Origin of the sequence: Streptomyces sp. NPDC059989, from assembly GCF_042736975.1 — a bacterium.
GTDB lineage: Bacteria > Actinomycetota > Actinomycetes > Streptomycetales > Streptomycetaceae > Streptomyces.
The window spans coordinates 64,281-168,886 of the sequence record NZ_JBHWUO010000017.1 but is presented as its reverse complement, the minus strand read 5'-3'; the positions used below and the strand labels follow the sequence as shown (position 1 = coordinate 168,886).

Genomic DNA, 104,606 nt, shown 5'->3' with positions numbered 1-104,606 from the left:
GTGCCTGGCGGACGGCAGCGGGCCAAATCCAGCCTCGCCGGCGTTTGAGGCGCGGGGTCCGGGGCGGAGCCCCGAGCCTGAAGCCGCGCGCACCCACCCAGCGGCACCACATCCAGCCCCGCCGGCGCTGGAGGCGCAGGGGACGGACGCCGGATTGGGGCCGTGGACTGGGAAGTCCGGGCGCTGCGCAGCAGTAGGGGGCGTGCGCGGCGGGCATGGCATCCCTTGTGACCCTCCTCCGTGACATGCGCTACCCCACACCGCACGAACTCGCCCTGGCGGCCCGCGCCCTGGCCGACGAACACCCCGCCGAAGCCCGGCTCCGCCAGGCCGGGACCTCGCGGGCCGGGCAGCCCCTCTGGCTGCTCTCCGTCGGCCCGGTCAGGGCCGCCGCCACGACGCCCGCACAACGGAACGTCCTCGTCGTCGCCGGCGCGCACGCCAACGAACCCGTCGGCGGTGCGACCGCCCTCTCCCTCGCCCGCCGCGTGCTCCACGACCCGGCGCCCCGGGCCGGATGCGGCTGGCACTTCCTGCTCTGCGCCGATCCGGACGGCGCGGACCTGCACCGCACGCCCCGCCCCTACTCGCTCCTCGACTACCACCGGAACTTCTTCCGCCCGCCCGGCCCCGAACAGCCCGAGTGGGCGCCGTCTTTACTGCCCCCGGACCGGCTGCCGCCGGAGACCCTGGCCCTGACGGCCCTCATCGACGAGCTGCGGCCCGTCCTCCAGGTCTCCCTGCACGCCACCGACCTCGGCGGCTCCTGGGTGCAGCTCACCCGGGACATACCCGGCCTCGCCGAGCCCTTCGGCAAATCGGCCGCCGAGCTGCGCATCCCGGTCGAGAACGGGGCCTCGGACGCCGCCGGCTGGCCCTCCCCCGGGCCCGGGATCTTCGTGATCCCGCAGCCCGGGAGCGAGGCCGCCGGCGTCTTCCACCCGGAGGACACCCGGCTCAGCACCTGGTACCACGCCCATCGGTACGCCGGCACCACCGCCATCGTCGAAGTCCCCATGTGGGCCTCCGACCTGGTGGACGACCCGGCCCCGCATCCCGACCCGCGCGGCGCCCTGCGCATGCTGGCCGGGCGGCTCTCCGCCGACGCCGCGCTCGTCGCCGGCATGCGGGAGTCCTTCCGGCCCCGCCCGCTGCCGTACGAGGATCCGGCGGCGGCGCCCCTGCTGCGCGCGGTGGACTGGACGCTCGCCCTCATCCCCCGGATCGCCGCCGAGTGGGCCGGCAGCGGGGCTCCGGCCGAGGCCACGGCGGCGTACATCGCCAGCATCGACGCCTTCGGGCGGCGCCTGTCGCTGCGCGCCGCCGCGATGCTGCTGCGCGTCCTGCGCGTCCAGGGCCATCCGGCGGCGCCCGGGCTGGACCGGCTGGTCACGGGGTGGTGCGAGGAGTTCGCGGCGCGCTTCCAGGCCCGCTGGGTCCCGGTGGCCACCCAGGTGGAACACCAGGCCCGCACCGTCCTGGCGGCGTACGAACGCCTCCTGGCCCAGCGCCCTCAGTCCACGGACAGCCCGTAGCGCCGCTTGGGCAGGCCGGTGGCTCCGAGCCGGTCGTAGAAGCGGACCGCGCCCTCGTTCCAGTCGGGGGTCTGCCACTGGACCTGGACGAGGCCGAGCTCGCGGGCGAGGCCCGTCACCCCGTCCATCAGGGCGGCCCCGAGTCCGTGGCCGCGGGCGTCCCCGGCCAGGTAGAGGCAGTCCATGTGGAGGTAGTGCCGGGCGTCCCAGAAGGCGAACTCGGCCGAGCAGGCGGCGTATCCGACGACCGTGCCGTCCGGGACCTCGGCGAGCAGCACCCACATCCCGGGGTCCTCGGCGAACAACTGCGGCCCGAGCCGCTCGGCGAGCCCGGGCGGCCGCGGGGCCGACCTCTCGTACGCGATGTGCTCGTGCATGAGCTCGACGAGCCGGGGCAGGTCCCCGACGCGCGCGCGGCGCACGACGGGCATGCGTTCCGTGTGCTCCGCGCCTTCCGTGCGTCCTGCCTGTTCCGCGCGTTCTGCGTGTTCCGTGTCGTCCATGGACGCCATCCTGCGCGGTGGCTCCCCACCGCGGACCGCCGGGGCTCTCCCTAGTGCTGTGACAGCCGGAACATCATCTTCCCGAAGCCCACCTGGTCCCCGTCCCTGACCACCGCCGACCCCGTCACCCGGTGGCCGTTCACGGTGGTCCCGTTGGTGGAGCCGAGGTCCTTGAGCACCCACACCCCGTCGTGCAGGCTCAGCTCCGCATGCGCCCGGGAGACGGTCTCGTGGCTGAGCCGCAGCCCGTTGCCCGGATCGCGGCCGATCCGCAGGGCCGCCGCGCTCGGGTGCGGCAGCAGCAGCTTGGGCAGCCGCTCGACGGCCCACGCCCGCCGGACGCCCACCGAGACGGCGGAGACCCGGCCCACCCAGCCGAACAGCCGACGGGTCCACGGGCTTTCGGCGGCCTCCCGTGCCTGGAGGTCCGCGGTCAGGACGGCGAGGTCCTCGGAGCGGCGCGCGACCAGGGCGAGTTCCATCCGGCGCAGGAACGTGTCGTGGGACAGCTTCCCGAGGGCGGCGCCCTCCCTGAGCTGGCCCAGCGCCCGGTCGCGCTCGGCGTCGGACAGCCGCGGCGCGGGGAAGGCGGGGAACTCGAAACTCGACGTCACAGGGTGATTGTCGGCCCGTCGGGGGCGGAGTGTCCAGAACTCCCCCGCCGCGCCCGGAATGATGGGCAGGATACGCATGCTGGACACCGCCGGAGACGAGGGGACCGTCCGTGCAGTTCGAGGTCTGGGCACCTTTGGCAGGTCGTGTCGCCATGCGACTCGACGACGCGACATACGACATGGCACGCGACGGCGACCGGGACGGCTGGTGGACCGTGACGGCCCCGGCCGCCGACGGGAGCCGCTACGGGTTCCTGCTGGACGGCGGTCCCGCCGTGCGCCCGGACCCGCGCGGGCGGCGGCTGCCGGACGGGCCGGACGGACCCTCGGCGGTGGTCGACTTCGAGGCGCTGCCCGCGCCGGTGGCCGCCGCGCCCCGCACCCCGCTCCAGGACGCGGTCCTGTACGAGCTGCACATCGGCACCTTCACCCCCGAGGGCACCTTCGACGCCGCCGCCGCCCGCCTCGGGCACCTCGCCGCCCTCGGGGTCACGCACGTGGAGCTGATGCCGGTCTGCCCCTTCCCCGGGCGCCACGGCTGGGGGTACGACGGGGTCGCGCCGTGGGCGGTGCACGAGCCGTACGGCGGACCGGCCGGCCTCGCCCGGTTCGTGGAGGCCGCGCACGCCGCCGGGCTGGGCGTGGTGCTGGACGTGGTCCACAACCACCTCGGGCCCTCCGGCAACCACCTCCCGGCCTTCGGCCCGTACTTCACCGACACCCACCACACCCCCTGGGGCGCGGCGGTGAACCTGGACGCGCCCGGCTCCGACGAGGTGCGGGCGTACCTCGTCGGCAGCGCGCTCGCCTGGCTGCGCGACTACCGGATCGACGGGCTGCGGCTCGACGCCGTGCACGCGCTCGCCGACGGACGGGCGCTGACCTTCCTGGAGGAACTGGCCACCGCGGTGGACGAGTTGGCGGCGGAGAGCGGAAGGCCGCTGTTCCTGATCGCCGAGTCGGACCGCTGCGATCCGCGCACCACCACCCCGCGCGAGGCGGGCGGCCTGGGCCTGCACGCCCAGTGGAACGACGACTTCCACCACGCCCTGCACTGCGCGCTGACCGGTGAATCCCAGGCGTACTACGCCGACTTCGCCGAGGCCCCGCTCGCCGCCCTCGCCAAGACCATGACCCGGGCCTTCTTCCACGACGGGACCTGGTCCTCCTTCCGGGGCCGCACCCACGGCCGGCCCGTCGACCGCCGCCGGACCCCGGCCCACCGCTTCCTCGGCTACACCCAGACCCACGACCAGATCGGCAACCGTGCACTGGGCGACCGGCTCTCCGCCTCCCTCTCCCCCGGGCTGCTGGCCTGCGCCGCCGCGCTCGCGCTGACCGGACCCTTCGTGCCGATGCTGTTCATGGGCGAGGAGTGGGGAGCGTCCACGCCGTGGCAGTACTTCACGGACCATCCCGACCCGGAGCTCGCCGAGGCGGTACGGACCGGCCGGCGCCGGGAGTTCGCGGCGCACGGCTGGAAGGCCGAAGAGATCCCCGACCCGCAGGACCCGGCCACCCGGGACCGCTCCTGCCTGGACTGGGCGGAGCCCGGGCAGCCCGGGCCCGCCCGGCTGCTGGCCTGGTACCGCACCCTCGTCGCGCTCCGCCGCACCCACCCGGACCTGCGCGACCCGGACCTGGCCGCGGTCCGGGTCGCCCACGACGAGGAGCGCCGCTGGATCACCTTCCGGCGGGGCGACGTACGGGTGGTGGTGAACCTCTCGCCCGACCCGGCGACGATCGCGCTGGGGCGCAACGGCGTGCGGGTGCTCGCCGCGTGGGAGCCGCTCGAACACCCCGGTCCGGACGGGCGGATCCACGTACCGGGCGAGTCGGCGGTGGTCCTGGGGCCGTGACGTCCGTAGGCGCTACTCGACGATCGCCAGCTCGCGCGGGGCGTTGTTCAGGCGCAGCCCGCCGTCCTCGGTGACGGTCACGATGTCCTCGATGCGGACGCCGAACCGGCCGGGCAGGTAGACGCCCGGCTCCACGGAGAAGCACATGCCGGGGACGAGGGGCTGCTCCTCGCCCTCGACCATGTACGGCGGCTCGTGGGTGGTGACGCCGATGCCGTGGCCCGTGCGGTGGATGAAGCGCTCCCCGTAGCCGAATTCGGTGATCACCGCGCGGGCCGCCCGGTCCACCTCCTGGCAGGAGACCCCGGGCCGGACCGCCGCCACGCCGGCCTGCTGGGCCTCGCGGACGATGTCGTGGACCCGCTGCTCCTCGGCGGTCGGCTCACCGACGTGCACGGTGCGGGAGATGTCGGAGCCGTAGCCGTACCGCAGGCCGCCGAAGTCGAGGACGATCATGTCGCCGTGCTGGATGACCCGTTCCCCGGCCTCGTGGTGCGGGTTGGCCCCGTTGGGTCCGGAGCCGACGACCGTGAAGTCGACCTGGGAGTGGCCGTGTACGCGCAGCAGCGCGGCCAGTTCCTCGGCGACGTCGGTCTCCCGGCGGCCCGCGAAGGGGAGGTGGAGGACCTGGGCGTAGGCCGCGTCGGCGGCGGCGCCCGCGGCCGCGAGGCGCTCGAGCTCCCGCTCGTCCTTCACCGCGCGCAGCATGGGCAGGGAGTCCGTGAGGGGAACGTAGGAGGTGGCGGGCAACTCCCGCTGGAGGCCGAGGAGATGGAGGGCCCAGGTGTTGTCGCTCACTCCGAAGCGGCCGGCGACGTCCAGCAGCGGGGAGGTCACGGCGTACGGGTTCTTCCCGTCGCTCCAGTCGCGCAGGGTCAGCGCGGGGGCGCCCGGGGCCTTGGCGGCGTCGGGTGCCTCCAGGGCGGGCACCACGAGCACCGGGTCCTGGCCGGCGGCGAGCACCAGCAGGGTGAGCCGCTCGGTCTCGGCGGTGGGGCGGTAGCCGGTGAGGTGCGCGAGGTCGGGCCCGGGGGCGATCAGCAGCCCGGCCAGGCCCGCGTCGGCGGCGGTCTGCGCGGCCGCGGCCATCCGGGCGGCGTAGTCGGCGGCCGTGAAGGGGGCCGGTTCGGTATGCGTCTGCGTCTGCGTCTGCATCTGCATCTGCATCTGCGTCGGCTCGGGAGTTGCGGGAGTCACGGGTGTCATACGGGGGATCCTGCCGCGAGCCGGGCGGCGAGCGCAGCGGCCGCGCCGGTCGGAGTTCCGGCCGAGAGCAGTTCCGTACGGTGCACCAGGCGGGGTGCGGACAGCGGTACGGCGACCCCCGCGCCGGTGGCCTCGGCGACACGGCGCGGCAGCAGCACGAGGCCGTGCCCGGCGGCGGCGAGGGCGCAGAGGGCCAGCAGGTCGGTGCCCTCGTAGCGGGCGGCGGTCCGGGCGGCGGTGAGCGGAAGGCCCACGCCCGGGGCGTCCAGCCAGCGCGCGTCGGTGAGGTCGTCCATCCGGAGGGCGGCCCGCCCGGCGAAGGGATGCCCGGCGGGCAGCAGCACGGCCAGCTCCTCCTCCCCCACACTGGTCACGGTGAGCGGGGCCACATCGGGCAGCCGCAGCGGATCGCTGGGGGCGGCCGGTCCGTCGACGAGGCCGAGATCACAGTCCCCGGTGGCGACGGCGGCGGGCACCTCGGCCGGCGGCAGCACGCGCAGGGTGATCCCGGTGGCGGGCAGGGCGGCCAGCAGCCGGGGGCCGACGGCGAGCGGGGACGCGGCAAGGGTGACCCGCCCGGGCGGGGCGGCGGCCAGCCGCAGCACGTCGGCCCGCGCGGCGTCGAGCCGCAGCAGCAGCGGCGCGGCGTGCTCCAGCAGCCGCACCCCGGCCGGCGTCGGCGCCACGGGCCGCCGCGTGAGCAGCTCGACCCGCAGATCACCCTCCAGGGCGGCGATGTGCTGGGACACGGCGGACTGGGTGTAGCCGAGCTCCCGGGCGGCGCCGGAAAAGGAGCCGAGCCGGGTGACGGCCACGAAGGTGCGCAGCAGATGCGGATCCATGGGCCCCAGCATGACGCGCCCCTGCGGCGCCGCTGCCGGGGCTCCGCCCCAGACCCCGCGCCTCAAACGCCGGCGGGGCTGGATTTGGCTGCTGCCGTCCGCCTGGCTGGGCTGGATTGCCCGCAGGGCAATTTCAGCCTCGCCGGCGTTTGAGGCGTGGGGGTCCCCCCGGACGGAGTCTGGGGGAGGGTCCGGGGCGGAGCCCCGATCTTGTACCCGCACATCAGCACCGCTTATCGACCATGCACAAACAATCGTTGGCGCTGAACCGGAATCCAACCGCAGGATGATCCCCATGACCACCGCCATCGCCCGGATCGCCCTCGTCGGCGACCGCTCCCCCCATGTGAAGTCCCACACCCGGATCCCCGTCCTGCTCGACGCCCTCGCCTCCCGCGACGGGCTCGTCCTCGACGCCTACTGGATCCCCACCGCCGACGCGGCGGCCGAGGCCGCCGCCGGGACGCTCGCGCGGTTCGACGCCGTGTGGGTGCTGCCCGGCAGCCCGTACGCCAGCGAGGCCGGGGCGCTGGCCGCCATCCGGGTGGCGCGGGAGGAGGGGATCCCCTTCCTCGGCACCTGCGGCGGCTTCCAGCACACGCTGCTGGAGTACGCCCGCACGGTCTGCGGCCTCGCCGACGCCGCGCACGCCGAGAACGACCCCGGGGCGGACGACCTGCTGATCGCCCCGCTCGCCTGCTCCCTCGTCGGACACCAGGGCCCCGTACGCGCCGAGCCCGGCTCGCTCGCCGAGTCCTCGCTCGGCGCGGAGCGGTCGATGGAGCACTACCACTGCAACTACGGGCCCGCTCCCCGGCACCTTCCCGCGCTCGCCGCGCACGGGCTGCGGCTGTCGGGGCACGACGAGGACGGCCAGGTGCGGATCGTCGAGCTGCCGGGGCACCCCTTCTTCCTGGCCACGCTCTTCCAGCCGGAGCTGCACGGGGACGGGACCCAGCCGCACCCGATCGTCCGGGCCCTCGCCGCGGCGGCCGTCGCGCACGCGGCCGCGGCCGCCCCGGTCTCCGCCGTAGCGGAATAACGCGTCGCAGGACCACCCCGCTGATCGGCTATGCTGTGCATGCACATCGAACGGGTGGTCCGCCGCCCTTCGTGGTGGGTGTAGCTCAGTTGGTAGAGCACCTGGTTGTGGTCCAGGTGGCCGCGGGTTCAAGTCCCGTCACTCACCCTGTTGGTCCCGTAGGGGCACGAGGTCTTCCTCGTGCCCCTACGGGCTTTTCCGCCTAGTCCCGGAGGAAGGCCTCCACCTCGGTGGCGAAGGCCACCGGTGTCTCGTGGGGCGGGTAGTGGCCGGCGCCCGGGAGGGTGCGGATGCGGGAGTTCGGGTACCAGGTCTGCCAGGTCGCGCGCATGACGTCGGCGGTCAGCGCGAGGTCGTACTCGCCGATGAGGACCAGCACGGGGACGGTGTTGCCCTTCACGGCGGAGGACAGGTCGAGCGGCTGCCAGCTCGCGAGGTATCCGGCGAAGGCCTCGGGGCGGGAGACGGCCAGGGAGTGGGCGACCATGCGCTCCAGCCAGTGGCGGCTCGCGCGGTGGCCGGTGACCAGGTCGAGGATGGTCCGGCGCTTCTCGGGGTCCTCGGCGGCCCCGTAGAAGAGGGCGTGGGTCGCGTCGTCCATCTCGTAGGGCGCGGCCGGGACCGGGGTGAGCCCGATCAGCTTCTCGATGCGCTCGGGGGCGCGGACCAGGACCTGCTGGGCCGCCTTGCCGCCCATGGAGTGGCCGAGGAGGGAGAAGGTGTCCCAGCCGAGCTGGTCGGCGAGTTCGAGGACGTCGTCGGCGATCTCCGGGAGGGTGTGGCGGCCGGGGACGTCCCGGCGGTCGCCGTAGCCGCGGTAGTCGAGGAAGGCGTACGAGAACCCGTGCGGGTCCAGGTAGTCCAGGACGGAGCCCCAGTTGGCGGAGGTGCCGAACCAGTCGTGCAGCACGATGACGCGGACGGGGCCTGTGCCGATCCTGCGGTGGGCGATGGCCATGCGTTCTCCCTCGGTGACGGGTGTGGAGAAAACCGACGCCGTACCTTCTGCCCAGCGGGCCTACCATCACACCGTGAAACCGACATCCGGCACCGAGCCGCTGGTCATGGGGGACTTCTCGCGGGGCGACGGGGCGCGCCACCCGCACCACCCGCGGAGCTACGAGGTCAGCGATCCGGCGGAGATCGCCGAGGTGCGGGCCGTGCGGCCGTACGACCGGCACGCCGAGCACCCCACGGACCCCTACGACGGCGGGCCGGTCGGTTGCATGTGCCAGGGGGAATGGAGCCCGGCTCCCATCACCCCCGAGCTCGTACGCCTGCTCGACCCGCTGTCCCCCGAGGGGATCCCGGCCCGGCACCGGGTCCGGTGGGCGATTGCGGCGCCCGAGGGGCTGCGGGAGTACGCCGAGGCCCTGGCGCGGGGCGAGGAGGAGCCGGACCGGCCGCGCGGAGTGCCGCTGGGCGTGGTGTTCCGCTGGCTGGGCACCGTACGCCAGGAGCCGCGGGACGCCGCGTGGCTGCTGGCCGAACGCGCTCCCGAGCGGCTGCTGGCCGGGGCGCCGACGGAGGAACTGGCCTGGGCGGTACGGGAGACGGACCGGGCGGGCCTGGACGGCGCGGTGCGGTTCTTCGCGAGCGAGGAGTTCACCACCCGCCACCCCAAGCGGCGGCGCGTGCCGGACACGGCCCGCGACCGGCTGCTCCGGCACGCCCGCAGCCACCGCCCCCGCGACCTCCCGGTCCTGGAGCGGCGGCTGCTGCGCGTACCGGAGGACCGGATCAGACGGTCTTGATCGCCGGGTCGGAGACGCCCGGGGCGCCCGTTTCGACGTGGCCTGCGAAGCGGCGCAGGAAGGTGGTGTCCGCGTCGGAGACGACCTTGACGTCGTACCAGCGGCCCGTGCCGGCGAGGTCGACCGTGTGGGAGACCGAGCCGCCCGCCGCGACCCTGAGGGTCTGGGCCGCGCCGCCGTAGGCGTTGGTCACCGTGAGGTTGACCGCCGCCGTGCCGGTGTTGGTCAGGGTCAGGGCCAGGTTGCCGGTGGAGTCCGCGTGGCGGGCCGTGACCTCGGGGCCGGCCTTCTTCGCCGGGCCCGTCCAGGTGCGCAGGAAGCCGTTGGGGCCCCACACCGTGAGGTTGATCTGATTGCCGGTGGAGCTGCTGGTGGACCAGGTGTCCGCGAGGGTCTTGCCGGCCTCGACCGTGTAGGGCCAGGGGCCGTCCGTACGGTTGCCCGAGGTGCTGTGGAAGTGGGCGCCCAGTGCGGGGCCGGAGGAGAAGGTCAGGGTGAACTTGCCGGTGGACACCGTGGCCTTGCCGTCCACGTACGGGCTGTAGCCGAGGGCGCGGGTCGGCTTGGCGCCGGCCTCCTGCTTCGGCAGCGTGCCCGTGGCCGGCGGGACCGGGTGGTAGGACGGGTGGGTGTTGTGGTCCGGCGGGATGTAGCCCGCGGTGGACGGCAGGGCCGCGGGGGTCGCGTCGGCCCGGCTGAAGTCGAAGGCCGAGGTCAGGTCGCCGCAGACGGCGCGGCGCCACGGCGAGATGTTGGGCTCCTGCACGCCGAAGCGCTTCTCCATGAAGCGGATCACCGAGGTGTGGTCGAAGGTCTCGGAGCAGACGTAGCCGCCCTTGCTCCACGGGGAGACCACGATCATCGGGACGCGCGGGCCGAGCCCGTACGGTCCGGCCGCGTAGCCGCCGCCCCCGTTGTAGAGGTCGCCGGTGACGCTCGCCGTGGACAGGCCCCACGCCGAGGAGGCCGGCGGGTACGGCGGGACCACGTGGTCGAAGAAGCCGTCGTTCTCGTCGTAGGTGATGAAGAGGGCCGTCTTCGCCCAGACCGCCGGGTTCGAGGTGAGCGCGTCGAGGACCTGCGAGATGTACCAGGCGCCGAAGTTCACCGGCCAGTTCGGGTGCTCGCTGAAGGCCTCCGGGGCGGCGATCCAGGAGACCTGGGGCAGGGTGCCGGCCGCCACGTCGGCGCGCAGGCGGTCGAAGTAGCCGTCGCCGGCCTTGACGTTGGTGCCCGTACGGGCCTTCTCGTAGAGGGCGCTGCCGGGCTGGGCGCCCCGGTAGTTGTTGAAGTACAGCAGCGAGTTGTCGCCGTAGTTGCCGCGGAAGGCGTCGCTGATCCAGCCCCAGGAGCCGGCCGCGTTCAGGCCGTCGCCGATGTCCTGGTAGACCTTCCAGGAGACCCCGGCGGACTCCAGGCGCTCGGGGTAGGTCTTCCAGCCGTACCCGGCCTCCTGGTTTCCGAGGACCGGGCCGCCGCCGGTGCCGTCGTTGCCCGTGTAGCCGGTCCACATGTAGTAGCGGTTCGGGTCGGTGGCGCCGATGAAGGAGCAGTGGTAGGCGTCGCAGACGGTGAAGGCGTCGGCGAGGGCGTAGTGGAACGGGATGTCGTTCCGCTTCATGTACGACATGGTGGTGGCCGTCTTGGCCGGCACCCACTTGTCGTACTTGCCGTTGTTGTACGCCGCGTGGCCGCCGGCCCAGTCGTGGTTCAGGCCCTCGACGAACTGCATGCCGAGGTCGTTGACCTGCGGGTTGAAGGGAAGGATGTCCTTCGTCCCGTTGGACTGGTAGAAGACCGACTTGCCGTTGTCCTGGAGGACCGGGCGCGGGTCGCCGAAGCCGCGGACGCCCTTCATCGTGCCGAAGTACTGGTCGAAGGAACGGTTCTCCTGCATCAGGACGACGACGTGCTCGATGTCCTGGATCGTTCCGGTGGTGCCCTGCGCCGGGATGGCGGCGGCGCGCGCGATGCTCTCGTTGAGCATCGCGGCGGCCGCGGTGCCGCCGGCGATCTGGAGGAACCTGCGGCGGTTGAGTTCTGCCATGGCGTGACGACCTCTGCGGGTGAGGAGGGGGGAGTCGAGGGGCGCCCCAAGGACAGCGGCCCCGGTGGACCGGACGGAGATCCTTGTCTGACACCTGGCCGTACAGCCGGAGAACGGAAGGTCGCTCCCGGCCGGCCCGCGCGTCTGGCGCAGACGGTAGGCGAACCACCCTCCGACCAACAGCCCCCGGAGTCCCCCCACTTCACGCAGGTCCTGGTGACCTGGGGTACTCATCCGGCCTCCGCGCCGATCTGAGCATCCGTACTCAGGACCGGGAGATGCCGGCTTGTCATCGTGTGGGCATGCCCTTTCAGCCGAGTGACCGCCGGCCGCGCGCCGGGATAACCGCCGTCGGCACCCTGTTGCCCGAGGAGGTCCTGTCCTCGGACGACCTCCAGCGGGAGGTGGCCCGCCGCAGCGGCCTCACCCTGCCGCCGAGGCTGCTGCGGCAGGCCACCGGGATCGTCACCCGCCGTGTCGCGGGCGAGGGCGTGTACGCGTCCACCCTCGCGGTGGGCGCCGCCCGGCGGGCGCTGGACGCGGCCGGACTCGGCCCGCTCGACATCGACCTGCTGCTCTTCGCCTCGGCCTCCCGCGACCTGGTCGAGCCCGCCACCGCGCACATCGTGCAGGCCGAGCTGGGCTCGCGGGCCCACGTCCTGGACGTGACCAACGCCTGCAACAGCTTCGTGAACGGCCTCGACCTCGCCCGGTCGATGATCCTGTCGGGGCGGGCGCGGCGGGCCCTGGTGGTCACCGGGGAGACCCCGAGCCGGGCCGTCCGGCGCTCCCCCGCCGGCCTCGCGGAGTTCCGCGACGGCTTCGCCGGCTACACCTTCGGCGACGCGGGGGCGGCCGTGGTCGTGGAGGCCGTGGAGCGGGGCGGGATCCTCGACGTGGACAGCGAGACCCACTCCGAGCACTGGGAGGTCGGGGGCATCCCGGGCGGCGGTTCGCGCCACCCGCGCGGGGATGCGTACACCTATTTCCGCGGGGACGGGCACGAACTGCGGGGCGTCTTCGAGAAGGTGGGCACCGCCGTCATCGACCGGACGCTGCACCGGACGGGGATGGACTGGGACGGCTTCGCCAAGGTGCTCGTGCACCAGGTGACGGTGCCGTACCTGGAGCGGTTCGCGGAGCTGACCGGGGTGCCCGCGGAGAAGCTGGTGGTGACCGTGCCCGAGCTCGGGAACGTCGCGAGCGCGAGCATCGGCGTCCAGCTGGACCGGGTGTACGCGGAACTCGCCGCCGGGGAGCGGGTGCTGTTCGTGGGCCTCGGCGGCGGGATCAGCATCATGACGATGGTCTGGGAGAAGTCATGAGCGCGGGGCCGCGCATGTGGGTGGTCGTGCCCGCGCACGAGGAGGAGGCCCGCCTCGCGCAGACCCTGCGGGCGCTGGCCGCGCAGCGGGACCGGGACTTCACCCTGCTCGTGGTCGACAACGCCTCCGCCGACCACACCGGCGCGATCGCCCGGGAGTTCGCGGCGGGCGCGCCCTTCCCGGTGGAGGTGATCGAGGAGCCGGAGAAGGGGGTCGGCTCGGCCGTGGACACCGGTTTCCGGTACGCGATCGGCCGCGGCGCGGCGCTGCTCGCCCGCACGGACGCCGACTGCCTGCCCCGTCCCGGCTGGACCCGCGCCGCCCGGACCGCCCTCACGGACCGGCCCGGGCTGGTGTGCGGGCGGGTCACCGCGCGGCGCGACGAGCACGGGCCGCTCGGCCGGGCCGGCTTCGCCCTGCTCGTGGCGCTCGCCGCGCTCTTCGGGCGGCTGCGGCCCGAGCACGCGCGCCGCAAGGGCTTCCGGGCCCCCTACCGGATGCACGCCGGCAACAACATGGCCATCACCGCCGAGCTGTACCTGGCCGTGGGCGGCATGCCCCGGCGCCCCTCGCCGACCGACCGGCTCTTCCTGAACGCCGTACGCCGCCACACCGACCGGATCACGCACTGCCGGGACATGGTCGTGGAGAACTCCACGCGGCGCCTGCGGGCCTACGGGATCGCCGGTACCGCCCGCTGGTACCTCGACCAGGGCAGCGGTACGCACGGAACGGATCCCCGCTGATGCTGGACCGCCTCGACCACGCGCTGCGCAGCCGCCCCGAGCGGCCCGCCGTGCTCACCGCCACCCGGTCCGGCGCACCGCGGGTCCGCGCCACCCGCGGCGAACTCGCCGAGCTGTCCGACGCGTTCGCCGCCGCGCTGCACGCGCGCGGACTGCGCGCCGGGGACACCGTCGGCGTCGCCGTACGCCCCGGGCCGCGGGCCCTCGCCGTGCTGCTCGCGCTGTGGCGGCTGGGGCTGCGCGGGGCCGTACTCGACCCCGGCGCGGGGCCCGACGTGCTGCGGGCCCGGCTGGCGCTGGCCCGGCCCTCGCTGGTGCTGGCCGACGCGGCCGCGCAGGCGGTGGCGGGCTGGGCCCGGCCGCTGGCCCGGCGGGCCCGGCTCGCGCTGCCGGACCTGGCCGAGCTGGGGCCGGTGGCCACGGTCGGGCGCCGGCTGCCGGGCTGCGCCCCCGCACTGGACCTGACCGCGCCGCGTACGGGCGTCCCCGTGCCCCGGGACCACGACGGGGACGCGGTGATCGTCTTCACCTCGGGGACCACCTCGCAGCCCCGGGCCGTGGTCCACACCCGGTCGAGCCTGGCCGCCGGCATGGCCACCGTGACCTCGCTGTTCGACGCGCACGGGGACGATCCGGTGCTCGGCGGCACCTTCTTCGTCCTGGTCCCCTCGCTCACGCGCGGCGCGCCCGTCGCCCTGCCGGCCCGCGAACCCCGGGTCCTGGCACGGCAGTTGCACCGGCTGCGGCCGCAGGACACCTATCTGACCCCGCCGCAGCTGCGCGACGCCCTGCGCGTACGGGCCCGCTTCCACGGGCGGGTGTGGACGGGCTCGGCGCCCGCGAGCGCGGAGCTGCTGGAGCGGGTGCGGGGCGCGGGCGCGGCGCAGGCGTGGGGGGTGTACGCGCTCACCGAGCTGTTCCCCGCGGCCGCGGTCGAGGCCCGGGAGAAGGCCGCCTTCGAGGGCCCGGGCGACCTGGTGGGCGCCCCGCTGCCGGGTGTCGTCGCCAAGCCCGACGCGGACGGGCAGCTGCTCCTGGCCGGAGCCGCGGCCCGGGACCGCTACCTCGGCGAGGAGCCCGACGCGTGGGTCCGTACGGGCGACCGGGCGCGGCTGGACGGGACGGGCCGGATCGTCCTCGAAGGCCGGGTCAAGGACATGGTGCTGCGGCGGGCGGAGAACATCTACCCGGGCCTGTACGAACCGGCCCTCCAGGTCCCGGGGGTGGAGCTGGCCGTCCTGGTCGGGGTCCCGGCGGGCGACGGGGACGAACGGCTCGTGGCCGTCGTCCAGCCGCAGCGCGGCGCGGCCGAGGCCGCCCTGCGCACCGCCCTGTCGGGCCCGCTCGACCGGATGGGCACGGCCCGTCCCGACGCCCTCGTCTTCGCCCGGATCCCCCTGTCGGGCCGCTCCCGCAAACCGGACCGCGCGGCCACCGCGGCCCTTGCGGCGCAACGCCTCGGCCACACGGTATGACCCCCGTCCCGGGGCTCGGCCCCGAACCCCTGCGGGGGCTCCGCCCCCGTACCCCCGCGCCTCAATCTCCCCCAGACTCCGTCCGGGGGGACCCCCAGGCGGGGCTGACATCAGGAGGTACGCCCCCGATGAGCACCATGTCCCACGCCCGCGCCCGGCGGCGTGATCGCCGGGTCTATCTGCGCAGCCATCCCCTGCTGTTCGGGCTGCTCGCCGCCACCCGCGGGCGGCCCGTGCGGCGGATCGGGGGGACGCTGCTCGTGCACGACGCGGAGGCCTACCGGGAGGCGTTGACCCGGCTAGCGCTGGACCGTACGGCGGCCGGTACGACCGGGGGCGCCGCGCGGGCCGCGCTGGCGGGCGGCGGGGGCGTGCTGTTCGACCAGGAGGGCAGCGGGCACCGGGCGGACCGGCGGGACCTCGCCGGGCAGCTCGGCGCGGCCGGGGTGGAGCGGCTGCGCTCGGCGTGGCAGCCGCTGCTCGTACGCCACCTCGCGCCGCTCGCGCGCGGCGGGGAGGTGGACCTCGTCGGGCTCGCCCGGGAGCTGGCCGGGGCGGTGGTCTGCGCGCTGCTGGACGCGGACGCCGATCCGCGGGCCGTGGCCGCGGCGGCCGCCGAGGCCGCGGCCGCTTCCGTACGCAGCCACCTGCCCGGGCCGCGCCGCCCGCGCGCGGAGGCCGCCGCGGTCCGGGCCGCGGACCGGCTCCGCGGGCTGCTGGCACCGGGCGCGGAGGACCCGTCAGATACGCGGTCGGCCCACACCGGTCGGGGCGGAGCAAGGCCGACCGACGCGGGGCCGGGCGCGGAAGGGGCAGCCGCCGGACCGGCCGCGGCACAACCGGTCGACGCGGCGCCGGCCGCCATGGTGGCGGTGGCCGCCGTCAACACCACCGTCGCCGCGCTGCCCCGGGCCGTGGCCTGGTGCGCCGACGCCGGCCTGTGGGAGCAGGCCGCCGACCCGGCGCTGCGCCCGGCGCTCGCCGACGAGCTGCTGCGGGTCACAGCGGCCTCGCCGCTGCTGCCCCGCGTCGCCGCCTCGGAAGGGTCCGTCGGCGGCTGCCCGGTGCGCGCCGGCGACCGGCTGCTGCTGGTCGCCCGGCATGCGGCCGGGGCGCACCGGCGGGACCCCGATGCCCGCCGCCCGGCCGGTGCGGGGACCGCCCGGCTGGTGTTCGGCGCCGGGCCGCACGTCTGCCCCGGGGCCCGGCTGGCGCAGGTCCAGCTGGCCGACGTACTGGCGGCGCTGGCCCCGTACCGGCCGGTGGTGACGCGGGCCCGGGTGGACCGGCGGGCGGCTCTGCCCGGCTGGCGCACCCTGACGGTGGAGGCCCGCGCATGAGCATCCGCATCGCGGTGACCGGGGCGAGCGGCTTCTGCGGCGGGCACGTGGCCCGGGCAGCCGCCGCCCACGGGGCGGAGGTGGTCTGCGTGGGCCGCCGGCCCGGCCCCCTGGGGGAACACCGCTTCTGGGACGCCGCGCTCGGCGAGCCGGACCTCTCGGGGACGGACCTGGTGGTGCACTGCGCGGCCGCGGTGGGCGATCCGGCACCCCGTTCCGCCGCCGAGAGGCTGATGCACGCCGTCAACGTCGCCGGCACGCAGCGCCTGCTGCGCGCGGCGGGCGGCCGGCCGGTGGTCTGGGTGAGCAGCGCCAGCGTCTACGACCCGCACCTGGACCGCGGTCTGGTCCGCGAGGACCATCCGCGCGGCCGCCACCTCAACGCCTACGGGCGGACGAAGGCGGCGGGCGAGGCCCTGGCGCTGGCCGCCGGCGCGGTGGTGCTGCGCCCGCGGGCCGTCTACGGCCCCGGGGACACCCAGCTGCTCCCCCGGCTGCTCTCCCGGGTCCGGGCCGGGACCCTGCTGCTGCCGGGGCCGGACGTCCGGCTCAGCCTCACGGCGGTGGAGAACCTCGCCGAGGCCTGCCTGGCGGCCGCCGGCTGGCCCCCGGGCGCCTACAACGTGGCCGACGCCGAGCCCTACGCCCGCGACGAGGCCATCCGCCGGGTCCTGCGCGCGCACGGCGTCCGGGCCCGGATCCGGCACCTGCCGCTCGGGGTGGCCCGTACGGCGGCCCGCCTCGCGGAGGCCGTGGCCACCACCGAACCGGCCCTGAGCCGCTACGCGGTGGACCAGCTGGCCCACCCGGTGGTCCTGGACCTGACCCGGGCCCGCTCCCGGGGCTGGACCCCGCACCGGACCCTGGCGGACCATCTGGCGTCCGTGGCCCGGTGATTGCGGCAGCGGCGGCCGGCCCGGGGGTCAGCCGCCGGCGGCCGCCGGGGCCTGCGCCTTGACGATGAGCCGGTCGAGCAGCGCGAGCAGGGACGCGCGGACGTCGTGGCGGGACCGGGCGTCGAGCATGAGCACGGGCGTGTCCGGATCGCGCAGGTGCAGGGCCGCCCCGATCTCCTGCGCGGTGTACGGCTGTTCGCCGTGGAAGCAGTTCGCGCCGATCACGAACGGCAGTCCGCGGCTCTCGAAGAAGTCGACGGCCGGGAAACTGCGGTCGAGGCGTCGCGTGTCGACCAGCACGATCGCCCCGAGCGCCCCCTTGAGCAGGTCCTCCCACATGAACCAGAAACGTTCCTGGCCGGGCGTACCGAACAGGTAGAGGACGACTCCGGCGTCGGTGAGGGTGATCCGGCCGAAGTCCATCGCCACGGTGGTGACCGTCTTGGACTCGATGCCGTCGAGGTCGTCGACGCCGACGCCCGCGGCCGTCAGCCGCTCCTCCGTACGCAGTGGTTCGATCTCGGAGATCGTCTCCACCAGGGTCGTCTTGCCGACGCCGAACCCACCGGCGATGAGGATCTTGACCGGGGCCGGTTCCCGGGAGGCGGGCACGTCGTAAACGGGCAGGCTATATCCGGACAAGGTTGTCCCTGATTCTCATGAGCAGGTGGACGTCGGTGGTGTCGGCGGCCGCCAGGGGCGGCCGGTGGTGGATCAGCCCGCGGTCGGCGAGTTCACCGAGGAGCAGCGTCATCGGGGTGAGGCGGATGTGCATCCGCGCCGCTATCTCGGCGACCGCCCGCCCGCCCGGCGGCGCGCACATGGCGAGGATCTCCTGCCACTCGGTGGGGAGTCCGCCGAGTGCGTCGTCGGCGACCGCCGCCGTGATCGTGGTGTCCATGGTGAGCACGGTGTGCGGAACGGCTGTACGGCCGTCGGTCAGGGCGTACAGCCGCGTACGGCGGCGGCTTGCGGGCTGCGGCTCGTCCTGCGGCATTACGAGGACGGCACCTGACCGCGGTCGGGGGTGCCCAGCCACTCGCCGAGCGCCTGGGCGGTGCGTACGGCCTCGCCGCCCAGCTCGCCGAGCCGCGCCTTGCGGGAGGTCACCACGATGAGCGTGCTGCCCTCCCCGCACCCGACGATGCAGAGGTACCGGTCGTCCATCTCGACGAGCTGGCGGATGACGCTGCCGCCGTCGATCTCCCGGGATATCGCCTTCATCGTGGAGGCGATGCCGGAGGCGGCGGCCGCCATGCGCTCGGCCTGGGGCTGGTCCAGCAGGTAGGCGCTGAGCCGGATGCCGTCGTTGGACAGGAGCACGGCTCCCTGGATGCCGGCGATCCTGCTCAGGTTGTTGTCGAGGACGCTGTAGATCGCGTCGCTGGATGCCGCGGTGTTCGGTGAGGTGGTCATGGCTGATCCCGTCGGAGCTCTTCTTCCACTGTCTGGGTCCCCTGTTCGTAGTCCGCCCAGGCATCGGCGACCTCTTCGGGGGTCGCGGTGTCCGGCCGGACGGGTGTTTCCGGCGCGCGGGGCGCGCGCAGCTGATCGGCGATGTGGGTCTGCGGGACGCGCTCGGGGAGGGCGGGCCGGGCGGGGCCGGCCTCCGGAGCCGGCCGGACCGCGGGTACGGGTACGGGTACGGGCACGGGCGCCTTCGTACGGCGGCTCGGCAGCCCGGCGCCCGTGAGCGGGACCGGATCGGGCTCGGACTCCTCGGCGGGGCGCGGCCCGGGGGCGGCCGGCGCGGCGGCGGCCGGAGCCGCGACCAGGGCCGGGACCGTGGCCGGGGCCGGGGCCGGGAGCAGGGCCGGCGCCGTGGCCTTGGGCGGCGCGAGCTCGCGCGGGGCGTCCGGCGCGGTCGCCACCAGCAGTTCCCCGGGGAGGACCACCACGGCGGAGGTGCCCCCGTACACCGAGCGGCGCAGGGTGACCGTCGCCTGGAGCTGGTCGGCGAGGTGGCCGACCACGAAGAGCCCGAGCCGGTGCGCGTTCTGGGCCAGGACGGAGTACGGCGGGGCCTGGTGCAGGCGCCCGTTCATCTCCTCGTAGCGCTCGGGGCTCACCCGCGGCCCGCGGTCCTCGATCTCGACGGACAGCCCGTCCGCCACCAGTTCGGCGCGGATGACGACCGTCGACCGCGGCGGGGAGAACCGGGTGGCGTTGTCCAGCAGCTCCGCGAGCAGGTGGCTGATCTGGCTGATCGCGCGCGGTTCCACGCTGGTCTCGTCCAGGGCCTGCCGCTCGATGCGCCGGAAGTCCTCGACCTCCGCGGCGGCTTCGCGGAGCAGGTCGGCGACGCGCATGGGCTCGGTGTGCGGGTCGGGGACCTCGCCGCCCGCCAGGATGAGGAGGTTCTCGATCTGCCGCCGCATGCCCACGGTCAGCTGGTCGGCCCGCATCAACTGGGCGAGCAGCGCTTCGTCGTGGCCGAAGGTGTCCTGGAGGTCCTCGGTGAGGCTCAGCTGGCGGCTGACCAGGTTTCCGGTGCGGGAGGCGATGCCCGAGGCGAACAGGCCGAATCCGTGGCGCTCGGCGGCGAGCTGCCGGTGCCCGTCGACGGATACGGCGACGGCCCGGGCGAAGGCGTCGCTGATGCGTCCGACCTCGTCCCCCTCCCCGCGCACCGTCGGCAGGGCCCCGTCGTCGACGGCCTGCCCGCGCTGGAGCCGGGCCACGACGTCGGGGAGGGTTTGCTCGGCGACGGTCACCGTGCGTTCGTGCAGGCCGTGCAGACGGCGGAGCACCGACCGGGTGGTGAACACGACCACGACGACGACGGCCAGCAGCCCGCCGCCGCTCACCCCGATCAGCCAGGCGACCTCGGTCTGCAGCTCCGCGGCCTCGGCCTCGCCGTGCGCGAGCACCTCGCGCGCCATGCCGACGTTGAGCGTGGCCATCTGCACCGAGAAGGTGCCGTGCGCGGACGGCCAGCCGCGCACCTCGGCGGGCAGCCTGATGCCGGCTGCGGTGTCCTTGTGCCCGGAGACGACCGCGTTCTCGATGCGGTTCTTCGCCTGCCACTCCGAGGAGGAAACGATTCGCTGGTAGAACCCCCGGTCCCGCGCGGGCAGGTTCGGCACGATGCCCGTCTCGTGCAGGTACCGCTGGGCTCCCACGGCGCCGATGAACTGGTCGTAGCCGGCCGAGTTCAGTTCCCCGGACGGCCCGGCCAGAGCCAGGAAGGTGTCCTCGCGCGCCACCATCTCGGTGGCCGAGAGCATGGCCACCACGGGCCGGCTCAGCTCGGTGAGTTCGGCGTCCTCCGCGTGGCTGAACTCCTGCTGGTAGACCTGGATGACCGCGCCGACCACCCCGGTGTAGTAGGCGAGCGCCGCGTCGGCGGCGCCGCTGCGGGTGTCCGAGCGCTGGCGGTACACGGCCAGTTCGTCGAGCCGCCGGCTCACGTCCTCGAACGACTCGGCGGAATCGGCTGCCAGCCGGCGGAATTCGGCCGCCGCCTTGTCCGTCGCCGCCCGCCGGATCCGCAGTTCCTCCTCGGCCCCGGTGGCGTTCGCCCACCGCGCGGCGGTCATCGTCCGCTCGGCCTGCATGTCGACCATGAGCGTGTAGAGCGGCGCGCCGATCCGCTCGGAGGCCGCCACGTCGGCCCTCAGGTGCTGCGCCTGTGCCAGCAACCGTGCGGCGGTCACCGTCACTTGGGTGCCCATCGCCACGGTGGGGAGCACCGCCAGCCAGATGAGCAGGGTGCGCAGGCGCACGGTGCGCCACCGACGGGTCGTCGACTGCCCTCGTACGCCTTCGGGTTCTATGGGAGACATCGGTCCTCGGGAGCGGGGGCGGCCAGCGGGACGTGGGGGTGCCGATCATAACCAGACAAGCGGAGGAAACGGATAGGTGTGTTCGGCGGCCAAGCGTGCTATCGGCTGCGGATCACCGCAGGCCAGAGACCGGATCGGAACCGAACCGCGATGCCCTCGACATCCCGAGGGGCCGTTTTCGGCCGTCACGGGCGGTCGGGGCGGCCCTCACGGGCCCGGCCCGGCGGCGCCCGGAACGCGGACGGGCCCCCACCGACCGGCACGCGGTCGGTGGGGGCCCGTCGGGGTCCCGCGGGCTCAGCCCTCGTCGGAGGACGGGGTCAGGCGCAGGGAGATGCTGTTGATGCAGTACCGCTGGTCGGTGGGGGTCGGGTAGCCCTCGCCCTCGAAGACGTGCCCCAGGTGCGAGCCGCACGTCGCGCAGCGGACCTCGGTGCGGACCATGCCGTGCGAGGTGTCGGCGATCAGCTCCACCGCGTCGGTGTCCTTCGGGTCGAAGAAGGACGGCCAGCCGCAGTGGGACTCGAACTTCTCCGTGGAGCGGAACAGCTCGGCCCCGCAGCCGCGGCAGGAGTAGACGCCCTCCGTCTTGGTGTCCGTGTACTCACCGCGGAAGGCCGGCTCGGTGCCCGCGAGGCGCAGCACCTGGTACTCGGACGGGGTCAGCTCGGCCTGCCACTGCTCGTCCGTCTTCTCGACCTCGTACGCCATGACGTTCCCGCTCCCTCAGTTCGACAGGCGGGCGAGGATCTGCGGTCCCAGATCCGTGACGTCGCCCGCGCCCATGGTGAGAACGAGATCACCGGGCTTGGCCATTCCCGCGATGACCTCGGCGACGGCCTCCTTGGAGTGCTCGGCGGTCACGTCGGCGCCCGCGGCCCGTGCGGCGGCGATGATCAGCTCGCTGGTGACTCCGGGGATCGGGTCCTCGCGGGCGGGGTAGATGTCCAGGACCACCGAGGCGTCGGCGAGGGCGAGGGCCTGGCCCATCTCCTTGCCGAGCTCCTGGGTGCGGGAGAACAGGTGCGGCTGGAAGACGACCAGGATGCGGGAGTCCCCGGCGGCGCCGCGGATGGCCTCCAGGTCGGCGGTCATCTCGGTGGGGTGGTGCGCGTAGGAGTCGATGACCTGGACGCCCGCGGCCTCGCCCTTGAGCTGGAGCCGGCGCTTGACGCCGGTGTACTTGCCGAGGGCGGAGGCCAGGTTGTGCGCCGGGATGCCGAGGGCCACGCCGGCGGCCAGGGCGGCGACGGCGTTGTGCGCGTAGTGCCGGCCGGGGACCGAGACCGTGAACGTGAGCATGCGGCCGCCCAGGACGACCGTGACCTCGCTGGTCAGGCCGCGCGGGGTGATCTTGGTGATCCGGACGTCGGCCTCGGGCTCCTCGCCGTACGTGACGACCTCCAGGCCCTCGCGGCCGGCGACCCGGCGGGCGATCTCGGCCGCGCCCTCCTGGCCGTGGGCGACGACCAGGGTGCCGCCGGGGACGACCTTGCCGACGAAGGTCTCGAAGGACTCGTAGATCTCCTCCATCGACGCGTAGTTCGCGTGGTGGTCGAGCTCCGCGTTGAGGATGATCGCGACCTGCGGGGTGTACTTGTGGAAGCTGCGGTCGCTCTCGTCCGCCTCGGCCACGAAGATGTCGCCCTCGCCGTGATGGGCGTTGGAGCCGGGGGCGTCCAGGTCGCCGCCGATGGCGTACGAGGGGTCCAGGCCCAGGGCGGACAGGGACACCGCGAGCATCGAGGTGGTCGTGGTCTTGCCGTGCGTACCGGCGACGGCGATCGGGCGCAGCCCGTCCATCAGGGCGGCGAGGGCGTCGGAGCGGTGGACGACGGGAACGCCCAGCTCGGCGGCGCGCGCCAGCTCGGGGTTGTCCGCGCGGATGGCGCTGGAGACGACGACACAGGTGGCGTCGGCGGCGAGGTTGCCGGCGGCGTGCCCGCTGTGGACCGTGGCGCCGTTGGCGCGCAGCGCCTCGGCGGTCTCGGAGTCACCACGGGAATCGCTGCCGGCCACCTGCGCGCCGCGCTGGGCGAGGATCTTCGCGATGCCGGACATGCCGGCGCCGCCGATGCCGATGAAGTGGGGCCGTTCCATGGCGGTCGGCAGGCCGGGCTTCATTCAGGTCGCTCCAGGATCGAGTGCGGTGCTTGTGCGCGGTGGGCTCTGACGGCCCCAGCCTATTCGTTGTGGGCGAAGAGCTTGAGCACCGGAACGCCGACCTTGTGCCGGGCCCGGGAGGCCCAGTCCCGGTGGAAGAACTCCTCGACGAAGTGCGGGGCGGTCAGGACGATCACCTCGTCGGCGTTCGTCTCTTCCACCACGGCCTTGAGTTTGTCGAGGGGGTGGTCCTCGACGATCTGGCCGACGGCCTTGGCGCCCTTCCGGCGCAAGGCCTCCAGGGAGTGTTCGAGGGCCTGCGCGGCCGGGCCGCGGGCGGCCTCGCCCTCGGGTTCGTCGCCCTCGCGAATGGCCTCGGGCAGCTCACCGAGCGCTACGTCGTCGATGGCGCGCAGCAGTCGGTCCTGGTCGCCCCTGGGTTGCATGAGGACGACGAAGGAGACCTGGTCGTCTCCGTGCAGGGTGGTGACGAAGTCCACGTCCACCGTGGTCAGCGGCTGCTCGATCATCAATACGCTCGTGAACACGGACGCCCTCTCCTTCATGGGCCGAGGCCGGGTGGCCGGCCCCTGCGGAAACCATCCTGCCCCGCTCTCGCACGGGGCCTGCGGAGGTATATGTGCCCAGTGGAAGCTAAGCGGAACGACAAATTCCGCGGCATGTCAGATCCGACGGTAGCTCGTGAACAGGAACCCGGCCTCTTCCAGTACGCAGGCGGGCGCGAGGCGGTGCGGAACCGTGACGGAGGGGCCGCCGGAGATCCGCTGGGCGTCACCCGCCGTGAGCATCGGCGAGATCGTCAGGCACAGCTCGTCCAGGGCGTCGGCGGCCACGAACTGGCCCAGCAGCCGGGGCCCGCCCTCGGTGAGCTGGCGGCGCAGCCCCCGCTCCGCGAGCTCCCGTACGACCCTGACCGGGTCGGCGCCGGCCCCCTCGCCCGCGACGACGACCTCGGCCCCGGCCTTGACGGCCTCGGCCACCCGGTCGGCGGGCGCCGCGGCCCCGGTGACCACCAGGGTCGGCACTAGGGGGGAGGTGAACAGGGGCAGCGAGAAGTCCAGGTCCAGGCTCGCGGTGACCACCGCGACGGCGGGCGCGGGTCCCTGTCCGGCGGCCGCGCGCCGGGCCGCGAAGGCCTCCCGGGCCCGGGCCGGGCGGTAGCCCTCCTGGCGAACCGTTTCCGCGCCGACGACCACCACATCGGCCAGGGCCCGCAGGGTGCCGAAGATCCGCATGTCCGTCTCGCCGGAGATCGGCTGCGAACGGCCGTCGTGCTGGGCGGCCCCGTCGAGAGTGGAAACCATGTTCGCCCGCAGCCAGTGCGCGTCCGGCCCGAGCACGGGGTACGCGTAGGCCTCCGCGAGCTCGTCCAGCGACCACTCGCGGTCGGCCGGGTCCTGCGGCGAGGCTGATGTCTGATCGGTCACAGGGAACAGGCGTCGCATCGGTGCAGTGTGCCACGCCCCGTAGAGTTAAGAGCTGTGTCAACATCACTCGCCGCCTCCGGCCGGCCCCCGATAGCCGACGACGCGGGCCCCCAGGCCCTCTGCGCCCGTGAGCCGCGGGTGCCCGCCGAACGGCTGGTGGCCGAGATGGTGCCGCCGCCGCGATTCGACTCGGTGCGCTTCGACACGTACAACCCGGACCCGACCCAGCCGAGCCAGGCCGAGGCCGTCACCGTGCTCAGCGGCTTCGCGGCCGGCCTGGGCGGGGCGCACGCGAGCGGCGCCGGCAAGAAGCGCTGGTTCTCCAAGAAGCCGGCGGCCCCCGCCTCCCCGCGCGGGGTCTACCTCGACGGCGGCTACGGCGTCGGCAAGACCCACCTGCTCGCCTCCCTGTGGCACGCCACCCCGGCCGAGCCCGCGCTGAAGGCCTTCGGCACCTTCGTGGAGCTGACCAACCTGGTCGGCGCCCTCGGCTTCCAGCAGACCGTGCAGACCCTCGGCGGACACCGCCTCCTGTGCATCGACGAGTTCGAGCTCGACGACCCGGGCGACACCGTCCTCGTCTCCTCCCTGCTCAGCCGGCTGGTCGAGCAGGGCGTGGCGCTGGCCGCCACCTCCAACACCCTGCCCGGCAAGCTCGGCGAGGGCCGCTTCGCCGCCGCCGACTTCCTGCGGGAGATCCAGGGGCTGTCGGCGCACTTCCGGCCGCTGCGGATCGACGGCCAGGACTACCGCCACCGCGGCCTGCCGGAGGCCCCGGCCCCCTTCTCCGACGAGCAGGTGGCCAAGGCCGCGTACGCGACGCCGGGCGCGAGCCTGGACGACTTCCCCGGCCTGCTGGACCACCTGGCCCGGGTGCACCCCAGCCGCTACGGCGCGCTGACGGACGGCCTCTCGGCGGTCTGCCTGACCGACGTCGGCCCGATCCCGGACCAGTCGACGGCGCTGCGGCTGGTGGTACTGGCCGACCGGCTGTACGACCGGGAGATACCCGTCCTGGCCTCCGGGGTCCCCTTCGACCGCCTGTTCAGCGAAGACATGCTGAACGGCGGTTATCGGAAGAAATACTTCCGCGCCATATCGCGGCTCACCGCCCTGGCGCGCGACGCGAAACCCCTGGTGTCCCAGTAGGTTTGGGAATGCCGGGCCCTTCCGGGGACCCGGCCGTTTCCACTTCTGCGAAGGGATCCACCATGGCCGCCACACGCAACGCACACGCCGTCTGGGAAGGCGACCTGCTCAAGGGCAAGGGCGTCGTCACCCTCGACTCGTCCGGCCTCGGCAGCTACCCGGTCTCCTGGCCCGCGCGCACCGACGAACTGGCGAACGGGCGGACCAGCCCGGAAGAGCTGATCGCCGCGGCGCACTCCAGCTGCTTCAACATGGCCTTCTCGAACGTCCTGGCGAAGGCGGGCAACCCGCCGGCGAAGCTGACCACGTCGGCGGCCGTCACGTTCGTGCCCGGCGAGGGCATCACCGGGATCCACCTCACCACCGAGGGGGAGGTGCCGGGTCTGGACAACGACGCGTTCGTGGCCGCGGCCGAGGACGCGAAGAAGAACTGCCCGGTCAGCCAGGCCCTGACGGGCACGACGATCACCCTCACCGCCAAGCTCGCCTGACGGCCTCCACCCTGCGGGGCTGGGCGGGTACGTCTCAGCCCCCGGGGCTCCGCCCCCGCCCCCGCGCCTCAATCGCCGACGAGGCTGGATGTGCCCGGCGCCGCCGCCAGGTGCGGCTCACAAACCTGGGGCTCCGCCCCAAACCCCGCTCCTCAAACGCCGGAGGGGCTGGATCTTGCCCCCGCGAAGCCCCCGCCAGGGGACGAGCCGGAGCCAAACCCAGCCTCGCCGGCGTTTGAGGCGCGGGGTCCGGGGCGGAGCCCCGGGGCGGCCGGCAGGCCGCTGCCTGGGCGCCGAGCCCTCGCCCGGCGCGTGGCCCCGCCGCAGGCGGCCCCGTGTGGTATCACGGGCCCGTCACATCTCCGCCCCCGCCGCCGGGAGTTGCCGATGCCCGTGTCCCGACGCAGCCTGCTCGCCGCCGGCGGAATCGCCGTCAGCGGGGCGCTCGGCGCCCTGTTCGCCGGCCAGGCCGGGGGTGCCGCCCGCCTCGATCACCCCGCCCACCCCATCCGCTCCGCCCGCGCGACCGGCGCGCCCCGCGCGAACGGCTACGGCCCCCTCCTCCCCGACCCCCACGGCCTGCTCGATCTGCCCGCGGGGTTCTCCTACCGCGTCCTCTCCCGCGCCGGCACCCCCCTGCGCTCCGGCGAAGGCACCGTTCCGGCCAACTGCGACGGCATGGCCGCCTTCGGCGCCGGCAGCGGCCGCGTACGGCTGGTCCGCAATCACGAGAACCGGACCACGGCCGCCCTGCGCGTCCCCGCCGTCGAGGGGCTCACGTACGACCCCCAGGCCCTCGGCGGCTGCACCGCCCTGGAGCTCGACCCGGCCGGCGCGGTCACCGGCGAGCGGGTCGCCCTCGCCGGTACCGCCGTCAACTGCGCGGGCGGCCGCACCCCCTGGAACACCTGGCTGAGCTGCGAGGAGACCGAGGACCGGGCCGGCACCTCCGGCTACACGAAGGACCACGGCTACGTCTTCGAGGTGGACCCCGCCGACCCGCACCGCAGCGGCGCCGTCCCGCTCACCGCGATGGGCCGCTTCGCGCACGAGGCCGTCGCCGTGGACCCGTACCGCGGGATCGTCTACGAGACCGAGGACGCCTTCGTCGAGCCCTTCGGGCTGTTCTACCGGTTCCTCCCCGCACGGCCCCTCGGCGGACTCGGCTCGCTGCGGGCCGGCGGCGCCCTGGAGGCCCTGCGCGTACCGGGGCTGGCGGACCTGGCGGTGGTGGACGAGCCCGGCGCGGAGTTCCCGGCGGAGTGGGTCCCCGTACCGGACCCGTCCGCCGCCGGCACCGCGATCCGCTTCCAGGACTTCGGGCCGGGCGGCATCACCCACGCCCAGAAGCTGGAGGGCTGCTACTGGGGCGGCGACGGCGTCCACTTCGTCTCCAGCTACGCGCGCAGCCGCGACGGCGCCGGCGCCGACCACCACGGGCAGGTGTGGTTCTACGACCCGCTGCGCGCCCGGCTCCGGCTGGACGTCCTCTTCGGCCCGTCGGCGGACGTCCAACTGCCCGGCGACTCCCCCGACAACATCTGCCTGGCCCCCGACGGAGGTCTGATGGTGTGCGAGGACGGCGGCGGCGCGCAGTACGTGTTCGGCGTGACGGCCGGCGGCGAGGTCTACCCGGTGGCCCGCAACGCCGACGACATCGGAGTTCCCGGAACCCCGGAGTGGGGGGAGTTCGCCGGGGTCACCTTCTCCCCCGACGGCCGGACGATGTACGTCAACGCCTATGCCCCGGGGACCACGTTCGCGGTGACGGGACCCTGGCACTGATCTCGCGGTTCCGTTCGATTTGCTGCAGGATCGTACGGAATCGACGGGATCGAGGGAGACGGTGGCCAAGAAGAAGGACAAACCCAAGAACGACCCCGAGGACGAACCCGAGGGCAAGGCCGAGGTCCGGCCCGAAGCCGGCTCCGGCCGCCCACCCGGGCCGCAGGCCCTGAGCCGGCTGCTGCGCGTCCCCGCAGGGGAGCGGATCGACCTGGGCCGCTTCGACCCCGCCGCGATTCCCGCCGGACCGGCGGACAAGGCCACCGGCCGCGCGGCCACCGCCCGGTTGGCAGGGCAGCTGGGCTCGCTCCAGGAGCGGCTCTACGCGGCGAGCACCGCGGGCGACCGGCGCCGTGTCCTGCTGGTCCTCCAGGGCATGGACACCAGCGGCAAGGGCGGCACCGTCAAGCACGTGATCGGCCTGTTCAACCCCTCCGGCTGCCGCATCAGGGCCTTCAAGGCGCCCACGCCCGAGGAGCTGGAGCACCCCTTCCTCTGGCGCGTCACCAAGGCCCTCCCCCAGCCGGGCGAGATCGGCATCTTCGACCGTTCGCACTACGAGGACGTCCTCATCGCCCGCGTCCGCGAGCTGGTGCCGCGCGGTCTGCTGGGCCGCCGCTACTCCGAGATCAACCGCTTCGAGGAGTCGCTCGCGGACGACGGCGTGACCGTCGTGAAGGTCTTCCTCCACATCGGCTACGAGGAGCAGCGGGCGCGGCTCCTGGAGCGGCTGGACAACCCCGACAAGCACTGGAAGTTCAACGCGGGCGACATCGAGGAGCGCGCCCTGTGGCCCGCGTACCAGAGGGCCTACGAGCTGGCGCTGGAGCGCTGCTCCACCGACGCCGCGCCGTGGTTCATCGTCCCCGCGGACCGCAAGTGGTACCGCAACTGGGCGATCAGCACCCTGCTGCTGGAGCACCTGGAGGCCATCGGCCCCCGCTATCCGGAGGGTGACTTCGATGTCGAGGAGTGCCGCAGACGGCTACTCGCCACATAGTCATATATTTTGCCTGCGTGACCATTTCTGTGCGCAAAGCGGCGGCCGCGGCCGCCCTCAGTGCCGCCCTCGCCGGATGCGGGGGCGGCACCGGCACGTCGGACGCCGGCCGCGAAGCCCGTATGGGCACCCACGCGGCCTCCGCCCCCGCCTCGGCCGCGCCGTCCGCGGCCGCCCCCGCCCCGCCCTCCGCCTCCGCCGCCCCGCAGGCCGGTGCGCCGTACCGGGCGCCGACCATGGCACCGGGCCCGAACGGCCTGACCCCGGTCTTCGAACGGGCGAAGCAGCACAGCGACAAGACCGTGGCGCTCACCTTCGACGCCGACATGACCTCCGATCAGGGGCCGCGCGCCGCGGACGGGGAGCACTTCGACAACCCCCAGCTGATCTCGACCCTGCGCACCCTGAAGGTGCCCTCGACGATCTTCATGACGGGCCGCTGGGCCGAGGAGTACCCGGACCAGGCGAAGTCCATCGGCACCGACGCGAACTTCGAGATCGCGAATCACTCGTACAGCCACCACGCCTTCAAGTCCCCCTGCTACGGGCTGCCCTCGCTCGACGGCGCCGCCGCCCGCGCCGACGTGGACCGGGCCTTCGAAGCCTTCCGCAAGGCCGGGGCGGTCAACACCGTCCCGTACTTCCGCTTCCCGGGCGGCTGCTACGACGACCAGGCGCTGCGGGCCCTGTCCACGGCCAAGGTCACGGCCGTCCAGTGGGACGTGGTCAGCGGGGACGCCTTCGCGAAGGACCCGGACGCGGTGGCCGAGCAGGTGCTGGCCGGGGTGAAGCCCGGCTCGGTGGTGGTCATGCACTGCACGCGCAGCGCCGCCCCCGTCACGGAGGAGGCCATCCGGAAGATCGTCCCGGAGCTGCGCAAGCGCGGCTACCGCTTCGTGAAGGTCTCCGAGCTGATCGGGAAGTAGCCGCCCGATTCAGCCGGAGCAGGCCGTGCGCTGCGCGTCCTGCCACTCGCACACCGGGCAGAGCACCACGCCCGGGGTCGCGACCCCGTACTCGGTGGGCTTGCCGCACTCCAGGCAGTCGGCGTACGGCGGCCCCGCCACCCGCCCGGCCGGGGCGGCGGGAGCGGGGCAGTACGACGCGGTCTCGTCCGGCTGGTCCATGCGTACGAGGTTACTCAGCCGCGCCGCGCGGCGGCCAGGCAGGCGGCCGTGCCCGCGGCGGCGGCCAGCAGGAGCGCGCCCGCCAGGGCCGTGAACGGCAGCGGTACGGAGCCCGAGTGCGCCCCCTTGACCAGGGCGGTCACCGCGCTGCGGGCCGGGGAGCCGGCGAGGACCCAGGCCAGCAGCGAGCCGAGGCCGCCGGCCAGGACGGCGTAGCCGCGGCGCCGTACCAGCGGCCGGCTGCACAGGGCTCCGACGGCCGCGCCGGTCAGCGCGCAGGCCGCCACCGCCGAGGCCCCGGCGAGGGTGGCCCGGGCGGGCTCCGCTCCGGCCGGATCGCCGAGCAGCAGTGCCACGGCGCCTCCCGCCGCTCCGGCGAGCAGCGCCCCCGCCAGGGCGGTGAGCAGGGCCGCCGCGTGCACCCGTACGGGACCGGAGGCGGCGGCGGTGCAGTCGCGGGCCGCGTCGGGCTCGTTGGTCACGCAGATGCGGACCAGCCAGGCCGTCTGCGGGACCAGGCCGGCGGCGGCGAAGCCGAGGGAGTCCAGCACCGGATCGCCCGGCCGGATCCCGACGGCGACGAAGGCCGCGTAGACGACCAGGGGTGCGATCCACCGCTGGGAGCGCAGCAGCAGCGCGCCCTGGTAGCGGAGCAGGGCCGTCACGGGAGTTCCTCCACGGCTCGGATGTGCCAGGGCGGCCGGGCGGTGAGCAGTTCCCGCAGTACCGCGTCGGAGCGGGTGGCGTCCACGGTCAGCAGGACGCCGCCGGCGGGGGCGGGCTCGCCGGCCAGGCCCGCGGGCGGCGCGCTGCCGGGCGGGCCGGCCGCGTGGATCCGGACCCTGGGCCCCGCCGTCCCCGACACCGGCACCAGCGCGGCCCCTTCGAGCCGGTAGCGGGCGGCGGTCGCGTCCGCGAGCCGCCGAGGGTCGTGGTCGACGAACACCACCGTGCCCCCGGCCGCGGTGCGTTCGGCGACGGCGAGGTCCAGCTCCGCGCGGGCCGCGGCGTCCAGCCCGGTCCACGCCTCGTCGAGGACGAGGAGTCCCGGTTCGGCGAGCAGCGCCTGGGCGACGGCCACCTTCTGGCTGGTGCCCTTGGACAGTTCGGACAGCGGGGTGCGGGCGTAGTCGGCCGCGCCGAACCGCTCCAGCCGGCCGGCCGCCCGGCGGGCCGCCTCGGCGCGCGCGAGTCCGTGCACCCGGCCCAGGTGGGTCAGGTAGGCCGCGGCCGTCAGCGGCAGCGCCGCCGGGAAGCGCTCGGGTACTCCCCCAGCTACCGCTGGGAGGTGCCCCCAGCCGTGCGGCGCGGGCGGCCGCCGACGCGCCCCTCGGTCGGGGCGTCGATCCCCGCGACCAGCCGCAACAGGGTGGACTTGCCGCCGCCGTTGCCGCCCTCGATCCGGACGAGGGCGCCGCGCGGGAGTTCCAGCGTGATCCCGCGCAGCACCCAGGGCCCGCGCCGTCCGTAGCGGCGTCCCACACCGGTCAGGTTCAGTGCGCGGCCGCCGTCTCGGTGAGCTCGCTCGGGCGGACGATGACGAAGCCCTCGCCGCTCAGCCGCAGCTGGACGGCCTCGCCGGAGCCGCCGCGGATCATCGAGCCGACCGACTGGGAGCGGTGCAGTCCGGTCTCCAGCTGCGCGCTCCAGCCGACGACCGCGTCCGTGTCCACGAAGACGGGGGACTGCGCGGTGACCGGTATGACGATCGGGTTGCCGTCGCAGACCACGGCGAGCTTGCCGGTGCCGGTGAAGAGGCTGTTGAAGAGGCCGCCGCCGGTCATGCCGGCGCCCTTCAGCATCTTGATCTCGTAGGAGAGGGTCGCGTCGAAGCAGAGCACGTTGCGGCCGTTGATGGTCAGCGCGTCGCCCGGCTCGAAGTCGACGATGAAGCAGTTGCCCGCCTGGTGGGCGAACCAGGCCTCGCCCTGGCCCCGTACGGACATGAGCGCCAGGCCCTCGCCCGTGACGGCGCGCTTGAGCATGCCGCCTATGCCCTGCCCCTTGCGCTCGAACTGGAGGTTGCCGCGGAAGGCCACCATCGAGCCCTGGCGGGCCAGCATCTCGCCGTTGACGGCGTACTTCACGGACTTGGCGTTCTGCAGGGTCATGCCGGGGGCGACGGCCGCCTGGGCCAGGTTCTCGGACGCAAAAAGATCACTCTTCATGCCGTCGATCCTCGCCCGCCCCGGCCCCCCTCGACATCATCCTGAAGGCGGAGCCTGGCATCCTTGGCGGGATGAGCAGCCAGCACACGAACCACACCGCGGACGTACCGGCGGTCGGGGCGGACAGCCCCTTCCGGCAGGAGCACGTCCTGCGCGACGAGGCCCCGCAGTTCGTCCTGCCGTTGGTGGTGCGGATCGAGAAGGACGGGCCGCCCGCCCGGACGGACGCGCTGGAGACGGCGGCCCGCGCGGTGCTGGTCCTGCTGACCGACGAGCGGGCGCTGGGCGAGGGCGAGTGGGCCGAGGCGGTCCGGGACTGGCAGGACGCGCGGATCCGCAAGGTGGTCCGGCGGGCGCGCGGGGCGGAGTGGCGCAAGGCGGGAACCCTGCCGGGTGTCACGGTGCACGGTGACACCTCGGAGGTACGGGTCTTCCCGCCGGTGCCGCTGGACGGCTGGCCCAAGGAGCTGGCGAAGCTCCAGGTGTCGGGTACCGATCTGGAAGACCCGGAGCCGGTGGCCGCGGCCGTGGAGCCGGGGGTGCCGGTGCTGTGGTTCAACCCCGACCTCGACATGTCGGCCGGCAAGGCGATGGCCCAGGCCGGTCACGCGGCGCAGCTGGCGTGGTGGGAGCTGACGGACGCGGAGCGGACCGCCTGGCGGGACTCCGGTTTCCGGCTGGCCGTACGGACCGCCGCGCGCGAGCGGTGGGCGGAGCTGAGCGGGAGCGGGCTGCCGGTGGTCCGGGACGCCGGGTTCACGGAGATCGCGCCGGGCAGCGCGACGGTGATCGCCGACCACCCGGCGCTGCGGGCCCGGCTCTGACCGTCGTTCCGGCCCCCGCGGCCGTGCGCGTCCCCGGGGAACCTCAAATGTTGCTCTGAACGTCCCTTCCCCACGGTTGGCCGGGCGCCGCCGGGGCCATGACACCGGCACACGGTCCGATGGGACACGCGGAGAGGGGGCGAGGGGACATGAAGCCCATGGCACACCTGGGGGTGGGCATCGGCTGGCGGCCGGAGATCGCGGACGCCGTGGAGCGGCTGCCCGGCCTGGACTGGGTCGAGGTGGTGGCCGAGAACATCTGCCCGGGCCACCTGCCCGAGGCGCTGCTGAGGCTGCGCGAGCGCGGGACGCGCGTCGTGCCGCACGGGGTCTCGCTGGGGCTCGGCGGCGCCGACCGGCCCGACCCGGAGAAGCTGGCCGCGCTCGGCGAGCGGGCGGTGGCGCTGGGGGCGCCGCTCGTCACCGAGCACATCGCCTTCGTCCGCAGCTCCTCGGCCGTGGGGCCCGTACTGGAGGCGGGGCACCTGCTGCCCGTGCCCCGCACCCGCGACGCGCTGGACGTGCTGTGCGAGAACGTGCGGATCGCGCAGGACGCGCTGCCGGTGCCGCTGGCGCTGGAGAACATCGCCGCGCTGTTCTCGTGGCCCGGCGAGGAGCTGACGGAGGGGCAGTTCCTGACGGAGCTGGTCGAGCGGACCGGCGTCCGGCTGCTCATCGACGTGGCCAACCTGCACACCAACCGGGTCAACCGGGGCGAGGACCCGGCCGCCGTACTGGACGCGATCCCGCTGGAGGCGCTGGCGTACGTGCACGTGGCGGGCGGCGTCGAGCGGGGCGGGGTCTGGCACGACACGCACGCCCACCCGGTGCCGCCGGTGGTGCTCGACCTGCTCGCCGAACTCCGCTCCCGGGTGGATCCGCCGGGCGTGCTGCTGGAACGGGACGACGACTTCCCGCCGGAGGCGGAGCTGGCGGCCGAACTGACCGCGATCCGTACGGTGGCCTCGGGCGCCCGGGCGGCGGTGTCGGCCACCCGGGTCCGCACTCCGGCGCAGGCCGGCCAGGACGCCGCGGCGGAGCCCGCCGAGCCCGCACCGGGTTCCGCGGCCCCTGCCCCCGCGGCTCCGGCCCTTGCCGCGGCCGCTCCCCCGGGGCGCGGTGTTCCCGAGGCGGCCCGGACCCGGGTGGCGCTCGGGCAGGCCGCGCTGTTGTCGGCGCTGGTGGCCGGAACGCCCGTGCCCGAGGGGTTCGACCGGCAGCGGATCGGGGTGCAGGTCCGGGCGCTGGCCGCCAAGCGGGCCGACGTCGTGGCCAAGGTGGCGCCCGAGCTGCCGGAGATCCTGGGCGGCCCCGGACCGTACCGCGCGGCCTTCCTCGCGTACGCCAAGGGCCGCCCCATGACCGGCGGATACCGCCGCGACGCGCTGGACTTCGCCGAGCACCTGCTGATCCAGGACCTGCCGGCCGATCCGGCCGCCCGGCGGCGGCTCACCTCCTGGTGGCGGGACCGGGCCGGGGCGCGGCCGCCCCGCCGGGTCGTGCGCTGGGCCCGGGCCCTCATGGGGCGGGCGGCATGAACCTCCTCGCCCTCGCCATCTGGCTCGGCGTCGCCGTCTCCGGCGGCCTGCTGATCCGCGGCCTGCACCGCTCCCTGCCCCCGGCCCCCGGCCCGGCTCCCGCCCTGCACGACCTCTCCGAGGCCGCGTTCATGGCGGGCGGCCCCGGCGCCGTCGTGGACACCGCGCTCGTCTCGATGCTCGGAGACGGCCGGCTGGTCGTCGGCGGCCCCGGCATCGTCCACGTGCGCCCCGGGGCGCGGGCCTACGACCCGGCCGAGCGCGCCGTGCTCCAGGCCCACCAGGCCGCGCCCTCGGGCTGGCTCTACCAGGTCCGCTACGCCGCCATGCTCGACCCTGCCGTCCAGGAGACCGGGGACGCCCTGGCCGCCCGCGGGCTGCTCTCGCCGCCCGGGTGGGGCCGGACCTGGCGGCGCTGGGGGCTGGCCCAGGTCCTCGTGTGCCTGTTCCTGATCCCCATGGCGGTGCCGCTCACCTTCGTGGCGTACGTACTGCGGCCCGGGGAGGTCCAGGTGCCCTTCATCGTGAAGGTGCTGCCCGTCCTGCTGGCCGGGATCGTGGCGGGCGGGCTCTGCATGGCCCGTGCCAAGAGCCGGATCACCCCAGAGGGGGCACGGGCGCAGCGCGTCCTGCGCTCCTCGTACGTCAACGACCGGACCCCGCACGTGCAGACCGCGCTGTTCGGTCTGCGCGGTCTGCGGGACCCCTTCCTGCGCGGCCAGCTGGTGCCCGCCGCGCGCGCCACCCGGCTGGCGGCGGCCCAGTCGGCCTCCCGTCCGCACCGGTCGCACTCCTCGTGCGGGTCCTCCGCCGACGTCCTGCCGGTCGTCGTCTGGTGCGCCGGGAGCGGCGGCGGGGGAGGTTCCGGCTGTGGTTCCGGTTCGAGCTGCGGCTCCTCCGGCAGCAGCTGCTCCTCCTCGGGATCCGGCAGCAGCTGCGGAGGTGGTAGTTCCAGCTGCTCCGGCAGCAGTTCCAGTTGCAGCAGTTCGTCCGGTTCCAGCTGCTCCAGCAGCTCCAGCAGCTCCTGACTGCCCATCACGACCGCATCACAAGGTGCTCACACCTCGGCCGTACCCCTGACCGGGCACATCAACTGCTTGTAGAAAGCGGGAATGTTCTGGGTCCTGTTCCTGCTGGTGGCCTGGGCTGGGGTGCTGTGGTCGTGCACCCTCCTCCTGACGGCCGCCACCCGCGCCGCGGAGCCCGCCGCCGGCTCCGCCACCGCGCACCACCACGACGAGCTCAACCCGTACGAGGCCGCCTACCTCGCCGGCGGCCCGCGGCGGGTGGCCGATCTGACGCTGCTCTCGATGGCGCGCCGGCGGCGGCTGCTGCTGGCCCACACCGGCTGGGCCACCGTCCTCGACCCCGTCGGCCACGACGCCCACGAGCGGTCCCTGCTCGGCGCGTTCGGTCCCGACGGGCAGTCCCCGGTGCCGGACCTGCGGGCCGCGGTGGCCGGGGACGAGGCGGTACGGGCCCTCGCGGACCGGCTCGGCGAGGCCGGCCTCGCGCTGCCCGCCGGCTCCCGGCGCGGGGTCGCCGACGGGATCCGGGCCGTCCGCGGGGCCACCCTGCTGGTCCTCGCGATGGCCGCCGTCTCCCTCGCCCTCCCGGCCGGCGGGGGCACGACCAGCGCCATGGTCCTGGCCTGGTTCTCACTGCCGCTGCTCCACGGCGCGGGCTGCCTGGTGATAGCCCGCTTCGAGGCCCACCCGTACTCGCGCTGGGCCTCCCCGGCCGGCCAGCGGCTGCTCGTCGCCCTGGACCGGGAACGCGGCGAGGGGGATTCGCTGACCGCGGTCGCCGTGCGCGGGATCCGCGTGGTCGCCGATCCCGGGCTGCGGGCGGCGCTGGGGTACGGCAACCGGGGGTGGATCCCGCGGCAACGGGACCATTGAGGCCGACACCGGCCCGCTGATCCTTTACACGGCATCCCCCGGGTGGTCGTCTCATCGGACGATACGAAGGGACCGCCATGCGCAAGCCGCTCGTCTTGGCCCTTGCCCTGGCCGGGCGAGTGCGGTGGCGGGCGGGTGCGGGTGCCGCTGCGCGGGGCCGTCCCCTACCCGCGCTTCCGCCTCCCCCAGACTCCGTCCGGGAGGGGCCCCCACCCGGGCTCCGCCCGGACCCGCGCCTCAAACTCCCCCAACTACCGCTGGGAGGGGCCCCCAGGCGAGGTTGGATTTCCCGGGCCCACCTGGGAGCAGCCGCAGCGGGACTCGCCCTCACCCTGTGCACCACCGCCCACGCAACTGCCGCCCCGGACGCCGGCACCACCGCCCACGCGACTGCCGCCCCGGCCGCGCGGCCGGTCCCGCTCGCGGTGCCCGGTCCTCCCACGCGCACCGCCCCGCCCGCCCCGTACGCCGGCGCCGCCGGGTTCGCCGTCGCCGAAGCGGGGGCCGAGGTCGCCGCCCGTCGGGCCGCTCGCGAGGGACTCCGGTTCGGACCCTGTCCCGCCGTCGAGGGCCTGCCCGACCCCGTTCGGTGCGCGACCCTGCGCGTACCGCTCGACTACGCCCGCCCGGCCGGCCGGCGGATCTCCCTCACCGTCAGCCGCGTACCGGCGACCGGCGCCCACGGCGCCGCACGCCACGGCGCGCTCGTCCACAACCCCGGCGGCCCCGGCGCCTCCGGCATGTACTTCCCGCTCCTCGCGGACGTGCCCGGGTGGGAGCGGATCGCCGCCGCCTACGACCTCGTCGGCTACGCCCCGCGCGGGGTCGGCCGCTCCGCCCCGCTCTCCTGCCAGGACCCCGCCACCCGCGCCCAGGGCCCCACCCAGGTCCCGGTGGAGCCCGACCCCGCGTACAAGCGGCAGCGCGTGGCCGCCGCCCGGGCCTACGCCCTCGGCTGCGCCCGGCGGGCCGGCTCCGCCCTGTCCCACTACACGACCCGGGACAACGTCCGCGATCTGCACGTGCTGCGCGCCGCCCTCGGCGAGGAGCGGCTGAGCTTCCTGGGCGCCTCGTACGGCACCTACCTGGGCGCGGTCTACGCCACCCTCCACCCGGGCCGCGTCCACCGCATGGTCCTCGACTCGGCGGTCAATCCCGACCCCAGCCGCGTCTGGTACCGCAACAACCTCGACCAGGCACCGGGGTTCGAGCGCCGCTGGTCCGACTTCCGCGCCTGGGCCGCCCGCCACCACGGCACGTACGGCCTCGGCTCCACCCCGGCGGCCGTGCAGGCGAGCTACGAACGGGTCCGGGACGCGGTGGCCCGCACCCCCGCCGGCGGATCCGTCGGTACCGGCGAACTCCAGGCGGCCTACCTGCAGGCCGCGTACTACGACGACGTCTGGCCGGAGCGGGCGGCGGCCCTGGCGGCCTTCCTGCGCGGCGATCCGGGCCCTCTGGGCAAGCAGGCCGCCCCCGACCCGGCCGCGGCGGCCGACGCCGAGAACGCGACGGCGGTCTACACGGCGGTGCTGTGCAACGACGCGCCCTGGCCCGGAGACTGGGAGACCTGGGACCGCGACAACACCGAACTGGCCCGCACGGCGCCCTTCGAGACCTGGGCCAACGCCTTCCTGAACCTGCCGTGCGCCTACTGGCCGGTGCGCGCGCGGCAGCGGCCGGTCGACGTCGGGGAAAGCGGGCCGGGCAGACTCCCCCGCACACTGATCGTCGCGGCGGAGCGGGACGGGGCGACCCCGTACCCGGGCGCGCTGGAGCTCCAGCGGCGGCTCGGCGGCGGGGCAGCGCTGGTCACGGAGCGCGGGGCCGGCACCCACGGAGTGTTCGGCGGACGCAATGACTGCGTGGACCGTCACGTGGAGCGGTATCTGCTGACAGGCGACACCCCGGGACGGCGTGTCACGTGTGCGCCGCATCCGGAGCCCGCACCGGTGTCGCTGGACGACCGGGCAGCGAGTGCCCGCAGGGCGCTGCTGCCGCCGATCGTCTGAACTTCCGGGCGGGATCTCCGGCTGCGTCGTTTCGGGGGCAGGGCCTCCCGATCCACCGGAGAAGGTCAGTCCTCCGGTCCTTCCCCCCAGGGGAGGTATCAGGCGAGCCCGGCCACCAGATCGGCGACGGACTTGCGGCGCCCGGTGTAGAAGGGCACCTCTTCGCGGACGTGCATACGGGCCTCGGAGGCACGCAGGTGACGCATGAGGTCGACGATGCGGTAGAGCTCGTCGGCCTCGAAGGCCAGCATCCACTCGTAGTCGCCCAGCGAGAACGAGGCGACGGTGTTGGCGCGCACGTCGGGGTAGCCGCGGGCCATCTTGCCGTGGTCGGCGAGCATGCGGCGACGGTCCTCGTCGGGCAGCAGGTACCAGTCGTAGCTGCGCACGAAGGGGTACACGCTGACGTAGTCGCGGGCGACCTCGTCGGCCAGGAAGGCCGGGATGTGCGACTTGTTGAACTCGGCCGGGCGGTGCAGGGCCATGTTCGACCACACCGGCTCCAGCGCGCGGCCCAGCTTGGTGCGGCGGAAAAGGTTGTAGGCGGTCTGCAGCTCGTCCGAGGTCTCGGCGTGCCACCAGATCATGATGTCCGCGTCGGCGCGCAGGCCGGAGACGTCATAGGAGCCGCGGACGGTGATGTCCTTGGCGGCCAGCTGGTCGAACAGCTCCTGGACCTCGTCGGCGTAGCCGGCGCGGTCCTCGGGCAGGACGTCCTTCAGCTTGAAGACGGACCACAGGGTGTAGCGGATGACCTCGTTGAGGTCCTTCGCCTTCTTCCCCGCGTTGGGAATCTTCTCTGGTGCAGTCATGTGCCTATTGTCCCAGTGCCGATCAGTGCTCTGTGCCAGGGGTGCCGAACGAGGCGATCACGGCCTCCGCGGCCTTGCCGGCACTGGCGATGCACGCCGGAATCCCCACCCCGTCGTAGAGCGCGCCGCACACGGCGAGGCCGGGCAGGGCCGCGACCGCGGTACGGATCCGGGCGACCCGGGAGAGGTGGCCGACGGGGTACTGGGGCAGCCCGCCGTCCCAGCGGGTGACGGTGGAGGCCACCGGCCGGGCCACGAGGCCCACGGCCGCGCCGAGGTCCGTGAGGGAGACCTCGACCAGTTCCGCGTCCTCCCGCTTCAGCTCGCCCTCGTCCCCGTAGCGGCCCACGGAGGTGCGCAGCAGGAACAGGTCGGGATCGGCCCCGGCCCAGGCCCACTTGTTGCTGGAGAAGGTGGAGGCCTTGATGGTCCGGCCGTCGACGGGCGGTACGAGGAACCCGCTGGCGCCGCCCCCGCCGACGGCGGCCGGCAGCTCGGAGCGCCGGAAGGCCATCGTCACCAGGGCCATCGAGGCGTACTCGACCCCGCGCAGCTCGGCCGCGGCGGCGGGCGCGAGCCCGTCCAGCAGCCGGGCGGCGGGCCCGGCCGGGGTGGCGAGGATCACGCCGTCGGCCTCGATGACCTGGGCGGACTCGGCGTCGGCGCCGGCCACGACCCGCCAGCCGTCGGTCGTACGGGCGACCTCGCGCACGGGGGTGTCGAGGAGGATCCGCGCCCCGGCCGCGCGGCAGGCCTCGGCCACGGCGATCGGGAGCCGTCCGATGCCGCCGTCGATGCCGGCGAAGACGGGGCCGGACGCCTGGGGGTTCCGCTCCGCCCGGCGCTGGAGTTCCCGTACGCCCTCGCCCAGCGAGCGGTGCGTGCGGGCGGCCTCGAAGAGCTGGGGCACGGCGGCGCGCATCGAGATGCGGTAGGCGTCGCCCGCGTAGACCCCGCCGAGCAGCGGTTCCACGAGCCGGTCGACGACCTCGCGGCCCAGCCGGGCGGCGACGTACTCGCCGACCGCGACGTCCTCGCCGATCTCGGTGGGCGGCAGGGCGCCTTCGGCCTCGATCCTGGCCAGGCCCTCGGGCGAGAGCACCCCGGACGCGGCGAGCGGCCCCAGGTCGCCGGGGACCCCCATGACGTGGCCGCGCGGCATCGGCCGCAGCGCGCCCCGGGTCCACAGGTGGGCGGTGGCGGTGGCGGGCGGCTGCAGGGCCTCGCCGAGGCCCACGGCCCGGGCGAGGGCCACGGCTTCGGGGCGGCGGGCGAGCACGGACTCGGCGCCGAGGTCGACGGGCGCGCCGGCGAGCTCGCCGGCCCGCAGCTTGCCGCCGAGGCGTGGCCCGGCCTCCAGCAGCGTGACGCGGACGCCCTCGGCCAGCAGCCGGTGGGCTGCCGCGAGGCCCGCGATGCCGCCGCCGATGACGACGACGTGGCCCGTGCCGCCGGGTCCGTCCGTACGCATGTCCGCTTCGTGCATGGACACATCGTCTCAGACCCCTCGCCGGCCGATCACCGAGGCCGGACCGTGACCGCATCGGGATCGGGCCGGGACCGTGGAAGTGAAACCCGCGACGGGACTCTGTACGTCGAAACGGCAACACCAGCCGAACCTCGGGGGTTTACAGCGATGCACACCCGGAACAGACAGCGCTCCGCGGCCGCCTTGGCGGCCCTCTCCCTGGCCGGGGCGCTCGCGCTCACCGGCTGCGGCGCCGCCGGCACGGACCACGCGTCCGACAAGGCGGCGGTCGCGCCCGCCCAGGGCAACAAGGCCCCGGAGGGCGCCCAGGGGGCCGCGGCGGCTCCGTCCGCGGCGCCCGCCACCGGCGACAAGGGCGCGCAGCAGCCGGCGGTCGTCCGCCCCAACGTGATCCGCACGGCGACGCTCGGCATCGAGACCACCGACGCCCAGAAGACGCTCTCCGCGGCCCGCGCGGCGGCGGACGGCGCGGGCGGCTACGTCGGCAACGAGTCCACCAAACGCGGCCAGGACGGCCGGATGACCTCGACCCTGACCATGCGGGTGCCGGGCGAGCGCTACGACGCGGTGCTCGGCGCCATGGAGGGCAGCGGGAAGCTCCTGCACCGCAAGGTCGACGCCCAGGACGTCACCGAGAAGGTCGCCGACATCGGCAGCCGTGTCGCTTCGCAGCAGGCCAGCGTGGCCCGGGTGCGGGAGATGATGGGCAAGGCCTCGGCCCTGAGCGAGGTGGTCATGCTCGAGAGCGAGCTGAGCCGGCGCCAGTCCGACCTGGAGTCGCTGCTGGCGCAGCAGACGGCGCTGAAGGACCAGACCTCGCTGGGCACGATCACGCTGGAGGTCTCGGAACCGGCCGCGAAGCCGGTGGAGGAGAAGAAGAAGGAGAAGGAGTCCTCCTTCATGGACGCCCTGCGCGGAGGCTGGGCGGTCTTCATGACCATCGTGCGCTTCCTGACGCTGGCGGTGGGCGCGCTGCTGCCGTTCGCGCTGGCCGCCGCCCTGGTGGGCCTGGGGTACCGGCTGTACCGGCGACTGCGCCCGGCCCGGCCCGGGACGGGGCTGATCCCGAAGCGGCGGATCGCGGCCCCGGTCCCGGCGGCCCGGGCGGCGTCCTCGGACACCGGGGCCGAAGTACCCGGCGTACCCGGCGTGCGCGACGAACAGGACTAGAACGCACGCCCGCCCGTAGCGTGTTCACCATCCGATGACGGCGAAGGGGCGGTACGGGTGATGGCGACGGCGGCGAGGGAACGACTGGTGGTGGTCGGCGGTGACGCGGCGGGGATGTCCGCCGCGTCACAGGCCCGGCGGCTCAAGGGCCCGGAGGAGCTGGAGATCGTCGCCTTCGAGCGCGGGCACTTCACCTCCTACTCCGCCTGCGGCATCCCGTACTGGGTCGGCGGCCAGGTCGCCGAGCGCGACGACCTGATCGCCCGCACCCCCGAGGAGCACCGGGCCCGCGGCATCGACCTGCGCACCCGCACCGAGGTCGTGGAGCTGGACCTCGCGGGCGGCCGGGTCCGCGCCCGCGATCTGGACAGCGGTTCCGAATCCTGGACGGGCTACGACAAGCTCGTCCTGGCGACGGGCGCCCGCCCGGTCCGCCCCCGACTCCCCGGCATCGGCGCGCACGGGGTCCACGGCATCCAGACCCTGGACGACGGGCAGCGCCTGATGGGCACGCTGGAGCGGACGCCGGGCCGCCGGGCGGTCGTGGTCGGCGCGGGCTACATCGGCGTGGAGATGGCGGAGGCCCTGGTCAGGCGGGGCTACGAGGTCACCGTCCTGCACCGCGGCGAGCAGCCGATGGCCACGCTGGACCCGGACATGGGCGGCCTGGTGCACAGCGCGATGAACCGCATGGGGATCCGTACGGTCTCCCGCGCCGAGGTGACGAAGATCCTCGAGGACGGGGAGGGGCGGGTCCGGGCGGTGGCCACGGCGGCCGGCGAGGAGTACCCGGCGGACGTGGTCGTGCTCGGCATCGGCGTGGAGCCGCGCACGGCCCTGGCCCGCGCCGCCGGGCTCCCGCTGGGCCCGTCGGGCGGCATCCTCACGGACCTGTCCATGCGGGTCCGGGGCCACGAGAACATCTGGTCGGGCGGGGACTGCGTGGAGGTCCTGGACCTGGTCGCGGGCCGCACGCGGCACATTCCGCTGGGCACGCACGCCAACAAGCACGGCCAGGTCATCGGCTCGGGCGTGGGCGGCGGCTACGCAACGTTCCCGGGGGCGGTGGGCACGGCGGTCAGCAAGGTGTGCGACCTGGAGATCGCCCGTACGGGGCTGCGCGAGCGGGACGCGCTGGAGGCCGGGCTCCGCTTCGTCACCGCCACCATCAGCTCGACGAACACGGCGGGCTACTACCCGGGGGCGGTGGAGATGACGGTGAAGATGCTGGCGGAGCGGCGTACGGGGCGGCTTCTCGGCGTCCAGATCGTGGGTGGGGCCGGTTCCGCGAAGCGGGTGGATGTGGCGGCGGTGGCGTTGACGGCGGGCCTGACGGTGGAGCAGGTCGTCTCCCTGGACCTGGGCTACGCCCCGCCGTTCTCTCCCGTGTGGGACCCGGTGCTGGTGGCGGCCCGCAAGGCGGTCTCGGCGGTCCGCGCCGCCGGCGTCTGAACCAGGGCCACCGCTGCGCGGGGCCTCCCCCACCCCGCCCCTTCCCGGCAGTACCGATATGCGGCTCCGCCGCGTGGGTGGGCTCCGCCCCCAGCCCCCCGTCCCGGGGCTCCGCCCCGGACCCGGCGGGGGCTCCGCCCCCGTACCCCCGCGCCTCAAACGCCGGCGGGGCTGGATAGATCCAGCCCGCCCGGCGTTTGAGGGCACGGGCGCGAAGCGCACGTAAGGGGCCCGGGGCCGAGCCCCGGTTACGGGGCCATGGCCTGGCCGCCGATGCCCGGCGCGCCGGCCAGCTGGGCCTGCCACCATGCCGTCATCTCCCGGCCGTTCATGGCGGTCCAGGCAGGGGTCCGTTCCACCTGGGCGCGCCCCAGCCGTCGGGCCAGCGCCACGAGATCGCGTCCGGCGGCGCCCCTGGCGTCCTGGTAGTCGCGCAGGAGTTCCTCGACGGAGTCGGAGCGGCGCCAGCCGTCGGCGAAGGCGGTGGCGTCCTGGAGGGCCTTCGCGGCGCCGCTCGTGTTGTGCGGGCGTACGACGCTCGCCGCGTCCCCCGCGAGCAGCAGCCGCCCCCCGGCGGTCCGCGCGGTCTCCAGGTCGTAGATGGGTTGGACGAAGACGTCCGCCGGGTCCGTCAGCGCGAGCGCCCGGCCCCAGTACGGCGGGAACTCCCGGTCGAGCAACGCGCCGAGGTGCCCGGCCAGTTCGGGGGTCAGGCCGCCCGGCGGGAAGCTCGTCGGGTCGTCGAAGCGCAGCTGTCCGTCCTTCGGCGGAGCCGCGTAGAGGACCCAGTTCACCCGGGGCCCGTCCGGCCCGGGGATGCGGTAGACGACACACGTACCGCCCGGGAAGCAGACCGTGGTCACCGCCTCCGGCACCGAGTCCGCATCGGCGCCGAGCTCCGCGAGCCGCGCCGCCTCGAAGTTCCCGCGCCAGCACACGTATCCGGCGTAGTGCGGCCGGGACTCCGGGCAGAGCGCGGCGCGCACCACCGACCGGTATCCGTCGGCGCCGACGACCAGGTCGTACCGTTCGACCGAGCCGCCCGAGAGCCGCAGCCCGGCGCCTTCGGTCCCGGCCTCCTCGACGCCCGTCACCGTCTCCCCCGGCCGGTAGACCACGGAGTCCGGGACCGACTCCCGCAGCCCGCGCCAGAGCAGACCCCAGTGGTAGGAGTGGAAGGGGAACTGCTGCTCCCAGATCACCCGGCCGCCCGCCCCGCCGGCGGCCGCGCCGTCGTCCCGGACGATCCAGCGGCGCCGCTCCAGCCGGTGCGCCGCGATCCCCCCGGGCAGCGCCCCTCTCGCGCCGAGCTCCACGGCCCGCCCGTTGTGGATGCACAGCCCCACGCCCCGGTCCTGGAGCCGCCCGTGCGTGCGCTCCACCACCACGACTTCGCCGGCGCCCGCCCGCGCCGCCGCCGTGGCGATGGCACAGCCCGCGATGCTCCCGCCGACCACTGCGACCGTTCCGCCCCGCATGTCCGCCTCCTGCTGTCCGGGGGCGGGCCAGGCTACTGAACCGGGCGCGGCGACGCGCCGGGGCTCCGCGAACCCGCCGGATGTCGGCCGGAACCGGACATGCGAAACGCCGGGACCGTGCCGTGTCGTGCACGGCGCGGACCCGGCGTTGCGGTCGTGATGCGGCTCAGCGGGCCGTCTTGGTGTGGACGTAGTCCACCAGGCGGGTCAGCGCGTCCGGGTCCGTCGTCGGGAGGACGCCGTGGCCCAGGTTGAAGACGTGGCCCTCCAGGCCGGCCGCGGCCGCGAGGACCTCGTCCGTCTTGGCCTCCACGGCCTCCGGGGTGGAGAAGAGGACCGCAGGGTCCAGGTTGCCCTGGAGCGCCTTGCCGGGGCCGACGCGGCGGACGGCCTCGTCCAGCGCGACCCGGTAGTCGACGCCCATGACGTCCGCTCCGGCCTCGCCCATCAGGCCGAGCAGCTCGCCCGTGCCCACGCCGAAGTGGATCCGCGGGACCCCGTACGAGGCGACGGACTCCAGGACCTTCGCCGACGCGGGCATCACCGAGCGGCGGTAGTCGGCCGGGGCGAGCGCGCCGACCCAGGAGTCGAAGAGCTGGACGGCCGAGGCGCCGGCCTCGATCTGGACCTTCAGGAAGGCCGAGGTGATCTCGGCGAGGCGGTCCAGCAGGTCGGCCCACAGCTCCGGGTCCCCGTACATCAGGGCCTTGGTGTGCTCGTGGTTCTTCGAGGGGCCGCCCTCGACGAGGTAGCTCGCGAGGGTGAAAGGCGCGCCCGCGAATCCGATCAACGGCGTGGAGCCGAGTTCACCCGTGAGCATGCCGATCGCCTCGGTGACGTACGAGACGTCCTCAGGGGTGAGGTCGCGCAGCTGTGCGAGGTCCTCGCGGCGGCGGATCGGCTGGGCGACGACCGGGCCGATGCCCGGCTTGATGTCCAGGTCGACGCCGATGGCCTTCAGCGGGACCACGATGTCGGAGAAGAAGATCGCCGCGTCCACCTTGTGGCGGCGCACCGGCTGCAGCGTGATCTCGGTGACCAGGTCGGGCCGCATGCAGGACTCCAGCATCTGCGTGCCCTCGCGCAGCTTGCGGTACTCCGGGAGCGAGCGCCCCGCCTGCCGCATGAACCACACCGGGGTGTGCGGAACCGGCTCGCGCCGGCACGCCTTCAGGAAGGCGGAATCGTACGTCTGACTCGGCTGGCCCGTGGGGCGGTCGTTGGCGCTCACGACCCAAATCTTCGCACGTATGAAGAAGTGCCCGGCCCGGCGCGGGTGTCCCTGCGCCGTACGGGCGCACATACCGCCTAGTCTTCCCCGCATGGCTGCGGCTCAGGGACGATTTTCAGATGGCGCTGACGGTATGGACAGCGCGAAGGAGAGCTCCGTCCCGCTCCCGTTCCGGCGGGCGGTCGACGGCTTGAAGAAGGCGCGGCTGCGTGCGGGGATCGAGATCGACCCCACGAAGCCGCCGCAGAGACTGGCACCGCACGCCTACGCGCTGGAGGCGGCGGTGGTGGACGGGGAGGACGACCTGGCCGACGGCCGGCTCATCCTGCTGCACGATCCGGCCGGGCACGACGCCTGGCAGGGGACCTTCCGGCTCGTGACGCTCGTACGGGCGGAACTGGAGCCGGAGATGGCCGCGGACCCGCTCCTCCCCGAGGTGTGCTGGTCCTGGCTGACGGGGGCGCTGGACGCGCGCGGGCTGACGTACGGGGAGCCGAGCGGGACCGTGACCATGGCCAGCTCGCACTACTTCGGCGGGCTCGCGGAGCGGCGGCCTGCGACGCAGATCGAGATCAGAGCCTCGTGGACGCCGCGCGAGGGGGTGGGCGGGGTGCCGGACACCTCGGCGCACCTGGCGGCCTGGTGCGAGCTGCTGTGCCAGATCGCGGGGCTGCCTCCGGTGGGGCCGACCGACTCGGTCACCGGTGTGGTCTCCCTGCCACAGCGGCGCGGTCCGCACCACCCGTAGGCGCGGGGCCGTCCGGCCGCGCCGGAGGCCGGCGGGGACGCGAACGACCGATCGAAGCCCGCAACGAGGTGTCGGAACAGGGCATCCGTTGTGGGCTTCTGATCACCCGATGATCGATCGTGCGTCCGAATTGCCCGAATTGTTACTCACCAAATCGTGATCATTCCCTAAAGCCGGGCGGGTGACGTGCCGAAGGAGTCAGTGACCATCCGCACGGTTCGCACCGGCTTCCTTCCCCGAGCCGGCCGTCCCGCCACTCCCCCAGGAGGCCTAGGTGTCCGTTCTTCTCGAGCAGCCCGCAAGCCTGGTCGCCTACCGCCCGAACAAGCCGACGGCCATGGTCGTCGTGGCCGACCCGCGCGTCCGTTCCACCGTGACCCGCCATCTGTGGGCCCTCGGAGTACGTGACGTGATCGAGGCGTCGTCCATCGCGGAGGCCCGCCCCCGCGTCGGCAGCCCGCGCGACATCTGCGTGGCCGACGTACACCTGCCCGACGGTTCCGGTCTCACCCTGCTCTCCGAGACCCGTGCCGCGGGCTGGCCCAACGGCCTGGCACTGTCCGCCGCCGACGACATCGGCGCCGTACGCAACGCCCTCGCCGGCGGTGTGAAGGGCTACGTCGTCACCGGTACGCGCACCAACATCGGGCTCCCCACCCGGCCCGGCGCCGCCCCCATCGGCGCTGCCGCCGCCCGTATGCACCGCCGCCCCCCGGGTGCCCCGAGCCACCCGGGCGGCTACCGAGAGCTCTCCGGCCGCGAGGTCGAGGTCCTGCGCCTCGTCGCGGAGGGCCAGTCCAACAAGGCCATCGGCGTCTCGATGGGCCTGTCCGCCCTGACCGTCAAGTCCCACCTCGCCCGGATCGCCCGCAAGCTGGGCACCGGCGACCGGGCCGGGATGGTCGCCGTAGCCCTCCGGACCGGGATCATCCACTGACCTCGGGCGGCCGGAGCTCCCGAATAGCAGCCCGGGAAGACCGTCCGGCATACCCCCGGGAAACGCCCCGCATACTGATCGCGCCCGTCGACGGAACGTTCCGGCGACGGGCGCCCCGTATCCACGGATACCCTTGACCGGTGACCGACGCCCAAGAGACCGCAGCAGACCTGCGCACCACCACCGGGGGCGGCCCCCCGGACGACGTCGTCAGTTCGTCCGATGGGCCGCCGATTCCGTTGCTGGAACCCCGTGAGGGGATCCCCCCGGTCGTCGCCGACGCCGACGCCCTCGCCGAAGTGGTCGCGGCCTTCGCCGCGGGCGCCGGCCCCGTGGCCGTGGACGCCGAGCGCGCCTCCGGATACCGCTACGGCCAGCGCGCCTACCTGGTGCAGCTGCGCCGCGAGGGCGCGGGCTCCGCGCTGATCGACCCGGTGGGCTGCCCCGACCTGTCCGCACTGGGCGAGGCCCTGTCCGGCACCGAGTGGATCCTGCACGCCGCCACCCAGGACCTGCCCTGCCTGCGCGAAATAGGCATGGTGCCCACCTCCCTGTTCGACACCGAGCTGGCCGGCCGCCTGGCCGGCTTCCCGCGGGTCGGACTGGGCGCGATGGTCGAGAGCGTGCTCGGCTACGCGCTGGAGAAGGGCCACTCCGCCGTCGACTGGTCCACCCGCCCGCTTCCGGAGCCGTGGCTGCGCTACGCCGCCCTGGACGTGGAACTGCTGGTGGACCTGCGGGACGCGCTGGAGAAGGAGCTGGACCGGCAGGGGAAGCTGGAATGGGCCCACCAGGAGTTCGACGCCATCGCCGCCGCTCCGCCCGCGCCGCCGCGCAAGGACCCGTGGCGCCGTACGTCCGGCATGCACAAGGTGCGCCGCCGCCGGCAGATGGCGGTCGTACGGGAGCTGTGGGAGTCCCGGGACCGGATCGCCCAGCGGCGTGACGTCTCCCCCGGCAAGGTGCTGGGCGACGCCGCGATCGTCGAGGCCGCCCTGGCCCTCCCGGCGAACGTGCACACCCTGTCCGCCCTGCCCGGCTACGGGCAGCGGATGGGCCGGCGCCAGCTGGACCAGTGGATGGCCGCCGTGGACCGGGCCAAGGCCCTGCCCGAGAACGAGCTGCCGCAGCCCGGGGCGACCCCGGCCGGTCCGCCGCCGCCGCGCTCCTGGGCCGACAAGGACCCGGCCGCCGCGGCCCGGCTGTCGGCGGCCCGTGCCGCCGTCTCCGCCCTCGCGGAGGGGCTGAACCTGCCCCAGGAGAACCTGATCGCCCCGGACACGGTGCGCAGGCTGTGCTGGGAGCCGCCGCAGCGGCTCGAAGCCGAGACGGTGGCACAGGCCCTGGCGGGCTACGGCGCCCGCCCGTGGCAGGTCGAGCAGGTCACCGCGGCCCTGGTCACGGCCCTGGCCGCGACCGCCTGACCGGGCCGCGACCGAAGCCGAGCCTGCCGACGGGGTCCTCACTCCAGCGAAGTGAGGACCCCGTCCTCGTCCCGGTGGAAGCTCCCGCCCTTCTCGCCGAACACCTTGCCGTTCTTGAGCCATTGCTCGGACATGGCGTGGAGGTGAGTCGCCGCCCGCTCCCAGACGATCTGGTGACCCGCGCAGGCGAGCCGGACCATCAGCTTCTTCTTCCCCGGGATCAGCCGGTAGAGCTCGGGCACCGAGAAGTACAGCAGCCCCAGGTCCGGCGCCGTGTTCACGATGGAGTCGTGCTCCCCGTACACGAGGCATACGGGCACCGTCTGGCCGAGGACGTTGTGCAGCGGCACGGTCTTGGAGTTCCACCCCCACCAGAACGAGTTCCGCACCCTGATGAACCCCGTCGGTGCTCCGGACGTCGGACCGCCCCACGTGGCACCGAGCGCGTCGACGTCCTGGATCGCCTTCCACACCTCGTCGAGCACACCGTTCTCGCGCTGGTCCGGACACTTCAGGTCCCTGGCCCACGACGCCGTGAGCCCGTTCTTCGAGGTGACGGACATCGGGTAGCCGAAGGCCGCCGCCGGGGTACCCACCGGCATGTCCACCGGCGCGCCGAAGTCGGTGTTCGCCTTGCTCGCCCTTCCGTTGGGCGGGAAGAGCGGCGCCGCCAGAAAGAGGCTCTTGACCTTTTCGGCGTGCTGGATCGCGTACGGCCCGAGCTGCTGCGCGGCCGCGGACCAGCCGATCAGGTCGATCTTGGCCGTGGGCTGGGCGATCTCCTTACGGATGTACTCGACGACCGTGTCGACCTCGTCCCAGTCGCTCTTGGAGTTGTTCAGCTGGAAGGCGTACTGCGCGGGGGCGTCCGGGGCCGGCAGGTCGGCCGGGGGGATCGGGTTGGGGGAGAGCAGCGGGCGCTGCGCGGGGCTGACGTTGAGCGGCTCGTCCATCACCTTGGGACGGGTCGACAGCCCGGACCCCTGGAGCTCCATCACGAAGACGTCGTAGCCCGCCTTGGCCAGCTGCTCGGCCCAGCTGTACTTCTTGTTCGGGGGGTCGAAGCCCGCCAGGGCCGGGACGCTCCGGCCGTGCAGCATCAGGACGGGCTTGCGCGGGCCGCTCGTGGGCCTGCGCTCCCGTACGAAGAGCTTGACCGGGTCCCCGGCGTTGGCCGGGATGGTCGACTGGTGGTCGACGTAATGGTCCTTGGACATTGTCTGGTCCGCCATCGATGGCTCCGTTTTCGCCGGTGGGTCCCGGGCGGGCGCCCGGGCCGATCCAGCCTTCGTCCGGGCCCGGGCCCGATGCCACCGACGCGACCGCGCGGGCCCGGCCGGCGACCCGTACGGGTGTCCCCGGCATGCCGATCGGCCGGGCGCACGGCAGGGGCGCGAGGGGGCTCATGGGGTGTCTGGCGGTGTGACCTTCGCCGCTCCTCGGGGAGGGGGTGTGCACATTGGTTACCCACAAGTAGCATGGGCCGGGTGAGCGGGCGCTCAGCAACGTATGCCGAGCCGCCCCCGCGCAGCAGTGCACACCCGCACCTGGAGGAGAGCCAACGTGCCTCGTACCGTCAGGGACGTCGTCTTCGTCGACGGCGTCCGCACCCCGTTCGGCAAGGCGGGCCCGAAGGGCATCTACAACGGGACCCGCGCCGACGACCTCGTCGTGAAGGCGATCCGGGAGCTGCTGCGCCGCAACCCGGACCTGGACCCCGCGAAGATCGACGAGGTCGCCATCGCCGCGACCACGCAGATCGGCGACCAGGGCCTGACGCTGGGCCGTACCGCCGGCATCCTCGCGGGCCTCCCGCAGTCCGTCCCGGGCTACTCCATCGACCGCATGTGCGCCGGCGCGCTGACCGCCGTGACCGCCGTCGCGGGCGGTGTGGCCTTCGGTGCGTACGACGTCGCCCTCGCCGGCGGTGTCGAGCACATGGGCCGCCACCCCATGGGCGAGGGCGTCGACCCGAACCCGCGCTTCGTCTCCGAGAAGCTGGTCGACGAGTCCGCCCTGTTCATGGGCATGACCGCCGAGAACCTGCACGACCGGTACCCGACGATCACCAAGCTCCGCGCCGACGAGTACGCCGTGCGCTCGCAGGAGAAGGCCGCCAAGGCGTACGCCGACGGCAAGATCCAGCAGGACCTGGTCCCGATCTCGGTGCGCAACACCAACGAGGCGGCCGGTGAGACGGGCTGGGGCCTGGTCACCACCGACGAGCCGATGCGCCCGGGCACCACGCTGGAGAACCTGGCCGGCCTGAAGACCCCGTTCCGTACGCACGGCCGGGTCACCGCGGGCAACGCCGCCGGTCTCAACGACGGTGCCACCGCCGCGATCATCGCGTCCGAGGACTTCGCCCGGGAGAACAACCTCCCGGTCAAGATGCGCCTCGTCTCGTACTCCTTCGCGGGTGTCGAGCCGGAGGTCATGGGCTACGGCCCGATCCCGGCCACCGAGAAGGCCCTCGCCCAGGCCGGCCTGTCCATCGAGGACATAGGCCTGTTCGAGGTCAACGAGGCCTTCGCGGTCCAGGTCCTCGCGTTCCTGGAGCACTACGGCATCGCCGACGACGACGCCCGCGTGAACCAGTACGGCGGCGCCATCGCCTTCGGCCACCCGCTCGCCTCCTCGGGCGTGCGCCTGATGACGCAGCTGGCCCGCCAGTTCGAGGAGCAGCCGCACGTCCGCTACGGCCTGACCACCATGTGCGTCGGCTTCGGCATGGGCGCCACGGTCATCTGGGAGAACCCGAACTTCAACGCCGAGGGAGACTCCAAGTGAGCACCACCGCTGAGCTCCTGAAGGGCGCGGCCGAGCTGTTCCCGGACGAGGTCGTCACGTCCGCGCACGTCCGCCACCTGGACCTGCCGTTCGGCGCCGGGCGCTTCGCGCTCATCACGCTGGACAACGGCTTCGACCACACCAAGCCGACCACCTTCGGCCCGCAGTCCCTCGCCAACCTGAACGCGGCGATCGACCAGGTCGAGCAGGAGGCCCTCGCGGGCTCCATCGTCGGCGCGGGCATCACCGGCAAGCCGTTCATCTTCGCGGTCGGCGCCGACCTCAAGGGCGTCGAGCTGCTGAAGAAGCACGACGAGGCGCTCGCCATCGGCAAGGGCGGCCACGACGTCTTCAAGCGCCTGTCGGCGCTGGCGGTCCCGACCTTCGCGTACTACAACGGCGCGGCCATGGGCGGCGGCGTCGAGGTCGGTCTGCACTGCACCTACCGCACCGTCTCGAAGGCCATCCCGGCCTTCTCGCTCCCCGAGGTCTTCCTCGGCCTGGTTCCCGGCTGGGGCGGCTGCGCCCTCCTGCCGAACCTGATCGGCGCGGAGCGCGCGGTCTCGGTGATCATCGAGAACTCGCTCAACCAGAACAAGCAGCTGCGCGGCAAGCAGGTCTTCGACCTGGGCATCGCGGACGCGCTGTTCGAGGGCGCGGACTTCCTGGAGCAGTCGCTCCTGTGGACCGCGAACGTCCTGAACGGCACCACCGAGGTCGTCCGCGCCGAGATCGACCGCGGCGAGGCCTGGGACGCGGCCGTCGCCAAGGGCCGCTTCATCGCGGACTCCAAGGTGCACGGCGCGGCCCCGGCCGCCTATCGCGCGCTGGAGATCATCGAGGCGGCCAAGGACGGCGACCTGCAGAAGGGCTTCGACGCCGAGGACACCGCGCTCGCGGACCTCATCATGGGCGGCGAACTGCGCTCCGGCATCTACGCCTTCAACCTGGTCCAGAAGCGCGCCAAGCGCCCGGCCGGTGCCCCGGACAAGTCCCTGGCCCGTCCGGTCACCAAGGTCGGCGTCGTCGGCGCGGGCCTGATGGCCTCGCAGCTGGCGCTGCTCTTCCTGCGCCGCCTGGAGGTGCCGGTGGTCCTCACCGACATCGACCAGGAGCGCGTGGACAAGGGTGTGGGCTACGTCCACGCCGAGATCCAGAAGCTGCTCGGCAAGGGCCGCATCAACCAGGACAAGGCCAACCGCCTGACCGCCCTGGTGACCGGTGTCCTGGACAAGGCCGAGGGCTTCGCGGACGCGGACTTCATCATCGAGGCCGTGTTCGAGGAGATGTCCGTCAAGCAGAAGGTGTTCGCGGAGGTCGAGGCGGTCGCCCCGGCGCACGCGATCCTCGCCACCAACACCTCCTCGCTGTCGGTGTCGGAGATGGCCTCCAAGCTCCAGCACCCGGAGCGCGTGGTCGGCTTCCACTTCTTCAACCCGGTCGCGATCCTCCCGCTGCTGGAGATCGTCCGCGGTGAGCAGACCGACGACGCCTCGCTGGCCACGGCCTTCGGTGTCGCCAAGAAGCTGAAGAAGACCGCGGTCCTCACCAAGGACGCCCCGGCGTTCGTCGTGAACCGCATCCTGACCCGCTTCATGGGCGAGATCCAGAACGTCATCGACGAGGGCACCCCGGTGGTCACCGCCGAGAAGGCCATCGAGCCGCTCGGCCTGCCGATGTCCCCGCTGGTGCTGCTGGAGCTCGTCGGCCCGGCGATCGGTCTGCACGTCTCCGAGACCCTGAACCGCGCCTTCCCGGAGCGCTTCACCGTCTCCCCGAACCTGGCTGCGGTCGTCAAGGCCGGCAAGCGCGGCTTCTACGTCTACTCCGCAGAGAACAACTTCAAGCCGGAGCTGGACCCCGAGGTCGCCGCCCTTCTCGTCCAGGGCGATGTCGTCCTGACCGAGGAGCAGGTCCGCGACCGCGTCCTGGACGCGGTGGCGCAGGAGATCGGCCTGATGCTGGAGGAGGGTGTCGTGGCCGAGGCCCAGGACATCGACCTCTGCCTCATCACGGGCGCCGGCTGGCCCTTCCACCTGGGCGGCGTGACGCCGTACCTGGACCGTGAGGGTGTCTCCGAGCGGGTGAACGGCAAGAAGTTCCTCGCCCCCGGTCTGGCGAGCGTCCCGGTCTGACCGACCCGGACTCCGCGCACGACGAAGCCGATGCCGCACCGCCCTGTCAGGGGCGGTGCGGCATCGGCCGTTTTCGTCCGCGGTCGGTCACCCTCGGCGGGTGGGTGCGCTCAACGCGGGAAGAGCGCCAGCGCGTTGGCCACGGGCCGTTCGGTGGACTTCCCGTCGGCCTCCCTCGGGTGGTTGCGCAGCCCCCCGCCCACGACCATGGTCGTGGACCCGCCGCCGTCGAGGCCGATGCCGTCCTTGGCGCCGAGCGAGGCCAGGAGCTCGGCCGCCTCCGCGAGTGTGGCTCCGGCGTCCACGCCGGGTGCCCGGCCGTCGATCGTCACGAGGAGCAGCGCTCCGTCGGCGGTGACCCCGATCACCGTGCGCGGGGCCTTCCTGGTGGAGGCGGCCGCGTCGCCGAGTGCGGACGCCCCGTCCTTCAGCAGCCGGTAGCGGCCGCCGAACGCGGTGTCGACGCGGCCGGCCACGGGGAGCCCCGCCATGTCGTTCATCCGGGTGGAACGCGTGATCCGGCTGCCGGTGCGCGCGTGGGAGCGCAGCCATTCGGCGCCGGATCCGGTCGCCTGGAGCGTGCTGCCCTTCTCGGGTACGGGCCCGCCGGCGGGCTTGCGGACCTCCACCACCCGCCCGTCGCGGTCGAGCACCGCCTCCATGCTGTCGGGGGTGCCGGGGGGAGTGTTGTCGCCCCACTCCTCGGTGAACGCGACGAGTTCGGCGTCGTCCGTGCACAGGCCGCCGTACGGCTCCTCCATCGGCACCTCCGTGACGGCCACGCGGTCGCCGCCCACGCCTCCGCAGCCCAGGATGCGGCCCGGGACCCGGTTGATGCCGTCCAGTTCCCGGCGTGCCCCGTCGTCCGAGATCATCTGGATCTCGGTGGTGACCTCGTCGATCCGGGCGTCGAGCCGGCCGTCCTTGTCACCGATCAGCAGCGCGGTCCGGCCGTTGGTCGCCTCGCTGAGCATCCGGCCGCGCTCGGTGTACAGGCCCAGCGGGTCGCCGTCGTAGCCGCCGTAGTTCTTGCCGCTGCTGATGTCGAAGTAGGAGGCGTTGACCGCGGCCAGCGCCCCGGCGGCCCCGGCCATCTCCCGTACCGTCTCGGCGCGGGCGAGGGCGCTTCCGTGCACACCCGCCACCTTGACCCGGGCGTCGGGGCGGACGGTCAGCATCTGTACGTGCGAAGGCGCGCGACCGTCGAGTTTGCGGACGAACTCCTCGTAGGAGACACCCTCGGGCAGCGCGCTGTCCGGGACCGGCGACCGGGAGGCGACCCCGCCGTCCGGAACCTCCGCCGCGCCCGAGCATCCGGCCAGCGTGAGGACCATCGCCAGGGCGGCCGCCAGGCGGCGGGAGCTAGCCACGGAGCGCACCCATGGCCCCCGGCGACAGCGCCAGGTCGCCGATGTGGACGACCACGTCCGACCGGACGGAGTACCCGTCCTGGTCCTCGTAGGTGCAGGTGAAGAAGTCGTATCCGATGTACGAGGCAGGGGCCTGGTAGGTGACCGTGCCGTCGGGCGAGCAGTGCAGCGTGCCCCGCCGGGGGATGCCGACGCCGGTGCGGCGCAGTCCGTGTCCGGTGTCCGCGGGCAGGGCGGCCCGGCCGCCGGGGTGCAGGTGCAGGGCGCGGCCGGGGATGCTGTGGCGGCGGACCCAGAAGCCCTGGTCCTCGATGCCCGAGCAGGGGATCAGCTTGTCGCCCTGGGCCGGCATCAGGCCGACGACCACGCGCGGGAGCATCATGGCGCCGTCCGGGGCTGCCGCGTCGACCGTGACGGTGCAGGTGGCGGTGAACGGCTCGGTGCCGCCGGCGAAGGTGGCGTACCGGCCGTTCTTCAGCAGCCGGAAGCCCTGCAGGTCGCCCAGGACCACCGCGTCGCCCAGCATTTCGCCGAGGATGTAGCCGTAGGTGCGGTACGCGCCGCCGCTGGGGGTGACGGTCATGGCCAGGGTGAACTCCTGGCCGGGGACCAGGGGCCGGGTGGGGTCGGCCGAGGACACCAGGTCGAGCACCCCGCCGAGGGGGCCCTGGGCGATCCAGGCACGGACCACGGGGAACCAGTCGCTCACTTCTTCGCTCCCGCTATCGCTCTGCCGACGCGCTCCTTGGTGAGCCGCTCGGATTCGTCGTCGTCGAGGAATTGCACCGCCTGGTTCGCGTCGAACGGGGTCTCCAGGTTCCGGAAGTACGCGGCGGGCAGCAGCCCTCGCGACCGCATCTCGCCGGCGACGAACCGGGCGACCTCCACGGCGCCGAACGGCCTCAGGTGCGAGTTGTCGCCCACCCCGTCGGGGTAGTTGGGGTGCTCGCCGGGCTCGAGGCAGAGGAAGACCTGGCGGCAGTCCTGCGGGCCGAGCTGCCGCCACCAGGCGACGCTCCACTCGTTGAGGTCGATCAGGGGCACGGACATCTGCTCGGCCAGCTCCCGCTTGGCGGCCGGGTAGAGCTTGAGCGGCCGGCGGAAGTTGCCGTACTTGTCGAAGACCGAGCGCTCGTGGCTGGTGACGAGCACCGGGTGGGCGCCGCGCAGCCGGGTCTCGTCGACGTAGCGCCGCAGGTTCCCCTGGTAGTCCTCGAAGGGCTCGGTGTGCAGGCCGGCGCCGGGCTTCATGTCGTTGGGCCCGAAGGAGATCACGTGCAGGTCGCCAGGGCGGAGGCCGTCCAGGACCCATCCCAGCCTGCCGCGCTCCATGAAGCTCTTGGTGCTGGCCCCGGCGCGGGCACAGTTGTACAGCTCCACGCCCTGCAGGAAGAGCGGCATCGTCTGTCCCCAGCCGGTCATGGGGGCCATGCTGCGCGGCCGGTCGCAGAGGCTCGATCCGCCGGACAGGAAGACTGCCGTCATGGTGCGTCCTTCATGTGGTTCTCAAAACTCCCCGAAGCCCCGTGCTCCGAGGTGCAGTTGCGCCCGCTGGTCGCCCACGACGTTGGCGTCCATCGTGTCGATGACGTCGAAGGCGCGTTCACAGTTGGAGGTGTCGCGCAGGACGAAGAACGCCTCCGCGCGGCGCCGGTACTCCGGCTCGACCTGGAAGTTCCGCTCCATCGTCGCGATGATCTCGTCGACGGCATGGTCGACGGTGCGGCAGGCGGGGCCGAAGCCGTCCCGGGCCAGGTCGAAATATCCCCGCTTGTAGTGCTTGGTGTAGAAGGACTCGTCGTCGAAGTTCGTGTAGACGATGGGCTTGCCCATGTAGGCCACGTCGAAGAACACCGAGGAGTAGTCGGTGACCAGCATCGAGCACTCGCGCATCGCGAGCTGCACGTCGCGTCCCGTCGTCGAGACCGTGATCGACGGGTGGTCGATCTTGAAGTGGCTCAGGTACGGGCGGATCTCGTAGTGCGGCATGAACTCCAGCTCGACCCCGTAGAACTGCAGGGCGTTCAGCAGTCGCTCGTTGCGCAGCAACGCGGAGAAGAACCGGTAGTACTCGGACGCCGGGAAGGGGATCTCGGGCTTGGCCGCCCTGTTGTACGAGGGGGCCACGATGTCCCGGCGCCAGGTCGGCATGACCAGGATCCGGCGCAGGCCGCGGACCGGCTCCAGGGCGTCGAACCGGGGCAGCCCGGTCGCCGCGACGCGCCCGTAGCCGTAGCCGCAGTGCTCGGCGTAGTACGAGCGCTCGCTGCGCCCCGTGGTGAGCACCATGTCGACGTTGGTGGCCTGGCCGTGGATCGAGGCGACGACGTCGTTGTAGACGACTCCGTGCTGGAGGAAGACCCGCTTGTAGCGCAGCAGGTCTCCGTAGCCGCGCAGGAACGCCCTCTTGAGGAGGCCGGGGAAGCCCAGGTAGGCCTCCAGGTCGTAGGCGTTGATGAGCCGTTCCGCGTGCAGCAGGTAGGCCCGGTGCTTCCATGACAGCCGGTCGATGACCTGCCCGTAGCGGGCGACCTTGTCCCAGTCCGGGGAGTCTCCGTTGATGGAGTAGTAGATCTTGGTCTTGGGCCGGTTCTGCCGGATCCACTTGAACAGGTGGTAGCTGTTGTCCTGAGCGGTGTCCTCGCGCTCGCCGATGATCCAGATGCCCCGGTTGTGCAGGTAGGGGTAGGTGAACCAGTACATCAGGCGGGTGCGCCAGCCGGGGCGGCCGGGCAGCGAGTTGCGCAGCTCCCAGCCGAAGCGCCGCAGCTTGTCCTTGCGCCGGGCCAGGAAGCCGCGCACCCAGCGGATCGCGACCTGCTCGTCGTCGTCGATCGACAGGACCAGGCGCTGCCGGCCCGAGGTGTGCACGCCCTTGAAGCGGTGCAGCATCTGCCGGGCCGCCAGCGGGATGTCGTGGTGGCGGTCCTGGTCGAGCACCCTCATGACCAGGGTCAGCTCGGCGTTGCGCAGCGGGTCGAGCGCGCCCGGGCGGGCCGTGGCGCGCCAGCCGGAGAACCAGTCCTGGTTCTTGCGGGTACGCCAGCGGTCGCGGCGGTAGACCTGCTCCACGGGCAGCGCCACCTCGCGCCGGCCGTCGGAGAGCACCAGCTGGATCCGGTTCGTGAAGCGGGCGCTGATGTCCACGCCGGAGAAGACGAGGAGCCCCTCGAAGTGGAGCTCGTCGTCGGTCCAGTCGAAGGTCTCCAGGACGGCGCTGGCCCGCGGTACGCGCAGCAGCGTCGTCTGCACCGGGTCGGTGGCCAGCCTCCGGTAGATGCCCTCGTCGTCCAGGAACAGGGTGGGCAGGTACTCCGGCGTGCCCAGCGGGTCCGCGAAGAGTTCCAGGTTGCCCGTGACGATCGCGTGGTGCTGGACCTTGGACTGCGGGTGGGACGCGTACTGGAGGATCATCTCGTCGGGGACCTGGCCGTAGACCGACGCCAGCGCGGGAAGGACCGCGGCGAGCTCCGGCTTGCTCATGATCCGGTGCATGTTGCGCACGAAGGGCTGGAGCGTGCGGACCACGAAGCGCTGGGCGAGCAGGACGATCCGGGGCGGGGCTCCCTGGACCGAGGCGAGGACGTACGAGGCCAGGCGGACCCGGTCCACCGCCTTGGCGGGGTCGTTCCACGGGCGGTCGAAGAGGGAGTTCTGGTTCTGCTCGTCGCGCGCGTAGAAACGGGCACCCGGTGCGATGGCCACCGCCCGCGCGTACAGCACGGCCGGGACGGTGAACCAGTCGTCCTCGGGGCCGGGACCCGGGCCGCAGCGGAAGCCGTGTTCCCGGATGAAGGAGGTCTTGAAGAGCTTGGCGCCGAGCTGGGTGGAGAACACCAGGTACGGGGCGTCCGCCAGCCTGCGGACGGGGTCCTTGCCGCTGAAGTACCGCTGCCACGGCTCGTCCGCGCTCCGCCACGGGCCGGGGAAGTTGTCCGTCTGACCGACGACGACATCGGCGCCCTTGACCCGGCGGGCCGCCGCGAGCAGCCGGCCGACGGAGTCCTCGCCGAGGATGTCCCGGGCGCGCGCGAACATCACGTAGGGGGCCGCGACGTACCGCAGCCCGTGGTCGAAGGCGGCGCGCAGGCCGAGGCTGTGCTGGGTGACGACGCCGGCGTTGGGGTAGTAGGCGGCGAAGGCCGCCAGCTGCCGGCCGGTGCTGTCGCTCGAACCGTCGTCGACGAAGACGACCTGGGTGCGCGGGAAGCTGCCCTGGGCGACGAGCGAGGAGAGGAACTCGCGCAGGTGGTACTCGTCGTTGTGGCACTGGACCACGAGCGCGGCGGCGTACTGCTCGGGCGGGGCGACCGGTGCGACCGGGGCGGCGTCCTGCCACCACAGCCAGGGCGTGCCCCGGTCCGAAGCCTTGACCTGCAGTTCCTCGGTCTCCGGGCGCAGGCCGAGATTGCCGCTGACGGTCTCGTAGACCTCGAAGACGCCGGCCGCGCAGGAGTGCCGCAGGCTGCTGACGTCGACGCCGCTGATGTTGAGCGCCGTGGAGGCGCGCTCGCCGCCGTGCCTGAGCTGGACGAAGAAGTTCCAGTGGCCCGCGCGGTCGGCCTTGTCCAGGGTGGACTTGAGGTCGACGGTGGTGTGGTAGCGGATCCAGTCCGCATCGATCTCCACGCCGGAGACGGGGAAGCGGTGGTCCGTCTTGGTGCTGCGGCGGCGCAGCACCGCGATGAGTTCGATCTTGTCTTCGGGGTCGAACCGGCTGAACTGGTTGCGTATCGCACCGGCGATGTGCAGCTCGCCGTCGACCATCTCGATCGAGACGGCCTGGTTGTACATGCGGGCGTCGGCCAGCTTGTGGCCGGTCAGTTCCAGCTCGGTGACCTCGAGGAACTTCTCCGCGCCGGGGTGGCCCAGGAGCGATCCCGACCAGAACACCCGGCCGTCGCGCTCCACGATGTCGGAGCTGATGACGCTGCGGCGCTTCATGTAGTCGGAGGCCGACACGGCGATGTCGACCCGGCCGTGCATCAGGCCGAAGGCACGGATCCGCTCCATGGGGCCGCACAGCTCGAAGGTGCCGGGGTCGAGGCCGTGCAGGTACGGGGCGACGGCCGCGACGAACGCGTCGCGGTAGGCCTGGTCCCCGGTGCGCAGTTCGGGGGTGTACAGCCGCAGGTCGTGCGAGAGGAACTTGGCCCCCTTGCGGGCGAGCAGGTCCGGGCGCCCGACGCTGTACAGGAAGCTGTCGGTGTACTGGTGCACCAGGACGCGGTCGCGGATGCTGCGCAGCTCGTGGCGGCGGTTGGTGATCGACGGCTGGTCGGATTCCCGCTCCCACATCCACCGGTAGACGGGTGTGGCGAGGATGGTGAACGACCGCGCGTGGAAGTTCGCCACCGTGGAGAAGTAGGTGTCCTCGAAGTAGACGCCCTCGGGAAAGCGGATGCCGTGGTTGTCGAGGAAGTCCCGGCGGTACAGCTTTCCGGTGGCGATCGGGTCGTCGACCAGCTCGGGCATGCCGCTCAGGCCGGCGACCGTCTGGTCGGCGGGGTACAGCTGGGGCTGCCAGACGGTGATCTCGTCCGTGGCCTGGTTGATGCGGACCACGCGGCCGGCGGTGACCTCCGAGCCCGTGGTGAGGGCGGAGGAGAGCAGCGTCTCGACGGCCTTGAGGGGCAGCTCGTCGTCCGCGTCGAGGAACATCACGAACTGGCCGGAGGCGGCCTCGATGCCGTTGTTGCGGGGTGCGCCGCAGCCGCCGCTGTTCTGCGGCCGCTCGATGACGCGGACCCGGCCGTCCTGCGCGGCGTACTGGTGGGCCACGGCGACGGTGCTGTCGGTGGACCGGTCGTCGACGACGAGGACCTCGACGCCGCGGTGGGTCTGGGCCAGTGCCGACTGGAGGGCGCGGGCGAGCGTGGCGCTCGCGTTGAAGGCCGGGATGACGATGGTGACGCGGTACTGCGATATGTCGACCGGGAAGCTCATCTGGGGTGGCGCTCCGGTTCGGCGTAGTCGGGGCGCGGCACCGCCTGCGACGGGATCTTTGCCAACTGCATGGTGTCGGTGACACTGCCGGTGTACTCGTCCGTGTAGGGACGCGGGTACGGCTGGAAGCCGGGGTCCTCGTACGGTTCCGGAGCGGGGAACCTGCGGTCGGCCTCGTCCACACCCGGGTAGTCGCCCTCCCGGCGACGGTGGCGTCCCGCGTGCAGGTGCGGGGCTATGGAGCCGGCGCGCGACGGGGTGCTGCCCGGGTCGAGGCGCTCCATCGTGCGCGTGAAGTCCCGGGTGGAGAGCCAGAACTTGAACATGATGACGAGCTCGAAGGCGCCCATCAGCACGGCGGACACCGCCGTGGTCCACAGCACGTGGCCGATGAGCGGGCCGACGATGAAGATGAACATCTGGAACTCGATGCCGCTGATGAGGTGCGGCCGGATGCGGCTCTGCACCAGGGCGTGGCGGACCCGCGCGTACCAGGGGAAGCGCTCGCGGAACTGCTGGTGCAGGTCGATGACCTCGGCCTGTTCGGTCTCCGCGCTCCGGCGCTTGAGCTCGTCCGCCTGGCCCAGGGGGTTTTCGCGCAGCAGGTCCTCGATGAAGACGACCTTGCGCTCCTCCTCTTCGAGGCCCTGTTCCGCCTGCCGGGAGAGGGTGACGGCTTCGATCTTGTTGCGCATCGACATGCGCATCTTGTAGATCTGGAGGGCGTCGACATAACGCAGCATGTCGAGGAAGATCACGACGAGGGCCGCGAGCAGGAAGATCTCTTCGTCGGCGCGCACGAACTGCCCGCCCATCAGGGCGAGCGCGCAGACGAGTACGCGAATGCGGTCGAATACGTAGTCGAGCCAGCCGCCGAAGATGGTTCCGTTGCCCTTGAGGCGGGCGAGCTTGCCGTCGATGCAGTCGAGGATGAAGCTGACGTGGTACAGGGCCGCCCCGATGCACAGGGATGCCCAGTCACCCTGGAAGAAGAAGTAGGACGAGCCCAGGCCCATGTAGAGGGCGGCCCACGTCACCCGGTTCGGCGTCACGAAGTCCCACCGGGCGAGCAGGCAGACGAGTCGGGTCGCCACCGGGTCGACCAGAAGGACCGTCCACCAAGCATCCCGCTTCTTACACGTGAGCTTCTGGACAGCCTTCAGTGACAGCTTGGACATAACCCCTCAGTCGTCAACGCGAACCCGATGACGGCTTTCGTCGCCGCCCTGACGCCGGACGTTCACCTATGGTTTAAGTAAAGGGCGCCTCATGACCATAACAAGCCACTTATGGCCAGAGCCAGTACTCAAATTGTCAACCATCGCAACCAAACGTCGCTTATTGGACACTCCAAGAAGTGAACTCCAAGCCAGTGGACCCCAATTCCTGCCGTGCCACACGGAGTTTCCCGTCCATTCCGACTGTGGCGATGACCACACGGCCCCGGCTGTCGAATGCGGCCGCCGGCGGAACCACCGAGGGCTCCCCGGATTCCGACCACCACACCCCCGTATCGGGCCGCCCGTCAGGGTGCGCGCCGATGGCCGTCACTCCCCCGGCACCGCCGCGCACGAGCACCGTGCAGCCCCAGCCCTGGATGTCGGCACCCGCCACTCCGGCGACCGGACCGACCCCGTCCGGCCCGCCGAGGCCGATCGGCGCCTGCGCGCCCGGCCACCAGACGCACACCTCGTTGGTCCCCGCGTACCGGAAGCGCACCAGGCCGGCCTCCGGGGCCGCCGCCAGGCTGCCCGGGTACGGGCTCACGGGGATCCGGCGGTTCTCCGCCCACTCCGACCTCGCGTCGCGCCGGTACCAGTGCACGGCGGCCTGGGTGTCGCGCGCCCGCGCCACCATGTGCACCCCGCCCTCCGCCGCCGCGAAGACCGTCAGCTCGTCGGCCACCTTCAGTCCGCGCAGCGTCTCCCAGCCGGCCAGGCCGCCGGACCGCGCCTGCCTCCGGGTACTGACGCTGTGTCCGAAGTTGCGGACGAAGACGTGCAGGGTTCCCTCGGGGTCGAAGGCGGCGGCGGGAAATCCGACCTCGCGGGCCTTCTGCCAGCCCGAAGCATTGGGATTGCCCATCGTCAGCCACGGCCCGACGGGCCGGCCCGTCTGGTACTGGGTCGCGCAGACCACCTCGACGGCGACCCCGCCCTCCCTGCGCTTGGTCCGGCTCAGACCGATCAGGTGCGCGTAGCCCTCGGGGCCGCGCAGTACGGTCAGCCCGGGCATCAGCTCCGGGCCTTCGAGCAGCTCGGGTCCCCGCCAGCCTTCGGCCTCGGTGGATCCCTCGGTCCAGCGGACGACGCCGGCGGCCGTGGGCAGGTAGGCGGACAGCCGGCCGTCCTTGCCGGTCATCAGCCAGCGGGTGGGGAGGGGGTAGCGGGTGCACGCCTGGGGAGGCAGTCCGGCGTCCGCGCCGGCCCTGCGGCAGTCGACGAACACCGGGGTGCCGACGTCGAGCTGGTAGCGGCGGGCGGCCCGGAGCGCACTGCGGGCGACCTGCCCGCGCGCCGCCGGCTCGTTGACGATCGGAAGCTTGCGTTCGCGGTCGAAGTCGGTGTGCGCGGGATCCGGATCGAGGGTCCGCACGCGCAGCGGCTCTATCTCGTAGAGGGTGTCGAGGATCTGGCCCGTGAGGTTGCCCGCCTCGGCGTCGAGGAAGAACGGTTCTCCGGGGAAGGTGCACCCGCGTCGCCGCGCCTGGGCGACGGCCGCTTCCATCGCGCGGTACTCGGCGTCGTCGCCGCCGTCGAGGCAGACGAGCTCGATCACGGAGCCGGCCGGTTCGGAGAGGATGAGGGGGACGGCATCGGCGGGGCCCGCCACGACGATCGCCACCGGGGCCGGACGGCCGGACTGCGGGCCGGAACCGGGCAGCGGGTCAGGGGACGTCTCGCCGCGTCGCGTACGACGTCTGGTTGCTCGGGCCATGGCTTCCTCTCCTCCTCCCTGGCGCCTCGCGGACTCCGGGACTTCCGCTGCACGACCGACCAGGAGGACGATAAGCGCTCTCCCATTCGACTCGGAAATCTGCTTATAGTGCAGCGGCATCCGGACGGCCGCACCCACTGACGTCCGCCCCAGGGCCCCCCGAGGATTCGAGCAGTATGACCCAAGACACCGCCGCACGCAGTCGCCGCCGGACCGGAGGCCGCGGGGCACGCCCGCGCAAGCGGCGCGTGCTGAGGATCGTCCTCCTGGTGGTCGCCGTGCTCATCCTCGGCACCGCGGGCGCGGGCTGGTGGGCGTACAGCCACCTCAACGGGAACATCGACAGCGTCGACCTGGACCAGGCGATCGGCGACAACCGCCCGCAGAAGGTCGTCGCCGGAGCGCAGAACATCCTCGTGCTCGGCTCCGACTCCCGCGCCGGTGCCAACGGCGACCTCGACCACGGCGATGTCAGCGGGGCCCGCTCGGACACCGCGATGCTGGTGCACATACCCGAGGGCCGGGCCAAGGCGACCGCGGTGAGCATCCCCCGCGACACCCTGATCACCCGGCCCGAGTGCAAGGGCGCGAACGGCAAGACCGTCGAGTCCGCGAAGCGGGTCATGTTCAACTCCGTCTACTCGCTCGCCGGTCCGGCCTGTGTGGTCAAGACCGTGGAGGGGATGTCCGGCATCCGCGTGGACCACTTCGTCGAGGTGGACTTCGCCGGCTTCAAGGGTCTGGTGGACGCGCTCGGCGGGGTCACCGTCACCCTGGACAAGCCGATGAGCGGCGCGAAGGGCGGCCTCAAGCTGGACGCGGGCGAGCACCGGCTGAACGGCACCGACTCGCTGAAGTTCGTACGGACCCGCTACGGCTACGGGGACGGAAGCGACCTGGGGCGCATCGGACTCCAGCAGCAGTTCATGCTGGCGATGCTGTCCGAGATCAAGAAGCAGGACGCCCTCGGCAACCCGGCGCGGCTCTACAAGCTCGCGGACGCCGGCACCAAGTCGCTGACCACCGACTCCGACCTCGCCTCGCTCACCGCGCTGTCCGACTTCGCGCAGAGCATGAAGGGCGTGGACCCGAGCACGATGGAGACGATCATGCTGCCGGTCGCCTACGACAAGGTCGACCCGAACCGCGTGATCGTGGCCGAGCCGCAGGCGACCCAGCTGTGGGAAGCCCTCCGCAACGACCGGAAGATCCCGGCCTCCGCGAAGGACTCCCCCGCCAAGGGCTGAGCCGGCATCGGCTAGAACTTCGCGTCGCGGCCCACCCGGCCCAGCCGGCTGTGGCTGCGTCCGTACAGGAAGTACACGAAGAAGCCGATCACCATCCAGATCGCGAAGCGCAGCCAGGTCTCGGCCGGCAGGTTCAGCATCAGCCAGACCGAGGCGGCGATCGACAGGATCGGGACGACCGGCACCCACGGGGTCCGGAAGGACCGGTGCAGGTCGGGGCGGGTACGGCGCAGGATGATCACGCCGAGCGCCACGACCACGAAGGCGAAGAGCGTACCGATGTTCACCAGCGTCGCGAGCTCGTTGATGCTGGTGAAGCCGGCGACGATCGCGATGACCACACCGAGCAGGATCGTCGGCCGGTACGGGGTGCGGAACTTCGGGTGCGTCCGCGAGAAGAAGCGCGGCAGCAGGCCGTCGCGGCTCATCGCGAAGAACACGCGGGTCTGGCCCAGCAGCAGGATCATGCACACCGTGGTGAGGCCCACCGCCGCGCCGAAGCTGATGATGCCGCCGTACACGGGATGTCCGGCGGACTTGAAGGCGTCGGCCAGCGGGGCGCTCACCGACAGCTCGGTGTAGTGCTGCATGCCGGTGACCACGAGCGAGACCGCCACGTAGAGCACGGTGCAGATCAGCAGCGAGCCGAGGATGCCGCGCGGCATGTCCCTCTGCGGCAGCTTGGTCTCCTCGGCCGCCGTGGCCACGACGTCGAAGCCGATGAAGGCGAAGAAGACGACGGAGGCCGCGGTGAAGATGCCCATGACGCCGAAGTTCGTGGGCTCGTAGCCGAAGATCAGCTGCACCAGTGGTGCGTCGAGGCCCGCTCCGCCCTCCTGCTTGACCGCCTTGGGGATGAAGGGCTCGTAGTTGCTGCCCTTGATGAAGAACAGGCCCGCGATGATCACGATGAGCACCACCGTGACCTTGATCGCGACGACGATGGCGGTGATCCGCGCGGACAGCTTCACGCCGACCACCAGGATCACGGTCAGCACCAGGACGAGGATGAACGCCAGCAGGTCGAAGGTGCCGCCCGGCACGTCTGGCCCCTGGAGGGAGGCGGGCAGATGGATGCCCGCGTTGTCCATCAGGGAGCGGACGTACCCGGACCAGCCGACGGCGACCACCGCGGTGCCGAGGGCGAATTCCAGTACCAGGTCCCAGCCGATGATCCAGGCCGGCAGCTCGCCGATCGAGGCGTAGGAGAAGGTGTACGCCGAACCGGCGACCGGGACGGTCGAGGCGAACTCGGCGTAGCAGAGAGCGGCGAGGCCGCACACGACACCGGCGGCCACGAAGGCCAGCGCGGTGGCGGGGCCCGCCGTCTCCTTGGCCACCTTGCCGGTGAGGACGAAGATACCGGTGCCGATGATCACACCGACGCCGAAGACGGTCAGGTCCCAGGCGGACAGCGACTTCCGGAGCTGGTGTTCCGGCTCCTCGGTGTCCCGGATGGACTGTTCGACCGACTTGGTGCGGAAGGGACTGTTCAGATCCGTACTCACCAACGCACCTCCGAACAAGGTGACGCACGCGAACGGGCCGGGAGGCCCACCCCTTCCAGGGTGATCTCCCGGCCCGTGACGTGCAACCGCGCGGCGATCTAGTGGCCTGTTCCCGTCCTAGTCGACGGTGGCGGCCGCCTCGCTGTCGTAGCGCCCGTCCAGCTTCGCCACCAGGCCGGTTACGTGGCGGGCGATGTCCGGGGCGGTCAGGCCGATCTCGGCCATGACCTCCTTGCGGGTGGCGTGGTCCAGGAAGCGCTGCGGGATTCCGAAATCGCGCAGCGGCACGTCCACGCCCGCGTCGCGCAGCGCCTGCGCGACGGCCGAGCCGACACCGCCGGCGCGGCTGTTGTCCTCGACGGTGACGACCACGCGGTGGCCGTCGGCGAGCGGGGCCAGCGCCTCGTCCACCGGCTTGACCCAGCGGGGGTCGACGACGGTCGTGGAGATGCCCTGCTTGTCCAGCAGGTCGGCGATCTCCAGGCACATCGGGGCGAGGGCGCCGACCGAGACGAGCAGGACGTCGGGCCGGGCGACCTCGGGGGCCGGGGCGCGCAGCACGTCCATGCCGCCGATCCGGCCGACGGCCGGGACGGCCGGGCCGACGACGCCCTTGGAGAAGCGCACGACGGTCGGCGCGTCCTTGACCAGGACCGCCTCGTTGAGCTGCGCGCGCAGCTGCTCGGCGTCGCGCGGGGCGGCCAGGCGCAGGCCCGGGACGACCTGGAGGATGGACATGTCCCACATGCCGTTGTGGGAGGCGCCGTCCGTACCGGTGACACCGGCCCGGTCCAGGACGAAGGTGACCCCGCACTTGTGCAGGGCGACGTCCATCAGCACCTGGTCGAAGGCGCGGTTGAGGAAGGTGGCGTACACCGCGAAGACCGGGTGGGCGCCGCCGGTCGCCAGGCCCGCCGCCGAGGTGGCGCCGTGCTGCTCGGCGATGCCCACGTCGAAGATCCGGTCCGGGAAGGCGTCCGCGAACTTCTTCAGGCCGACCGGCTGGAGCATGGCCGCGGTGATCGCGACGATGTCCTTGCGCTCCCTGCCGAGCTTGACCATCTCGTCGGCGAAGACGGAGGTCCAGCTGGCGGCGTCGGTGGAGACCGGCAGGCCGGTGTCCGGGTGGATCACGCCGACCGCGTGGAAGCGGTCCGCCTCGTCCTGGACGGCCGGCTCGTAGCCGCGGCCCTTCTGGGTGAGGCAGTGCACGATGACCGGGCCGCTGAAGCGCTTGGCGCGCTGCAGGGCCGACTCCAGGGCCTCGATGTCGTGGCCGTCGATGGGCCCGATGTACTTCAGGCCCAGGTCCTCGAACATGCCCTGCGGGGCGATGAAGTCCTTGAGGCCCTTCTTGGCGCCGTGCAGGGTCTCGTAGAGCGGCTTCCCGACGACCGGGGTGCGCTCCAGCAGGTCCTTGCCGCGGGCCAGGAAGCGCTCGTAGCCGTCCGTGGTGCGCAGGGTGGCCAGGTGGTTCGCGAGGCCGCCGATGGTGGGGCCGTACGAGCGCTCGTTGTCGTTGACGACGATGACGAGGGGGCGGTCCTTGGCGGCGGCGATGTTGTTCAGCGCCTCCCAGGCCATGCCACCGGTCAGCGCGCCGTCGCCGATGACGGCGGCGACGTGGTGGTCCTCGCGGCCGAGCACCTCGTTGGCCTTGGCGATGCCGTCGGCCCAGCCGAGCACGGTGGAGGCGTGCGAGTTCTCGATCACGTCGTGGTCGGACTCGGCGCGCGAGGGGTAGCCGGACAGGCCGCCCTTGGAGCGCAGGTTGCCGAAGTCCTGGCGGCCCGTGAGCAGCTTGTGGACGTAGGCCTGGTGGCCGGTGTCGAAGAGGACCTTGTCCTTGGGCGAGTCGAAGACCCGGTGCAGGGCGATCGTCAGCTCGACCACACCGAGGTTGGGGCCGAGGTGCCCGCCGGTCTTGGAGACGGCGTCGACGAGGAACGACCTGATCTCCGCGGCGAGCTGGTTGAGCTCCTCCTGGCTGAGCCGGTCCAGATCGCGCGGTCCCTTGATGCGGGTCAGCAGCACCCGTGCCTCCTTGCAGTTGCTTGCTGGTCTGTCGAGTCTAATGTTCCGCTCGCGGGTCCGGTCATCCGGCTGTCCCGGGTGAGCCACACCTTTGTCATACATGTACACACCACTACGCGGTCACACATCACATACGGGCGCATACCCGCACAGTTGTACGCACAGGTGTACGCACGGGTGCCCGGCGCCACACGAAGTGGCACCGGGCACTGTGACCGGTCTTACCGCCGGAAGGCCTCCGGGCGCGCGGTCAGGCGCGTCCGGCCGTCTTCTGGGTCTTGCGCGTGATCGAGTCGATCACCACGGTGGCCAGCAGCACCGCTCCGGTGATCATGTACTGGATCGGCGTCGCGATTCCCTCCAGGGCCAGACCGTACTGGATCGAGGTGATGACCATGACGCCGAGGAGGGCGTTCCAGGTCCGGCCCCGGCCGCCGAAGAGGCTGGTGCCGCCGATGACGGCCGCCGCGATGACGTTCATCAGCAGGTCGCCGGCGCCGGCGCTCTGGTTGGCCGCCGCGATCTTGGAGGCCCAGAAGAGCCCGCCGATGGCGGCGAAGGTGCCGGCGATCGCGAAGACCGTGATCCGGACCCGGTTGACGTTGATGCCGGCGCGGCGGGAGGCCTCGACGCTGCCGCCGAGCGCGAAGATCTGGCGGCCGAAGGAGGTGCGGCGCAGGACGAAGTCCGTGCCGACCAGGGCCAGCAGGAAGAGCACCACCGCGAGCGGCAGGCCCTTGTACTGGTTGAACACGATCGCGGGGCCGAAGGTGAACACCGCGAGCAGGCCGGTGCGCAGCAGGATCTCGGCGAGCGGCCGGGAGGGAACCCCGGCGGCCTCGCGGCGGCGCGCGTCGAAGAAGGTGGCGAGGAAGTACCCGGCCACCGCGATCGCGGCCAGCCCGTAGCCGACGGCCACGTCCGAGAAGAAGTACGTGGTCAGCTTGCCGACCACACCGTCGGAGTCGAGGTTGATCGTGCCGTTGCTGCCCAGGATCTGCAGCATCGCGCCGGACCAGAAGAGCAGGCCCGACAGGGTGACGGCGAAGGCGGGGGCGCCGATCCTGGCGAAGAAGAAGCCGTGGATGGAGCCGATCAGGGCGCCGCCTGCGATGGCGGCGAGGATCGCGAGCCATTCGTTCACGCCGTGGGTGACGGCGAGGACGGCGACGATCGCGCCCGAGACACCGCTGACGGAGCCGACCGAGAGGTCGATCTCGCCCAGCAGCAGCACGAAGATGATGCCGACGGCCATCATGCCGGTGGCGGTCATCGTGATCGCGATGTTGCTGAGGTTCTCCGGGGAAAGGAAGTTCGAGTTCAGGCCCTGGAAGATGCTCCAGATGATGATCAGGCCGATGACGACCGGGATGGAGCCCAGGTCGCCCGCCTTCATCCGGCGCCCGAACTCGCTCAGGTAGCCGGCGAGGCCCTCCTCGCGGACGAGGAGGCGGGGGTCCACGGCGGGGATGGCGTCGTGCGCGGCGGCCGGGTTGACCACGTCGGCATGCTCGGTGCGGTTGTCGTCCGACTTGTGCAGCGGGTCGGCGGCTGGGTTCTCGGTGCTCACTTGCGAGCCTCCCCGGTGCGGGCCGCCCGGCGGGTCACGGCGTTGTCCGTGGCTCCCGTGATGGCGGAGATGATCTCTTCCTGCGAGGTGTCGGCGACGTTGAAGACACCGTTGTTGCGGCCCAGCCGCAGGACCGCCACCTTGTCGGCGACGGCCTTCACATCGGCCATGTTGTGGCTGATGAGGATGACGGCGTGGCCGCGCTCGCGCAGCCGCTCCACCAGGTCGAGGACCTGCGCGGTCTGTTCGACGCCGAGGGCGGCGGTGGGCTCGTCGAGGATGACGAGCTGGGGCTCGCCCAGCATGGAGCGGGCGATCGCCACGGTCTGGCGCTGGCCGCCGGAGAGCGAGGCGATGGGGATCCGGACGCTGGGTATCCGGATGGACAGGGTGGTCAGGAGCTCGCGGGCGCGGCGCTCCATCTCCACCTCGTCCAGGATGCCGCGGCGCTTGAGCTCGCGGCCGAGGAAGAGGTTGCCGACGACGTCGATGTTGTCGCACAGCGCCAGGTCCTGGTAGACCGTCGCGATGCCCAGGTTCTGGGCGTCGTGGGGCTTGCCGATGGACACCGGACGCCCCTCCCACTCGATGACGCCGTCATCGATGGGGTGCACGCCGGCGATCGTTTTGACCAGCGTGGACTTGCCGGCGCCGTTGTCACCCACAAGGGCGACCACCTCACCGGAGTGGATCTCGAGTTCTACGTCGGTCAGGGCCTGAACGGCGCCGAACCGCTTCGAGACCCCTCGCAACGCCAGCACGGGCGCAGCGGACACATGAACCATCTCCTTCGCCGCCTGACCGGCGGGGATGTCGTGCAAAAGAGCAGGAGCGGGGCGAATGGGGGAACGTTTCTGCTCGGCGCCCCGCGGTTGGCGGGGGAAGAGGGGGCGGGGCGCCGAGCAGGCACGGGGGCCGTCTCGCAAGGAGGCGGCAGGGGCCGCTACTTCAGGCCCAGGGTGGCGCAGGCGGCCGCGTACTTGTCGGTGCAGATCTCGTCGGCCGTGTAGACGCCGTCCTTGATGACGGTGTCCTTGATGTTGTTCTTGGTGAGCGAGACGACCGGGATCAGCACGGACGCGACGCCCTTGGTGGTCGGGCTGTCGACCTTGGAGGTGGCGACGGCGTCGAGCTTCTCGCCCTTGGCGAGGGCGACGGCCATCTTCGCGGCGGCCTCGGCCTCGGGGGCGTACGGCTTGTAGACGCTCATGAACTGCTCGCCCGCCACGATCCGCTGCACACCGGCGAGTTCGGCGTCCTGGCCGGTGACCGGCGGCAGGGGGGAGACGCCGGCCGCCTTGAGGGCGGTGATGATGCCGCCGGCCATGCCGTCGTTGGCGGAGTAGACGCCGATGACCTTGTCCTTGCCGAGCGCGGAGAGCGCGGCCGCCATGTTGGTGTTGGCGTTCTCCGGCTTCCACTCGACGGTGTCGTACTCCTTGCCGATGTTCACCTTGCCGTCGAGGACGGAGTGCGCACCGGACTTGAAGAGCTTGGCGTTCGGGTCGGTGACCGAACCGTTCATCATGACGATCTGGCCGTCCTTGGCCTTGTCGCCCAGCGCCTCCAGCAGCGCCTTGCCCTGGACCTTGCCGACCTCTTCGTTGTCGAAGGAGGTGTAGGCGTCGATCGGGCCCTCGGCCAGGCGGTCGTAGGCGACGACCGGAATGCCGGCCTCCTTGGCCTTCTTGACCGAGCCGGCGATGGCCTTGGAGTCCACGGCGTCCACGATCAGGACGTTCACCTTGTTGGTGATCATCGTGTCGACCTGCGAGTTCTGCGTGGTCGCGTCCTGCTTGGCGTTGGCGTAGACGACCTGGCCCTTGCCGCCGGTGAGTTCGGCGACCTTCTTCTCGATGAGCGGCTTGTCGAACTTCTCGTAACGCGCGGTCTGGTTCTCCGGCAGCAGCAGGCCGACCTTGATCGCGTCGCCCGCGGCGGCGCCGGATTCCTTCGGCTTCTCGCCGGCCTCCTTGGCGCTGCCACAGGCGGCGAGGGAAACGGCCATGGCGCCGGCGGCGACGGCTACGGCGGCTCTACGCATACGAGTGTTCATTTCTTGAACCTCCCTGACGAGGCCGCAACGCTGCGGCCGAGGTGGATGTGAGTCAACCCCGGCCGCGTTTTGCCGTCAAGGAGTGAATCCTTAACGAGATGACAACGGTGCCATCTGTTATCTACCTGAAGGCAAGACGGCGGGAGCTCGCACTCCACTTCCATGGTCCGACAAAAGCGTCGAATCGCCCATCTCGCTGAGTACGAGCGCCAGGGCGCCCAGCACCTCGGCCCTCCCGCCCAGCGAGCCCGTGAGCACCGACAATTGGCGGGCCGCGCTCGGAATCGCGTACCTCCCCACTGATTCACGGATGGGGGCCAGGACCAGTTCACCGGCGTCCGCCAGGGAGCCGCCCAGGACCACCCGGCTCGGGTTCAGGAGGTTGCAGAGGCTGGCCACGCCGCTGCCGATGTGGCGGCCCACGTCCGTGATCACCCGGCGGCAGCCCGGGTCCCCGCCGCGGGCCAGTTCGACCACCCGCTCCATCGTCAACTCCGGTCCGTGCGTGCCCTGGAGCAGCGGCAGGACGTACCGGGCCGCGGCGAAGGTCTCCAGGCAGCCGCGGTTGCCACAGCGGCAGACCGGGCCGGATTCGTCCAGCGTGATGTGCCCGATCTCGCCCGCGGTGCCGCCCGGCCCGCGGTAGATCCGACCGTTGATCACCAGCCCGGCGCCGACGCCGCTGGCCACCTTGATGTACGCCAGGTCTTTCACTCCCCGGCCGCTCCCCCAAACGAGTTCACCGAGGGCTCCGAGGTTCGCGTCGTTGTCGACGTAGACCGGCACCCCGAGGCGCTGCGAGAGCTCCTGGCGGGGGTTGATGCCCGCCCACCCCGGCAGGATCGCGGTCGAGCCCAGGGTCCCGGACTCCACGTCGATCGGGCCGGGGACGCCGAGCCCGACGCCGATGACCTTCTCCAGCCCCACCCCGATGCCCGCGATCAGGCGCCCGACCAGGGCTTCCGCCCGGTTGAAGCCGTCCGCCCAGGAGGCGTCCACATCCAGCGGCTCGGCCTCCTCGGCCAGCACCTGGTGGGCGAGGTTGCCGACCGCCACCCGCAGGTGGGTGTGGCCGAAGTCGACGCCGATGACGATGCCGGCGTCACCGCTGAGCGAGACGCTGCGCGCCCGCCGGCCGCCCGCCGAGGTGTCGGTGACCTCGACGGTCCCGCTCTCCTTGAGCTCGCGGACGATGTTGGAGACCGTGGCCGCCGACAGTCCGGTGGTGCGGGCGATCTCCGCCTGCGTCAGCGAACCCGCGAGGCGCACCGCCCGCACGACCCGTTCGAGATTCGCGCGATGCAGCGAGGACTGCGATCCGGGAGTCTGCACGACTCATCCACTCCTGCCCATAAGCGACGGCTGGCCGTCGCCCCCCGGCCGGGACGTCGCGGCTTCGCGCTCCGAGACCCCGGCGTCTCTCCAACTTGTGAACCTTAAGTCGAGCCTTTGTCCCTCCACACGTCAAGAGGCTGAGGCAGCACGAAACGGCCACTATCGGCCAAAAGGGGGAGGGGACGGTCGCCGAGATCGTGTTACGGTCGCTGAGGCGCCGATCCTCTGCGGCCTTTCCGGCCGGACCGGGCGCCCTGTAATGACGGCGCTACGCAAGGAGGTGTTCGGGATGAGTCCCGATCGAAGTCTTTGCAGCGCCCTCGTCGGCTGACCTGTAACCGGGCCGACCCTTCTCCGAGTGCGCACGGCCGCGGCACACCGCTGTCTCCGCGCGCCCTCTCCTTCTTTCCCCTTTCCTTCCGCATGACCTGACCCCGTCGTCGGGCCTGCGTCATCCATGTCCATCGGCGTGCCCGCCGGTCCTTCGGGGCCGCTCCGCGCCGACCCATGATCACTCCACGTGACCGCTCGGCTCCGTGCCGTCCGGACACCGTGGAGGGAGGTATTCGTCATGACCATGCTCACCCCTCGTACCCCCACCAAGCTCGCGCCGCCGGGCCGGACCCGCCGCGAGCGCAAGGCCGCCGAGCTGGAGTCCCGTACCCGCGTCGTCGGCGAGCGCCTCGCCGAGACCAGCGCCCGCCCCGGCACCCGGGTCCTGCAGGACGTGGACTCCTCGCTGGGCGGCCTCACCCACGGCGAGGCGGCGCTGCGCCTGGAGCGGCACGGCCGCAACGTCGTCGCCCAGGAGCGCGCCCCGCTCTGGTTCGTCCAGCTGGGGAAGGCGTACTGGAACCCCTTCATCGGCGTCCTGGTCTTCCTGGCCGCCGTCATGTACTGGCAGGACCCCGAGGACCCGGGCGTCATCATCCTCTCCGTGATGGTGGGGATCAGCGGGCTGCTGCGCTTCTGGCAGGAGTTCCGCTCCGGCCGCGCCGCCGACGCGCTGAAGAAGCTGGTCACCACCACCTGCGCGGTGCAGCGCCGGGCCGGTACCGGCTCCGGGCCCACCACCTTCGAAGTGCCCATGGACCAGGTGGTCCCGGGCGACCTGGTCAAGCTGGCCGCCGGCGACCTGATCCCGGCGGACCTGCGGCTCGTCACCTCCAAGGACCTGATGGTCGGCCAGGCGGCGCTCTCCGGCGAGTCCCTGCCGGTCGCCAAGGCCGACACGCGCAGCGAGGACCTCGGCCGGCACGAGACGACCGACCCGGTCGAGGCCGACAACCTGGTCCTGATGGGGACGTCGGTCACCTCCGGCACCGCCACCGGAGTCGTCGTCGCCACCGGCGCCGACACCTACTTCGGCTCCATGGCCGGCTCGCTGGTCGGCGAGCGCCCGCAGACCAACTTCGACAACGGCGTGCGCAAGGTCAGCTTCCTGCTGATCCGCTTCATGCTGGTCATGGTCCCGGTCGTCTTCATGATCAACGGGTTCACCAAGGGCGACTGGAACGAAGCCTTCCTCTTCGGCATCGCCGTCGCGGTCGGCCTGACCCCCGAGATGCTCCCGATGGTCGTCTCCGCCAACCTGGCGCGCGGCGCGGTCGCCATGTCCAAGCGCAAGGTGGTCGTCAAGCGGCTCAACGCCATCCAGAACCTGGGCGCGATGGACGTGCTCTGCACGGACAAGACCGGCACCCTCACCGAGGACCGGATCGTCCTGGACCGCTACCTGGACGTGCACGGCAACGACGACAACGAGGTCCTGGAATACGGCTACCTCAACTCGCACTTCCAGACCGGTCTGAAGAACCTGATGGACCAGGCGGTCATCGACCGCGTCAACGAGGCCGAGGAGGTTGTCGTCGACGCACGGTTCTCGATGGTCGACGAGATCCCCTTCGACTTCGCCCGGCGCCGCATGTCCGTCGTCCTCAACCGCAACTCCCTCGTCGGCGACCTCGGCCGCTCCGAGCACGTCATGATCACCAAGGGCGCGGTCGAGGAGGTCCTGGACCTCTGCACCCACATGACGGACCGCGGCGAGAAGGTCGAACTGACCGAGCAGCTGCGGTGGCACGTCACCCGCATCGCCGAGGACAACAACCGCAAGGGCCTGCGGGTCCTGGCCGTCGCCACCCGTACGATCGCCACCCCCCGCGACACCTACACGGTCGCCGACGAGGACCAGCTGACCCTGATCGGCTTCCTCGCCTTCCTCGACCCGCCGAAGGCCGACGCCGCCCGGGCCCTGCAGGGCCTGGCCGACAAGGGCATCGCGGTCAAGGTGGTCACCGGCGACAACGACCTCGTCGCCGCCCGGGTCTGCGCGGACGTCGGCATCGACGTCGGGCACGTGGTGCTCGGCTCCGAGATCGACACCCTCGACGACGCGGCGCTGCGCGCGCTGGCCGCCCGTACGACCGTCTTCGCCAAGGTCAACCCGGTGCAGAAGGCCCGGATCGTGCGGGCCCTGCAGGCCGACGGACACACCGTCGGGTTCCTCGGGGACGGCATCAACGACGCGGCGGCGCTGCGCGACGCCGACGTCGGCATCTCGGTCGACACCGCCGTGGACATCGCCAAGGAGTCGGCGGACATCATCTTGCTGGAGAAGGACCTGACCGTCCTGGAGCAGGGCGTGATCCAGGGCCGGACCACCTTCGGCAACACGATGAAGTACATCAAGATGACGGCGTCGTCGAACTTCGGCAACGTCTTCTCGGTCCTGGTGGCGAGCGCGTTCATCCCCTTCCAGCCGATGCTCGCGATCATGCTGCTGGTCCAGAACCTGGTCTACGACATCTCGCAGCTGGCGACCCCGTGGGACCGGATGGACGAGGAGTACCTGCGCAAGCCCCGCAACTGGGACGCCAAGGGCATCTTCCGCTTCATGGTCACCATCGGCCCGGTCAGCTCGATCTTCGACATCTCGATGTTCCTGATCATGTGGAACGTCTTCGCCGCCAACACCGAGGCGAGCCAGTCGCTCTTCCAGTCCGGCTGGTTCATCGAGGGCCTGCTCTCGCAGACCCTGATCGTCCACATGATCCGTACCCGGAAGATCCCCTTCATCCAGTCCCGCGCCTCCTGGCCGGTGATGGTGATGACGATCCTCGCGGTACTGACCGGCCTGTGGCTGCCGTTCTCCCCGCTGGCCGCGTCGCTGGGCTTCGTCGCCCTGCCCGCGAGCTACTTCCCGTGGCTGATCGGCGTACTGCTCGCCTACTGCACGCTCACCCAGTTCGTGAAGACCTGGTACATCCGCAAGTTCAACACCTGGCTCTAAGCGGCCCTCTGCGGCACGGCGGGCGTGGTGGGGGCCAACGTACTGCTCCGCCCTCTGGGTCGGCGCCTGGACCGGGAGCCGCGCGGCGGGGACGAGGCTGAGGCCGAATGACGGTGTCCGACCAGCTGACCGCCTCGGTCTCGGCGGTCAGCTGGTCGGTCGTCCCTACTTGAGGGTGGCCGAGGTCAGGCCGGCCTGGATCTGGCGCTGGAAGGACAGGTAGACCACCAGCATCGGGATCATCGCGATGGTGGCTCCGGCGAACAGCACCGGCAGGTCGGTCTCGTAGCCCATCTGGTACTGGAGCTGGATGAGCCCCTGCGTGAGCATGTAGCGCTCGGGCTCGCCGCTCGTCTGCGGCTGCATCAGCACGGCGGGCAGGATGTACTGGTTCCACTGGCCCAGGACATTGAATATCCCGACGCTGATCAGGCCGGGCTTGGCCATCGGCACCATCACCTGGAAGAAGATCCGGGTGTCGGAGGCTCCGTCGATGACCGCCGCCTCGTGGACCGCCGTGGGCAGCGTCCGGAAGAAGGAGTGCATGAAGAAGACGGTGAAGGGCATCGAGTAGGCGACGTACACCAGGATCAGGCCCTGGTAGGAGTTCAGCATGTCGAAGCGCTTGACCATGAAGAAGAGGGGTACGAGCGCGAGGAACACGGGGAACATCGCCCCGCTGACGAAGAAGTAGTAGATGATCCGGTTGCCCGTGAAGGGATAGCGGGCCAGGACGTACGCGGCCATCGAACCGAGCAGCATGGTCAGCGGGACCGAGAACACCAGCACGATCAGCGTGTTGGCGAAGTAGCCGCCGATGCCCTTGTCCCAGGCCCGGCCGAAGGCGTCGAGGTGCCAGTTCGAGGGCCAGCTGAGGGCCGAGCCGCCGATCTGGGCGTCGGTCTTGAAGGAGCCGAGCGCGAGCCAGATCAGGGGCAGCACGATCATTATCGCCCAGAGCACGAGGAACCCGTGCGAGAAGACGTTGAGGACCATGCCGTCCGAGCGGCGCTTGCCCCGCCGCCCCGTCCGGCCGGTTCCGCCGGACCGCTCCGCTGCCGCTTCGCCCGGAGCCTTGATCACTGTGGTCATGACGGTCTCTCTCCCGCTCAGAACTCGATGCGCTCGCGGCGGGTGGCACGCAGCGTGATGACGGAGAGGATCATGGTCAGGACGAGCATCACGACGCCCATGGCGCAGGCGTAGCCGCTCTTGCCGAAGTACAGGAAGTTGCGCATCAGCACCGTCGACATGACCTCGCTGTGGTGGTCGGGTCCGCCGCCGAACTGGCCCGAGGTCATGGTCGACACGAGGACGAACATGTCCATGGCGGCGATGCCCAGGTAGACCGCGGAGGTCTGCACAGAATCCCACAGCAGGGGCAGGGTGACCTTGAAGAAGGTCTGGGCGCGCCCGGCGCCGTCGAGCAGCGCGGCCTCGTAGATGTCCTTGGGGACGGACTGCATGGCCGCGGAGAAGAGGACGAGGTAGAAGCCGACTCCGTGCCAGACGACCACGAACAGCAGGCACCAGAGGACGAAGTTGGGCTCGTTGAGCCATTCGACGGGGTGCTGCGGGGAGATCAGGCCGATCTTGGTGAGGAAGCCGTTGAGCAGGCCGCCCCCGTCGCTGCGGTAGATCGCCCCGAAGAGCACGGCGAGGATGGCGAGGGAGAGGACCTGCGGAAAGAAGTAGACGATCTTGTAGACGCGCGATCCGCCGACTCCCTGCACACCGCCGGCCCCGCCGCGCCCTCCCGCGTTCACCATGAAGGCGAAGAAGAGGGCGAGCAGGATGGTGACGACCGGGACGAACACCACGAGCAGCAGGTTGTGCCAGAGCGCGCCGCGGAAGACCTCGTCCTCCAGTAGGGCCGAGTAGTTGTCCAGGCCGACGAAGTCGAACGTCGGTGACTGCCCGGTCCAGTTGGTGAAGGAGTAGCCGAACGTCTGTACGTACGGCCAGATGACGAAGGTCAGGTACAGCGCGAGGGGGGCGAAGAGGAAGGCGGCGATGAAACCGCCCTTCCTCCTCCCCTGGGCTACTTGGCTCATGGTGTCCGTCCCTGCGGTGGTCAGCTGCGCTTGTTGTTCTTGGCGTTCGGGTCCTGGGCCGCCTTGTTTACCGCAGCCTGGGCCCTCTTGATCCATTCTTTCGGCTGGATCCGCTGGGCCATCAGCTCATTGGACGCGTTCTGGATCTCGGTGTCCATCTCGCTGTACCAGTCGGGGTACCGGTAGGCGAAGGTGTTGGTGCCGGCGGCCTTGAGCGCCTCCACCGCGGACTGGGTGCCCGGCCGGAGCTTGACGCTCGGGTCCACGCCGTCCTTGACGACGGTGAGGGAGTTGGCCTGCTGGGCGAAGATCGTCGAGTACTCCCGCGACAGCATCGAGCGGAGGAACTCCAGGCCCGCCGACTTGTTGGCGGCCTTCTCCGGGACGATGAAGGGCTCGTCGACGCCGGCCCGGATGGCCTCGAGGGGCAGCTTGCTGTCGGCGAGCAGCGGCACCGGCAGGAACTTCATGTCGAAGTCCTCCGGGGTCTGCTTGAGCTGCTCGTTCTCCAGCCAGGATCCGGAGGGGATGAAGGCGGCCTTGTACTGGTTCCAGGCCGTCTGGGACTCCGTGTGGGTCAGGCCGTTGGTGCCCGGCATCAGCAGGCCCTTCTCGACCACCTCGTAGACCGCCTCGACCGCGGCGAGGGCGGCCGCGTTGCCTTCGAAGGCGTTGGGTTCGAGGTTGTCGATCGCCTTGACGGCGTCCAGGCCGCCCTTCTTGGCGATGAGGTCCATGATCACGACGTTGATGTAGTACGGGAACTTGCCCTGGTGGGCGAGGCCGCCGATGCCCGCCTCCTTGGCCTTGGTGCAGACGGCCAGGAACTCGTCCCACGTCTTGGGCGGCGCCCAGCCCTTGTCCTTGAAGAGCTTGCCCGAGTACCAGAAGCCGAACACGGCGTAGACGTACTTCAGGGCGACGAACTTGCCGCCGAGCAGGCCCTGTTCGTAGGCGCCGTCGACGAGGGTGTCGCGCACCTTCTTGGTCGGGTCGTCGAGCGAGGGCGCGTCCAGGACGGCGGTGAGGTCGGCGAGCTGACCTCCCTTGGCGAGCACGTCCAGCTTGATCTGCTGGGCGCCCGAGTCGTCGACGACGTCCGGCGGGTTGCCTCCGTTGAAGCGGGGCTGGAGCTTGGCGGTGATCTCCTGGGTGCCCAGGTGGGAGCTGGTGGTGCCCCACTTCTTGTCGAAGGCGGCCTCCCAGGCCTTCGCGTAGTCGTCGCCGAAACCGCCCTTGAAGACCACGACGTCCAGCTTGCCGCCCTTGGCGACGCCGAACGGGTTCTCCTTGGTCACCGGCGCCTTGGCCGGGCCCTTCGTGGACTCCTCGCCGCCGGAGGCGCAGGCGGACAGGAAGCTCATCGTCGGCACCGTGATCAGTCCGAGTGCCGCAGAGCGCTTGATCAGATCGCGACGGCCGAGGCCCTCACCAGTGGATCCCATGCTCATGTCCTCGCCTTCGTCAGAAGTGTGAAGGAGGCCGGAAAGTCACGGCGATTGCCGTGCATGCGGATGTTTCCGCAGGTCCCCGCCCATCCCCCGGTCCGGGGCCACTCGTCTCGCGGTGATCCGGACGGGCACAGGTATAGTCCACTTCCGCTCGTGTGAGCAAGATCATGCACACGTATGGCCGCCAGCTTTTCCGAGTTGAGACCTGTCCGTCATCTGGGACCGCCCCCGCAAAAGCGGAAGGGCCGTACCCCCTTGGCGGGGATACGGCCCTTCGGCGCCGGTCTGCTCAGCCGTGACTAGCCGCGGATGAGGTTCCGGAGCACGTACTGCATGATGCCGCCGTTGCGGTAGTAGTCCGCCTCACCCGGCGTGTCGATGCGGACGACCGCGTCGAACTCCACACCTGTGTCGGTGGTGACCTTGACGGTGCGCGGGGTGGTGCCGTTGTTCAGCTCCTCCACACCGGTGAAGGCGAAGGTCTCCTCGCCGGTGAGGCCCAGGGAGGCCGCGGTGGCGCCCTCGGGGAACTGCAGGGGCAGGACGCCCATGCCGATCAGGTTGGAGCGGTGGATGCGCTCGTAGGACTCGGCGATGACGGCCTTGACGCCGAGCAGCGCGGTGCCCTTGGCGGCCCAGTCGCGGGACGAGCCCGAGCCGTACTCCTTGCCCGCCAGGATGACCAGCGGGATGCCGGCGGCCTGGTAGTTCTGCGAGGCGTCGTAGATGAAGGAGACCGGCGCGCCCTCGACGGTGAAGTCGCGGGTGAAGCCGCCCTCGGTGCCCGGCGCGATCTGGTTGCGCAGGCGGATGTTGGCGAACGTACCGCGGATCATGACCTCGTGGTTGCCGCGGCGGGAACCGTACGAGTTGAAGTCGCGGCGCTCGACGCCGTGCTCCGTGAGGTACTTGCCGGCCGGGGTGTCGGCCTTGATCGCACCGGCCGGGGAGATGTGGTCGGTGGTGACCGAGTCGCCCAGCTTCGCCAGCACGCGGGCGCCGGCGATGTCGGAGACCGGGGTGGTCTCCATCGTCATGCCCTCGAAGTAAGGGGGCTTGCGCACGTAGGTGGACTGCGGGTCCCACTCGAAGGTGTTGCCGGTGGGGATCGACAGCGCCTGCCACTGGGCGTCGCCCGCGAAGACGTCCTGGTAGGACTTGCTGAACATGTCCTCGCCGATGGCGTTCGCCACGACGTCGTTGACCTCGGCCTCGGAGGGCCAGATGTCCGCCAGGAAGACCGGCTTGCCCTCGGTGTCGATGCCGATGGCCTCGGTGGTGATGTCCACCTTCATGGAGCCCGCGATGGCGTACGCGACGACCAGCGGCGGGGAGGCCAGGTAGTTCATCTTGACGTCGGGGTTGATCCGGCCCTCGAAGTTGCGGTTGCCGGAGAGCACCGAGGTGACCGCGAGGTCGTGCTCGTTGATCGCCTTCGAGATCTCCTCGTCCAGCGGACCGGAGTTGCCGATGCAGGTGGTGCAGCCGTACCCGACGAGGTTGAAGCCCATCTTGTCGAGGTACGGGGTCAGGCCGGCCTTGTCGAAGTAGTCGGTGACGACCTTCGAGCCCGGGGCCAGGGTGGTCTTGACCCACGGCTTGCGGGTCAGGCCCTTCTCGACCGCCTTCTTGGCCACGAGCGCCGCGGCGACCATGACGTAGGGGTTCGAGGTGTTGGTGCAGGAGGTGATCGCGGCGACGGTGACGGCGCCGTGGTCGATCTCGAAGGAGGTGCCGTCGGCCAGGGTGACCTGGGTCGGACGGGTCGGCACGCCATTGACGGCGGCCGGGGCGTCGGAGGCCGGGAAGGACTCCTTGCCCGCCTCGTCGTCGTCCTCGACGTAGTTGCGCACGTCCTGCGCGAACTGCTCGGCGGCGTTGGCCAGGACGATGCGGTCCTGCGGGCGCTTCGGGCCGGCGATGGAGGGGACGACCGTGGAGAGGTCGAGCTCCAGCTTCTCGGAGAAGTCCGGCTCGGCGGCCGGGTCCAGCCACAGGCCCTGCTCCTTGGCGTACGCCTCGACGAGCGCGACCTGCTGGGCGTCGCGGCCGGTCAGGCGCAGGTACTTCAGCGTCTCGTCGTCGATCGGGAAGATCGCTGCGGTGGAGCCGAACTCCGGCGACATGTTGCCGATGGTGGCGCGGTTCGCGAGGGAGGTGGCGGCGACGCCCTCACCGTAGAACTCGACGAACTTGCCGACGACACCGTGCTTGCGCAGCATCTCGGTGATGGTCAGCACCAGGTCGGTGGCGGTGGTGCCGGTGGGCAGCTCGCCGGTCAGCTTGAAGCCCACGACGCGCGGGATCAGCATGGAGACCGGCTGGCCGAGCATCGCGGCCTCGGCCTCGATGCCGCCGACGCCCCAGCCCAGCACGCCCAGGCCGTTGACCATGGTGGTGTGCGAGTCGGTGCCGACGAGGGTGTCGGGGTACGCCTGGCCACCCCGGACCATGACCGTGCGGGCCAGGTGCTCGATGTTGACCTGGTGGACGATGCCGGTGCCCGGGGGGACGACCTTGAAGTCGTCGAAGGCGGTCTGGCCCCAGCGCAGGAACTGGTAGCGCTCCTTGTTGCGGCCGTACTCCAGCTCGACGTTCTGCGCGAAGGCGTCCTTCGTGCCGAACTTGTCGGCGATGACCGAGTGGTCGATGACCATCTCGGCGGGCGAGAGCGGGTTGATCTTCGCCGGGTCGCCGCCCAGGGCCTTCACGGCCTCGCGCATCGTGGCGAGGTCCACGACGCAGGGGACGCCGGTGAAGTCCTGCATGATCACGCGGGCCGGCGTGAACTGGATCTCCTCGCTGGGCTGGGCCTGGGAGTCCCAGTTGCCGAGCGACCGGATGTGGTCGGCGGTGATGTTCGCGCCGTCCTCGGTACGGAGCAGGTTCTCCAGCAGGACCTTCAGGCTGTAGGGAAGGCGGGCGGAGCCCTCAACCTTGTCCAGCCGGAAGATCTCGTACGACTCGTCGCCCACCTGCAGCGTGCTGCGGGCGTCGAAGCTGTTCGCCGACACGACAGTCTCCTTCATGCATGAATTTCGCGCGTATTACCGCATCCTGCCGCCACGCCCCTTGGCCAATCCGCTAAGGTAAGACTAAGTTAGGTAACCCTTACCAGCGGGGGCGGCTGCGGTTCGCCTTCGGCAGATATCTCGATGTCGAGATAACTCTAGTACATGTACGGGGATCGGAACGAGGCGCGCTCTCCCGGATCTGTCACATCCGCCGACCGGGCGGCCGCTTCGGCCTGCCCGGATTCCGTCGGCGAATGAGACGGAGCAGTCAATTCCGGTCTCTGGATCCACTCATCAGGGTGGAGGGAGTGGTAGCCGAGAGTAACCGATCCGAGAATCGAGCACATTGTCGGTGACAGACAGTGAAGATTCTCGGCTGGGGGGCCATCATGGAACCGCTCTTCCGTCTTTCGCTCATGCGTCCGCCCGTACAGCAGGACCCCGTCAACCCGAGCATCGGGCTGGCCCAGTCCTCCGACTTCCAGACCGCGCTGGCCGCCGCCTCCTCGTCGGCCGATCCACGGACCGAAGTGCGTGCGGTGGCGCGCGCCTTCATCGCCTCCGCGCGCTTCGTGGGCGATCCCGCCAGGACCCCGCTCGCCGCCGCGACCGCCGCCTTCTCCACCGCGCTGGACGCCTTGGCCGGTCCGGTGCGGCAGGACGCCACCGGACCGGGGGTACCGCTGCGCCGCTCCGTGCTGGGCGCGGTGCGGGAGGCGTACGGGGGCGCCCCGGAGGCCGTGGCCGCCGGGGCGGAGTTCAAGGAGGCCCTGGCCCGGCTGCGGGACAGCCTGCTCGCCATCAAGTACCTGCCCGACGAGCACGGCAAACCGATCGAGGCGCTGACCCACCAGCTGCGCCACCTGGAGATCGTGGTCCAGCTGACCCGGACCGCCGAGTTCCCGGCCTTCCCCGCCACGGTGGAGGAGCTGCGGCGCGCCCGCAAACGCTCGGTGGAACTGCCGGGGCCGACCGGGCTGGAGCCCGCCCTGTCCACCGTCGAGGCGGCCCGGCGCCAGCGGGCCGCCGAGCGGGAGAAGGCCGCCGCCCGGCAGCAGCGCGCCGGGGAGCTGCTGCGCGGCCACGGACAGCTGCGCTCCGCCATGGCGGAGTTGACCGGGCTCACCGGGGACAGCTTCCACGTCCCGGTCCAGGAGGCCTTCCCCGGAGCGCTGCCGCCCGCCGAGCCGACGGCCGAGCTGCTGCGGCAGATCGAGTTCCACGGAAAGCTGGAGACGGCCAACCTGCGCGCCCTGGAGGCCCGGGCGGGCGGCGGCACCCCGGTGGCGGCCGATCCCGAACCGACCCCGCAGTCCCCCTCGCTGGTGGCCGGCGCGGCGCAGCTGGCCGGGCAGCTCTTCGGCTCCAAGCCGGACCTGCTGGACGGCAAGCTGCAGTTCCTGCGCCCGGTCCTCGGCGCGGTGGCCTTCCGCCTCGGCGAGACGGGGGCCGCCCGCGTATCGGCCGAGACGCGGACGCTGATGACCAGCCGGGGCATCGACCTCACCGGCGAGCCGCTGGACCGCATCGTGGCCTACCTGGTCGACGAGGTGGAGGCGCTCGGCGCCGAGCTGGACGCGCTGTACGGGCAGCCGGCGCGGCGCAGCGTCAAACGGGTCGGGGACGCGCTCGTCACCGTCTCCACCCCGCTGCCCTCGCCCTGGACCGCCCTGGTGGTGGGCGAGGCCGAAGCCCCGGACAGGATCCCCCTGGGCGACCCCCGCATCCCGGCGACGCGGGGCCGGGTGAAACCGGCCGGGATGGCGGACCTGCTGCTCGTACGCCAGCAGCTGATCGGCTACGAGGCGGCGGACGTGGCCCACATCGAGAACGTGCTGCGCGGCGAGTCCAAACAGCGCGAGCACACCCGCCGGCAGGAGACCGAGCAGATCACCTTCCGCGAGACCGAGGTGACGACCTCGGAGGAGCGGGAGCTGGAGTCCACCGACCGGTTCGAGATGACCAAGGAGTCGAGCGAGGTCATCAAGGAGGACGCCTCCCTCAAGGCGGGGCTGACCGTCTCGGGGAAGTACGGACCCACGGTGGAGTTCTCCGCCTCGGCCGAGGGCTCTGTCTCCCGCTCCAAGGAGGAGGCGACCAAGTCGGCGTCGACCTTCTCCCAGGACGTGACCGAACGCAGCGCCAACCGGATCTCGGAGCGGGTGCTGGAGCGCACCTCGCTGAGGGTCACGACGGAGGTGACGGAGAAGAACACCCACGGCCTGGACAACAAGAACGGCATCGGCCACATCTCGGGCGTCTACCAGTGGGTCAACAAGGTCTACGAGGCACAGATGTACAACTACGGGCTGCGCACGATGTTCGACTTCATGATCCCCGAGCCGGCGGCCTTCCTGATCCATTCGCTGCAGTCGGCCCACGCGAGCACGGTCGACCTGGTGAAGCCCCCGGAGTTCCCGCTGCGGCCGAACCGGATCAGCGAGTACAACTACCCCTTCTGGGTGCGGGCCTACGGGGCGACGGACGTCGCGCCGCCGCCGGAGCCCTACCGCACGAAATCCTTCGACTTCAAGGGCGGGGGCGGCGACAGCAAGACCAACTACAACCACTCGGGCCAGATCGCCATCGACGACGGCTACCAGGCGGTGCACGCCTCGGTCGGGCACGTGGCCAACATCTGGTCGGACGCCTTCACCCTGGATGTGGTCATCGGCCGGCGGCAGCACCGGTTCACCAACACCAACGCCTGGGTGTGGAGCACCGCCCTGGACGACGAGCGGGATTCGGTGCCGGTCGCCCTCGACACCTTCCGCGCCTCCCAGATCGCGGTCGCCGTGGAGGTGAAGTGCCGGCGCACCGCCCGGGCCATGGACAAGTGGCGGCTGGAGACCCACGCCAAGCTGACCACCGCCTACCGGGCGCGGCTCGCGGAGTACGAGGCGAAGCTGGCCGAGCTCCAGCTCCAGGCGGGCGTGGCGATCCGCGGCCGCAACCCGCAGGCCAACCAGCAGCTGATCACCGACGAGCTGCGCAAGAGCTGCATCAGCGTGCTGACCGAGCAGCACTTCGACCTGTTCGACGCCATCGACGCCGGGGCGGGGGGAATCCCGCAGATCGACGTCTGGGAGGCGGCCGGGGAAGGCGCCTACGTCCGCTTCTTCGAGCAGGCCTTCGAGTGGGAGCACCTGACCTGGGTGGCGTACCCGTACTTCTGGGGACGCAAGGACCGGTGGGACGAGCGGCTGTCGTACGAGGATCCGGATCCGGTGTTCAACCAGTTCATCAAGGCTGGCTACTGCCGGGTCACCGTGCCGGCGCGACCGGGGTTCGAGGGGGCCATCGACCACTACATGAACTTCGGCGAACTGTGGAACGGCGGTCCGCTTCCGCCCATCTCCAGCCCGCTCTACCTGCCGATCGCCGACGAGATCGCGGAGCGGCTGGACCGGCCCGGTGAGGAGGTGCCGCAGGGCGAGCCGTGGAAGGTGCGGATCCCGACCACCCTGGTGCACCTGCGGCCCGACGACACCCTGCCGAGGTGGACGAAGAATCCGGACGGGGAGTGGGTGGAGCGCTGATGGCGACGCTCAACCTGGCGGGCCACATGCGGGAGATCACCCTGACCGACCTCCAAGTGCGCCAGGGTCTCGCGGGCAGGGCCGGCGCGGCCGAGATCGGAACCTTGCGGCGGGGGGCCGAGCTGATGCGGGAGCACGTGACGCGCTCCCCCGTGCAGGCGGCGTTCTTCCCCGGAGGGTCGGACGGCTGGCGCGTTCACTGGCTGCGCGAGGCGGAACGGGAGCTGTGCCCCTCGAACACCGATGACCCGGCGGTCCGCAAGGCCTACGAGGCGAAGCAGGAGGAGTACGTCCGTTTCTGCCGCCGGCTGGAGGCCGATCCGCTGTGGCGGACCCATGTGGTCATCGACAAGTTCAACGGCAAGAGCTACCTCATCGAGGACAACCGCGAGATCCAGGGGATCATGGGGGAGGTGGCGGCCGAGTTCCTGCGCTGGTTCCGAGGGCATCCGCTGGACCGCCTCTTCCTCCAGCTCAGCGCCCAGGCCTCGTTCCTGGACTTCCTGGTCGAAAGGCCCGACGTGCTGGCGGACATCAGGATGGCCCAGCGGCTGCCGGCCGACAGGAACCCGGCGATGGACATCCCCATCGAACGGCCCCTGATCGTGCATGCCGTGGAGATGGCCATCGGGCTCATCCCCGTGGTCGGCAACATCGCGACCTCCTACGAGGTGTACACCGGCCGGGACCTCTTCGGGTACGCCCTCACCGACGCCGAGCGGGGCGTGATGGCGGCGTCCGTGCTGCTGCCGACGGCGGGGCGGCTGGTCCGGGCGGGCCGGGCCATGTACACCGAGGCGCGCCTGGTCCAGCTGTACGGGCGGGAGGTGCAGGGGTGGCGCCTGGCCATAGCCGCCGATGCGCGGGTGGCGGCCGAGCCGGAGGCCGCACAGGTGATCCGGCGGGCGGAGAAGGAGCTGCGGCTGCACCGGAAATGGGAGGCGGAGCTGGCCCGGGAGGTGGCCAAGGCGCTGCCGAAACTGGTCCGGGGGGTGCTGGTGGCCGTCATCGAGCACGAACCGCGGATCATCGAGCTGTTGGCCCGGCTCCGCAAACAGTTCCCCGTGCTGCACGCCATCGACGCGCCGTCCCTCCTGCGGATCCTGGAGAAGGGCCCCAACCCCGGGCACCTCAAGGGCCAGCTGCTGGAGGAGCTGATCGAGTCCAGGGTCCTCCCGTGGCTGCGGGACCCCGCCGGGGCGTACGCGCTCGGCATCAAGGGGACGGGGCGCAAGAAGATCGAGTACATCCCCGGGCACATGATCCGAGGGGAGGACGGGAGGCAGTTCACCGACGGGATGCTGGCCTACCGGGACAAGGGCGAGCTGGTCCCGGTCGCCGTCTTCGAGGTCAAGGCGGGCGACGACGTGGTGCGCGACCTGCATCTGGGCGAGGGCGGAGTCTCCTCGCTGACCGCCGAGGAGCGGCTGTCCTTCATCGCGCTGGTGAAGGAGAGGCTCAAGATCCGCCAGGCCATCGCCCAGGCCCGCGGCAAGCCGTTCACCCAGACCTTCGAGGATGTGGCGAAGGAGTACGTCCATGCGGAGCGGGGCGGCCAGATCCGGCGCGACATCGAGCGGCTCTCGCGCAATGACGTGCCGGGCCGGCCCGGCCTCACCCATCTCTTCATCGGCACCGAACAGGTACCGATCCGTTTCACGCTCTCGCAGGTGAAGTTCTTCGGCGTGGTCCCGCGCGGCGCCCCCACGCGGGCGACGGTGCGCGAGCTGGAGCGCGAGGGCGTGGCTTTCGAAGCGATAGCCGCCGATCTCACCTCCGCCGAGCTGGACCGGGTCGCCGAGCAGCTGGCGCCTCTGGCAACGGAGTTCGCGCAGCAGAGGCTGCGCTGAGCCCGGCACAGTAGGCACACACCATGGCCGGACAACCGACACATGGAGGAACGAAAGGAACAGAGGTCGCAAACGTCACCATGCGCCCCAGGAGTAGCCCAAACCCCCTGCCCGATCCACGGGCCCCGGCAGGGAAGCTGACGGTCGGTAACACCCGTCTGCTACACCCGGCGCGATCGACATCTCATATCTGAGATACGGTGCAGCCATGGCAGACGACTACCTCGTACGCATCGGCAAGCTCATCCGTGACGCCCGGCAGCACCGGGGCTGGACACAGAGTCAGCTGGCCGATGCTCTCGGCACCAGCCAGAGCGCCGTGAACCGCATCGAGCGCGGCAATCAGAACATCAGCCTTGAGATGATCGCCCGAATCGGTGAAGCCCTCGACAGCGAGATCGTCTCCCTCGGCTACGCCGGCCCGATGCATCTGCGGGTCGTCGGCGGCCGCCGCCTGTCCGGCGCCATCGACGTCAAGACGAGCAAGAACGCGTGCGTCGCCCTCCTCTGCGCCTCCCTCCTCAACAAGGGCCGTACGGTCCTGCGGCGGGTGGCCCGCATCGAGGAGGTCTACCGCCTCCTCGAGGTCCTGAACTCCATCGGTGTCCGCACCCGCTGGATCAACGACGGCGTGGACCTGGAGCTGATCCCGCCGGCCCGCCTCGACATGGACGCCATGGACGCGGACGCCGCCCGCCGGACCCGGAGCATCATCATGTTCCTGGGCCCGCTGCTGCACCGGATGGACCAGTTCCGCCTGCCGTACGCCGGCGGCTGCGACCTCGGCACCCGCACCATCGAGCCGCACATGATCGCCCTGCGCCGCTTCGGCCTGGACATCACCGCGACCGAGGGCATCTACCACGCGCAGGTCGAGGCCGGGGTCTCCCCCGACCGCCCGATCGTGCTGACCGAGCGCGGGGACACGGTCACCGAGAACGCGCTCCTGGCCGCCGCCCGGCACAACGGCGTCACGGTCATCCGCAACGCCTCCTCCAACTACATGGTCCAGGACCTGTGCTTCTTCCTGGAGGCGCTGGGCGTCAAGGTCGAGGGCGTCGGCACCACCACGCTCACCGTCCACGGCGTCCCGAACATCGACGTGGACGTGGACTACTCCCCCTCCGAGGACCCGGTCGAGGCGATGAGCCTGCTCGCCGCCGCGGTCGTCACGGAATCGGAGCTGACGATCCGCCGGGTCCCGATCGAGTTCATGGAGATCGAGCTCGCGGTCCTGGAGGAGATGGGCCTGGACCACGACCGCTCGGCGGAGTACAGCGCCGACAACGGCCGCACCCGCCTGGTCGACCTCACGGTCCGCCCCTCCAAGCTCGAAGCCCCGATCGACAAGATCCACCCGATGCCGTTCCCCGGGCTGAACATCGACAACGTCCCCTTCTTCGCGGCCATCGCCGCCGTCGCCCAAGGCCAGACCCTGATCCACGACTGGGTGTACGACAACCGGGCCATCTACCTCACCGACCTCAACCGCCTCGGCGGCCGCCTCCAACTCCTGGACCCCCACCGCGTCCTGGTCGAGGGCCCCACCCGCTGGCGCGCGGCGGAAATGATGTGCCCGCCGGCCCTGCGCCCGGCGGTGGTCGTCCTCCTGGCGATGATGGCGGCCGAGGGCACCTCGGTCCTCCGCAACGTCTACGTCATCAACCGCGGCTACGAGGAACTGGCCGAACGCCTCAACTCGGTGGGCGCCCAGATCGAGATCTTCCGCGATATCTGACGCATCGACTGCGGGTCGGGACGCCTTCCGTCCCCCGGGCCGTCTGTAGGCAGTCGCCGGTGTCTCCGCCCCCGCTCATGCGCGCCCCGCATGGGCGGGATTCGGCCCGATGGGGTGGTCGTCCTCGCCACCGGGCATCGGAAGGCGGCAGAATCGGGAGGGCGTTGCAACGGGACAAAGGGGCGGACATGGCGGTCGGGGCCGGGGCGGATGTGGCTGTGGGGGTTCCCGCTCTGGCGGGGGCGCCGTTGGTGGGGTCGCTCTTCGAGCTGAAGTCGGACTCGCTCGGGACCTATCTGCGGGCCCGGCAGCGGCACGGCGACGTCGTGCGGATCACCGCCGGGCCGCCGGGGTTGCGGGCCGAGTTGTACTGCGTCTTCTCCGCGGAGGGTGCGCAGCAGGTGCTGGCCTCGGAGTCGGCCAACTTCCGCAAGGACAACCCCTTCTACCAGGAGGTCCGCGACTCCTTCGGCAACGGGCTGCTGACCAGTCAGGACGAGGACTACCTGCGCCAGCGCCGGCTGGTCCAGCCGCTGTTCACCCGGCGCCGGGTGGACGGTTACGCCGGGGCCGTGGCCGCCGAGACCGCCGCGGTCGTCGCCGGCTGGGAGAAGGCGCCCGACGGCATCGTCGACGTCTCCGAGCAGATGATGCACCTCGCCCTGCGCGCGGTCGCCCGGATCCTCTTCGGCACCGACGTGGAGGCCACCGTCGATGTCGTCGACCGGTGTTTTCCGGTCATCACCGAATACGTGCTGCGCCGCGGCTACTCCCCCGCCAACATCCCCCGCACCTGGCCGACTCCGGCCAACAAGCGGGCCGCCGCCGCGATGGACGAGCTCTACGCCGTGTGCGACAAGATCATCGGTGAGCGGCGCGCCGCCGCCACCGCCGATGGGCCCGGCGAGGACCTGCTGACACTGCTCGCCGCCGCGAAGAGTTCGGACGACGGGGAGTTCGACGCCTCCGAGCTGCGCGACCAGGTGCTGATCTTCCTGCTCGCCGGGCACGAGACGACCGCCACCTCCCTCTCCTTCGCCCTGCACCTGCTCGCCCGCCATCCCGAGGAGCAGAACCGGGCCCGCGAGGAGATCTCCCGGGTCCTGGGCGACCGTACGCCCGAGGCCGCCGACCTGGACCGGCTCCCGTACCTCACCCAGGTCCTCAAGGAGGCCATGCGCCTCTACCCGGCCGCGCCGGTCATCGGCCGCAAGGCCGTGGCCGCCACCGAGATCGGCGGCCACACCGTCCCCGCGGGCGCGGACGTGATACTGGCGCCGTGGGTGACGCACCGCCACCCGAGCTACTGGCCCGACCCGGACCGCTTCGACCCGGAGCGCTTCACCGCGGAGGCGGAGAAGGACCGTCCGCGCTACGCCTGGTTCCCCTTCGGCGGCGGCCCGCGCGCCTGCATCGGACAGCACTTCTCGATGCTGGAGTCGGTGATCGCGCTGGCGATGATCCTGCGGACGTACGAGTTCGAGGCCGTGGACACCGACATCCCGGTCAGCGCCGGCATCACCCTGCGGACGGACGGCCCGGCGCGCTGCCGGGTCAGGAGGTTGGACGGGTAGGGACCGCGCGGCCATCATGGGCCGATGGACGAGGAGATTCCGGGGCGTCTGTCCCCTTACGTACGCCGGCCCGCGCGGGCGATACTGCCCGGCTCGCCCGCTCCGGAGCGCCTGCTCCACCGGATCGGCGGCTTCTTCCTCTTCCGCTTCCTGACCGCGCTCCCCGACGACCTCGCCGACGCCGTATCGGCGCTCGCCGACCCCTTCGAGCGGGCCGCCCGCCTGGTCGGGCGGCTCCTCCACGGCCCGGCCCTGCGGGGCGGCTGGGACAGCGAGGCCGGCCGTCTCGCCCTGGCCCTGCACGGCCTCCACTGGACCCACTGGCACACCGAAACCCGGGGCCCGTACGGCACTTTCACCGCGGCCCCGGGCAAGGTCACCGTCCGGCCGCCGTGGGGGCGCGGCGACCCCGGCCGCGAGTCCCTCTCCGCCGCCTGCACCCTGCGCCGCGTACCCCTGCCGCGGCGCCGCCCGACCCGGGTGGACCTCGCCTTCGCGGACGGCTCCTGGCTGGCCCTGCGGATGAACACCCGGGCGGACGCGGCCCGCCTGCGCACCGCACTCGCCTGAGGACGGAGGACATCAGGCCCGGTCGGCGCTCGGGGTGTGGTTGCCCTGGAGCCGTTCCAGGTCCGAGGGCCGGACCTGGATGGCGAACACCGCGATGACCGCGCCGGCCAGGGTGAACAGCGCCGCCGCCACGAAGGCCGCGGCCACGCCCGAGGTGAGCACCTGGTCGCCCCAGGGCTTCGGAAGCTGTCCGGTGCGCTCGAAGAAGGCCCGCTGCGCGGGGTTGGCCGTGCGCAGGAACGACGGCACCTGGTCCCTGGCCTCGTTGCGGCTGGCCGTGCCGAAGACGGTCACCAGGATCGACAGGCCGAGCGACCCGCCCACCTGCTGCATCGAGTTGAGCAGGCCGGACGCCGCGCCCGACTCCCGGTCCGGGACGTTGGAGAGGGCCATCAGCGTCAGCGAGACGAACTGCAGGCCCATTCCGGTGCTGAACACCAGCATCGGGCCCAGGATGCTGCCCAGGTACGTCGAGTGGATGTCGGTCTGCGTCAGCCAGGCCAGCCCGGCCGCGCAGCACAGCGCGCCGGTGACCATGAAGGGCTTGGGGCCCAATTTCGGCAGCAGCTGCGAGGTGACCCCGGCGGCCACCGCGATCATGACGCTGACCGGCAGGAAGGCGAGGCCGGCCCGCAAGGGGCTGAAGCCGAGGACGTTCTGGACGAAGAGCGTCAGGAAGAAGAACATGCCGAAGATCGCGCAGGCGAGCATGAGCATGATGCCGTACGTCCCGGCCCGGTTGCGGTCGGCGAACATGTGCAGCGGGGTGATCGGCTGCGGCGAGCGCTTCTCGTTGAGGATGAACAGGGTCAGCAGGACCACGGCGGCGGCGAAGGAGCCGAGGGTCCAGGCGTCGCGCCAGCCTTCCTGGGAGGCGCGGATGAAGCCGTAGACGAGCGCGACCATGCCGGCGGTGCCGAGCAGTGCGCCCGGGAAGTCGAAGTGTCCGGGGTGGCGTTCGGACTCGCGGATGACCCTCGACGCCAGCAGGGCGATCACCAGGGCGATGGGGACGTTGACGAAGAGCACCCAGCGCCAGTCGAGCCATTCGACGAGGATGCCGCCGGCGAGCAGGCCGATCGCGCCGCCGCCGGCCGAGACTCCGGCGAACACGCCGAAGGCGCGGTTGCGGGCGGGCCCTTCGCGGAAGGTGGTGGTGATCAGTGCGAGGGAGGTCGGGGAGGCGATGGCTCCGCCGACGCCCTGGAGGGCCCGGGCGGCCATCAACTGGCCCGCGTTCTGTGCGAGTCCGCCGAGCAGGGAGGCCAGACCGAAGAGCAGGACCCCGAAGATGAAGACGCGCTTGCGGCCGAGGATGTCGCCGGCGCGGCCGCCGAGGAGCAGCAGGCCGCCGAAGGTGAGGGTGTAGGCGTTGACGACCCAGGAGAGGCTCTCGGTGGAGAAGTCGAGGGCGGTCTGGATGTGCGGCAGCGCGATGTTCACGATGGTGATGTCGAGGACCACCATGAGCTGGCAGGAGGCGATGACGAACAGGGCGAGCCCGTTCCCGCCCCCTCGGACCTTGCCGTCGGTCCCGGTGCTGGTCGGCGTTGCGTTCGGGTCCACCCTGTCGACGCTAAGCCCGGACACCGGGCGTCACCACTCGAACGGCCTAGCCTATGTGACATTTCACATGTCAAACTACGATGATGGATGACTTCCTCAGGCTCTCCGCGAGCACGGCCCGATTCACCTACGGGGCCCCGCGCGCCTTCGCCTTCGGCGACGACGGCCGGCTGCTCTGGTTCCTCCGCTCGACCGGCCCCACCGACGCCTTCGACGGCCTCTGGGTCCTCGACACGGCCTCCGGCATCGAGACCCGGCTTGCCGACCCGCGCGAGCTGTGCCCCGAGCCCGGCGACCTCCCCGCCGCGGAGCGCCGACTGCGCGAGCGGATCCGCCTGTCCGCCGCCGGCATCGGCTCGTACGCGCTCTCCGGCGACGGCCGGCGCGCCGTCTTCGCGCTCTACGGGCGGCTCTACGGGGTCACGGCCGACGGAGCCGGGAAGCCCGAGGAGATCCCGGCGGCCGGCCCCGCCGTCGACCCCCGCCCGAACGCCGACGGCTCCCGCACCGCGTACGTCACCGCCGACGCCCTGTACGTCGCCCCGGGCGGCCGGGTCAGCCCCGCCGACGGCGCCCGCTGGGGGCTCGCCGAGTTCGCCGCCGCCGAGGAGCTGGGCCGCGCCCGGGGGCACTGGTGGTCCCCGGACGGGGTCACCCTGCTCGCCGCCCGCGTCGACGAAACCGCCCTCCAGCGGCGCTGGTTCGCCGATCCGGCGCGCCCCGAGCTGCCGGCCGAGGACTTCGCGTATCCGGAGGCGGGCGGGCCCAACGCCGACGTCCAGCTGTGGGTGCTCGGCCCGGAAGGGGCCCGGATACGGCTGGACTGGGACGCGGAGGCCTACCCGTACGTCTCCGACGCGGGCTGGCCCGCCGGTGATACAGCGGAGACGGAGATCCTGCTGACCGTCCAGGACCGGCTGCAGCGCACCGTCCTGCTGCTCTCCGCCGACCCGGCCACCGGCCGTACCCGGGAGCTGTCCCGCACCACGCACCCCCAGTGGGTGGACCCCCTGGTCCCCGGCACCCCGGCCCGGCTCCCCGACGGGCGGATGCTCACCACCGCCGACACTCCCCCGGCCACCGCTGGGGGCACCCCCACGGGCGGGGCGGCCCGCGCCCTCGCGGTCGACGGCGCGGTGATCACCGGCGACGGGATCCAGGTCCGCGGCGTCGCCGGCGTCCACGAGGGCCGGCTGCTGATCACGGCCGGGCTGCGCGACCCCGCCGAACAGCAGGTGCTGCTGCTGGACCCCGCCACCGGGGAGACGACCCCGCTCGCCGACGGGCCCGGGGTGCACGGCGTCCAGGCCTCGGCGGGGGTGCTGCTGCTGACCTCCGCCGACGCCGACGGGATCCGGCGCACCGTACGCACCCCGGACGGCCGGGAGTTCAGCCCCGCCGACCTGTCGGAGCCGCTGCCCTACCGGGTGGTCCCGGCCTTGGAGCGGGTCACCGAGCACGGCGTCCCCACCGCCCTCGTCCTGCCCCGCGGCCACGTCCCGGGCACGCGGCTGCCCGTGCTGATGGACAGCTACGGCGGGCCCGGCATGCAGGACGTGTCCGCCGAGCCCCGCCGCTGGCAGGCCCGCCAGTGGTGGGCCGACCAGGGCTTCGCGGTGGTGACCGTCGACAACCGCGGAACCCCGTACGTCTCGCCCGCCTTCACCCACGCCATGTACCGCGGGTTCTCAGAGGTCACCCTGGAGGACCAGGTCGCGGCCCTGCACGCGCTCGCCGCCCGCCACACCGACCTCGACCTCGGCCGGGTCGGCGTCCGCGGCTGGTCCTACGGCGGCTACCTGTCGGCGCTGGCGGTGCTGCGCCGCCCGGACGTCTTCCACGCCGCGGCGGCCGGGGCCGCGCCGACCGACTTCCGGCACTACGACACGGCCTACACCGAGCGGTACCTGGGCCTGCCCCAGGACCACCCCGAGGTGTACGAGCGGGACTCGCTCATCGCGGACGCCCCGAACCTCTCCCGCCCGCTGCTGCTGGTCACGGGCCTGGCCGACGACAACGTCCACCCCTCCCACACCCTGCGCCTCTCCCAGGCCCTGACGGCCGCGGGCCGCCCGCACCAGCTGCTGGCCCTGCCCGGCGTCACCCACATGACCCCCGACGGGACACGGGAGAAGATCATGGCGCTGGAGCTGGAGTTCTTCCGCCGCGAACTGGGCCGATGAACCGGGACCGATGATCCGGCCGATGAACCCGAAGGGCCCCGGAGACGCCATTGGCTCCGGGGCCCTCCTTCTTCCCGTGGATCCCCGTCAGTCACCCGGGCCCCTCTCTTTTCACCGAGTGACATGCCACCTCCCGGGAGGCGGCGAGCTGCAGCAACGGCCGCTCGGTGCGGCAGATCTCGGGCCCGCTCAAGTCCGAAGGCGTACCCGTGCGATTCCAGCGCGTTTCATCGGCAGCGTCGAAGAGCCGTCCGATGGCTGAGCGGTATGAGTACGTGCCACATCGGCTGCTGCGCCGGCGTGTTCGCGATGTCGCGTCCGGTGTCGACAACATCGACCCGGCTTGAGCAGCCCGGCAGCACCCGAAGGGCCCCGGAGACGCCATTGGCTCCGGGGCCCTCCTTCTTCCCGTGGATCCCCGTCAGTCACCCGGGAAGTGACAGGCCACCTCGCGGGAGGCGGCGAGCTGCAGCAACGGCCGCTCGGTGCGGCAGATGTCCTGCGCCTTGGGGCAGCGCGGGTGGAAGGTGCAGCCCGGGGGTGGAGCGGCCGGGCTCGGCGGGTCGCCGAGCAGCACGATCCGCTCCCGCCGCCGCTCCGCCGCCGGGTCGGGCAGCGGTACGGCGGACAACAGCGCCCGGGTGTACGGGTGCTGGGGGTTCTCGTAGAGGGACTTCTTGTCCCCCATCTCGACGATCCGGCCGAGGTACATGACCGCGACCCGGTCGCTGACCCGCTTGACCACGGACAGGTCGTGCGCGATGAACACGTAGGCGAGGCCCAGTTCGGTGCGCAGCCGCTCCATGAGGTTGACGATCTGGGCCTGGACGGAGACGTCTAGGGCGGACACGGGCTCGTCGGCGACGATCAGCCGGGGGCTGGTGGACAGCGAGCGGGCGATGCCGATGCGCTGGGCCTGGCCGCCGGAGAACTCGTGCGGGTAGCGGTCGATGTGCTCGGGGATCAGGCCGACCAGTTCCATCAGCTCGGCGGCCCGGCGGCGGGCGTCGCCGGCGCTCCAGCCTTGGACGAGCAGCGGATCGGAGATGATGCGGGCCACCGTCTGGCGGGGGTTGAGGGAGGAGTGCGGGTCCTGGAAGACCATCTGGATGTTCTTGCGCAGCGGCCGCATGGCGCTCTGGGAGAGCCGGCCGATCTCCTTCCCCTCGAAGGCGACCCGGCCCGAGGTGGGTTCCAGCAGCCGCACGATCATCCGGCCGGTGGTGGACTTCCCGCAGCCCGACTCCCCGACCAGGCCGAGGGTCTGCCCGGCGGCCAGGTCGAAGGAGACCCCGTCCACGGCGCGCACGGGCGCCCCCCGGCGCCCGGTCGCGGACCGCTTCCCGGGGAAGGCCATGGTGAGGTCCCGTACGGACAGCAGCGGTTCGGAGCTCGTCGTCTTCATCGGGCCGCCTCCTCGGCGGTACGGGCGCCGGCGAAGTGGCAGGCCACCAGCCGCTCCGGTCCGCCCGCGTCCCCGTTCCCGTTCCCGTACGCCAGGAGCTCGGGCCGTACGTCGTCACAGGGCTCGGCGGCGCGCGGGCAGCGCGGGGCGAAGGCGCAGCCCGGGGCGGGTGCGAGCAGGGAGGGCGGGGAGCCGGGGATGGAGGGCAGCGGTGCGTCGTCGGCAGTGTCGAGGCGGGGCAGCGAGTCGAGCAGGCCCCGGGTGTAGGGGTGGGCGGGGTCGGCGAACAGGGCGTCGACCGGGGCCTGTTCGGCGGCCCGGCCGCCGTACATGACCAGCACCTCGTGGGCGACGCGGGCGACCACGCCCAGGTCATGGGTGATCATCACGACGCCGAGGCCGCGCTCCTGCTGGAGCCGGGCGATCAGCTCCAGGATCTGGGCCTGCACGGTGACGTCGAGCGCGGTGGTGGGCTCGTCGGCGATCAGCAGATCGGGTTCGCAGGCCAGGGCCATGGCGATCATGGCGCGCTGGCGCATGCCGCCGGAGAACTGGTGCGGGTACTCCCCCACCCGGCGGGCCGGTTCGGGGATGCCGACCTCGCCGAGCATGTCGATCGCCCGTCTGCGCGCGGCGGCCCGCCCGGCCTTGAAGTGCACCCGGTAGTGCTCGGCGATCTGCTCGCCGACCGTGTAGTAGGGGTGCAGGCTGGAGAGCGGGTCCTGGAAGATCATGGCCATCCTGCGGCCGCGGATCTTGGACAGCTCCCGTTCGGAGAGGCCGGTCAGCTCGCGCCCGGAGAGGGCCACGGAGCCGGCGACCTCGGCCGCGCCCCGGTGCAGGCCCATGACGGCCAGCGAGGTGACGGACTTGCCGGAGCCGGACTCGCCGACGATGCCGAGGGTGCGGCCGGCCTCGACGGTGAAGCCGAGCGAGTCGACGGCCCGTACGGTGCCGCGCGGGGTGGTGAACGTGACGCGCAGGTCGCGCACTTCGAGCAGGGCGGCCATCAGTACCTCACCCTCGGGTCGATGACGGCGTACAGGAGGTCGACGACGAGGTTGGCGACGACGATGAAGAAGGCGGCGAGCAGGGTGACGCCGAGGACCACGGGCTGGTCGGAGCTGACCAGGGCGCCGTAGAACAGCCTCCCGATGCCGGGGAGTCCGAAGATGGACTCGGTGATCACGGCTCCGGCGAGGAGTCCGCCGAGGTCCATGCCGAAGATGGTCAGGATCGGGGTCATCCCGGAGCGCAGCCCGTGTTTGACGACGACGGTGCGCTCGGGCATGCCCTTGGCGCGGGCGGTGCGGATGTAGGGCTCGGCCATCGCCTCGATCATCGAACCGCGGCTCTGGCGCGCGTACATGGCGGCGTAGAGCAGCGCGAGCGCGGTCCAGGGCAGCAGCAGGTTCGAGGCCCAGGCGAGCGGGTCGTCGGTGAGGGCCTCGTAGGTGGGGTAGGGCAGGAGGCCGGCGATGCGGATGACCCCGTAGATGAGCATCACGGAGGTGAAGTAGACGGGCAGCGAGGCGGCGGCGACCGCGCCGACCATCAGGGCCTTGTCGGTGGCGGTGTCCTTGCGCAGGGCGGCGGTGACGCCGGCGCCCAGTCCGAGGACCAGCCACAGCGCGGCGGCGCCGAGGGCGAGGGAGGCGGAGACCGGGAGCCGGTCCATCAGCAGGTCCCACACGGGCAGGGAGTTCTCGTAGGAGTAGCCGAGGCACGGGAAGTCGCAGGCGACGGCGTACTGGCCGGTGCCGAGGGTGCGGCCGGTGAAGATCCCGGTGAGGAAGTCGGCGAACTGCCGCCACAGGGGCTGGTCGAGGCCGAGGTAGGCCCGTACGTCGGCCAGCCGCTCGGCGCTGCAGGTCTTGCCGCAGGCGGCCGCGGCCGGGTCGGAGGGCAGGACGTAGAAGATGAGGAAGGTGACGGCGGCGATGGCGAGGAGCACGCCGGCGAGGGCGAGCAGCCGGCGGGCGAGGTAGAGGATCAACTGCGGCCGCCCCTCGGGTCGAGGATGTCGCGCAGGGCGTCGCCGAGCAGGGTGAAGGCGAGCACGGCGAGGAAGAGGAAGACGCTCGGGATGACGAAGTACATGGGGTCGGTCTCGTAGAAGGCGACGGACTCGGCGATCATCTGGCCCCAGGAGGGGGTGGGCGGGCGGACGCCGACGCCGAGGTAGCTGAGCGCGGCCTCGGTGCTGATCATGCCGGGGATGAGCAGGGTGGTGTAGGCGATGACCGGGCCGGAGACGCCCGGGAGGATGTCGCGGGTCAGGATCCGCCAGGAGCTCGATCCGCCGACGCGGGCGGCGTCCACGTACTCGCGGTGTTTGAGGGAGAGGGTCTGGCCGCGGACGACGCGGGCCACGCCGGGCCAGCCGAAGAGGCCGATGACGGCGGTCATGAGGACGATGCGGTTGACGTCCTTGGCCACCGACAGCATCGCGATCATGAAGATGAGGGAGGGGAAGGACATGGTCAGGTCCATCAGCCGGGACAGGACGGCGTCGGTGCGGCCGCCGAAGTAGCCGGCGGCGATTCCGGCGGCGGTGCCCGCGAGGACCACGATGGCGGTGGCGGCGAAGGCGATGAGCAGGGAGACCTGGGCGCCGTGGACCACGCGGGCGAACAGGTCGCGGCCGGTGACGGGTTCGACGCCGAGCCAGTGCTCGGGGCTGATCCCGCCGAGGGAGCCGAGCGGCTGGCCCCCGAGGTAGGGGTCGATGGCGGTCTTGTCGAACTCCTCCGGGGACCAGCCGCCGAGCGCGCCCAGCCAGGGGGCGGTGACGGCCATGAGGACGAAGAGGAGGACGAGGCCGAGGCTGACGCGGACGGCGGGGCGTCGGCGGAGCTCCTGCCGGGCGAGCTGCCAGGGGCTGCTGCCGGGCGCTGGCGCGGGCCGGGCGGTGGAGGCGTCGAGGGCTGCTGCGGCGCCCGGGGCGGGTGCTGCGCCCGGGGCGGGTGCTGCGCCCGAGGCGGGTGCTGCACCCGAGGCTCGGGCGGCGCCGGCGGGCGGGGTGCCGTCAGGCCCAAGGGCCGAGGTGGCGCCCAGGGCCGGTGCGGCGCCCGAGGCCGGTGGGGCCCCCGAGGCTCGGGCGGCGCCGGCGGGCGGGGTGCCGTCAGGCTCGGGGGCTGCCCGGTCGTCCGGGACCGGTGGGGTGGTGGTCATGATCTCTGAGCTCCGGATTCCTCAGCCCTGGCTCTTCGACGGGTCCTTGAGGCCGACCGTGCCGTAGTCGATGGTGCCGGTCCACACAGGGTGGCCGTAGGCGCCGGCAATGTTGGGGCCGACGAGCAGCGGCTTGCGCTCCAGCAGGACGGGGATGGCCGGGGACTTCTTCATGATCTCCGCGTCGAGGTCGATCCAGGCCTGGTTGGCCTGCTTGGCGTCGGCCATGGCGTTGATCTCGTCGATCCGCTTCATGGTCGCGTCGTCGCGGAACTGGCTGTTGTTGCCCTGGTTGCCCTTCTCCTTGATGGTGCGTCCGTCGAAGACGAAGGGGATCCAGGTGGAGCCGGAGGGGTAGTCGGGGCACCAGCCGGTGAGCGTCATGTCGGGGGTGGTGGAGAGGTCGCCGATGACGTCGTAGTAGGCGCCCGGGTCGATGGTGTCGACGACGACCTCGATGCCGGCGCGGGACAGGCCCTGCTGGATCGCCTCGGCCTTGCCCTTGTCGCCGGTGGAGACGGCGAGGGAGACCTTGAGGGTCTCCTTGCCCGCGGCCTTGAGGAGTTCCTTGGCCTTGGCCGGGTCGCCGGCCGGGGCGATCTTGAGGGTGTCGGCCTGCTTGCCGCCGGAGAGGGCCGGGGGCAGGTAGGCGGTGGCGACCTCGTTGAGGGCCGGGCCGCCGCCCGCGGTGATCACGGCCTCCTTGTCGACGGCGTACTGCATGGCCTCGCGGACCTTGGGATCGTTGAAGGGCGCCCGGGAGTTGTTCAGGTAGAGCATCTCGGTGCAGCCCTGGGACTCGGCGAGCAGGCGGGCCTTGACCTCCGGCTTGGGGAGCACCTTCGGGGCGCTCTCGGGCCGCATGTCCATGTACTGGACGGTGGAGGCGTCGGCGCCCTCGCCCGCGATGATCCGGTCGTCGATCTGGCCGCCCTTGAGGCCCATGACGACCACGAACTTGTCCGGGTAGGCCTTGCGGACGGTGTCGGTCTTGGCGTCCCAGTGCTCGTTGCGGACCAGGACCAGCTTCTTGTCGCGGTCGTACGACTCGATCTTGTACGGGCCGGAGGAGAACGGGCGGGCGTCGTACTGGGTGCCCTTCTCCTGGGCCTGGGGCACGGGCGCGAAGGTGGGGAGGGTGGCGGTCGCGGAGAACTCGGCGACGGGCCGCTTGAGTTCGAAGACGATCGTCCGGTCGTCCGGGGTCTTGACCGAGTCGAGGTGCTTGCCCTGGAGCGGGCCCTTGTAGCCCTCGGTGCCGGCCAGGTACTGGGCCGCGTAGTCGGGGCCGCCGGTGAGGTCGGGGGCGAAGGAGCGCTCGACGTTGTACTTGATGTCCTGGGCCTTGATGGGCGAGCCGTCCTCGTACTTCACGCCCTCCTTGAGGGTGAAGGTCCAGGTGCGGCCGCCGTTGGAGGGGGTGCCGAGGTCCGTGGCGAGGTCGGGGACCAGCTCGCTGCCGGCCTTGCCGGGCTCGGCCTTGAAGGTGACGAGCGTGCGGTAGAGCAGCCGGGTCCCGAAGTCCATGGCCGGCATGACCCAGTTGCGGGCGGGGTCGAGGTGGGCGAAGTCCTGGTTGGACAGGACGGTGAGGGTGCCGCCCTTGACCGGGGTGCCGCCGAGGATCTTGCCGTCGTTGGCCGCGGCCGGGTTGGCGGCGCCCGCGCCCGCGGAGCCCTTCTTGGTGTCGGAGCAGCCCGAGGCGCCGAGTGCGAGTGCCGCCACCAGGGTGGTGGCGAGGGCGAGTTGGGTGCGCTTGGTCATGGGTCACTCCAGTGAAGGGCCGCGCTCTAGGATGTGACCGGTAACATAGTAATGTGAAATTGTACTGACAAGAGGTTTGCACCGCCGTTATCCAGCCGTGTCCAAATCCCCCTGGCCCAAAGGCTGTTGGGCCCGCCCAAAGCGGACCGCCCGCCGGCCCGGAGCGGCGCGACTGCGCCGGTTCCGGGTGGCGGGCGGTCCTCGCCGTCAGTCCAGGATGTCCGGGATCGGCTCGGTGTTGCTGCGCTGGACCGCCGCCTTGGAGCCGGCGGCCGAGCCGAGGGCCCAGTCCGATAGCGCCATCGAGTCCGCGTAGCGCTCCTCGTCGTTCAGCAGGACGCCGATGACGGTCTTGCCGTTGCGGGTCACGGAGAAGACGAGGCACTTGCCGGCCGCGGTGCCGGTGCCGGTCTTGACGCCGATCGCGCCGGGGAATTCGTACCCGGTGGGGCGGGGCTGGACGAGCAGGTTGCTGTTCTTCCAGGTGGCGTCGGTGGAGGTGCCGCCGCTGCTGTACTCGACGGTCTTCACGACGCTCTTGAAGGTGGTGCCCGTCATCGCGTACTTGGTCAGCTTCGCGAGGTCGCGCGGGGTCGTGAGGTTGTTGCCGGTCGGCGAGATGCCGTCGAAGGAGTCGTAGACCGTGTTGGTCATGCCCAGGGCCTTCGCCTTGGCGTTCATCTTCGCGATGAAGTCGGCCGTACGGGCCTGGGTGGTCGCGCCCGAGCCGAAGGTGTCGGCGAGCGCGTAGGCGGCGTCGCAGCCCGAGGGCAGCATCAGCCCGTACAGCAGCTGGCGGACCGTCGGGGTGGCACCCGCCTTCAGGTGGGCCGAGCTCGCGCCCTCCCGGACGACGTAGTCCAGGTACTCCTGCTGGATGGTGACCTTCTTGGTGAGGTCGACCCCCGGAGAGGTGGTCACCACGATCATGGTCATGATCTTGGTGGTGCTCGCCATCTGGCGCTTGGTGTCGGCGTCCTTGGAGAAGAGCTCGGCCCCCGTGGTTCCGTCCACCATGAACGCGCCGGCGGCGGTGACGGGCGGCGCGGCTGCGGCCTGGGCCGGAGCGGACACCGTGAGCAGGGCTCCGGTGGCGATGGTGACGGCGAGTGCGGCGCGCCCGCGGCGCATCAGCTTCGATATCAAGTTCGGTCCCCGTGTTGGCAGAAGAAAGTGGAGGGGCGGGGGGCCCAAGAAAAACCCCCCCCCACCCAAACAAAAAAAAAAACCCCCCCCCCCCCCCCACCC

Annotated in this window: 79 protein-coding genes, 1 tRNA gene and 1 pseudogene; 35 read left to right on the top strand and 46 right to left on the bottom strand. The window is 72.1% G+C overall.

Translation table 11 applies throughout. The annotated features are described in order from the left end of the window. Positions 1-227: 227 nt before the first annotated feature. The gene (locus ACFWBN_RS17875) at positions 228-1,535 is read left to right on the top strand and encodes a M14 family zinc carboxypeptidase (protein ID WP_385177612.1); all 1,308 of its coding nucleotides are present in this window, start codon (positions 228-230) and stop codon (positions 1,533-1,535) included. Here ACFWBN_RS17875 and ACFWBN_RS17870 read toward each other — a convergent pair. Both ACFWBN_RS17870 and ACFWBN_RS17865 read right to left on the bottom strand, forming a co-directional pair. Next, the gene (locus tag ACFWBN_RS17870) at positions 1,514-2,038 is read right to left on the bottom strand and encodes a GNAT family N-acetyltransferase (protein WP_385177583.1); all 525 of its coding nucleotides are present in this window, start codon (positions 2,036-2,038) and stop codon (positions 1,514-1,516) included. The two genes, ACFWBN_RS17875 and ACFWBN_RS17870, sit on opposite strands and share 22 nt — an antisense overlap. A gap of 50 nt (positions 2,039-2,088) precedes the next feature. Next, entirely contained in the window at positions 2,089-2,652 is a 564-nt protein-coding gene (locus tag ACFWBN_RS17865) for an FHA domain-containing protein (protein WP_385177581.1), read from the bottom strand. Between the two features lie 110 nt (positions 2,653-2,762). On the opposite strand from ACFWBN_RS17865, the gene treZ reads away from it, so the two are divergent. Then, the gene (gene treZ, locus ACFWBN_RS17860; protein WP_385177579.1) at positions 2,763-4,511 is read left to right on the top strand and encodes a malto-oligosyltrehalose trehalohydrolase; all 1,749 of its coding nucleotides are present in this window, start codon (positions 2,763-2,765) and stop codon (positions 4,509-4,511) included. Positions 4,512-4,523: 12 nt separating this feature from the next. Here treZ and ACFWBN_RS17855 read toward each other — a convergent pair whose 3' ends face one another. Both ACFWBN_RS17855 and ACFWBN_RS17850 read right to left on the bottom strand, forming a co-directional pair. Then, positions 4,524-5,666, bottom strand: a complete 1,143-nt coding sequence (locus ACFWBN_RS17855) for a M24 family metallopeptidase (protein ID WP_385177609.1) — start codon at positions 5,664-5,666, stop codon at positions 4,524-4,526. A gap of 47 nt (positions 5,667-5,713) precedes the next feature. Continuing rightward, the gene (locus tag ACFWBN_RS17850) at positions 5,714-6,559 is read right to left on the bottom strand and encodes a LysR family transcriptional regulator (protein WP_385177577.1); all 846 of its coding nucleotides are present in this window, start codon (positions 6,557-6,559) and stop codon (positions 5,714-5,716) included. A 295-nt stretch (positions 6,560-6,854) separates the two neighbouring features. Between ACFWBN_RS17850 and ACFWBN_RS17845 the strand changes: the two genes are divergently transcribed. Then, the gene (locus tag ACFWBN_RS17845) at positions 6,855-7,601 is read left to right on the top strand and encodes a hypothetical protein (RefSeq protein ID WP_385177575.1); all 747 of its coding nucleotides are present in this window, start codon (positions 6,855-6,857) and stop codon (positions 7,599-7,601) included. 74 nt (positions 7,602-7,675) lie between these two features. Then, positions 7,676-7,748, top strand: a tRNA-His gene (locus ACFWBN_RS17840). 55 nt (positions 7,749-7,803) lie between these two features. On the opposite strand, the gene ACFWBN_RS17835 is transcribed toward ACFWBN_RS17840, so the two are convergent. After that, positions 7,804-8,559, bottom strand: a complete 756-nt coding sequence (locus ACFWBN_RS17835) for an alpha/beta fold hydrolase (RefSeq protein ID WP_385177573.1) — start codon at positions 8,557-8,559, stop codon at positions 7,804-7,806. A 73-nt stretch (positions 8,560-8,632) separates the two neighbouring features. On the opposite strand from ACFWBN_RS17835, the gene ACFWBN_RS17830 reads away from it, so the two are divergent. Next, complete coding sequence (locus ACFWBN_RS17830; protein WP_385177571.1) at positions 8,633-9,355, top strand: hypothetical protein; 723 nt, start codon at positions 8,633-8,635, stop codon at positions 9,353-9,355. On the opposite strand, the gene ACFWBN_RS17825 is transcribed toward ACFWBN_RS17830, so the two are convergent. Continuing rightward, positions 9,342-11,402, bottom strand: coding sequence for a phosphocholine-specific phospholipase C (locus tag ACFWBN_RS17825; protein WP_385177569.1), 2,061 nt, complete (start codon positions 11,400-11,402; stop codon positions 9,342-9,344). The two genes, ACFWBN_RS17830 and ACFWBN_RS17825, sit on opposite strands and share 14 nt — an antisense overlap. Positions 11,403-11,704: 302 nt before the next feature. Between ACFWBN_RS17825 and ACFWBN_RS17820 the strand changes: the two genes are divergently transcribed. The 5 genes from ACFWBN_RS17820 to ACFWBN_RS17800 all read left to right on the top strand — a co-directional run bounded on the left by ACFWBN_RS17820 (position 11,705) and on the right by ACFWBN_RS17800 (position 17,184). Next, entirely contained in the window at positions 11,705-12,727 is a 1,023-nt protein-coding gene (locus tag ACFWBN_RS17820; RefSeq protein WP_385177567.1) for a 3-oxoacyl-ACP synthase III family protein, read from the top strand. Beyond that, the gene (locus tag ACFWBN_RS17815) at positions 12,724-13,473 is read left to right on the top strand and encodes a glycosyltransferase (RefSeq protein WP_385177565.1); all 750 of its coding nucleotides are present in this window, start codon (positions 12,724-12,726) and stop codon (positions 13,471-13,473) included. The genes ACFWBN_RS17820 and ACFWBN_RS17815 overlap by 4 nt, the downstream gene beginning before the upstream one ends. After that, positions 13,473-14,948 (top strand): class I adenylate-forming enzyme family protein, encoded by a 1,476-nt coding sequence (locus ACFWBN_RS17810; RefSeq protein ID WP_385177563.1) that lies wholly within the window; start codon positions 13,473-13,475, stop codon positions 14,946-14,948. The genes ACFWBN_RS17815 and ACFWBN_RS17810 overlap by 1 nt, the downstream gene beginning before the upstream one ends. Positions 14,949-15,076: 128 nt before the next feature. Further along, positions 15,077-16,288, top strand: coding sequence for a cytochrome P450 (locus ACFWBN_RS17805; protein WP_385177561.1), 1,212 nt, complete (start codon positions 15,077-15,079; stop codon positions 16,286-16,288). Further along, positions 16,285-17,184, top strand: coding sequence for an NAD-dependent epimerase/dehydratase family protein (locus ACFWBN_RS17800; protein ID WP_385177559.1), 900 nt, complete (start codon positions 16,285-16,287; stop codon positions 17,182-17,184). Before ACFWBN_RS17805 ends, ACFWBN_RS17800 begins: the two co-directional genes overlap by 4 nt. Before the next feature lie 27 nt (positions 17,185-17,211). Here ACFWBN_RS17800 and ACFWBN_RS17795 read toward each other — a convergent pair whose 3' ends face one another. The 8 genes from ACFWBN_RS17795 to ACFWBN_RS17760 form a co-directional block, all read right to left on the bottom strand. After that, a complete protein-coding gene (locus tag ACFWBN_RS17795; protein ID WP_385177557.1) occupies positions 17,212-17,826 on the bottom strand; it encodes an ATP/GTP-binding protein in 615 nt (204 codons plus the stop codon). Further along, on the bottom strand, positions 17,813-18,181 hold the full coding sequence (locus ACFWBN_RS17790) for a DUF742 domain-containing protein (RefSeq protein ID WP_385177555.1): 369 nt from the start codon (positions 18,179-18,181) through the stop codon (positions 17,813-17,815). Before ACFWBN_RS17790 ends, ACFWBN_RS17795 begins: the two co-directional genes overlap by 14 nt. Further along, positions 18,181-18,600: a roadblock/LC7 domain-containing protein gene (locus ACFWBN_RS17785; protein ID WP_385177553.1), complete on the bottom strand. Its 420-nt coding sequence runs from the start codon at positions 18,598-18,600 to the stop codon at positions 18,181-18,183. The genes ACFWBN_RS17790 and ACFWBN_RS17785 overlap by 1 nt, the downstream gene beginning before the upstream one ends. Then, positions 18,597-20,969 (bottom strand): nitrate- and nitrite sensing domain-containing protein, encoded by a 2,373-nt coding sequence (locus ACFWBN_RS17780; RefSeq protein ID WP_385177551.1) that lies wholly within the window; start codon positions 20,967-20,969, stop codon positions 18,597-18,599. The genes ACFWBN_RS17785 and ACFWBN_RS17780 overlap by 4 nt, the downstream gene beginning before the upstream one ends. Before the next feature lie 297 nt (positions 20,970-21,266). Next, on the bottom strand, positions 21,267-21,680 hold the full coding sequence (gene msrB / locus ACFWBN_RS17775; RefSeq protein ID WP_385177549.1) for a peptide-methionine (R)-S-oxide reductase MsrB: 414 nt from the start codon (positions 21,678-21,680) through the stop codon (positions 21,267-21,269). A 15-nt stretch (positions 21,681-21,695) separates the two neighbouring features. Next, on the bottom strand, positions 21,696-23,093 hold the full coding sequence (murC, locus tag ACFWBN_RS17770; protein WP_385177547.1) for a UDP-N-acetylmuramate--L-alanine ligase: 1,398 nt from the start codon (positions 23,091-23,093) through the stop codon (positions 21,696-21,698). Positions 23,094-23,152: 59 nt separating this feature from the next. Further along, positions 23,153-23,620, bottom strand: coding sequence for an indole-3-glycerol phosphate synthase (locus ACFWBN_RS17765; RefSeq protein ID WP_385177545.1), 468 nt, complete (start codon positions 23,618-23,620; stop codon positions 23,153-23,155). Between the two features lie 135 nt (positions 23,621-23,755). Continuing rightward, positions 23,756-24,538, bottom strand: a complete 783-nt coding sequence (locus tag ACFWBN_RS17760; RefSeq protein ID WP_385177543.1) for a pyrimidine reductase family protein — start codon at positions 24,536-24,538, stop codon at positions 23,756-23,758. Between the two features lie 36 nt (positions 24,539-24,574). On the opposite strand from ACFWBN_RS17760, the gene zapE reads away from it, so the two are divergent. The 5 genes from zapE to ACFWBN_RS17735 all read left to right on the top strand — a co-directional run bounded on the left by zapE (position 24,575) and on the right by ACFWBN_RS17735 (position 29,871). Further along, entirely contained in the window at positions 24,575-25,669 is a 1,095-nt protein-coding gene (zapE, locus tag ACFWBN_RS17755) for a cell division protein ZapE (protein ID WP_385177541.1), read from the top strand. 62 nt (positions 25,670-25,731) lie between these two features. Then, entirely contained in the window at positions 25,732-26,160 is a 429-nt protein-coding gene (locus ACFWBN_RS17750; RefSeq protein WP_385177539.1) for an OsmC family protein, read from the top strand. Between the two features lie 387 nt (positions 26,161-26,547). Continuing rightward, on the top strand, positions 26,548-27,945 hold the full coding sequence (locus ACFWBN_RS17745; RefSeq protein WP_385177536.1) for an alkaline phosphatase PhoX: 1,398 nt from the start codon (positions 26,548-26,550) through the stop codon (positions 27,943-27,945). Between the two features lie 169 nt (positions 27,946-28,114). Continuing rightward, the gene (locus ACFWBN_RS17740; RefSeq protein ID WP_385177606.1) at positions 28,115-28,945 is read left to right on the top strand and encodes a PPK2 family polyphosphate kinase; all 831 of its coding nucleotides are present in this window, start codon (positions 28,115-28,117) and stop codon (positions 28,943-28,945) included. Between the two features lie 17 nt (positions 28,946-28,962). Continuing rightward, complete coding sequence (locus ACFWBN_RS17735; protein WP_385177534.1) at positions 28,963-29,871, top strand: polysaccharide deacetylase family protein; 909 nt, start codon at positions 28,963-28,965, stop codon at positions 29,869-29,871. A 9-nt stretch (positions 29,872-29,880) separates the two neighbouring features. Here the strand turns inward: ACFWBN_RS17735 and ACFWBN_RS17730 are convergent, their stop codons facing one another. The 4 genes and pseudogenes from ACFWBN_RS17730 to ACFWBN_RS17715 all read right to left on the bottom strand — a co-directional run bounded on the left by ACFWBN_RS17730 (position 29,881) and on the right by ACFWBN_RS17715 (position 32,240). Beyond that, positions 29,881-30,072, bottom strand: coding sequence for a hypothetical protein (locus tag ACFWBN_RS17730; RefSeq protein WP_385177532.1), 192 nt, complete (start codon positions 30,070-30,072; stop codon positions 29,881-29,883). Positions 30,073-30,086: 14 nt separating this feature from the next. Further along, a complete protein-coding gene (locus tag ACFWBN_RS17725) occupies positions 30,087-30,737 on the bottom strand; it encodes an ABC transporter (protein ID WP_385177530.1) in 651 nt (216 codons plus the stop codon). Beyond that, positions 30,734-31,569 (bottom strand): annotated as a pseudogene (locus ACFWBN_RS17720) (ATP-binding cassette domain-containing protein). Before ACFWBN_RS17720 ends, ACFWBN_RS17725 begins: the two are co-directional and overlap by 4 nt. After that, positions 31,566-32,240, bottom strand: coding sequence for an AIM24 family protein (locus ACFWBN_RS17715; RefSeq protein ID WP_385177528.1), 675 nt, complete (start codon positions 32,238-32,240; stop codon positions 31,566-31,568). Before ACFWBN_RS17715 ends, ACFWBN_RS17720 begins: the two are co-directional and overlap by 4 nt. Positions 32,241-32,311: 71 nt before the next feature. Here ACFWBN_RS17715 and ACFWBN_RS17710 point away from each other — a divergent pair, with 71 nt between their 5' ends. The 5 genes from ACFWBN_RS17710 (at position 32,312) to ACFWBN_RS17690 (ending at position 38,515) form a co-directional block, all read left to right on the top strand. Continuing rightward, positions 32,312-33,064 (top strand): aminoacyl-tRNA hydrolase, encoded by a 753-nt coding sequence (locus tag ACFWBN_RS17710; RefSeq protein ID WP_385177526.1) that lies wholly within the window; start codon positions 32,312-32,314, stop codon positions 33,062-33,064. A gap of 149 nt (positions 33,065-33,213) precedes the next feature. After that, positions 33,214-34,602, top strand: coding sequence for a DUF692 domain-containing protein (locus tag ACFWBN_RS17705; protein ID WP_385177524.1), 1,389 nt, complete (start codon positions 33,214-33,216; stop codon positions 34,600-34,602). Further along, complete coding sequence (locus ACFWBN_RS17700; RefSeq protein ID WP_385177522.1) at positions 34,599-35,630, top strand: TIGR04222 domain-containing membrane protein; 1,032 nt, start codon at positions 34,599-34,601, stop codon at positions 35,628-35,630. The genes ACFWBN_RS17705 and ACFWBN_RS17700 overlap by 4 nt, the downstream gene beginning before the upstream one ends. 84 nt (positions 35,631-35,714) lie before the next feature. Continuing rightward, entirely contained in the window at positions 35,715-36,503 is a 789-nt protein-coding gene (locus ACFWBN_RS17695; protein WP_385177520.1) for a TIGR04222 domain-containing membrane protein, read from the top strand. 425 nt (positions 36,504-36,928) lie between these two features. After that, positions 36,929-38,515, top strand: a complete 1,587-nt coding sequence (locus tag ACFWBN_RS17690) for an alpha/beta hydrolase (RefSeq protein ID WP_385177518.1) — start codon at positions 36,929-36,931, stop codon at positions 38,513-38,515. 98 nt (positions 38,516-38,613) lie between these two features. Here ACFWBN_RS17690 and hemQ read toward each other — a convergent pair whose 3' ends face one another. Then, complete coding sequence (hemQ, locus tag ACFWBN_RS17685; RefSeq protein ID WP_385177516.1) at positions 38,614-39,327, bottom strand: hydrogen peroxide-dependent heme synthase; 714 nt, start codon at positions 39,325-39,327, stop codon at positions 38,614-38,616. A 22-nt stretch (positions 39,328-39,349) separates the two neighbouring features. Beyond that, on the bottom strand, positions 39,350-40,813 hold the full coding sequence (gene hemG / locus ACFWBN_RS17680; RefSeq protein ID WP_385177513.1) for a protoporphyrinogen oxidase: 1,464 nt from the start codon (positions 40,811-40,813) through the stop codon (positions 39,350-39,352). Positions 40,814-40,963: 150 nt separating this feature from the next. Here hemG and ACFWBN_RS17675 point away from each other — a divergent pair, with 150 nt between their 5' ends. Further along, the gene (locus tag ACFWBN_RS17675) at positions 40,964-41,986 is read left to right on the top strand and encodes a DUF4349 domain-containing protein (protein WP_385177510.1); all 1,023 of its coding nucleotides are present in this window, start codon (positions 40,964-40,966) and stop codon (positions 41,984-41,986) included. Positions 41,987-42,046: 60 nt separating this feature from the next. Further along, complete coding sequence (locus ACFWBN_RS17670) at positions 42,047-43,438, top strand: FAD-dependent oxidoreductase (RefSeq protein ID WP_385177508.1); 1,392 nt, start codon at positions 42,047-42,049, stop codon at positions 43,436-43,438. Between the two features lie 248 nt (positions 43,439-43,686). Here the strand turns inward: ACFWBN_RS17670 and ACFWBN_RS17665 are convergent, their stop codons facing one another. Then, positions 43,687-44,916, bottom strand: coding sequence for a monooxygenase (locus tag ACFWBN_RS17665; RefSeq protein ID WP_385177506.1), 1,230 nt, complete (start codon positions 44,914-44,916; stop codon positions 43,687-43,689). Between the two features lie 166 nt (positions 44,917-45,082). Further along, positions 45,083-46,147, bottom strand: a complete 1,065-nt coding sequence (gene hemE / locus ACFWBN_RS17660; protein ID WP_385177504.1) for a uroporphyrinogen decarboxylase — start codon at positions 46,145-46,147, stop codon at positions 45,083-45,085. 91 nt (positions 46,148-46,238) lie between these two features. Between hemE and ACFWBN_RS17655 the strand changes: the two genes are divergently transcribed. The 3 genes from ACFWBN_RS17655 to ACFWBN_RS17645 all read left to right on the top strand — a co-directional run bounded on the left by ACFWBN_RS17655 (position 46,239) and on the right by ACFWBN_RS17645 (position 49,256). Then, on the top strand, positions 46,239-46,895 hold the full coding sequence (locus tag ACFWBN_RS17655) for a DUF3000 domain-containing protein (RefSeq protein ID WP_385177502.1): 657 nt from the start codon (positions 46,239-46,241) through the stop codon (positions 46,893-46,895). Positions 46,896-47,169: 274 nt separating this feature from the next. Next, the gene (locus tag ACFWBN_RS17650) at positions 47,170-47,832 is read left to right on the top strand and encodes a response regulator transcription factor (protein WP_007267191.1); all 663 of its coding nucleotides are present in this window, start codon (positions 47,170-47,172) and stop codon (positions 47,830-47,832) included. Between the two features lie 140 nt (positions 47,833-47,972). Beyond that, positions 47,973-49,256: an HRDC domain-containing protein gene (locus tag ACFWBN_RS17645; protein WP_385177500.1), complete on the top strand. Its 1,284-nt coding sequence runs from the start codon at positions 47,973-47,975 to the stop codon at positions 49,254-49,256. Positions 49,257-49,294: 38 nt separating this feature from the next. Here ACFWBN_RS17645 and ACFWBN_RS17640 read toward each other — a convergent pair whose 3' ends face one another. Beyond that, positions 49,295-50,488: an alpha/beta hydrolase gene (locus ACFWBN_RS17640; RefSeq protein WP_385177498.1), complete on the bottom strand. Its 1,194-nt coding sequence runs from the start codon at positions 50,486-50,488 to the stop codon at positions 49,295-49,297. 331 nt (positions 50,489-50,819) lie between these two features. Here ACFWBN_RS17640 and ACFWBN_RS17635 point away from each other — a divergent pair, with 331 nt between their 5' ends. Together ACFWBN_RS17635 and ACFWBN_RS17630 are read left to right on the top strand one after the other, a co-directional pair. Beyond that, positions 50,820-52,046, top strand: coding sequence for an acetyl-CoA C-acyltransferase (locus ACFWBN_RS17635; protein WP_266634213.1), 1,227 nt, complete (start codon positions 50,820-50,822; stop codon positions 52,044-52,046). Next, complete coding sequence (locus ACFWBN_RS17630; protein ID WP_385177496.1) at positions 52,043-54,181, top strand: 3-hydroxyacyl-CoA dehydrogenase NAD-binding domain-containing protein; 2,139 nt, start codon at positions 52,043-52,045, stop codon at positions 54,179-54,181. Before ACFWBN_RS17635 ends, ACFWBN_RS17630 begins: the two co-directional genes overlap by 4 nt. A 110-nt stretch (positions 54,182-54,291) precedes the next feature. Here the strand turns inward: ACFWBN_RS17630 and ACFWBN_RS17625 are convergent, their stop codons facing one another. The 6 genes from ACFWBN_RS17625 to ACFWBN_RS17600 form a co-directional block, all read right to left on the bottom strand. After that, the gene (locus ACFWBN_RS17625) at positions 54,292-55,551 is read right to left on the bottom strand and encodes a phosphodiester glycosidase family protein (RefSeq protein WP_385177493.1); all 1,260 of its coding nucleotides are present in this window, start codon (positions 55,549-55,551) and stop codon (positions 54,292-54,294) included. Continuing rightward, complete coding sequence (locus ACFWBN_RS17620; protein WP_385177491.1) at positions 55,544-56,260, bottom strand: hypothetical protein; 717 nt, start codon at positions 56,258-56,260, stop codon at positions 55,544-55,546. The genes ACFWBN_RS17625 and ACFWBN_RS17620 overlap by 8 nt, the downstream gene beginning before the upstream one ends. Beyond that, on the bottom strand, positions 56,257-57,036 hold the full coding sequence (locus tag ACFWBN_RS17615) for a rhamnogalacturonan acetylesterase (protein WP_385177488.1): 780 nt from the start codon (positions 57,034-57,036) through the stop codon (positions 56,257-56,259). Before ACFWBN_RS17615 ends, ACFWBN_RS17620 begins: the two co-directional genes overlap by 4 nt. Positions 57,037-57,057: 21 nt before the next feature. Then, positions 57,058-61,497, bottom strand: a complete 4,440-nt coding sequence (locus ACFWBN_RS17610; RefSeq protein WP_385177486.1) for a glycosyltransferase — start codon at positions 61,495-61,497, stop codon at positions 57,058-57,060. Continuing rightward, on the bottom strand, positions 61,494-62,675 hold the full coding sequence (locus ACFWBN_RS17605) for a CDP-alcohol phosphatidyltransferase family protein (protein ID WP_385177483.1): 1,182 nt from the start codon (positions 62,673-62,675) through the stop codon (positions 61,494-61,496). Before ACFWBN_RS17605 ends, ACFWBN_RS17610 begins: the two co-directional genes overlap by 4 nt. A 160-nt stretch (positions 62,676-62,835) precedes the next feature. After that, positions 62,836-64,434, bottom strand: a complete 1,599-nt coding sequence (locus ACFWBN_RS17600) for a hypothetical protein (protein WP_385177479.1) — start codon at positions 64,432-64,434, stop codon at positions 62,836-62,838. 176 nt (positions 64,435-64,610) lie between these two features. On the opposite strand from ACFWBN_RS17600, the gene ACFWBN_RS17595 reads away from it, so the two are divergent. Beyond that, positions 64,611-65,681, top strand: a complete 1,071-nt coding sequence (locus ACFWBN_RS17595) for an LCP family protein (protein WP_385177477.1) — start codon at positions 64,611-64,613, stop codon at positions 65,679-65,681. 11 nt (positions 65,682-65,692) lie between these two features. Here ACFWBN_RS17595 and ACFWBN_RS17590 read toward each other — a convergent pair whose 3' ends face one another. The 6 genes from ACFWBN_RS17590 to ACFWBN_RS17565 form a co-directional block, all read right to left on the bottom strand. Beyond that, positions 65,693-67,189, bottom strand: a complete 1,497-nt coding sequence (locus ACFWBN_RS17590) for an amino acid permease (RefSeq protein ID WP_385177475.1) — start codon at positions 67,187-67,189, stop codon at positions 65,693-65,695. A gap of 117 nt (positions 67,190-67,306) precedes the next feature. Beyond that, on the bottom strand, positions 67,307-69,223 hold the full coding sequence (gene dxs, locus ACFWBN_RS17585) for a 1-deoxy-D-xylulose-5-phosphate synthase (protein ID WP_385177473.1): 1,917 nt from the start codon (positions 69,221-69,223) through the stop codon (positions 67,307-67,309). A 250-nt stretch (positions 69,224-69,473) separates the two neighbouring features. Then, positions 69,474-70,763, bottom strand: coding sequence for a sugar ABC transporter permease (locus ACFWBN_RS17580; protein WP_385177604.1), 1,290 nt, complete (start codon positions 70,761-70,763; stop codon positions 69,474-69,476). Between the two features lie 26 nt (positions 70,764-70,789). Next, on the bottom strand, positions 70,790-71,578 hold the full coding sequence (locus ACFWBN_RS17575; RefSeq protein ID WP_383800412.1) for an ATP-binding cassette domain-containing protein: 789 nt from the start codon (positions 71,576-71,578) through the stop codon (positions 70,790-70,792). A gap of 158 nt (positions 71,579-71,736) precedes the next feature. Next, on the bottom strand, positions 71,737-72,837 hold the full coding sequence (locus ACFWBN_RS17570) for a sugar ABC transporter substrate-binding protein (RefSeq protein ID WP_385177602.1): 1,101 nt from the start codon (positions 72,835-72,837) through the stop codon (positions 71,737-71,739). 129 nt (positions 72,838-72,966) lie between these two features. Further along, a complete protein-coding gene (locus tag ACFWBN_RS17565; protein WP_385177470.1) occupies positions 72,967-74,181 on the bottom strand; it encodes an ROK family protein in 1,215 nt (404 codons plus the stop codon). 574 nt (positions 74,182-74,755) lie between these two features. Here ACFWBN_RS17565 and mgtA point away from each other — a divergent pair. After that, the gene (gene mgtA, locus ACFWBN_RS17560; protein ID WP_385177468.1) at positions 74,756-77,476 is read left to right on the top strand and encodes a magnesium-translocating P-type ATPase; all 2,721 of its coding nucleotides are present in this window, start codon (positions 74,756-74,758) and stop codon (positions 77,474-77,476) included. Positions 77,477-77,641: 165 nt separating this feature from the next. Here the strand turns inward: mgtA and ACFWBN_RS17555 are convergent, their stop codons facing one another. From ACFWBN_RS17555 to acnA, 4 genes are all read right to left on the bottom strand, one after another. Next, positions 77,642-78,568 (bottom strand): carbohydrate ABC transporter permease, encoded by a 927-nt coding sequence (locus ACFWBN_RS17555; protein WP_385177466.1) that lies wholly within the window; start codon positions 78,566-78,568, stop codon positions 77,642-77,644. 17 nt (positions 78,569-78,585) lie between these two features. Further along, positions 78,586-79,530: a carbohydrate ABC transporter permease gene (locus tag ACFWBN_RS17550; protein ID WP_385177464.1), complete on the bottom strand. Its 945-nt coding sequence runs from the start codon at positions 79,528-79,530 to the stop codon at positions 78,586-78,588. A gap of 20 nt (positions 79,531-79,550) precedes the next feature. Then, positions 79,551-80,975 (bottom strand): N-acetylglucosamine/diacetylchitobiose ABC transporter substrate-binding protein, encoded by a 1,425-nt coding sequence (gene ngcE / locus ACFWBN_RS17545; protein ID WP_385177597.1) that lies wholly within the window; start codon positions 80,973-80,975, stop codon positions 79,551-79,553. A 305-nt stretch (positions 80,976-81,280) separates the two neighbouring features. Continuing rightward, positions 81,281-84,010 (bottom strand): aconitate hydratase AcnA, encoded by a 2,730-nt coding sequence (gene acnA, locus ACFWBN_RS17540; protein ID WP_385177462.1) that lies wholly within the window; start codon positions 84,008-84,010, stop codon positions 81,281-81,283. A 374-nt stretch (positions 84,011-84,384) separates the two neighbouring features. On the opposite strand from acnA, the gene ACFWBN_RS17535 reads away from it, so the two are divergent. From ACFWBN_RS17535 to ACFWBN_RS17515, 5 genes are all read left to right on the top strand, one after another. Beyond that, entirely contained in the window at positions 84,385-87,534 is a 3,150-nt protein-coding gene (locus tag ACFWBN_RS17535) for a hypothetical protein (protein WP_385177460.1), read from the top strand. Then, entirely contained in the window at positions 87,534-89,384 is a 1,851-nt protein-coding gene (locus tag ACFWBN_RS17530; RefSeq protein ID WP_385177458.1) for a pre-toxin TG domain-containing protein, read from the top strand. The genes ACFWBN_RS17535 and ACFWBN_RS17530 overlap by 1 nt, the downstream gene beginning before the upstream one ends. 208 nt (positions 89,385-89,592) lie before the next feature. Beyond that, the gene (locus ACFWBN_RS17525; protein ID WP_385177456.1) at positions 89,593-91,122 is read left to right on the top strand and encodes a helix-turn-helix domain-containing protein; all 1,530 of its coding nucleotides are present in this window, start codon (positions 89,593-89,595) and stop codon (positions 91,120-91,122) included. A gap of 188 nt (positions 91,123-91,310) precedes the next feature. Then, on the top strand, positions 91,311-92,696 hold the full coding sequence (locus ACFWBN_RS17520) for a cytochrome P450 (RefSeq protein WP_385177454.1): 1,386 nt from the start codon (positions 91,311-91,313) through the stop codon (positions 92,694-92,696). 24 nt (positions 92,697-92,720) lie between these two features. Beyond that, positions 92,721-93,266 (top strand): hypothetical protein, encoded by a 546-nt coding sequence (locus ACFWBN_RS17515; RefSeq protein WP_385177452.1) that lies wholly within the window; start codon positions 92,721-92,723, stop codon positions 93,264-93,266. Positions 93,267-93,278: 12 nt separating this feature from the next. Here the strand turns inward: ACFWBN_RS17515 and ACFWBN_RS17510 are convergent, their stop codons facing one another. Further along, positions 93,279-94,733, bottom strand: a complete 1,455-nt coding sequence (locus tag ACFWBN_RS17510; RefSeq protein ID WP_385177594.1) for an MFS transporter — start codon at positions 94,731-94,733, stop codon at positions 93,279-93,281. Positions 94,734-94,915: 182 nt separating this feature from the next. Here ACFWBN_RS17510 and ACFWBN_RS17505 point away from each other — a divergent pair, with 182 nt between their 5' ends. Beyond that, on the top strand, positions 94,916-97,015 hold the full coding sequence (locus ACFWBN_RS17505) for a prolyl oligopeptidase family serine peptidase (protein WP_385177450.1): 2,100 nt from the start codon (positions 94,916-94,918) through the stop codon (positions 97,013-97,015). Positions 97,016-97,436: 421 nt separating this feature from the next. Here ACFWBN_RS17505 and ACFWBN_RS17500 read toward each other — a convergent pair whose 3' ends face one another. From ACFWBN_RS17500 to ACFWBN_RS17475, 6 genes are all read right to left on the bottom strand, one after another. Next, entirely contained in the window at positions 97,437-98,420 is a 984-nt protein-coding gene (locus ACFWBN_RS17500) for an ABC transporter ATP-binding protein (protein WP_385177448.1), read from the bottom strand. Continuing rightward, complete coding sequence (locus ACFWBN_RS17495) at positions 98,417-99,430, bottom strand: ABC transporter ATP-binding protein (RefSeq protein WP_385177446.1); 1,014 nt, start codon at positions 99,428-99,430, stop codon at positions 98,417-98,419. The genes ACFWBN_RS17500 and ACFWBN_RS17495 overlap by 4 nt, the downstream gene beginning before the upstream one ends. After that, positions 99,430-100,416 (bottom strand): ABC transporter permease, encoded by a 987-nt coding sequence (locus ACFWBN_RS17490; protein WP_385177444.1) that lies wholly within the window; start codon positions 100,414-100,416, stop codon positions 99,430-99,432. The genes ACFWBN_RS17495 and ACFWBN_RS17490 overlap by 1 nt, the downstream gene beginning before the upstream one ends. Then, positions 100,413-101,594, bottom strand: a complete 1,182-nt coding sequence (locus ACFWBN_RS17485) for an ABC transporter permease (RefSeq protein WP_385177442.1) — start codon at positions 101,592-101,594, stop codon at positions 100,413-100,415. The genes ACFWBN_RS17490 and ACFWBN_RS17485 overlap by 4 nt, the downstream gene beginning before the upstream one ends. A 21-nt stretch (positions 101,595-101,615) precedes the next feature. Further along, complete coding sequence (locus ACFWBN_RS17480) at positions 101,616-103,358, bottom strand: ABC transporter substrate-binding protein (RefSeq protein ID WP_385177440.1); 1,743 nt, start codon at positions 103,356-103,358, stop codon at positions 101,616-101,618. 207 nt (positions 103,359-103,565) lie between these two features. Continuing rightward, positions 103,566-104,489 carry a D-alanyl-D-alanine carboxypeptidase family protein gene (locus ACFWBN_RS17475; protein WP_385177592.1) on the bottom strand — a complete coding sequence of 308 codons (924 nt, stop codon included), beginning with the start codon at positions 104,487-104,489 and terminating at the stop codon, positions 103,566-103,568. Between the last annotated feature and the right edge of the window lie 117 nt (positions 104,490-104,606).

Bases quoted from the DNA above. Each gene is read 5' to 3' on its own strand.
- ACFWBN_RS17800 (WP_385177559.1), top strand. From the start codon at position 16,285: ATGAGCATCCGCATCGCGGTGACCGGGGCGAGCGGCTTCTGCGGCGGG.
- ACFWBN_RS17655 (WP_385177502.1), top strand. From the start codon at position 46,239: ATGGCTGCGGCTCAGGGACGATTTTCAGATGGCGCTGACGGTATGGAC.
- ACFWBN_RS17760 (WP_385177543.1), bottom strand. From the start codon at position 24,538: ATGCGACGCCTGTTCCCTGTGACCGATCAGACATCAGCCTCGCCGCAG.
- ACFWBN_RS17555 (WP_385177466.1), bottom strand. From the start codon at position 78,568: ATGACCACAGTGATCAAGGCTCCGGGCGAAGCGGCAGCGGAGCGGTCC.
- ACFWBN_RS17510 (WP_385177594.1), bottom strand. From the start codon at position 94,733: ATGGTGGTCCTCGACATCACCATCGTGAACATCGCGCTGCCGCACATC.
- ACFWBN_RS17505 (WP_385177450.1), top strand. From the start codon at position 94,916: ATGGATGACTTCCTCAGGCTCTCCGCGAGCACGGCCCGATTCACCTAC.
- ACFWBN_RS17715 (WP_385177528.1), bottom strand. From the start codon at position 32,240: ATGAAGAGTGATCTTTTTGCGTCCGAGAACCTGGCCCAGGCGGCCGTC.
- ACFWBN_RS17515 (WP_385177452.1), top strand. From the start codon at position 92,721: ATGGACGAGGAGATTCCGGGGCGTCTGTCCCCTTACGTACGCCGGCCC.
- ACFWBN_RS17750 (WP_385177539.1), top strand. From the start codon at position 25,732: ATGGCCGCCACACGCAACGCACACGCCGTCTGGGAAGGCGACCTGCTC.
- ACFWBN_RS17670 (WP_385177508.1), top strand. From the start codon at position 42,047: ATGGCGACGGCGGCGAGGGAACGACTGGTGGTGGTCGGCGGTGACGCG.
- murC (WP_385177547.1), bottom strand. From the start codon at position 23,093: ATGAAGCCCGGCCTGCCGACCGCCATGGAACGGCCCCACTTCATCGGC.
- ACFWBN_RS17615 (WP_385177488.1), bottom strand. From the start codon at position 57,036: ATGACGGCAGTCTTCCTGTCCGGCGGATCGAGCCTCTGCGACCGGCCG.
- ACFWBN_RS17595 (WP_385177477.1), top strand. From the start codon at position 64,611: ATGACCCAAGACACCGCCGCACGCAGTCGCCGCCGGACCGGAGGCCGC.
- ACFWBN_RS17845 (WP_385177575.1), top strand. From the start codon at position 6,855: ATGACCACCGCCATCGCCCGGATCGCCCTCGTCGGCGACCGCTCCCCC.
- ACFWBN_RS17570 (WP_385177602.1), bottom strand. From the start codon at position 72,837: ATGCGTAGAGCCGCCGTAGCCGTCGCCGCCGGCGCCATGGCCGTTTCC.
- ACFWBN_RS17825 (WP_385177569.1), bottom strand. From the start codon at position 11,402: ATGGCAGAACTCAACCGCCGCAGGTTCCTCCAGATCGCCGGCGGCACC.
- ACFWBN_RS17675 (WP_385177510.1), top strand. From the start codon at position 40,964: ATGCACACCCGGAACAGACAGCGCTCCGCGGCCGCCTTGGCGGCCCTC.
- hemG (WP_385177513.1), bottom strand. From the start codon at position 40,813: ATGCACGAAGCGGACATGCGTACGGACGGACCCGGCGGCACGGGCCAC.
- ACFWBN_RS17530 (WP_385177458.1), top strand. From the start codon at position 87,534: ATGGCGACGCTCAACCTGGCGGGCCACATGCGGGAGATCACCCTGACC.
- hemQ (WP_385177516.1), bottom strand. From the start codon at position 39,327: ATGACTGCACCAGAGAAGATTCCCAACGCGGGGAAGAAGGCGAAGGAC.
- ACFWBN_RS17500 (WP_385177448.1), bottom strand. From the start codon at position 98,420: ATGAAGACGACGAGCTCCGAACCGCTGCTGTCCGTACGGGACCTCACC.
- msrB (WP_385177549.1), bottom strand. From the start codon at position 21,680: ATGGCGTACGAGGTCGAGAAGACGGACGAGCAGTGGCAGGCCGAGCTG.
- ACFWBN_RS17485 (WP_385177442.1), bottom strand. From the start codon at position 101,594: ATGACCACCACCCCACCGGTCCCGGACGACCGGGCAGCCCCCGAGCCT.
- acnA (WP_385177462.1), bottom strand. From the start codon at position 84,010: ATGAAGGAGACTGTCGTGTCGGCGAACAGCTTCGACGCCCGCAGCACG.
- ACFWBN_RS17810 (WP_385177563.1), top strand. From the start codon at position 13,473: ATGCTGGACCGCCTCGACCACGCGCTGCGCAGCCGCCCCGAGCGGCCC.
- ACFWBN_RS17710 (WP_385177526.1), top strand. From the start codon at position 32,312: ATGAGCAGCCAGCACACGAACCACACCGCGGACGTACCGGCGGTCGGG.
- ACFWBN_RS17525 (WP_385177456.1), top strand. From the start codon at position 89,593: ATGGCAGACGACTACCTCGTACGCATCGGCAAGCTCATCCGTGACGCC.
- ACFWBN_RS17550 (WP_385177464.1), bottom strand. From the start codon at position 79,530: ATGAGCCAAGTAGCCCAGGGGAGGAGGAAGGGCGGTTTCATCGCCGCC.
- ACFWBN_RS17495 (WP_385177446.1), bottom strand. From the start codon at position 99,430: ATGGCCGCCCTGCTCGAAGTGCGCGACCTGCGCGTCACGTTCACCACC.
- ACFWBN_RS17700 (WP_385177522.1), top strand. From the start codon at position 34,599: ATGAACCTCCTCGCCCTCGCCATCTGGCTCGGCGTCGCCGTCTCCGGC.
- ACFWBN_RS17705 (WP_385177524.1), top strand. From the start codon at position 33,214: ATGAAGCCCATGGCACACCTGGGGGTGGGCATCGGCTGGCGGCCGGAG.
- ACFWBN_RS17745 (WP_385177536.1), top strand. From the start codon at position 26,548: ATGCCCGTGTCCCGACGCAGCCTGCTCGCCGCCGGCGGAATCGCCGTC.
- ACFWBN_RS17535 (WP_385177460.1), top strand. From the start codon at position 84,385: ATGGAACCGCTCTTCCGTCTTTCGCTCATGCGTCCGCCCGTACAGCAG.
- ACFWBN_RS17730 (WP_385177532.1), bottom strand. From the start codon at position 30,072: ATGGACCAGCCGGACGAGACCGCGTCGTACTGCCCCGCTCCCGCCGCC.
- mgtA (WP_385177468.1), top strand. From the start codon at position 74,756: ATGACCATGCTCACCCCTCGTACCCCCACCAAGCTCGCGCCGCCGGGC.
- ACFWBN_RS17665 (WP_385177506.1), bottom strand. From the start codon at position 44,916: ATGCGGGGCGGAACGGTCGCAGTGGTCGGCGGGAGCATCGCGGGCTGT.
- ngcE (WP_385177597.1), bottom strand. From the start codon at position 80,975: ATGGGATCCACTGGTGAGGGCCTCGGCCGTCGCGATCTGATCAAGCGC.
- ACFWBN_RS17480 (WP_385177440.1), bottom strand. From the start codon at position 103,358: ATGACCAAGCGCACCCAACTCGCCCTCGCCACCACCCTGGTGGCGGCA.
- ACFWBN_RS17790 (WP_385177555.1), bottom strand. From the start codon at position 18,181: ATGCCGCAGGACGAGCCGCAGCCCGCAAGCCGCCGCCGTACGCGGCTG.
- ACFWBN_RS17855 (WP_385177609.1), bottom strand. From the start codon at position 5,666: ATGCAGACGCAGACGCAGACGCATACCGAACCGGCCCCCTTCACGGCC.
- ACFWBN_RS17870 (WP_385177583.1), bottom strand. From the start codon at position 2,038: ATGGACGACACGGAACACGCAGAACGCGCGGAACAGGCAGGACGCACG.
- ACFWBN_RS17815 (WP_385177565.1), top strand. From the start codon at position 12,724: ATGAGCGCGGGGCCGCGCATGTGGGTGGTCGTGCCCGCGCACGAGGAG.
- ACFWBN_RS17640 (WP_385177498.1), bottom strand. From the start codon at position 50,488: ATGGCGGACCAGACAATGTCCAAGGACCATTACGTCGACCACCAGTCG.
- ACFWBN_RS17575 (WP_383800412.1), bottom strand. From the start codon at position 71,578: ATGGTTCATGTGTCCGCTGCGCCCGTGCTGGCGTTGCGAGGGGTCTCG.
- ACFWBN_RS17600 (WP_385177479.1), bottom strand. From the start codon at position 64,434: ATGGCCCGAGCAACCAGACGTCGTACGCGACGCGGCGAGACGTCCCCT.
- ACFWBN_RS17475 (WP_385177592.1), bottom strand. From the start codon at position 104,489: ATGCGCCGCGGGCGCGCCGCACTCGCCGTCACCATCGCCACCGGAGCC.
- ACFWBN_RS17780 (WP_385177551.1), bottom strand. From the start codon at position 20,969: ATGTCTCCCATAGAACCCGAAGGCGTACGAGGGCAGTCGACGACCCGT.
- ACFWBN_RS17785 (WP_385177553.1), bottom strand. From the start codon at position 18,600: ATGACCACCTCACCGAACACCGCGGCATCCAGCGACGCGATCTACAGC.
- ACFWBN_RS17605 (WP_385177483.1), bottom strand. From the start codon at position 62,675: ATGTCCAAGCTGTCACTGAAGGCTGTCCAGAAGCTCACGTGTAAGAAG.
- ACFWBN_RS17610 (WP_385177486.1), bottom strand. From the start codon at position 61,497: ATGAGCTTCCCGGTCGACATATCGCAGTACCGCGTCACCATCGTCATC.
- ACFWBN_RS17520 (WP_385177454.1), top strand. From the start codon at position 91,311: ATGGCGGTCGGGGCCGGGGCGGATGTGGCTGTGGGGGTTCCCGCTCTG.
- ACFWBN_RS17850 (WP_385177577.1), bottom strand. From the start codon at position 6,559: ATGGATCCGCATCTGCTGCGCACCTTCGTGGCCGTCACCCGGCTCGGC.
- ACFWBN_RS17835 (WP_385177573.1), bottom strand. From the start codon at position 8,559: ATGGCCATCGCCCACCGCAGGATCGGCACAGGCCCCGTCCGCGTCATC.
- ACFWBN_RS17695 (WP_385177520.1), top strand. From the start codon at position 35,715: ATGTTCTGGGTCCTGTTCCTGCTGGTGGCCTGGGCTGGGGTGCTGTGG.
- ACFWBN_RS17805 (WP_385177561.1), top strand. From the start codon at position 15,077: ATGAGCACCATGTCCCACGCCCGCGCCCGGCGGCGTGATCGCCGGGTC.
- ACFWBN_RS17820 (WP_385177567.1), top strand. From the start codon at position 11,705: ATGCCCTTTCAGCCGAGTGACCGCCGGCCGCGCGCCGGGATAACCGCC.